We start from the raw sequence: 115,343 nt of genomic DNA, 5'->3' as shown, positions 1-115,343 counted from the left end.
CGCTAATACAGCTTTTAATGTTTTTACGGCGGTACTTATTGTAGCATGTCCATGTGCACTGGCATTGACGGCACCATTTACATTTGGTAATATCTTAAGGATTTTAGGAAAACAGAAATTTTACTTAAAAAATGCTTTAGTCATCGAACAGCTTGCTAAAGTTGATACTCTAGTTTTTGATAAAACAGGAACTATTACAACTAATAAAAAATCGAATATTACATACGAAGGAGAAAAACTTTCTGATGTAAACCTTGTAATGCTTAAAAATGTACTTCGAGCTTCAAACCACCCTTTGAGCCGAATGTTATATGAGTTTCTGCCTGAATCAAGCCGAATAAAATTGGATGATTTTAAAGAAATAACAGGAAAAGGAATCTTGGCGGAAATCGAAAATCATCAATTTCAGATTGGATCATTTTCTTTTGTTGCAAATCAAGAAGAAAACTCAATTCAGCAAACATCACTTCATATTAAAATTGATGGAGTTTATTACGGTAAATATATTTTTAATAACCAATATCGAGAAGGGTTAGGGGACTTATTTAAAGAACTAAGTCTTAATTATAAAATCAAAGTATTATCGGGTGATAATGATGGGGAGCGAGAAACTTTAGAAAGTCTTTTACCTAAAGGAACAGAGCTTGTTTTTAATCAAAAACCGGAACAAAAACTAAACTTTATTAAAGAACTGCAAGACCAGGGGCATAATGTAATGATGGTTGGTGACGGATTAAACGATGCGGGAGCATTAGCACAAAGTAATGTAGGAATATCTATTTCAGAGAATGTAAATGTTTTTTCTCCTGCTTGTGATGCAATTCTGGACGCAACCGAATTCCAGCGTTTAAATTATTTTTTAAAACTCTCCAAGAATGCTATTAAAATCATTAAGATGAGTTTTGTTTTGTCACTACTTTATAATGTTGTAGGACTTTCTTTCGCTATTACAGGTAATTTATTGCCTCTGGTGGCGGCTATTATAATGCCCTTGAGTACTATTACAATAGTGAGTTTTGTAACATTAGCATCTAACTATTTCAGCAAGAGTAGTTTAAAATGATTATAAATAATTCAAAGGTTATTTTTTCATAAATTTAACATAACTAGCTAAGGTATGATAAATGTCATATTTTAAAAGAATGTATAAAAGTAATTTTGTTTAACAAATTTCTTAAGTTATGAGCGTAATTTACTTATTAATCTCAGTTAGTATCATCATTGCCATTGGTTTTTTTATAGCATTCGTAATAGCTGTAAAATCAGGACAGTATGATGATGATTACACTCCTTCCGTTCGAATGCTTTTTGATGATGAAATCAAAAAAACTCCCAATAATAAAATAAAAACAACCACAGAAAAACAAATCTAGATTATGGAAATGCAACAATTTTATTACGACAACAAAATTGTAAAGAAATTCATTTATGCTACCATTCTTTTTGGTGTAGTAGGGATGCTGGTCGGTCTTACATTGGCCGTTATGTACCTCTTTCCTAATATTACCGACGGAATCTCATGGTTAAGCTATGGACGATTAAGACCTTTACACACCAACGCAGTTATTTTTGCCTTTGTAGGGAACGCGTTTTTTGCAGGAATGTATTATTCTTTGCAGCGACTCTTAAAAGCCAGAATGTTCAGTGACTTTTTAAGTAATGTACATTTTTGGGGATGGCAATTAATTATTGTAGCGGCAGCAATTTCATTGCCTTTAGGTTATACATCATCTAAAGAATATGCCGAATTAGAGTGGCCAATAGATATTGCTATTACTTTAATTTGGGTTGTAATGGGTATCAACATGATTGGTACAATTTTACGTCGTAGAGAGCGCCATTTATATGTTGCAATTTGGTTCTATCTAGCCACATTTGTTACTGTTGCAGTATTACATATTTTTAATAATATAGAGATACCGGTTTCAGCAATGAAAAGTTATTCTGTTTACGCAGGAGTTCAGGATGCTTTAGTGCAGTGGTGGTATGGTCATAATGCAGTTGCATTCTTTTTAACAACTCCGTTCTTAGGTTTAATGTATTACTTTGTACCTAAAATAGCTAACCGTCCAGTATATTCTTATAGACTATCGATTATACATTTCTGGTCATTAATTTTTATATACATCTGGGCTGGTCCTCACCATTTATTATATTCAGCGTTACCAAACTGGGCGCAAAATTTAGGAGTTGCTTTCTCTATTATGTTGCTTGCTCCATCTTGGGGAGGTATGATAAACGGACTTTTAACATTAAGAGGTGCGTGGGACAAGGTTCGTGAAGACCCAGTTTTAAAATTCTTTGTTGTTGCAATTACAGGTTATGGTATGGCAACTTTTGAAGGCCCAATGCTTTCGTTTAAAAAATTTAATGCTATTGCGCATTATACAGACTGGATTATTGCTCACGTACACGTTGGAGCATTAGCATGGAATGGTTTTATGACTTTTGGTATGATTTATTGGTTGATACCAAGAATGACAAAAAGTACTTTATTTTCTAAAAAATTGGCCAACTTCCATTTCTGGATTGGTACGCTGGGAATCATTTTATATACAGTTCCAATGTATTTTGCTGGTTTTCAACAAGCTTCGATGTGGAGACAATTTAATCCAGATGGAACTTTAACTTACGGAAACTTCCTGGAAACAGTTACAGCGATTATGCCATTATATTGGATGAGAGCTATTGGAGGTACTTTATATCTTGTAGGGATGTTTGTATTGGTTTACAACATAATTCAAACAATACGTGTAGGTAACCCAATTGAAGATGAATTGGCAGAAGCACCAGCATTAGAAAGAATTAGCAGTAGTAGAGTTCGTGGAGAAAAATTCCACTCATGGTTAGAAAGAAAACCTATCCAGTTAACAATTTTGGCTACAATTGCTATTTTAATTGGAGGAATTATTCAAATCGTACCTACGATTATGGTAAAATCAAATATTCCTACGATTACAAGTGTAAAACCATATTCACCATTAGAGTTAGAAGGTCGTGATATATACATTCGTGAAGGATGTGTTGGGTGTCACTCACAATCAGTACGTCCGTTCAGAGCTGAAGTAGAACGTTATGGACCACAATCTAAAGCGGGAGAATTTGTATACGATCATCCATTCTTGTGGGGATCTAAACGTACAGGACCAGATTTATTAAGAGTAGGTGGTAAGTATAATGATAACTGGCACTTTAATCACTTCTGGAATCCACAAAGTATATCGACAGGTTCAATCATGCCAGGATACAAATGGTTGTTTGATAATAAGCCAATGGATATTTCATTAACACAAAAGAAAATGGAAGTAATGGTTCAACTAGGAGTTCCATATTCTGCTGAAGAAGTAGCAAATGCTCAAAAATTATTGAGAGCACAAGCTTTAAAAATCGAAAAGAATTTAGAAAACGATCCAGACTATGTTGCTAGTTATGCAGATAGTAAGAAAAAAGCTGAGGCAAAAGGAGAGAAATTCATTCCGATGAATGAGAGAGAAATCGTAGCGCTTATTGCTTACATGCAAAGATTAGGAACAGATATCAAAGTAAAAGAGACTTCAAAATAGAGAAATTATGTTCGAACAAGTAAAACACAACTTAGAAACTATTGCGGGCGTACAGATCTTCCCAATACTTTCCTTACTAATATTTTTTATCTTTTTTGTTTGCCTGGGAATTTGGGTGTTTTCATACAAGAAAGAAAAGATCGAAGAAATGAGTCATATACCATTAGACGAAAATTAAATTGTAGAATTAAAAATAATATATAAAATGAAAAAATTAATTCCAGTATATGTACGATTACCACTAATTTTCTTCATCGTTTTTGGTGCAATGGAATATTTTATAGACTCAGGCGATAGGCCAGCATTTATAAAATACCCAATGGTTTCTGTCTTCTTGTTTGTATTTCTTTTTCTTTTAATAGCAATAGAAATTACTGTAAGTGCAATAGATAGCATAACATATAGTTTGCTAACAGATGAGCAAAAGGCTAAGCTAGAAATTGATAGTAATTTGAGCTTAAAAGAAAGAGCCTGGTATAAAAATTTGATGCAAAAATTAACAAAGACAGAACCGATGGAAACGGAAGGGACTTTGTTATTGAATCACGATTATGATGGTATCAAAGAGTTAGATAATAACTTACCGCCATGGTGGATTTATTTATTCTACATCACTATTATTTTTGCTGTAGTTTATATGGCACGTTACGAGTTGTTTGGTGGAGATAACCAAGAAATGGAGTTGAAAAAGGAAATGGCTCAAGCCAAGATAGATGTTGATGAGTATCTTAAAACTGCTCCGGATTTAATGGATGAGAAAACGGTTACCTTGCTAACAGATGCTGCTGATATTGCTGCAGGAAAAGAAATATTCACAACCAATTGTGCTGCTTGTCACAGAGCTGATGGAGGAGGGCAAATTGGACCAAACTTAACCGATGATCATTGGATTTTAGGGGGAGGAATAAAAGAAATTTTCCATACGGTAACCAATGGAGGTCGTGACGGAAAAGGGATGATAGCATGGAAAGGAACGTTAAAACCAAAAGAGATACAAAAAGTATCGAGTTACATCTTATCCTTAAAAGGTAGTAATCCTAAAGATCCGAAAGAACCAGAAGGAGATATTTGGATAGATAAAGATGCACCCAAAACAGACGCAGCAGTAGTTGCAACACAAACAGACACTACACAAGTTAAAAAATAATACAATGTCAAATTTGCCAGACGAAGCTTTTAGAGATACCATTGGAACGATTGATGAAGGAGGTAACAGAAAATTTATTTTTCCTAAAAAACCGTCTGGTAGGTTTTACGAATACAGGAAATGGGTTAGTTATGTTTTACTAGCTATTTTAGTTGCAAATCCATTTATAAAAGTAAATGGAAATCAATTTATGATGTTCAATATATTAGAACGTCGTTTTAATATATTTGGATTCCCTTTTTGGCCTCAGGATTTTTACCTTTTTGTAATTTCGATGCTGGTGGGTATCGTATTTATACTATTGTTCACGGTTGTATTCGGACGTATTTTCTGCGGATGGATTTGCCCACAAACTATTTTTCTAGAACTCGTTTTCCGTCGAATCGAATATTGGATTGATGGAGATAGAGGAGCTCAAACCCGATTAGCAAAACAAGAGTGGAATGGAGAGAAGATTAGAAAGCGCTTAATAAAATGGTTCATCTTTTTTGTGATTTCTTTTTTAATAGCCAATGTTTTCTTAGCTTATTTGGTGGGAAGTGATCAGTTATTTTTAATGATTGAGGAAGGGCCAATAAAACAATCAAGTAACTTCATAGCTTTATTACTTTTTACAGCAGTTTTCTATTTTGTATTTGTATGGTTTCGTGAGCAAGTATGTATTATAGCTTGTCCATACGGAAGATTACAAGGTGTGCTTTTGGATAATAAATCCATTAATGTTGCTTATGATTTTGTACGAGGAGAAAAAGAATTAGGTAGAGCTAAATATAATAAACAAGAAGATAGAGTAGCAACAGGAAAAGGAGATTGTATCGACTGTAAGCAATGTGTGCATGTTTGTCCAATGGGAATCGATATAAGAAACGGAACTCAATTAGAATGTACTAATTGTACTGCTTGTATTGATGAATGTGATACCATAATGGAAAATGTTGGTTTACCAAAAGGACTTATTCGATATGCATCTGAAGATGAAATAGAGAAAAAAGAACCTTTTAAGTTTACTGCAAGAATGAAAGGTTATACAGCAGTATTGATTATCTTGCTTGGAATTTTTGTTGGAATGCTATTTTTAAGAAATGATGTTCAAGCTATAGTTTTACGTTTGCCAGGACAACTTTTTCAACATAAAGGAGATAAGATAAGTAATATTTATACGTACAAAATAGTCAATAAAACAATGAATGATTTTACAGACATTCATTTTGGTTTAATTGATCAAAAGGGAACTATAAAAAACGTTGGAAATCAAAAATTTAAAGTTTCAAAACAAGGGATATCACAAGGAACTCTCTTTATAGAAATTGATAAAGTACTTTTAGAGGGCGACAAAACCAAGGTTCAAATAGGAGTTTATAATGGAGATAAGTTAATCGAAACAACATCAACAAACTTTTTAGGGCCACGAAGTTTTAATTAAAAAAACAATATTATGAAAATTAACTGGGGAACAGCAATTGTAATTGCATTCGGATTGTTTATGACTTTCATTTTATACTTTGTTTTTAAAGTACAATCAGATAGTAAATATGACAATGATTTGGTTGTAGAAGAGTATTATAAGCATGATTCACATTTTGGAGAAGAAATGGAGCGTGTTCAAAATGCGCATGATTTAAAACAAAAACCAACAATTATTACGATGAAAGATGGGATTAAAATTGTTTTTCCAAATACTTTTGAAAGTAAAAATATTAAAGGGGAAGTACTAATGTTCCGCCCATCAAATAAAAAACTAGATTTTAATACAGCAATAGCCTTAACAAATTCTGAATTATTGATTCCTCAAAAGAAATTGATAAAAGGACGTTGGGATGTTAATATGGAATGGCAATATAATGGTAAACAGTATTTAACCAAAGAAGTTGTTTATATTAACTAAAAAGGTTTTTGCATAATTATCTAAATATAGAAAACAATGCTCTATTCTGCTTTTATATTCGGTTTAATCAGTAGTTTTCATTGTATTGGTATGTGTGGTCCTATTGCTATGATGTTGCCAGTAGATAAGCATAATCAAGCAAAAAAAGCACTACAGGTTACAGTTTACCACTTAGGAAGATTAACTGCATATGGAACGATAGGATTAGTTTTTGGATTATTAGGAAAAGGTTTTTTCCTGGCAGGAATTCAGCAAAAACTATCTATTCTTATCGGTGTGATTATGATAATAGTAGTTTTAACACCCGAAAACATATTTGCAAGATATAATTTTTCAAAACCTGTTTACAGACTTATCTCAAGAATAAAGTCGAACCTAGGAAAACATTTTAGAAACAAAAGTTACAAATCTCTTTTTATTATAGGAATGCTGAATGGTTTTTTACCATGCGGAATGGTATATGTGGCTTTATTTGGTGCGATTGCAATGCAAAGTGCCGAGTTTGGTGTTCTATATATGGTTTTGTTTGGACTAGGAACAGTTCCTTTAATGACCAGTGTAGTATATTTTAATTCCTTTTTAACGCAATCTACTCGAAATAAATTCCAAAAAGTAATTCCTTATGTTGCTATTTTTATTGGGGTATTGTTTATTTTAAGAGGATTAGGATTGGGGATTCCATATCTTTCTCCATCTAATATGAGCTTATTTATACAAGAAACTCCTAATTGTCATTAGGAGTTTTTTTTTATTAAATAGTCATTGAGAATAAACTTGTTTCAGGAGCTTTTCTTTTTAAATGTAAATCAAAAGCCATGCAGATATTGCGTACAAAAGGTTTACCAGCTTCAGTAACCTTTATTGTTTCATTTGCAATAGTAAGTAATCCATCATTTTCCATTTCTTTTAACTGAATTAGAATTTCAGGTATTTCTTTAAAGTAATTACTTTCTTCGCTCCATGTTGTTTCAAAATTGCACATCAAGTTTAAGATGTGTTTTCTAATAATAAGATCCTCTTCGGTTAGTATATGCCCTTTTACAATAGGAAGTTTGTCCCATTCTAATAATTGATAGTAGTCTTCTATGCTTTTTACATTTTGAGCAAAACTATACCAGCTATCGCTTATAGATGAAACTCCCAAGCCAATCATCAATTGCGTTTTAGACGCACTATATCCCATAAAATTACGATGTAATTTACCGTCTTTAAAAGCAGTATATAAATGGTCAGATTTTAGGGCAAAATGATCCATACCAATTTCATGATATTCGTTTTTATATAATAATTGTTTTCCAATTTCATATAATTTTCTTTTTTCGGCATCTTTAGGAACGTTTTCATCACTAAATCCTCTTTGTCCGTTACCCTTAATCCAAGGAACATGGGCATAGCTATAAAAAGCAAGACGGTCAGGTTGTAACGAATTTGTTTTTTCTATTGTGTCAATTATGTCTTCAACTTTCTGAAAAGGTAAACCAAAAATTAAATCATGACTTATAGATGTATAACCAATTTCTTTAGCCCAAAAAGTTACTTTGGCAACATTATGAAAAGACTGCTCGCGATGAATTGCTTTTTGTACTTTTTGAGAATAGTCCTGAACACCATAGCTAACTCTTCGGAAACCTAAATTATAAAGCTTTTGTAAATGCTCATAAGTTGTATTGTTAGGATGACCTTCAAAGCTAAATTCGTGTTCTTTGGCTTTATCAGCATAAGAAAAAATACCGTTTATTAAATCTTCAAGATTCTTAGGGGAGAAGAAAGTAGGTGTTCCGCCCCCCAGATGAATCTCTTTTATTATTGGCCTTTCGTTAAGAAGTTTGCAGTATATACTCCATTCTTTAATTACTGCTTCTATATATGGATTCTCTACATCATGATTTTTTGTAATTCGCTTATTGCAACCACAAAAAGTACACATGCTTTCGCAAAAAGGCAAATGAATATATAGACTAATTCCGTCTTTTTGATTGCTTTCGGCAAATGATCTCTGTAGAGATTCAATCCAAAGTTGATAAGTAAAATCATTTTCATTCCAATATGGAACCGTTGGATAGCTAGTGTATCTTGGTCCTGGAACATTATATTTTTGTATCAACGAATTTTTCATAGCACATTATTTAAGCGAAATCAAAATTAATTAGAATACAAAGAGATTAAAATGATAATTATCATAATGTAATCCAAAAAAAAGAGGCTCATGACGAACCTCTTTAGCGAATTAAGAACTAACTAGAAATACAATCTTGGATGATTTGCACCCATTTTTTACCTAATTGTTGATCTTCATGCAAGCAAACTTGCCTTATTTGATCGTCTTCAATGTTGTAAAATGGAATTACAATTTTTTGTCCTGATATCTTGTCTTGAAACTCAAAATCAACTTTTACGATAGTATCGTCTACTTCGGTAGTAGGAACTAATCGACAAGATTTTACATGATTTAAATCTATAAATGAAGCTTCTTCTTTTCCTTTATTAAAGTTCATTACTAAAAAGCCTTTGTTTTTTTTATCTATAGTTAGAATTCTTTTGTTTTGTGATTCTGTTAAATCAAAATCAAAAGCTCCATTTAGGCTATGCTTTTCTTTTATTGCTTTGATTTTTGCTTTGTTTAACGAATTAGAACGTAAAGAAAAATAAAGAGGTAATAGTGTGATTATGGCAAGTGCGATGCCTATTATAGTTACAGATGTATCCATTATTGTTTGTATTTAAGATTTAATTATATAACATGAAATAATAAACCGAATGCAGATTGCAAACCGGTTTTAGTAGAAGAAACTAATCTTCTATAGCTAGAATCATGTGATTAAATCACCAGAAATAATGGAAAGGGTAGAGCAATATTGAAATCTTTTTGCTCTGATTTAAAGTTTGATTTGCAAAATTGGATATACTTCTTTGAATTTTGCAATCTGGGATTACAATTAAAAAAGTATCAAACCATTTGTTAAGAGTAGGACTCGGATAGTTTGTTTTTACATCGGCTACAACATGAAATCCTGCTTGAGGTTGTATAAAAGCTGAAGTATGGATGCTATCGTGAGTAAAGTTTGAATCTGTTTTTTGAGGCTGAATTACGTCAATAGCAACTTTGTCTGCATTATAAGCAGATAAAAAGAGCATTAAAAGCCCAACAAATACGATGGTCTTACGAATCCAATTCATGCTGCAAACTTAATTCATAAAAGGCAATTTATATGCCCTTTTAAGAAAAAAAACGCATAACATAAGACAAATGTTGTTGTTTTAATGTGTTATTGTTGCATTTTAAAATAATAATCGGCAGAATGTTTTCCACTGCCGTAAAAAAAGAAAAATAAACAAACTATAAAGACACAAATTGCTAATAGTAAATTTTGAGAATGCATTTCGCCCATAAAATTTACTAAAATTGCTCCTAATAAGATTGGTAATTGTGCACCAATTGCCCATCGGGTAAGCAATCCAAAAACAATCATGATACCTCCAATCATGTGTGCTGGTGCTATGTAATGTAAAAGGAACATTCCGCCACCAAATTTATCAATTGGAGATATTAAATCATGTAAGTATTGGATGTTTGTTACGAAGAAAACACCTTTCATAAATAAAAATACACCCAAAGCAATACGTAATAAATCTACAGGTAAATAAGTGTGCGCATTTGCCCATTTATTTAAATTTTTTACATTTTCCATGATATTATGTTATTTAAAATAATAGTACTAAGTTACTAATTTTTAACGACATAGTTATTTCTTGGACTGCAAAATTGATTTGGGTAATTTTATCTTTTCTAAGAATTTAGATGTGTTTATACCTGAATAACGCCTAGATTAAATGGTTTTAAAATAGGAGCGTGGTTCGCTGCTTCAATCCCCATAGAAATCCATGTTCGGGTATCTAGAGGGTCGATAATAGCATCTGTCCATAATCGGGAAGCTGCATAATATGGAGAAACTTGTTCATCGTAACGCGCTTTTATTTTTGCAAATAATTCAGCTTCTTTGGCTTCGTCTACAATTTCTCCTTTTGATTTTAAAGAAGAAGCTTCGATTTGTGCCAATACTTTTGCTGCTTGAGTTCCGCCCATTACTGCTAGTTCCGCACTTGGCCATGCAAATATTAGTCTTGGATCGTAGGCTTTACCACACATAGCATAGTTTCCTGCACCATATGAATTACCAACGATAACGGTAAATTTTGGTACTACCGAATTACTTACGGCATTTACCATTTTGGCACCATCTTTTATAATTCCTCCATGTTCAGATTTAGATCCTACCATGAAACCAGTAACATCTTGTACAAAAACTAGTGGAATTTTTTTCTGATTACAATTAGCAATAAAACGAGTTGCTTTATCTGCGCTATCTGAGTAGATAACCCCACCAAATTGCATTTCGCCTTTGGCTGTTTTTACTACTTTTCTTTGATTGGCTACAATTCCTACTGCCCAACCATCTATTCGGGCATAACCAGTAATTAATGATTGACCGTAACCTTCTTTATAGGCTTCAAATTCCGAATTATCAACCATACGCTTGATGATTTCCATCATATCGTATTGCTCATTTCGGGCTTTTGGCAGAATACCATAAATTTCTTTTGGATCTAAAGCTGGTTTTTCAGCTTTAATACGGTTGTAACCCGCTTTATCATAATCACCAATTTTATCTACAATATTTTTTATTTTATCTAATGCGTCTTTATCATCTTTGGCTTTATAATCCGTAACACCCGAAATTTCGCAATGTGTTGTTGCACCTCCTAAAGTTTCGTTGTCTATAGTTTCTCCAATAGCTGCTTTTACCAAATAACTTCCTGCAAGAAATATGCTTCCTGTTTTATCTACAATCAATGCTTCATCGCTCATGATTGGCAAATAAGCTCCACCAGCTACACAACTACCCATTACAGCAGCGATTTGAGTTATACCCATGCTACTCATTATGGCATTGTTTCTAAAAATACGTCCGAAATGCTCTTTGTCTGGAAAGATTTCATCTTGCAACGGCAAATAAACTCCAGCACTATCTACAAGATATATGATAGGTAATCTGTTTTCCATTGCTATTTCTTGTGCGCGTAGATTTTTTTTGGCAGTAATAGGAAACCAGGCACCAGCTTTTACAGTAGCATCATTGGCAACAACTACACATTGTTTTCCTCGTACATAACCTATTTTTACAACAACACCGCCAGAAGGGCAACCACCGTGTTCTGCATACATTCCTTCTCCAACAAAACCTCCGATTTCTATATTTTTTGAATTTTCATCAAGTAAATAATTAATTCGCTCTCTTGCTGTCATTTTACCTTCGGCATGAAGTTTTTCGATGCGTTTTTCGCCACCACCTAATTTTACTTTGGCAAATTTTTGTTTTAGTTCAGAAAGTAAGAGTTTATTGTGATCTTCGTTTTTATTGAAGTTTAAATCCATAATAATATAGTTTTTTAACAAAATAGTGTGTGCTAATTTACGAAATCGATCGAAATAAACAGTATAATTAATTTGTTTTAAAAAATGTAACTGTAAAGTGTTCAGAAACAGTTATAAACAAAAAAACAGAAGCGAACTTCTGTTTTTTTATATATGAGGAATATTGTTTTATTTTTTAGAATCGCAAACTAATCGTTTTAAGATTGCCCATTGTTTTAAAGCATCACGAGCTTCTACAGCAGGATATCCTAACATAGTTTTGCCAGCAGGGATATCTCCAGTAACTCCAGATCCTGCACCAACAATTGCGCCATCTCCAATAGTTGTATGGTCTTTTATCGAAGCACTACCACCAATGATAACTCCGTTTCCTAGTGTTACAGATCCGGCTAAACCACTATTTCCAGCCATGATACAAAACTTACCTAGTTTACTATTATGACCAATTTGAACTAAATTATCAATTTTACAGCCATCTCCAAGAACTGTAGAACTAAATTTTCCGCGGTCAACACATGAATTTGCTCCAATCTCAACTCCGTTTCCTATAATTACATTTCCGATTTGCGGAATTTTCACCAAACCTTTTTCACTACATGGACGAAATCCGAAACCATCGGCTCCAATAGTTGCATTAGGATGTATGATACAATCATTACCAATATGACAACGCTCACGAATTACTGTTCCTGACCAAATAATAGTATTTTTTCCGATTGTAGATTCATCAAGAATAGTCACATTTGGGTAAATAGTTACATTATCAGCTAGTTTTACTTTTGGGCCTATGTAACATCCTGCACCAATACGAACGCCTTCGCCAATAATTGCAGACTCATCTACAACTGCTCTTACATGGATGTTATTATGAAATATAGGTGTAGGTGGGGCAAAAAGAGCTAAGATTTGTGACATTGCCAAATCTGCATTCTTTACTTTTATAAATGCACGGTTTTCTCCTGGTTCTATCGAGATATCTTCATTAACAACAGCTACACTTGCTTTGGAGTCTTGCCAGTGTTTTTCGTATTTTTTATTTCCAATGAACGAAATTTCGGTATTGGTGGCTTTGTCTAATTGTTCAGTTGCGGTAATGTTCTGTGAAGTATTACCATAAATAACACCATTAATTACTTCATTCAGCTCTTGGATAGAATAGGATTTCATTTATTGTTATATAGTTTTAGGGGGTTAGCGGTATTTTTTGCCAAATAAAATCAATTAGTATTTAATTACCTAATTATATTTTGATGTATTTTAATAAAAAGATATAATAACAATTCTATTATTATAAAAACGTTATTAAATCTATTAAATTGTTAACAGTTTTTTGATTTGCTAACTTTAATAGTTATTTTTTTGTTTATCTAGCGATTAGTACTGATATATGGGAAATGGTAGATAAATAAGAGCACAAATAATATAAGATTTTAATGTAAAAATATAAGAGTAACGGTTTTTTAAGCAGTATTTTTATGATAAAATTTAACTAAACATTCATGAAATTATTTTCTATTAAAAACATACTTTTTTTCCTGTTATTTAATTCCTTATTTGCTTATTCTCAGGTTAAAGACTTATTTAGTAAGCCTAATAAACTTCATACAATATCCGAGAGATGGGAGTTAACTCCTGAGTCATCTAACGGAACATTTTTAATAACGCCATATAAGTCTATTTATATTTTGCCTGCTAATTGGTATAGTTCGCCAAATGAGCAACCATACTCAGGAAATGGTAAGCCCGAATATGTTGCACCACCAGGAACGAACTATAATAATATTGAAACTAAATTTCAGCTTAGTTTTAAAACAAAAATATTTCACAATCTGCTTTTTGGAAAAGGCGATTTATGGGTTGGATATACACAAGCATCACAATGGCAGATTTATAATGAGAGTTTGTCAAGGCCATTTAGAGAAATTAATTATGAGCCTGAAGTTATTTTTAATTACCCACTTAACTTTAATGTTTTAGGCTTTAACATGCGAATGGCTGGTGTTGCATTTAATCATGAATCAAATGGTAAAGGTTTGCCTTTTTCCAGAAGTTGGAACAGGATTATATTTCATTTAGGATTTGACCGTGATAATTGGAGTGTTTATGTGAGGCCTTGGCTAAGGCTTCGTTCAGAAAAAGATGATAACCCGGATATTGCTCAATATATAGGTCGTGGAGATATAAATATTATTTATACTAACAATAAGAGCATTTTTACTTTTACAGGAAGTAATAATTTAAATTTTGATAGAAATAGGGGGAATGCGGCATTCTCGTGGTCATATCCAATTGCGGGAAATTTAAAAGGATTTCTTTTGGTTTCGCATGGATACGGAGAAACTCTAATTGACTATAATAATTTGCAAACTACAGTAGGCGTTGGTGTTTCTTTAGTTGGGCCACTTTAGTAAAAGAAAAACCCAGCATGAAATGCTGGGTTAACTATTTGTTTGAGATTAAGATTCTTCTTCTTTTTGTCCCATCATCATTAAGAATGCTTTAAGGAAAGGGTCGATTTCACCATTCATTACGCCATCAACATCACTGGTTTCATAACCTGTACGAACATCTTTGACTAATTTATAAGGTTGCATCACATAGTTTCTAATTTGTGATCCCCATTCTATCTTCATTTTTCCAGCTTCGATATCGGCACGTTGTGCTTGCTGTTTCTTTAATTCGATTTCGTATAACTGAGATCGTAACATTTGCATGGCACGTTGTCTGTTGTCTTGTTGAGATCTTGTTTCAGAACATTGAATTTGGATTCCTGTTGGTTTATGAACCAACTGTACTTTAGTTTCAACCTTATTTACGTTTTGTCCTCCTGCACCACTAGAGCGAGATGTTGTAATTTCGATATCAGCAGGATTAATATCAATTTCGATACTATCATCGACAAGCGGATAAACATAAACGGATGCAAATGAGGTATGGCGTTTGGCATTACTATCAAAAGGGGAGATTCGAACTAAACGGTGTACGCCGTTTTCTCCTTTTAAATAACCAAAAGAATAATCTCCTTCAAACTCTAGGGTAACGGTTTTGATACCCGCGACCTCACCAGCCTGAAAGTTAAGTTCTTTTATTTTGTAGCCATAACTTTCACCCCACATCATATACATACGCATAAGCATTCCTGCCCAATCGCAACTTTCGGTTCCTCCAGCACCAGCAGTAATTTGTACTACAGCACTTAAGCTATCACCTTCGTCTGAAAGCATGTTTTTAAACTCGATATTTTCAATATGTAGTTGCGCAGCTTTATAATGCTCATCTAATTCTTCAGCCGAAAGTCCTCCTTCTCTGTAAAAATCATAGGCAATTTGCAACTCATCAGTAAGTTCGATGGCTTTGTTATAATCTTCAATCCATTTTTTCTTGTTTCTTAGATTTTTTACAATAACCTCGGCTTCTTTTGCATTGTTCCAGAAATCAGGTGCAAAAGTTTTTTCTTCTTCGTTGGCGATTTCAATTAATTTGGCATCAACGTCAAAGATACCTCCTCAACGCACCAAGGCGCTCCACAATACCTTTTATTTGTTCGGTAGTTGTCATAAATTAATAGTAGTTTTATATTTTATAAATAGTACGCTAATTCGGTTTTATGTTACTTATAGATTAGATTTTACAGAAAAGTGTTTTAAAAAAAAACTATTAGTAAATACGTAATTATGCTGGACAAAAATAAGATATAGTTTTTAGAATATGGAAATAAATTTCATTGGAGAAAAAAGAATACTAAAAGTTTATATTATAGCGTAATAGCACAAATAATAATGGAAAATATAACTTACGTGAATATGTTTTTTAAAATTAGTTAGCCGATTTTAAAATTTATTTAAAACTATTAATGTGTGTTTATATGTTTTTTATAAATAATACGTTAATTTGGTTCTGATGTTATTTACAAGTTAAATTTTACTAAAACTTGCTTAAAATAACTATTAGTAATACGTAATTTTGTTGTGTAAAATTAAGATACAGTTTTTAGAATATGGAAATAAATTTAATTAGCGATACCATTACCAAACCTAGTATTGAAATGTTGCAATACATGTTCAATGCTAAAGTAGGAGATGATGTTTACAAGCAAGACCCGACGGTTATTGAACTTGAAGCTGGAGTAGCAGAAATGTTCGGTATGGAAGCAGGGTTATTTTTTCCATCTGGAACCATGGCAAATCAAACCGCAATAAAATTACATACACAACCAGGAGAGCAATTAATTGCCGATAAATATGCACACGTTTTTCATTATGAAGGAGGAGGAGCTTCGTTTAATAGCGGTGTTTCTTGTTGTTTATTAGATGGACATCGTGGTATGATTACTGCCGAGCAGGTTGCAGCAGCAATTAATGACCCTGAGTTTTATCATAGTCCATTAACGAGTTTGGTATGTGTAGAGAATACTACTAATAAAGGTGGAGGGGCATGTTATGAACTTGAAGATTTAAGGAAGATAAAACAAGTTTGTGATGCTAATAATTTGAAATTCCACTTAGATGGAGCCAGAATTTGGAATGCTTTAGTTGCAAAAAGACAAGATCCAAAAGAATTTGGAAAAATATTCGATACCATTTCGGTTTGTTTCTCAAAAGGATTGGGTGCTCCAATTGGTTCTATGTTATTAGGAACTAAAGCCGATATAAAAAGAGCATTAAGAATCCGAAAAATGTTGGGAGGAGGAATGCGTCAGGTTGGTTATTTGGCGGCAGCTGCAATTTTTTCCTTAGAAAATAACTTAGAAAGATTAGCAGAAGATCATAGAAGAGCCAAAGAAATCGAAGCGGTTTTGTTAACAAAACATTGGGTTGCTTCAGTAGAACCTGTAGAGACAAATATTTTAATTTTCTCATTGCAGCCGAACTTCAGTGATCAGCTTTTGATAGAAAAATTAAAACAAAAAAATATTTCGATAAGTTCAATGGGTAACGGAAAACTTAGGATTGTTACGCATCTTGATTATAGACAAGTAATGCATACATATGTTTTAGAAACGCTTCAGAAGTTTTAGAAAAGGTTTTTTTTAAAAGGTACAGAGAAACAAAGGTTCAGAGGTTCAAAGTTTACTAATTGGTGTAAAATATTTGAGTCTCTGAATTTTTTTATCTATTCTGTTAAGTTTTAAAAGTCTTAGAAATAAAAAAGGTTCAAAGTTTACTAATGATGTAAAACCTTTGAACCTTTGTAGCTTTTTTTAACCTTTGTACCTTACTTAAACAAATCATCCATTCCAGGAATCATTGGCATATCCATTTTTGCGACAGCATCAAGCTCGGTTTGGTTAACATCTGTAGCTTTTTCTATTGCTTTATTTAATGTTACAATCAGGTAATCTTCTAATTGCTCTTTATCTTCTAATAAAGAATCAGCAATTGTAATTGATTTTATTTTTCGGTTAGCTGTCAAAGTAACTTTTAATAATCCATCAGCACTTTGTTCGTCTATTAAAACCGTATCTAATCGTTTCTTTGTATCTTCAATTTTTTGTTGGGTTTCTTTAAGTTTTCCCATCATTCCCATTAAATCCATTTTCGGTTGTTTTTAAATTATGGAACGAAATTACTAATTCAAATTTAAATTCAAGTGTTAATTAGATAAAAAAGCATTTAGTTACCCGTTCGTTTATGTTATTTTTGTACTTTCATTTTAAAATTAAAATCCAAAAAATGCCAAATAAAATTGCTGCCCCCATAGCTAAAGAAATTCCTAAGTCATTAAAGAAACATAAAGAAGTTAGAATTGATAATTATTTTTGGCTGAATGATAGAGAAAATCCTGAAGTTATTGACTATCTAAATCAAGAGAATGCTTACTACGAAAGTATGACAGCGCATACTAAAGATCTACAGAAAGCATTATATGAGGAGATGAAAGCCAGGATTAAGGAAGATGATGAGTCGGTTCCTTATTTTTATAATGGATATTTTTATATTACTCGTTTTGAAACGGGCAAAGATTACCCAATTTATTCTCGTAAAAAAGGAAGCTTAACTGCCGATGAAGAAATCTTATTTAATTGTAATGAGTTATCGGTAGGACATAATTACTTTAAATTAGGTGGATTGAGTATAAGTCCTGATAATAAATTTGTGTCTTTTGCACAAGATTTAGTTGGAAGAAGAATCTATACCATTCAGATAAAAAATTTAGAAACTGGCGAAATTCTTTCGGATAAAATAGAAAATGCAACTGGAAGTTCAGTTTGGGCAAATGATAACAAAACTATGTTTTATACAAAACAAGATGAGGTTACATTGCGTGCTGATAAAGTTTTTAAACATAAATTAAATACAGATTCTATAAATGATGTTTTGGTTTTTGAAGAAACTGATGATACTTTTAATGTTTCTGTAGGTAAAGAGAAATCCCGTAAATATATTGTAATTAGTTCAGGAAGTACACTTACTACCGAATATAGAACACTAAATTCTGATAATCCAGATGGAGAGTTTGTTGTTTTTCAACCTCGTGTTCGCGGTTTAGAATACAGTATTTCGCATTTTGAAGACCATTTTTATATTCTGACCAATAAAGACAAGGCGACGAACTTTAAGTTGATGAAAACGCCTGAAAATGCTACTGGAAAGAAAAACTGGAAAGATCTTATTCCGCATAGAGAAGATGTTTTATTAGAAGACATTGAAATTTTCAAGAATTATTTAGTTGTAGAGGAGCGTTCGAATGGGTTAAATCACATCCGAATCATGCCTTGGAATGGGGAACCAGATTATTATTTGCCTTTTGGCAGTGAGACCTACAGTGCTTATACCACAACAAATATTGATTTTGACACGGATATTTTACGTTATGGTTACCAATCGTTAGCAACACCATCTTCGGTTATCGATTTTAATATGAAAACGAAAACCAAAGAAATCCTAAAAGAACAACAAGTTCTAGGAGGGAAGTTTGATAAGGATAACTATATCGAAGAACGTATTTGGGCAACAGCTACAGATGGTGTAAAAGTGCCAATTTCTATGGTTTACCGTAAAGGATTGGAGAAAAACGGTAAAAACCCGTTATTACTTTATGCATACGGATCATACGGAATTACAATGGATACTTATTTCTCTTCAACACGATTATCATTACTAGATAGAGGTTTTGTTTTTGCAATAGCACATATTCGTGGAGGAGAAGATTTAGGAAGACAATGGTATGAAGAGGGGAAATTATTGAAAAAGAAGAATACTTTTACAGATTTTATAGATTGCTCTAAACACGTAATTGAGCAAAAATATACTTCACCAGAACATTTATATGCCGAAGGAGGCTCTGCGGGCGGGCTTTTAATGGGCGTTATTGTAAATTGGGCACCCGAATTATATAACGGTGTAATTGCTCAAGTACCATTTGTAGATGTCATGACCACAATGTTAGATAGTAGTATTCCGTTAACTACTGGAGAGTATGATGAGTGGGGAAATCCCAATACAAAGAAATATTATGACTATATGTTGTCTTATTCACCATATGATAACATAAGTGCTCAAAAATACCCTAATATGTACATTTCTACTGGTTTACATGATTCTCAGGTGCAATATTGGGAACCTGCTAAATGGGTAGCTAAATTAAGAAATAAAAAAACTAATGATAATTTATTATTCCTTCATACAAACATGGATGCGGGTCATGGCGGTGCTTCCGGGCGTTTTGAAGCCCTAAAGGAACTTGCCAAAGAGTTTAGTTTTTTATTAGATTTAGAGAAAATTAAAAGGTAATTAGAATTTTTTTGTTAAATTTGCAACCTGTCGAGGTTAATTTAAAAATACCCTCGATTAACTATTTTTTTATGAAAGAAGAAATAACTGCTTACAACAACGTTTTAGAATTAATAGGCAATACACCGCTTATTAAACTAAATAAAATCACTGAAGAGTTAGAAGGCAATTTCTACGCAAAGGTAGAAGCTTTTAATCCGGGACATTCCTCAAAAGATAGAATCGCATTATATATTATTGAAGAGGCCGAAAAGAAAGGAATTTTATCTCCAGGAGATACAATTATAGAAACTACTTCGGGCAATACAGGTTTTAGCTTAGCAATGGTAAGCATTATAAAAGGATATAATTGCATTCTAGCTGTTAGCTCAAAATCATCCAAAGACAAAATCGATATGTTACGAAGTCTAGGAGCCAAAGTATACGTTTGCCCAGCACACGTTTCTGCAGATGATGAGCGTTCTTATTATAATGTTGCCAAGAGACTACATGAAGAGACCAAAGGTTCGGTTTATATTAATCAATATTTTAATCAATTAAATGTTGATGCGCATTATAACACTACAGGACCCGAAATTTGGGAACAAACCAAAGGTCAGATTACACACCTTGTAGCCTGTAGCGGAACTGGAGGAACAATCTCGGGAACTGCAAAATACTTAAAGGAACAAAACCCAAACATTCGAATTCTAGGAGTTGATGCTTTTGGATCGGTATTAAAGAAATACCACGAAACAAGAGAATTCGATAACAAAGAAATTTATCCATACCGCATAGAAGGTTTAGGTAAAAATCTTATCCCATCGGCTACAGACTTTGATATCATCGATAAATTTATAAAAGTTACTGATGAAGAAAGTGCTCACTCAGCCAGAGAAATTACCCGAAAAGAAGGTTTATTTGTAGGATATACATCTGGAGCGGTAATGCAAGCGATTAAACAATATGCAGAAGAAGGTGAGTTTACTAAAGATAGCAATATAATAGCAATATTCCCTGATCACGGATCACGTTACATGAGTAAAGTATTTAGCGATGATTGGATGAACGAACAAGGTTTCTTTGACAGTGTCAATGAAGAAGAAGTTCAAAAAATTGAATTTGTAAAGTAGATAAAATATTATTTTATATATAGAAAAGCCTCAGATACTTCTGAGGCTTTTTTTGTTTTTAGGATATCGTTAATTGATTAGAGTATATATAACATGCATTTTTTTGATGCATTTTTGTTTAAGAGTTGATTACTTATTTTTTAAAAGAGAATTTACCAAATGATCAGCTTGTCTGGTTGTTTCAGGAAGCCTATAATCAGGTGTTAATTTTAATACCCAATCTATAGCCGTTTCAAGAGAGATTTTATGTCCTATTGATATATACATAGGATTTGTGTTATCCTGTGTTCGGAGTGCTTTACCAACCAAGACATTATTGTAAATTAGTTCTTGAGTATCTCCTCTTTTTTGTCCTAATAAAGTTTTATCATAGCTACCAACCAATCTTTTCTTAGCACATCCGATTGTTGGTATATTTAATTCTATTCCTAGATGTGTTGCCATACCAACTCCTTTTGGATGAGCAATACCTTGTGCGTCACAAACTATTAGATCTGGCTTGATTGTAAGTTTTTTAAAAGCTTCAATTAGAGGAGGGATTTCTCTAAAAGAAAATAAACCTGGAATATAAGGGAAAGTAATTTCCATTTCATGAAAAGCCTGCTCAATTACTTCACGAGTCTGTGCATTTAAAACGACTATGGCACCAATCATTTTATCTGAGCCATCATTGTATGCAACATCTACTCCAGCAATATATTTAATTATCTCTGGTAATTGATCTTGTTTAATTACTTTATCACGCAGATTATTCTGTAAATCGTAATATTGCTTAAACTCCTGTTGTTCTTCAAATAATTTATTCTTCATAATTTATTTAATAAGGTAGATCTACTCGACAACCTACTAATGTAGTATTCAAAAAATCAACAAAATAAAATGTATATGGAGCATAACATTCTACATAATCAGAATGGAATAGTTGGTAACACAATGAATAATTAAAGCCAATTTTATTATAAAGCGTATTAAAAGATCTCCCCGGTTCTTTATAATATATTGTGTTAAACTCAAATCTAAATTTATCTAAATGATTAGAATATTCTGAATCAATTATTTGATTAAATGGAATCAATATTTTTTTTGCAATAACATCTAATTGATCACTTAAATTTTCTTCTAGAAATGATAAAAATTCTGGAATTTGAGTTTCATTAAATTGCTTGTTTACAAATTCTTTTAATTGTATTTCTATTCGAAATTTAAATAAATAATTTTTACTTTTTAAAGTAATTAATTCTTTACTTATCCAAGAATCTTCACTAGTATGATAAAAAAACTCAAAATCCTTATTATTAAATGTAACTGTCATATTATAATTTATTTACCTTCTAAAACTTTTACACCAAAAGAAATATGAAAACAGCATGGACATCTTTGCATTACATTATCTCCATTACTTCTTATAAACATGTCAAACTCAGATAATGATTGCTCAGTAGCTTTGTTCCCTAGTTTATATAAAGCAGTACTTAAAGCTCTTATTTCTCCATGAAAACCAGCACGTCCTGCTCTTGTAAGTTTGTCTAATTTATCAATATCTAAAAGTCTATTTGCAAGTTCTGGATTTGTAACATTGCCTGTTAAACCAATAACACTATTTCTAATAAAATTCATATACTTTATTCGATCTCTCAATAATGGATGACATCCAGTTGAAAGAAATAAATCTTCTTCTGATTTTTCTGATTTTTTGAAATTATATCCTAACAAAACTTCACCTCCAAAACTTTGATGTGTTACTCCAACAACTACTTGTTCTTGGTTTGATGGAGGATTGGCTTCCATTACTTTTTTAACTAAATTTCCTAGGTATCCCGACGGATGTTTATCAGCAACATTTTTACAAGATTGAAATTGACCTTCATCTGTAATATACTTTCTGCCTTTGAATTCAATATTGAATCTTTTCCACAAATCTAGGGAACTTAATTCAAAGTTTTTAATTACTTCTTGGCTGGCATATACAAAATCTTCTAAAAAGGTTTTTTGAATATTTTTATCATATGTCAAGAGCTTATTTACGATAGTAAGGGAAATTCCCTTAGAGCATATATTTTTTACTCCTGTAGAATTGTTAGTATTGTTTGCAAGTAATGTTAGCCTTTTACATAATTCAGAGTCTAAAGTATTTATTTCAGGACAATAATCACATTTCGGGTTTTGTTCAGAGCTGCTATTTTTGGTTGATTGATAAAAATGAGGTGTTGCTCCAGTTAAATTAAAAACATTATAGATGACCTGATTGTTTATTTGCGTTGCTATAATAAAACTATCATTATTAATATTTGCTAACGCCATTTTACCTTCTTGGGCAATAGCATCTGGAGCATTTTTGATGCTTATAAATGCCGCATTGTTTAAATCTTCAGCTAGCTGTGGGGTTTTATTAGATATTTGTAAAAGTACTTCAGCAGTCGAAATTTCAGCTTTAGTAGCATTAATAGTTAATTCTATCGTATTGCTTACTTTATTTATAGCTGCAACATCTGTAGTAGCAATTTGTATTGCCATTGCGCTATAAATAGTAGTTTTCTTTACGAAATTTTTAAAAGGACTAACAAGATTGTCAAAATTATTAAAAATTTTAATTGAGTTCAGAAGTTTAGCATCTGCTGTTCCACCTGCTACAACAGTTTTTATCTCATTAAGACCATTTAGAACTGCTCCAGGTTTAATAGCATTTGAAGTATTAATAATTCCTTCAAAGTTTTTAAAATTATTTATAAAACCAACTGTAGATAAAGCTCTATAGGAATTAAAAGCAATATTGCTAACTCCTGCACCTGCATCTAGCACACTATAAGCTATATATGTATTATCCCAAGCTTTGTAGATACTACTGTTAGGGTCTAATCTTCCATTTTTTATTTCTGCTTGCATATAATTGTCGACTAGTCCTACCGCAACCCCAGCTGTTGAAATACTTGCTGCTACAGCAACTAGGGATCCACCACCTGAAAAAGGAGCTGCAAGTGTACCTGATACGATCATTACGGAGTTACTAAGTTGTCTTAGATTCTCTGCTGCAAAATTTTCTTTTAAAACTCCCTGATAAGCAAGAGCTACTATTGCGGGTACTACATATTCTTGACCGACTTTTAAATCAAATTTGTTTGGTGTTCCTGCTATAATTGTAATCGGCTCAAAAGGATTATAATCTTCCTTGTATTCAATTACTCCATCTCTTTTGGGACTAGGAGATCCAGCAGCACTTATGTAGGTTCTTAGATCAATTAAGTTGTATTTATTATAGAAGCCAATTCGGCCATTATTTACATCTAATGAAGTTGAAATAATTTTAGATTCAGTATCCTTCCCACTATTTATATTTATTTTATAATCACCTATTCCTAAAAGAAATGGTTGCTGACCAGGATAATAATTTGTTGATGTATTATAGCTAAGTTGTTTTTTAGTAGGATCTATTTTTAAGGAATCATAATTTTCCATACTCCACTTTCCTAAACTTAAAAATATTTCTGCTACCTGATTATAATTTACATCATTGCCGAATCCTTTAATAGTCTTTCCTTGATCATATAATTTAGTAACCCATTTATAATTATCATTTTTAATTTGTTGAACCAACATTTTTTGTTGATCTTTTGGAGTGGTTAAAATTACATCTTTAATAAAAAAATGATCTCCAGTTGATAATGTACTGTAACTTATTTCCCAATCGGCATCATCTGTTACTGTATAATATCGGTTTAAAATTTTATTTCTTAGATCGAAGGGTAGTTTCTCAAGAACACAAGTTGAGATGTTGTTTTTAAAAATTAATTCGAGTGCTTTAAAATCTTTTGTTTGATCATCAATAGCTTTAGTTATATTATCTATGTTTACTTTTACTACAGCATCATCAATTCCCGAACAATTTATTGGGACATTATTTTCTTTGGACCAACTAGGGTTTTGATTTTTCTCACCACTAGATAAATTATTTGTAAATGAGTAACATTTTATTGTTGAGGCTTTTGATTTATTGGCATCAATAAAGGTTAATAGTGCTTTTTCGGATTTATAATCATTGCCTATTTCAGATTTTTTGGTAATTAGTAATCCAGCAGGACAATCTGTTAAATTGTAAAACAAATTAATAATTGCTTTATCATTTGTTGTACTGATACCAGTAATAGGTTCTGAATTTGTTATAACATCGAATTTACTATTAGTTTGATTCCAACTATAACTCTCAGTGTTTTTATAATTTTTATTTGGGGCATCCCATAAATAATATTTCTTTTTTGTAATTGTAGCTTTATCAGTACTCTGTTCATAAACAATAAAACCTGGTAATGTTCCAGGTGGTACTGTTATTCCTCCACTATGAATAGTGTTACTTTGAGTAATTGAAACGATATCATAATTTGGAGTCATAACATAATTTGAAAATTCCCCAGCTTCATCCCCTTGAAACAAATACAGTTGTAATCCTGGTGCATGAAGAACCTGCCAGTCGTTATGGCTAAACTCTGTACCAGTACCATAATCCATTAATAAATTGGTAGGAGAGGTAGTCTTGTATTCTGTAAATGGGTGTTGTAATCCAAAAACTCCATGACCTAATTCGTGTGCCATGGTTTTTACGGTACTACCTTTGTCTTCTTCTTTATCAGTAGCTTTACTAAATACGAATCCAAATTGACGTTTTAATGGCATAAAACCGGCTAAACCTTTAGATGAAGGAATATTGGTAACTAAGACATAGTACGAATCCTTTTCGTAGGTTATTTGTGTTTTTATGTAAGCTATTATGGCTTGTTGTTCTGCGGTATATTGTGCTAGCCAACCACTATCTCCACATTCAATAGTGTTTTTAGGGTAGTAACTAGTTGGTAAGTTTACATTTTGAGTTGCTACATTAAACTTAATTCCCGCTTTGTTGTATATGGCGTTAAGGTCGCTTTCGACATTAGTAATAGGAGCATTATTTATGCTTATTACTTTTAGATTAATGCTTTTTTGCGTTAAATGCCACATATCCATTGTTCCGGCAATGTCATATTTACCTACAACTGCTTTCGGGTCTTTTGGATCTTTTGGTGCAGCTGGTTTTACAGTTGCAATTATGCTCTCTTTTGCAAAATCTAAAGTACGTTTTAATCCAAGACTAGCTACATTATCAGACCAGGTTGGTTTTATTTCGGTACCATTTTGGGTTTTAAAAACGATATCATCTTTGGTTTTTCCGTTTTTGAAAGTAGCAGTTGCAATTACTACATCTGTACTATTTGGACTGTCGGAAATAGCCTTGTAATTTACGTTATATGGGTTTCCATTTTTTTGCGGAATTGTTACGTAGGTTTTGCTTAAGCTTCCGTTATCTGTTGTTGGAGCAACATCAAAAGCATAGAATCCATCACCTTTAGAAAAGACAACTGTAACATCCTCAGATGAAATTTGTGTTACATCTCCACCAGAGCCCATTCCGTTTGTATTCTTGGAGGTAGGGATTCCTCCTGGAGCTAGTTTCCCTGTTTGAGCAATATCTCCTGTCGGAGCATCTGCAGGTACAGCAAATTGTTTTCCGTCTTTGTCTGTAATTACAATATCATTAACAGTTTTTTCAATTATTGCTGTTACTCCATCAGGACTTGTAATAGTAATGCTGCCATCAGGATTTTTTGTTACTTTATCGATAACAAATTGTACATCATGTTGTACAACATTACCTGCGTCTCCAAATACGTCATTTACTAATGGATCTAAATCGCCTACACCTTTCCATGTAGGATCATAACTAGCAATAATCTCTCCTGAAATTAATTTGAAATCGGTGTTAACACCAATATTATTAAAAGTAATTCGGATACGGGAGAATTTACCAATATCTATTTTTTCGCCACCCAAAGCATCGGCGGCATCAATTAATTTTCTGAATTTTTCCAGAAATGGTAATGTTACATAACCATCTCCGGTGAATGTACCGTTACTACCGGATGAGTGTAAAACTACTATAGGAAAATCTCCTGCTGTTACAACATCATTAGGGAAAAGATTAGGTAAAGGATTTTTATTAACTAAATCATTTGGATCTGGTTTAATTCCACAACCTGCAAAAGCAATTTCATCACTAGCCATAGTGGTGAATTCTTTAATCGTACTGTGGGTATATTTGCCTAAATCGCAAGATGCGCCTACAGTATATTCGTAGGTAGTATTTGGTTTTAAATTGGCTATGGTTGCATATTCTCTCGGGCTAACTAATTTATACCATTCGGAGTTGGCATTCTTTTCACGGTAATTTACCTGATAATCATAATTATCAATATTTCCGCTCCAGCTAATTTTTGCCTGATCCTGACTTACTGCTGTTGTTGTTATAGCAAGTGGAGCTGTACAAAATACTTCGTAGGTAAAGGAGTAGATTTCGCTATATCCATTGTTTTTAAAAACACCTACTTCTTCGGCATTAGCCAATGCTTTTGCTTTTATTCTCCAGGCATATCTTTTACCGGGAATTAGTTGAGGTTCGGATAGACTATATTGTAATGTTGTAGCTCTTGTAGTGGTTGTATAAAGAGGAGGGGAGTAGGCAAAGGCATTTTGTACCGGAGTATATTTATCCCAAATTTCTACTAAAGCAAACTCATATTCTACATTACTGACATTGATTTGTCGTGGTGTCCAGCTAAAAATGATATTTTGTATGTTCTGCTGCATGATCGAAGCATTGTTCAATGGCAGGTTTAAGAACGGAGGATCATTTTGGAAAATGATTGTAGTAACACTTGTTTTGCGTGATAATTTTTTGCCGGTAGCAAAATCATATACTTCTACCGAAAAGGTGTAAATGCCTTCTGGAAGTGCTTGCGCATATTGATTTGGATTGATTCCTTGTATATTCTGAAATTGAAAATAAGGAGCTAGGTCGACATTGGTAAGTTGTAAAGGAAAACCACCTTCTAAGTAAAGAGCTCTGGCTCCAACTACAAAATCATTGGTAAGAAAAGAAACTCCATTACCCTGAAAATAGCATTTAAGTCTTACCTGACGATTAGAAATACTTAAGTCATTAAGTATTAATTGTACTTTTATCGGACTATTTATAGTTGTTGCATCAGCATAATTATTTAAATATATTGGTGATGGTTGCGTAAGTTGTGTACTTATCGTAACAGGATATGTTTGTGCTACACCAGTAAACGCCAAAAGCAAGAAGCCAAGGGTTAAGAATAGTTGTAATTTTAGTTTTTTTAGCATTTTGGGTAATTTATTTATAACTATTATACTTTTAGATTTTAGTCTTTTTAATATTTTAATTCAATTTCATCATTGGCAGCTTTTTTGACTGCTAATTGATGGTAAAATGGAATTATTTTTTCTTCTAAACCTTCGATAATTTCAATGTCTGGTTTTTTATTTGCTATCATATCAAAAATTGTATCAACTTCTTGTTTACTGAAATCTGCTATTTTTTCGTTTGTTTGTAATTGAGTTGCAGGTATTTTGGCAAGGTTTGAAAACTCACGAAGCATCCATCTGTGATTTACAAGTTGCTGCTGGTTTTTGTTACTTCTTTCTACAAGTTTTAAGTAAGCATTGTAGCTTATTTTATCTGTAATCTCATTACTATTTACTCCATGCATTTTATGGTTGTTTACTTTACCTATTGCATCTGTGTATGATCTTTCGATGTTTTCATCTTTTTGAATCATTTCCTGATAGAGTTTTTTGCAAACATCCGATAATAAAGAATTGTACTTATTAATAGTTTCTTTATCGAATGTATATTGATCTAAATAATCTAATACTTTCTCCTTGAATTCTGCATCATCCAACGTCATTCTGGCAACAGTTAATAAATGATCCAGATTGGTTGTTTCAGAAACTGGTACAGGATTAAGTTGAAGTTGTAATTCTTCTAATTGTTTTACAATCTCAGCTTTGGTTCCATCTAAAGTAATGTTCTTGAACTTGATTTTCAGAACATTGTCATGAACCAGATTATCTTTATTATCGATTTTGTCTTCTTTTTTTATAGTACGAAGTTTTATTTTATCAAAAGAATAAGAATAGCTAAAAGTTGCCGTTATATCATTATTTTTTGTAGTCTTGGAATTGCTAAAAAGTGTAATTGCATTTAAACCGAAATTATGTTTTTCCATATAAATGTAAGTACCGTTAAGACGTACATTAAAAATATCATTTTGTTTATCTCCATTATTATAACTTGTATTATAACTAGTAGAAAAGGATGTATTTACTTTTCTTTCAAAAAAGAGTTTTGTTACGCCAATAGTAGGGCCGATGATTAAGTTTTTGCCTGTATCCATTTTTCCAACAGTACTATTTAATGAAGCTGTTAGGTTAAGTGATCTTTCGGGATAGCCTAGTATATATGAAAGCCCTGAATTATAGAATGTAGTTGCACCACCCGCAATAGTTTTACCTTCTTGTTGGTTTAATGCATCTTGAAGACTAAAATTAGCATTGATAGCCTGTTTTATTTTTTTATCGCTTTTAAGTAGATAATTAATAGTAATTGCAGCATTTTGATTGACTTGTCTGAAATTTAAAGTGTCCAGGTATTGATATTCAGAGGTTTGATTGATATAATCAAATTGATTGCGACTGTTGGTATAAGATTGAAAATTAGAATAATTAAAATTAAAATTCAATTTCTCATTTGCTCTAAAATCTGCAGTTATGGAAGAAACTAAACGTTTCATTTGGCTTTGTTTCTGTTTATCCAGATTGTCTTTTTGGAGACCTAAATTTAAGTTTAAACTTAGTTTATCTTTATACAACGTTTGGGATGCATTTATTGTAATGTTTTCTAAATCATTATTAAAATAATAACCACCAAATGTTCTGTAATTAGGATCTATACGCTCGTATCCTAATCCTAACGTTCCTTTTCCTGCAGGATATACTAATTGACCTTTAAAGGCCTTATAGCTTGTCGTGGTGGCATTTGAGTTTAAGAAGAGTGCTGAAACACTTCTTGCCTTAGTACTTGATGTTACTCTGGAATCTTCGGTGATGCTGCTATTTGCAAATTCAGTAACAATTTGTAATTTCTTAAAAAGCTTAAAAGAAGTCTCAAAACTTATTGCTGCATTTTCTTGTGGGGTTACACCTAGTTCAAACGGAATTGGAATCGATAAAGAACTCATTTGGTCTTTGGCTCTAAAAAATGTAAGCCCAAGGTTTACTTTTTCCAGTTGGTATTGTGTTTTAAAACCATAACCATATCTTTTGTAGGTAGGTACTAATTCGGTATTGATGACATCATATTCGCTACTTCGAACTAATCGTCCATACATGGCACTAACTTTAAATTTGCCTTGAGGTGTTAAGTCGATTCCGAAACCTGTAAACTGATGTCCGCTTAAAGTGTAAGGTGAGAAATTCATGCTTACATCACCAATATGTGCCGTAATCCATTTATAAGAAGGATGTATACTTAATCGGTTCATTAATACGGGTTTGTTATAACCAAATTTCTGACTTGTATAAGAAAATGAAAATGGCAAATTGTATAGGTTCGCGATATTTATATTTATATTTCCGTTAAGGAAATAAGTAAAGGGATCTCGTGAAGCATTACCAGAATATAGGACTGCATTTGCAGATGCTCCTCCGGTAACATTTACTAATTTGGATTTGGCTACCTCTTCGACATTGAAGTTTTGGGAATATCCCAATATACTTGTAAGTAGTATGATGAAAAATAATATTCTTTTTAAACTCATTATTATGTTTGCTAAGAAAATAAATAGGGAAGGGTTATTTCTCTATTTGTTTCTGACTATATGATTCAAATTTTCGTTTTTGGAAGCTATCTTTTATTGTATAATTATTTTTCTTAACTTATTTCCTTGTTGAGATTCAAATAAGACGAAATATATTCCAGAAGGTAGTCCGCTTAGGCTAAAATTGAAAGAGTAAGCATCTTTTCCATTTTCAGATTTAGAGTCAATTACCATATTATTACTTAGGTTATATACTTTGACATGCCCTGCCATTATTTTGTCCAAAGTCACATCTACAGTAAATATCCCGTTTGATGGATTTGGATAAATCTTAATATCAAATTTCTTTTGTAAATCGGTTGTTTCAGGGTCTTTGTATTCACCTTCTATTACCAATACTTTTTTGGTTTGAAAAGCGGTACAATCACCTTTTTGGGTAACCATTGTAATTTCGTATTCACCAGCTTTAGAAAAACTCATTTCAGCATAGTCTTTATCTTTTGATTTTACTGTTGCATCAGCAGGTAATATCCATTCAATACTATCGGCTTCGGGGTTACTGATATCTACAATAATGAATTTTTCATTTACAAAAACTTGTGATGAGATGGCAAATTCTGCACTAATCGCTGTTTGTTGGGCAGATATTTTGATAGTATCTGATGCTTCACAGCCTAGCTTATTTGTAACAACGACTGTGTAATTTGCAGGTTGAGATACCGTAATCATTGGTTTGTTACTTGTAAAACCTTTATCAGATGTCCATGCATAGGTTGCTTTATCATCATCGATAGTTGCATTAATAGTCAAGCTCTGATCGAAACATAATGTTACATCTTCTCCTAGATTTATAATATCTTTTGGAGGATTTACGATTGTGTAGGTATGATCTATAATACAGCCTTTACTATCGGTTACAGTAATAGTATAATTACCAGCTGAGACATTACTTAGGACATTCGATTTTTCGCCTGTGTTCCATAAATAATAATAAGGTGCTTTTCCTCCAGAGGCTGTTACTGTAATTGTAGCATCTCCACCAGCATAACATGTTGGGATCTTTATTACTTCGGCTGCAGCCAAATGAATAGGAGCAACAATATTTATATTTTTAATGATTGTACAACCATTATTATCTGTAACTAATAATGAATAATTTCCAGGAGGAGTATTTACTAAATCAGGAGTTCTTACTCCAGTATTCCATAAATAGGAGTAAGGTGCTGTGCCTCCAGATGCTGCCGAAGTAATTGTCCAGTCATTTCCATCACCACAACGAGTATATTGGGATGAAAGAGAATTATCTAAAGCGCTAGGTTCTGTAATTGTGATGTTTTCACTTTGAATCGATTTACCAAAATAATCTGTTGCGATAACGTAATATGTTCCAACTTTGGCATTTATTAATGTTTCGGCTTCGCTAATAACCAGGTTTGGATTGGTTACATCGTACCATTTATAATAATAATCAGGTAATCCTCCAGAAGTAATTGCCTTTATGCTTGCTGTTGCATCGCCATGACATTTTACAATGTTAATTTGAGCCAATTTGATAAACAAAGGATCAACTTTATCTAAGTCTCTTTTTTCAATTAAACAACCATTTGCATCGGTTATGGTAATAAAATATTGACCTACATAGATATTGTAAATACTATTAGATTCTTTGTTGTCATCGGTATAAATCAAAGTATCATTTTTATCATACCATTTAAAATTATAATTTGGAGTTCCGCCAACTACTGTAACTTTAATACTTGCATCATCTACACCAAAAGCCGATGGAGGAGTTTTAACTACTATTATTCCCATAGCCTTAGGCTCTGTAATGATAATTTCCTGTTTTGTTTCGCATAGATTGGCATCGGTTACAGTAACATTATATGTTGAAGCTATAAGGTTGTCCAATGTATTTTTGTTTGCGTTATTTCCTGTACTCCATACAATTTTATAAGGCCCTGTACCTCCAGTAATAGCAATTGTAATTGCGGCATCACTACCACCATTACATGAAACATTTTTTTGAGTATAATTAATTTTTAAAAGATCAGGTTGAATTACTGTTACTGGAGTTGAGGTGAAACTATTCCCAAAACCATCTGAAACTTCTAAAATATAATCACCCGCAAGCAATGTTTCTGAAGGATTGGTTGTAGAAGCAACAACAGCTGGAGTTAATTTATTATACCATTTGTAGATATAATTTTTATCTGCATCTGGAACACCAATTGGTGCACCTCCTGTGATAGTAGCTTTTAAAATAGCTTGTTTGTTCTCAAAACATTTTATGGCTTGAGTTTGAGAAATATTTGTGATTAATAATTCATCTGGCTGATAAATGGTATAGGTTGCTTCGGTTGTACATAGATTTTTATCCGTAACAACTACAGTGTAGGTTCCTTCTCCAATTCCGTTTAGTAAAGCATTCTTTTTACCTGCCATTACTGTTTTACCAGCACCTTGATACCATTGATAAGTATATGGAGCTGTTCCATCGGCTGCTACGATATCGATACTACCATTTTTTAAACTGTAGCCACTAGCTTCTATTTTATTGTAAGAAGCTATAATTAATGGTTTTAAAGGTTGTGTGATTTTAACCGCAACTGGTGTTGTCGAATAAGAACATCCATTATCATCTGTAATAGTAAAAGAATAATCACCAAAAGGAATTCCTGTTCTATCTTTTGTAGTTACGCCATCGTTCCAGGTGACATGGTAATCTCCTGTTCCTCCCTGAATAGTCAGGGTAATAGTTGCATCGCTACCATTAAAACAGCTTACATTCGTTTTAACAAAAGTGCATGTTATAGCAGGTCTCTCTATTAATTCTGCAATTATGAGTTCTCTCGAAATATTTACATTGTCGGTTACTACAACTTTATAGAAGCCTGCGTATAAATTTTGCGCTCTATTTGTTATTTCGCCAGCAAGTTCTGTATAATTAATATCGGTTGCATTTTGCTTGTAATACCATTTGTAACTGTATTGTGGTTTTCCACCGCTTACAAGCACTTCTATGCTACCTGTATTTGCTCCATTACAGGTTACATCAATTTTATTTACAAAAGCTATAGCCAACGCCTTTAGAGTTACTGTTTCGCTGCTAGAGGTACAGTTGTTACCATCTCTAACTGTAACATCGTAAACACCATCTCCTAAACCTGTAATTACATTAGTTGTATATTCTGTACTAGTACCATTTTTCTTTAAGATATAAGTGTACTTTTTTGTACCTCCATCTGCATTAATAGTTATTACTCCATCATTTGCAGTAACTATAGTTGGCTGTGTTTGCGTGATGCTTGTTATAGCTACTTGGGCATTCTGGGAGATTGTGATATTAGCTGGACTATTGTAGGTACAATTATTAGCATCTGTAATGATATAAGAATATGTTCCAGCGATTAATTTAGTTGCATCTATTGTTTTAGCAGGATTCTTAATGTCTGTGTAAACAACTGTGTAACCCGCTGTTCCTCCTTTAATATCCAGTGTAATAGTTCCATTATTACCACCATAACAACTTACATCTGTATAAGAGTGAGTTGCTTCAAGTGGATTTAAAGGTTGTGTAATATTATAATCGGTATAAATTTCTTTAAATTTATCCTTTAGTTTAATTCTATATTTACCTGTGACAAGACCAGTAAGGCTAGAATTTGTTTGTAAGGGAATTACTGTTTCTACACCCTCAACAATATTAAACCAACTATAAGTATATGGTGTTGTACCACCTACAGCCTCAATGGTTAGAGCTCCTGTTTTTTCTCCAAAACATTTAATATCAACTTGTTTAACAAGATTAATAGCTAATGCTTTTAGTGTAAATCGTTCTGAAGTTGTAGTACAACCATTGCCATCTTTTACATAAATATCATAGATCCCATCCCCTAAACCAGTAATTATGTTTGTAGAGTATGTAGTAGTGGTACCATTAACTTTAGTTACAATATAAGTATAACCATTTTCTCCACCAATTGCGTTTATAGTGATTTCTCCATCATTACTTGTTGATGTTGAAGGTTGTTTTTGAGAAGCCGTATTGGTTGATAGTTTTACCGTTGGTTCTTTTATGGTTACTAATGTAGAATACTTAGAAAAGATACAACCTTGAGAATCTGTAATCTTATAATAGTAATCACCAGCTTTTAACCCAGTTCTTTTTGATCCTGTAGCATTATTATCTTCCCAGACTACATTATATGGACCAGTTCCTCCAGAAATATTTAAGTCAATTTCTCCAGTTAATTCATTTTTACAGAGTACATGTTTTATTATGGATGTTGTTGGGTTAACTGTAAGAATATCTCTTTGGCTAACTTTTTGAGAAATAACAAATTTATTTACAGGCTTAGCATTATCATATACAGTAAGCGTATAGAGACCAGCTTTTCCTGTTACAACATTCCCTGTGGAAGATGTTGATGTACCATCTTCGTATGCAATATCCCAGGAGTAAGTGTAAATTGCATTTGTATTAGGAAAGCCTCCACTTGGATTAGCCGTTAATGTAGTAGTTCCTCCATTACAAACAATGTCGATATTCCCTGATATAGTAGCTACAAGTTCTTTATCTGGTTCACCAATTCTAAAATCTTTATATACCGTACATTTGCCATTTTCTGTGATAGCAACAATATAGTAACCGGCATATAAATTATTAAAACTGGTAACATCCGTTACAAATGCTTTATTATCTTTTGTCCATGAATAGGTATAAGGACCATTTCCATTTGTGATACCTCCGGCAGGAGGATTTAAGATAATCGTTCCGTTGTTTAATCCTTTGGCTGTTGCATCTGTAGAAGATCCTGTAATTAAAATTGCTTTAGGATTGTCAATAGGAACTGTTCTAGCACCTCCACTCAGTTCGCCAACACCAGTTTTTTGTTGTGAATAACCCAATAAACTAACAAAGAATAATAGTAGTAGGTAGTATTTTTTCATAATTATAGTAGAATAATTTGAGGTGTATTTTTTAGATTTTTTCAATGCAACCTTTTGTATCGGTAACCATGATATTATATGTCTTTGCTCCTAGGCCCGTGATGAAATATTTACCATTTTGTAGTGTAGGGGCGGGAGTAATTTCAACTCCATCTTTATAAAAATAATAAGGAGAGGTACCACTAAGTACTTTTATTTCGATTACGCCATCGCTACCTCCCTTGCAAGAAGGTTCTGTGTAATTGGTTATTTCAAACTGCATTTTAGTAGGATTGGTATAGGTAAAATTAAAATTCTGCGGAGATTGTAAAGATCCAGCAGGACTCTCATTTCTATTTGCTTGGTATTCTATTCGATAAGTTTCTTTCTCTTCAAGTATTCCTGGACTTAAAAAAGTATATTTATAAAAACCTGTTTCAGCATCTTTAGTTAGAGATTTTAAAGGTTCAACAAGTTGGAAATGAGGAGAATTTTTTAAAGGGTTAATATTAATAATGTAAAATGGATATAAAGTTTCATTATACTTTAAATCCCTGTCAAAGAAAACTTCAATTTTTTTAATATAATCGTTATTGCATTCTGGGGGCGAGTATGTTACGTTTTTTAGTATAGGTGCACAAGCTGAGTATTTAATAGCCAAAGGAGTTGTAAATGGTCTATCTTGTCCATAGCCTAATCTGAAATAAATTAATTTATCTAAATAATTGATATGATTGATACCATTGGCGCTTAAGATTTCCTCGATTGAGAATTTAGCTATAGCGTTATTATTTTTAGAGGCAAGAACATCTGTCCAACTTACATTATCTAGAGAATATTGCCAATGGTAAGCTTCATCGGGAAATTTCCCAGTACCATTAGTCGGATATCCAGATAAGCCCAGTTGAAATCCAGCACATATCTCATTTGAATTCGCAGTATCTAAGTTTTGTATGGTTACATTTGGTTTAAATAATGTTATGCTGACTCCACCGTTACAAGCTCCAAATCCAAGGTAATCGCCTTGAATCATTTTCACATTGGTGCTCGACTTGGAGTTGGTTGAAGTACAATTTGGGGATGAATCCAAAGGTCTACAATTACTGCCAGATGATAATTTAAATGTGGTAAAATTTGCAACATTAGGATATATTTTAATATCATCAACGTCCATGCTATTTCCCCCATCACTAAATGAATCTATTGTAGATGAATCCCCTTTTAAATCCCATCTAAATCCAGCTGCATGACATCCAGCGCTTGATGCATCATATGATACTTTTATAGTATAGGTTTGCCCATAACTTTTAAAAGATAAAATAATTAAAAATAGAAAGTAAAGTTTTTTCATAAGCCTAGTTATTTTAAGTTTTTTCAATACAACCTTTTGCATCGGTAACCATAATATTATATTCTTTTGCTTCTAATCCAGTGATATAATATTTCCCATTTTGTAATGTAGGAGCGGGAGAAATTTCGACTCCATCTTTATAAAAATGATAAGGTTCCGCACCACTCAGTACTTTTATTTCTATTATACCATCACTACCTCCGTGGCAAGAAGGTTTTATGTAATCGGTTATTTCAAACTTCATTTTGGCTGGATCGGTATAGAGAAAATCACTAGGTGTTATCATTAGTCCTTTTGGAGTTGGTCCCATAAAAGCTAAATATTTTACTGTATACTTAGCTCCACTCTCTAATCCTACAACATTATTATATGTAAATTGTGATGGATTTCCAATGTCAAAAGAAATAATAGATGGGATTTGATTTGGTGTTAGTTGTCCATCTATTTTAGTAATTTGGAATTCGGTTAGTCTTTCATTTTGATATAAACCTCTATCAAAAGTCACTATTACATTTACTGGTTCTCCATTGCATGTTGCTCCAGATGGAGTAATACTTGTTATTATTGGAGCACAAGGGGAATATTTTATTTTTAATGAATTACTAAAAGCTCTGTTTTGGCTGTATCCTAACCTAAAATAAAGGTCTTTATTGTAGTATTTTTCATGATCCTTTCCTAAGAGTTCGTAAATAGTAGATCTTAAGAGTTTGTTATTGTTATAACTTGTAGGTACATCAATCCAGGTAAGTTGATTATCTAATGAATATTGCCAATGATAGACTTCGTTAGGAAAACCAGAAGTATTACTTGGTACTAACTCGGTTGGAAAGGCTGCTAATTCCAGTTGAGTTCCAGCACATATTTCGTTTGGGCTGGTATTGTCTTGATTTTTAATAGTTGCATTAGCTACAAAACCATCAATTGCAAATCTTTGGTAGTATTTACAATCCCATACGGTAGTAGCTCCGGCTTTAATTAATTCAGGAAGGGTAAAAGTTTGTTGTTTTATTTTGGCATCACAACTTGTTGATGAAGTACAATCATATGCTATGATTTCAAAATTAAACATGGTTGGATTTGCTTTTAAAGTATATTGGCGACTATAGAAATTTTCAGGATATAGCGAATTATTTTCCTGTTTTGTTATATTTTCTATGGGAACAGTAGGAGTAAGAATCTGTAATTTCCATCCATGCCATCCATCAGTACATCCAGTAAGTTGCTTAGTATATGAATAATAAAATGTATAGGTTTGTCCGTATCCTTTTGATGCGGTAATAATAAAAAGTAAAATAAATAATTTTTTCATGCTCTTAAAACTTTACAGTATAAAAAACCATTTTAGACATTCTTCCGTCTTTAAATTGTGCTCTTATTCCGTATTTGTATGTGGTATTTATTGTAAGTGTAGGATCAGATAATTTTCGTGATTCTCCTTTTAGGATTTGTATCAATTGTAGCGGTTCTTGATTTGTAGCTTTGTAAATTTCAAAACTATCAACATCACTTTCTTTATAATCCCAAGATAAATCTATGCTTTTTGTAGCTGTATTTGCTTGAGCATAAAATCCTTTTACAGCTGGTTTAACGGTATATTTTGGTATAAATAATGCAATTTCTGGTGTAGGGTTTGATACTAGGCCACTTTCATCTTTAGCGAAAATGGCATATCTGTAAGTTGAGCCCTCGTTTGTTTTTTTATCTTGAAAGGATTCTAGTTTTGTTACATCGTTTAAAATCAGTTCCCATTTTTCTTGTTCATTTTCTTTACGATATAATTGGTGAGAAGCCACATCTTCACTTTGGCTATTAACCCATTCTAGAAAAACGGCGCCATCTTTTATTTCATATTTAGTAAATACAGGTGAGGTAGGAGGGATTACGTCTGGTTTTTTAATAATTAATGTTTCCGAAAATGGGGACATATTATAATGATAATCAACAGCAATTACTCTATAATATACTTTGCTGTTCAAACTCTTGATAATCACTTTATCTTCGTAAGTATTAGGCTCACTTGGGCTCACTGTTAACTGACTAAATTCTTCCTCAGCAGTATTACCTCTATAAATACGATACCCCATTAGATCTTTTTCTTTATTAGGAGCCCATGTGATTTTAACGATACCCAGACTATCAATTACACCTTTTAAGCCAATAGGTTTAGATGGTGGAATTGAATCTACAGGTTGTACTAGCATAGGAAATGAAGTTCTGCTATTTCCTTGTTTTCCAATTGCTGTAATAGTGAAATAATTTGTAGATAAAAGTTTATTATAGGTTACTGAACGGTTTTTTGCAGGGATGTTTTTTAATACTGTAGTATATTTTTCATCATCTTTATCCGAACGATTTAGTTCAAACCCTGAAATCTCTTCATTTCCTTCTTCTGGGAACTCCCAAGACAGAGTAACTGTAGTATCATCTTTGAAGTCTTTAACAGTAAGATGAGGTACAAATTTTAATAGAGATTTACCTTTTCCAGTAATAATTTCAGAATATGGACCTAATTCTCCAAACGAGGATATTCCTTGAATTCTGTAGCTGTATGGTTTATTATTGGCAATAGAATCTACATAAAAAATGCGATTATTATTTGTGTTCTCTTGATTTAAACTTGTGTATGGCTTATCTGTATTTAGGAAAATATCTCCTGCATTGTTCACAATGTCACCAACTACATCGATTTGAGATTTAACATTTTCTTCATTCACAAACACATAAACCCCTTTTCCATCATTGGTCAATGTTGTAACAATATCACCTAAAGTAGCTCCACTTGACAAAGGAACCCACTTATCTACATCCCAATAGTAGAAACCAGGCTTAATATCAGCAATGTTTGACGCATTATACACAAATAAACTTTGTGCAGGGTTACTAATCGTAACCACATCTTTAGTACTTTTAAGAAAAATTCGAGGAACCAACAAACCTTTATCAGTACTTGATAAGTCCAAAAGTGCAGAACCATCAGGATTAATGGTTCCTATACCCACATTATTAGTTTGCGCATTAATAGTAGCTCCTAAAAAAAACAAACTAACAAATAATAAATACTTAATTTTCATCTAAATTTGTATTTTAATTAATATACTGCAAAGTTACTAACAGCAACCACCGCGACACTTTTCAATTAAATCGCAAAAACAACAACATAAGTCTTTTTTCTTTCGGCTATTTTACCAAAACCAACTAAATCAATCGCTTACCTCATAAATATTTGCTAAAAACAACTTATTAAGAAAGAATTGATTGGCTCTATCTCTAATCTATTAGATTACTGAATTAATCATACTTATCACAAAAAATCAAATCACCTTAAACTCATTTTCACTCAAGAATTAAATAAATTATCAGCCTACCAGCATAACCTCTATAAAGTGTGATGATTCATTAAAACCCGTTTTTAAAAGGTCATAATTAATGTGTATAAAGAAAAAAAATTAACAGTTGATTTATCCTGTAAATATGGAAAACAAACAATTACCCGAAAAATAATTTTGGTTTTCTAAAATGATTTTGAACTTACTGCATAATAAATTATCAACTATTACTAACGAAAACTGGATAATAAAGTTTTTCAAGTTATTGTAAACAAGAGCTCAATGTCACCATCTGACATAACTGAGTAACTAAAATGAATAATTTGATATGACTCTAATTACGCAAATGATTCTCAAAATAACAGCTAATGGTCTTACTCTTAAAACTGTAAAAAGAAGATTTTGTCTAAAACTAAGGTAATTTACTACAGTAGCAACTGACTGATACGCTTAGCATAAGGATCGATGCCAAAAGTACTTCAAATATATATGGACCTAGGGATTATTTCGCCAAATGCACTCCAATACCACTGAGTATACAGATCAGTACCACAGGCCGCTTTTAGCTTAAGATTGTACATTCTTTATTGGAGATACAAAATTATATACAATAGATTGATCTAATACTATCAACTAAATTAATAATCAAACTGAACTCCAACTTATCCTTCATAAATACCTTATACATAAAAAAAGCTGAATTAATCACTAAAGCTGTTACAATAAAGTAAATTAGTAGAGTGAAAATTAACATACTAACAATCAGGCAAGTAAAAAAAACAAATAATACTACAAACTTATCTGTTGAACTACATAATATAATATGAAATAATATTTTTATCTTATAAAAAATAATTAATAACTTTATTCTTGTTTTCCACAAACATTCAATTTTATATATTTTCTTTTCTTTGAAAAGTATGAAAAATTAGATAAGTCCCAATTTGAATAGACTGATTTTTAAATACCACGCATTAGTCTATTTTTAACTAGTTAATTTATTTTTTAATCATTAATCCTACTATTATGAAATCAAAATTATCCTTGTTACTCGTTTTTATTAGTTTTTATTAGTTTTTATTCATGGTCTCAGGCCAACAAATCGCACTTAATTACTAAAGATAGTATATTTATTGTCCCTGCGGGAGTAACCAGCATTAGTGCCCAGGCTTGGGGCGGAGGTGCAACTGGTGGATTTGCTACAGGTTCCGTCTTAGGCTCTGGAAGAGGTGCGGGGGCGGCGCTTATGTAAATAGTCTACTCACTACTGTTCCGTCATCAACTTTAAATGTGGTTGTTGCTAAGTTAGCACTAGGAGGAGTCTTTGGAGGAATTAGTAGTAAAGACGGAAACTTTTCTACAATTATAGGTTACGAAGATTTATTTTTTGCAGCCGGTGGATTAAGAGGTGGAATTAACGGATCAGATGGAAAAGATGGAAAAGATGGAGCTACTGGCCCGCAAGGAGCTAAGGGAGATAGAGGCTTAACAGGACCAGCAGGTCCGCAAGGAGTTAAGGGAGATATAGGTTTAACTGGAGCTACTGGCGCACAAGGAGCTAAGGGAGATACAGGTCCTCAGGGAGTTGCTGGAGTAGGAGGTGTGGCAAAAGCGGGAGCTAATGTTACTATTGCAGGATTAGGCACCATAGCAAGTCCTTATGTAATTAATTCAGAATATACGGATACAAAGTATACAGCAGATCCAACGACAATGACACTTGCTTCTACTGTATTTGCTGCTAAAAATGCAGCTGCATTATGGAATGCAAACCAATTGCAGGGGAAAGCTGTTAGTGTAACTCAGCCAACGATTGTAGGTCAGGTATTGGCGTATAATGGGACAAGTTGGGTGCCAAAATTAGTTACAGAACCATGGAAAGAAACGACTTCAGGAAACGAAGCAACAAGTAATACGCAAAATATATACCAAACTGGTAATGTTGGTATAGGAGGAGTATCTGATGCAACGTTTAAACTTAAAGTTTATGGAGCTATAACAGCAACTAACTTTACTCAGACATCAGATCAGAGATATAAAAAAGATATTGAACCAATAAAAGGGGCGTTAAAAATGGTTAAGCAAATGGAGGGAGTTGGATATAACTGGAGAAGTGATGAATTTAAAGATAAAAAATTTGATGAGAAACATCAATTAGGTGTGATTGCACAAGATATCTTAAAAATTGTTCCCGATGCTGTTAGTAAAGATGAGAAAGGGTATTATACTGTAAACTATGTTGCTTTAGTACCTGTTTTAATCGAAGCTATAAAAGAGCAACAAATGATTATTGAAGTGCAAGAACAGAAATTTAATACACAACAAACCCAAATTAATGAATTAAGAACCCTAATAAATAGTATTAAAACTGAAAAATAAATTTTTAAATAAGATATATTATGAATATTAATTATAAAATTATAATAGCTTTCTTTTTTTTTGTGAATGCAAGTACAATTAGTGCTCAAACGGATGGTTTAGATATCGAAGGAAAGGCTTCTATAGGGGGATTGGTCACTTTAAAGACTACTACAACAGGGTCCAGTAATACTACAAATGTTACACAGATGAGGAAATTGTCTGTAGATTCTAAAGGTTTAGCATTGGTAGATTTTAAAGGTACACCCGTAGTAGTTGGAGGGTTCAGACCAGGAAGTCAATCTGCTTTGTTTACTGCGGAAACCAATAGCTCTATAACACGTGTTCGATTTATAGCACACGTTGATCAAAGTAATGTAACAAACAATGGAGATACGGCTGCTTATATTTATGGTGATTTTACTATTGTTTTTATCAATGGTGTAGGTACTATAAATAATTTAATGGTTTATGATTACGCTGGAAATATTAAAGATCATATAGAAAATGTGGTCTCAGGTGATATTATTATCAGAAAGAGTTTCTCTTTGTATACTCAGAATTATTTTGATATAATACTGAGAAGTGATGGTCGTTTTGGAGTAGGGACGGAGAGTCCAACGGTATCTTATATATTTGAATTTATGGGAGGAATCTAGGATAATGTTTATTATTAAGGCTGGGAAATAATAATATGACCCAGCTTTTAAATTTGAGGTCACTTTTGAGATTATTTTATCACGAGAGTGTAGGTGTAAATTTAAAATAAGATACATGAAAAGTACTATTTTATATAGATATGAAAATTTAAAACAATTTTTGCATAAAAAAAACAAAGTGATTTTAAAAAAAATATACTAATTCCTAAAGACAAGTTAAAAGCGGAAGAATTGGAAAAACTCTATAGAGAATATATATCTGTCAATACATTTTAATTTTCTAGTTAAAAACTAATCTTATTTATGATGTTTTAAATACTGTAGAGTAAGCTTAGAGTTAATATTTATTTAACGAAAATTGCTGTTGATTATTCAATAGTACACTTTAAAAATAATTGAATAGTAGTAAAAATGCTGCGCCCGTTTGTAAAGAAGATGCCTTTATCGGCAGTTCATGCAAGCAGGCGCATTCGATTAGTACGCCTCGTATGAGTAGATTGTCCTGACGGTGAAATGACAAATTAAAATAGAGTTTATATTTTTTTTATTTTATTTGCCGGAGCCAGTTATTAGTAAGCCTGTCTTTTGTGGGACTAAAGAATCTTAGGTACAATAGGAACTCAAAATCAGGAACACTATTTTTTGGCGCTATTTATTGATTAATATCACCGGAATTTGCAAGTATGGTCTTTTCCAACTTTATTCCAATCAGTCGTAAATCATCTTGAATTTTTTCGACTTACAATGTTCTTATTTATTGTAAATTTCGACGAAATTACTTTGTATTAATTTTAAGTTGTAATTACTAGTCTCCAGAAAAAGCCAAAAACAATATGTATTTTAACTGATACAAATAAAATGATGAAAAGAGTTCTTAATTTCTTTATTTTTCCTCGATAGCGATAGCACGTCCGTCATATTTTAATTCAGCTAATATTTCACCAATACTGTTAATTAATAATTTTTTGTCATTTATTTCGACTACAAAATTTCCGTTATAACCAGGAACAATACTTTCATATTTGTTTTCAATCACAATGTTTCCTTTTTTATCTATTAACCCCCCATAAATCAGACGTATAATGTGCGCCAGAAGAAAAGGATCTTTTTCCGTAAGCGGCAAAACCTTTATTAAATGGCATCATCACTCCAATGAATTTAAAATCAATAGTGGTCTGACCTTCTTTATTGATAAAGCCCCATTTTCCATCCTTCAAGACAGGTGCTAAGCCTTCTGAAAAGTCTCTGGCCTCGTCATAAATCAAAGGAATAGTTATTTCTCCTTTATTATTAGCAAAACCAAATTTTCCCATATTTTCCAATAGCATTAATTCATCGCTTAATTTCTTAATGTCTTTATATTGGGGAGCTATTAAAATATTTCCATATTTATCAGCAACACCTTTTGCATTATCCTTTGTAAGATAAACCATTTCATCTTCCCATGGAAAAACAAAATCATATTCCGGATTTAAAAGCACATTACCTTTTAAATCCATGAGTCCTTCCTTTGATTTATCACTTTCTCTAAATGCAAAAGAACAACCGTTAAATAACTCACTAACATGATCATATTGAAAAGGAATTATTGTTTTTCCTTTAGTGTCAATAATCCCAATTTTTCCATTTTTTTTTGCTCTAGCATATCCTTTGTAGAATTCCGCAATGAACTCAAATTTATTAGGGATTATCTCTTTCCCGTTTTTATTAACAGTTCCTTCCAAACCATCTTTTTTAAAAGTAGCCAGACCATTATTAAAGTTTTCATATTGCAAATTTTCATATTTTGGTATGATCTTATATTCTCCTTTGTTGTCAATAAGGCCGAATTTTTCACCAAGCTGAACGATGGCTACTCCATTTTTCATTTGTGAAACCGAGTTGTATCGAAAAGGGACAATAACATTGCCCTTGATATCAACAAATCCGTAATAGTCATTTTTTTGAACAGGGAATACATTCTCAGAAAAATCTCCGATATATTGAAAGGTTTCATTTGTGATTGGTTTACCTACCTCATCTAAAAGGATTAGTTTTTCGTATTGTCCTGATATGTAATACCCAAATTCTTTTTTCTGGGCAAAGGTAGAATTAGTAAAAACTATGATTGCTATTAGTTTAATAATGTAAAGTCCCTTTTTCATTTGTTGTTGTATTTAACTATTTCTGTGAGTACCAGTGTGAAAAAAATCTGGTTGTATAAAACAAATATAACAAAGATTATGTTTTTTAAATAGGAAGTTCTTTATAGCTTAAAATTTACTATGTAAAAAAAAAAGAGTTAGCAAAGCTAAGAAGAACGCTACCAGTTCTTTAAAATAAAAAAAAAAGGTCTTGAAATTAAAGGTGCTTGACGGGGTTAGTACAGAAGTTCTGTAAACACTGACTTTGTTAGAATTAAAAAGAATAATTCAAATTATAATCACTAGGTTTATATCTTCAAAATAGATTATTACCTAGAGAAATTAAATTCATTAATGAATCACACAATAAATTATTATCCAAGTAAAAGCAAACTATTTTTTATTGACAGCTTATCTACTTCCAATTATGGTATGTACAATGGGAAACCTTTTACAGGAATTAAAGAAACCATTTCTGATAAAGAATATATCAGAGAAACTTTTGTAAATCGCAGACTACACGGAATAAAATTTTGGGCAAGTGAAAATTCTTTTTCAATTTTTGTTTACATTTTTGATGAAAGCAGATATAATTTTGATATTGGTAAAGATCGTGATCAAAATTTTATGAATAGAATCTACACTATTTATGATTTACAAACATTTGATTCAATTGTAGACTACAAAGTAAATAATATAGGAAAAAAAGAGCATCAGCAAGGTTATAATTTTACCCGTGAAGATTTAGATTATAATAAGAAGATAAAGGACAATTTTGATGTAATAAAAAACTACGAAGACACTAAAGAGATTTTTACTCGTTTAGATTTATTTGTTTGCACCTATAATACAGACAATCCCTTTAATCTCACACGTGAATTAAACCAAGATAGAGCTGGAAAGACACTTTATGGCTATTTAGTTCAGGAAAGCATGAAAGAAACACTAGGATATACGGTTGAAGATGTTTTTATGGAAAAGTATATTCTTCAAAATGAACTTGCGCAGAAGATTATTAGTGAAGACCAGATTCAACATCCGATAAAATACATTGCAGGTGTTAGTGTGGCATACAATGATATAGATCTAAAAATGATTTCAGCCATTGCTGTAATGGATATTGAAACACAAGAAATTGTTGATCAGGTATTTTTTGAGTTAGAGGATGTTACATTGCATGTTCCTGATTTATTTGCCTATAATGAAGTTCCTTCAGTTTTAAAAGCGTTTGAAAAACTAAGTATAAAACCTCAATTAATTTTTTGTGACGGACATGGTATTGAACATCCAAAAAATGTTGGATTAGCTACTCATCTGGGAATTGAATTAGATATTCCAACAATTGGATGTCCAAAGAAAAGACTTGTTGGATATTATGAAAAAACGAGTTTAGGGCATTTAAGAGGGGATAGGCAAGAACTATGGTTTGATGATAAAATTGTGGGTAAAGCATTACGGACTCAAGAAAGAATCAATCCGCTTTATATATCTATTGGACATAAAATAAGTTTGGAAACAGCAATTGATTGGGTTTTAAAAACAACGACCAATACTCGCATTCCTGTTGTTGTACAGGAAGCTATTGCGCTAACTGAGCAACTTATGCCAAAAAGAATTAGATATGATTTCCTTGATGATGAAGAAAATAAATATGCTATAATAATATAAAAATGAGTAACGACATATTTGACAAAAAACCAGAATTTGAAATTTATTACGATCTTCAAAATAGTTTGCGTGAGAAAGTAATTATATATGATCAACTACCAGAGGTAATTCAATATATTGCCGGAGTTGATGTGGCATATAATGACATTAATGACAATATGATAGGTGCTATTGTAGTTTTAAATGCAGAAACTCATGAAGTTGTTGAAAAAGCCTTTCATGAAATGGAAATAGCATTTCCATATGTTCCAGGTTTGTTTTCTTTTAGAGAGATCCCTTCTTTAATTGAAGCTTTTAAAAAACTTACTATAAAACCTGATTTAATTGTATGTGATGCTCAAGGAATAGCTCATCCAAAAGGAATTGGAATGGCAACTCATCTTGGAATAGAATTAAACATTCCAACAATTGGCTGTGCTAAAAAAAGATTAATAGGTAGCTACGATAAAAATTTACTGGGACATGAAAGAAAAAGTACACAAGATTTGATTTACAACAATATTTTGGTTGGTAAAGCATTACGAACACAGAATAATACCAATCCTATGTTTGTCTCAATAGGGCATAAAATTTCTCTTGAAACTGCTATTGCTTGGGTATTAAAACTTACTCCACATTATAGACTTCCTGAAACCACACGACAAGCAGATTATTTAGTTAATTTTCTTTTAAAAAATAAAGATGCTTTCTTGTCAGAATAATGATATATTTACGATTCATTCCTATTAACAAAATTCTCTTTTTCTTTTATGAAAATATTTAAAATATTCATTTTATTAAGCATTGTCTTTTTACATCATGCACAGTCACAGGTTTTTGTAAGTGCTTCAGCTACAGGTTTAGGTAATGGTAGTTCGTGGACTAATGCTTACACTAATTTACAAAATGCAATTAATGCTGCAAAATCAGGACAAGAAATTTGGGTAAAAAGTGGTACATACTTTCCATCGCGAGACAGAAATGGTACCATACCAACGAATCCTAGAGATGCAACATTTGTTCTTAAAGAAGGGATAAAATTATATGGCGGATTTGCAGGCGCAGAGACAAGCTTAAGCGAGAGAAATCCAGAAACGAATACTACTATTTTGAGTGGTGATATAGGTGTTAAAAATGACGAAACTGACAATATCTATACATTATTGTTATGTGTAGATTTGACTTCATCAAGTAGGCTAGATGGTTTTACAGTTACTAAAGCCAACAACAACAGGACTAGTGGAGCCATAACTATCGCAAGTTATATCGTGTATCATAATACTGGCGGAGCAGGATGGATTTTATCATCCGATATTATAATTACCAATAATAAGTTTATTGGTAACAAATCAAATAGCAGTACTGGAGGGCTCTCCATTCTGTATGGTTCGAATCTAACATTTGCCAACAATGTATTTATGGGTAATGAGTCAGTAAACCAAGCTGGAGCGATTTATAGTAGTGGATCTTCCGTTTCCTTTGATAATTGTATTTTTTTACAAAATTTTGCAGGGCAGGGCGCTGCAGCATATATTGTTAACAACGGGGTATCTGGTTTTATTAGCAACTGTACGTTTACAGATAATAAATCAAAGGCAGATGGAGGGGCATTACTTTTTTATTCATCAGATCCTTTATTGAGAAATGAAATCAGGATTACCGATTCTAAATTCGACAAGAATACATGTGTACCTGGCGGTGTTTTAAATGGTCTAATTACAATCTCAACCCGTGGAGGTGCTATTCACGCGGAACGTACTAACCTTAATATTGTAAGGTGTGATTTTACAAATCAAATAATTAATTCTCTGAGCTCCGGTGTCGCCATGGGTGGTGCCATAAGTTTAGGATATGATACCTCTACCAAAATTGATAAATGCAATTTTATTAACAATAGTATCATTCCTTCCAACAGAGGCAACTCTGGTAGTGGTGGTGCTATTTTTGCCTTATCTGATATAGAGATTAGTAATTGTATTTTTGCTGGCAACCATTCGGCAGGATCTTCAGGAGCTTTGTCTCTAACTTCTGTCCCTTCAACTAAGAATAGAATAGCTGTTTCAAACAGTGTATTCACTCAAAATACGGCTGAACTTTATGCTGGTGCCATATCTTACGGAACTAATGCTTCTTCATATCCAGTTGGTTTTACAAATCTTACATTTCATGCAAACAAGGCTAAACTGCAAGGTGGAGCAATTTATTTGAACTGGGGGATTTCGGATGCACAACGAACTACACAGTTACAGAATTGTGTTTTTGAAGACAACTCAACAAACGAAATTGCTTTTAGCCAAGCATCGCAATCTGCTTATCTTCTAGCTACAAACAACAGATATCACACCGAAAATTTTTCAGGATTACTTTTCAATGATGCAACAAATCCGATTGGTAAGGATGGTATATGGAGAACGATTGATGACGGTTTGCGCATAAATGCATGCTCAATTGTTGCGGATGCTGGTACTAATGCAGCACTTATTCTACCAGGCACAAAGAATTTATGGACTCAAAATGATGTAGATATTGTAGGGAATAAAAGAGTAAAAGGAGAGAATGTAGATTTGGGCGCTTATGAAAGTGATGCTAGCACCAAGCCTGAATTAACAAACTCATTGCCTGCTATTGTGGTAAACACTGGAGCGAAACAGATTGTAATTAATCTGGATGATTATTTTTCGTCTACAGTAGGTAATAAAAACACTTATAGTATTACAAATGGAAATCCAGAATCAGGACTGTATCAAGCTATTATTACAGACAATATTCTCACGATATCATTCCATGAAACTCTTAGTGGCTCAAGCCAAATAAACTTTTCAATTTTAAGTGCTTGCGGACTTAGCTCAAATGAAACGATCAGTGTGATTATAACCCCAAGTTTATCAACTGAAGATGTAACTATGGATAGTTCTTTATTTTTATATCCAAACCCAGTTGAAAGTACACTAATGGTTTCAGGAAGCACACCTATCGATTCTTATGAAATAATAAACATGCTTGGACAGACTATAAAAAAGTCTTCTTTTGATTTACGACAAGCTGATGTAAAGAATTTGACAACAGGAATATATTACATTATAATTAATTCCGATAATAAAATTCATAAGTTTAAATTTTATAAAAAATAAATAAGTTTTTTCGAATGAAAGAAGAGGTGAAAGAGTTAATTCTTTCACCTCTTCTAAATTTATGGGTGATCTTGAACTGTCTAATCTATTTCTAGAGGGGATATAAAATCAGAATATATATATTACAAATGCAAAGGGTTTGTATGTAATTGTTTAGAAGTTAATTTGTATTTCAGAAATATAAAATAAAAAAAAATATTCTTAAACTATATTAATTTTTATAGAATTTGTATCACAGAAAATTTCTGTATGATACTTATCCAGAAAGACTGAGGGATTAGGCCCTGTGACGTCTTAGCAACCTGTTGCTTAATAAGGTGCTAAATCCTACCGTTGTAATGGACAGATAAGAAAGATTAGCTCAAAATCTGAATAAGCGGTTCTGTCGCATCTGGGAATAACTTTTATCATTAGAATTTTAAAGCGATAAAAAAATGAATACGAGAGGTCATTGTTATCCAAAACACATAATCCTTTAGGTAGTAATTTCAAATTAAGATTTACACTTAGGTATCGTGATGTTAAGAAGTAATGAAGATTAGAGGAGGCTTTACCCATTCGAACCTAAACTTCTTAGGTATTGATTTTGCTGGGTTTCTAGTTTTCAAAATACCCATGTGCCACGATTCTGCCATAAAACTTTCGAGTATTTTTATAAATCGTTGATAAGGATTATAAAAAAACCTGCGAATCCTCGGATCTGCAGGTTTTAGCGCATTTTTCGGGTTTTTTGAAAAGATTGATAAAGTTACTTTTTTCACTTCTTTCCCTCTTTTGGTAGGGAGAGCAAGATTTGAACCATAACACTAAAAACCTTATTTATAAAGCATTCTCAAATAGTTTCACATCCTTATTGAGACTATTGGGTAAAAGATTCTTACCTGTTTTTGTTTTATTTTCTTTTTGAGGAAATACTACATCTTTTGGAATATTCCAAGCTTTACCAGTTAGGAATGCTCTTTTTATTTTACCCAAAGAAGAGTATTGGTAAGTTGTTCTTACGGATAGCTCTATTTTTTTACAAACTCTACTACCCAAAGATATTTCATATTTATAGAAGTAAGATACCAGCCCTAGTATTCATAAAATCAAGATTTACATCTTTTTGTATCAAATTGACTTCCATATTTTAAAACTACAATAGGATAAAATAGTATAATTTAAAGGTAATATATGATAAATCTTACATATAAATTATCTATAGGTTTACCATTTAAAATAACTAAAATTTTACCTCATTTTAATCTAATAAAAATTGGTGGCCAATTATGAAAAAAATTTTATCAATCATTCTGTTTGGTACTTTTTGTGTTGTTAAAGCACAGGAGCCTATATTAACGTTTACATACGATCCTATAACAGGAAATCAAATCGTTAGAGAATTTTGTCAAAGTTGTGGTACTGCAAAACCTGCTAAAGAAATTGAAGCTATCATAGAAGAAGATTTACTTGAAATTTCAAATGAAAACATAATCTCATATCATCCCAATCCTGTAAAAGAGGAACTCTACTTAAAATGGGATCTTGTTAATGAAAACTATGTAAAATCTATACAGGTCATTGGAGTGAATGCTCAAATATTAGCAGAATACCAAAATAAAAAAGAAACTAACTTTCAAAATATTCCTTTTCAAAGTTATCCCACAGGAATCTATATCCTATCATTATCATATAGTAATGGAGAGCAAAAAAGAATAAAAATCATTAAGCAATAATATTATGAGGCAATTTTACCTTACGATTCTCTTTATAAGCCTTAGCTTTTTTACTACAGCACAAACAAATCCTACTGGTCCCATGCGTGAGGCAGGTATTACAGATGGAGACTTATCAGTTACCTTGTCTGGCGGTGCTTCTTACTCGGTACCAATAGCTGTTCCCCCAGGAATTAATGGAGTCATTCCAGAAGTAAGTCTAAATTATAACAGCCAGGGAGGAAATGGGTCTGCCGGCTATGGATGGGCATTATCAGGATTATCATCAATTTCAAGAATTCCTGCAACAAAATTCCATGATGGTACAATTGATGGGGTAGATTTTGATGTTTTAGATCGATTTGCATTAGACGGCCAACGATTAGTAGTGAAAAATGGAACTTCTGGGGTTTATGGTGGCAATGAGACAACATATGAAACAGAGATATTTTCCAACATAAAAATTACCTCTCATGGGATACATCCAAGCGGAGTAAATTTTGGACCAGCTTATTTTCTTGTAGAATATCCTGACGGTTCGAAAGCTTATTATGGTAATTCAACAGATTCACGTTCGATAACAGAATGGTCAATTACATATTGGGAAAATGCGCAAGGTATTCGAATTAGTTATTTATACAACCAAGCAAATAACTTATTGGAAATTGCTGCTATAAAATATGGAACATTAACAACTACTATGCCCATAAATCAAATACAATTTATATATGAACCAAGAGTAAAATCTGAAAATTATTATATTGGAGGACAAAATATAATAAGAAGTAATCGTTTAAAGGAAATTAAATCTTCGGGAAATAACATTGGATTCAGAAATTATGTTCTAGACTATAATATGGCTCAATCTTCAGAAAAATATGATCGATTGTATTCCATTACAGAAAAGAGTGGAGATAATACAAAAAGTTATAATCCAACAGTTTTTAACTACAATAATACAGATGATTCTATTAATTACAGTTCTAATCCCACTGTGTTAAGTGTCAATAGTGTCAATTCGACTAATGCTGTTGCAGTAAATGGAGATTTTGATGGTGATGGTAATATGGATTTCATACTATATCCAAAGACAGGTGTAGAAGCTAAATCAATATATTGGATTTTTACAGGTATCACCCCTAATACAGGCACACAAACAATTCTAAATTTGGGGCTACTTCAAGAGCCTGGTGCTTTTGATGAAATTCTGCCAGTTTCTTGGTTAAGTTGGAATAACAAACTTATGAATGGTCAAGGCTGGACAGTTGTAAAAACTAACCCAACTACAAATCTTACGACTTTTAAAACTTATGCTATTGGTCCTTCTTCTATAAATCCTCAAGGTGAAAAATCGTATACTTTTCCGAAATTCTCGTATTATTCTGAGCATCCTTTAAGTTGTACATCAACTAGACCACCATTTTTTTATACGGTAAATATTCCGAAACGTTATCTTAATGGTGATTTTAATGGTGATGGATTAACTGATGTTGCAGTTGTAGAAGAGAACCTTGAGTATTCTTACTTAGCACCTTGCGACTCAAATAATGAGCCGCTTCACACCACAAGTAATTATTCGGGCGATACTTATTTTATGAATCTGGACAGACGACTAAATTCAAATTTTGTTAATAATGCTGGAAAATTAATTGTTTTAGAGACTAGTAAAACTTATGTCGCTGATTTTAATGGGGACGGAAAGTCGGACATTTATGTTTTTGATACTGGAAAAGTAAGGGTCTATTCCTTGAATGACAACAAACAGTTTATTTTATTATATCAAACACCAACTACAGATACAAGTATTCAATTAAGCAGACCTATTTTGATAGGTGACTTTAATGGTGATGGGAAATCGGACTTTATGATTCCTATAGAATCGGGCAATGGTTGGTACAGATATTTATCAACAGGTACCACTTTTGCTAAAGAAAACAGAAATATTGCCTATGTAACTCCTAATGATTCGTTTAATAGTTATAATTATATTGCAACAGATTACGATAATGATGGAAAAAGTGATTTGACCATTATAAAAAACACTAAAAATAATTCAACTGGACTGGGGACAATTCAAATTACAGCAATAACAGAAATGACTCCATCTTCCTTCAATACAAGGACCGCAATTACCACTGCACAGGCAAATATTAATCAATATGCGTTACCAATATTTATACCATCTACAGACCAACAGCGTCCACGTTTTGAAATCGCTTTTATAAATAATAATAGATTACATTTTTTTTATTCTAAAAAAGATAGCAGTAAAGATCGCCTACTAACCAATATTACAACTGGAAATGGCGTTCAACAAGCTATAACGTATCATCCATTAGAGCAGATTCATAAAAGCACTTTCTATACAGTATATAATCCAAGCCAGGGAACAGAAACTTATCCTTATTTTGACATTGTTGCATCCCCTGATTTGCAAATTGTTTCAAAGTTAGAAAAAAAGAGTGCCACAGTTTCTAAAATGAAATTATATGGTTATTATGGAGCTGTGACTAATTTGGAGGGATTAGGATTTATGGGATTTAGATCTATAATGGAAACCAATTGGCACAATAGTTCCAATCCAGAAATGTGTACTATAACTAAAAGAGATATAAAATTAAGAGGGGCCATAACTGAGAGTTATTTAGTGCCTTACTTAACCTATCCAAATAATGGTTTTAACCAATCAGATTATACCACCAAAACAACTTTATCATATACACCAAGTCCAGAACTTGCCCTACAATCAAATAAGGTTTTTAAGTTGCAAAACAGCAGTATCAAACAAATTGATACACGATATAATACTAGTGCAGAAACTACAATTTCATACAATGAAAACAATAATCCACTTATAACGACCACAGTCAATAGTGAAGGGGCTGCTGTAGCGCAAACCGTAAAAGAAACTGTAGAATACGAAAGTCCTAATCCTGATACTCCCTATATAATAGACAGGCCTTATCAAAAAATTGTATCTACCACAATTCCGGGAAATACAACTTCGTATTCTGAATTATATGAGTATGATAACAAACAGCTTGTATCTTTTATGGAGAAAAACGCAACGGGTACTGGAAGCATACTTGAATCCAATCTGTATGATTCTTTTGGAAATTTAACCCAAAAAACTGTTTCAGCACAAGATATGGATCCGCGTATAACTAAATATCAATATGATACATCCGGCCGTTTTTTGACCAAAATAATAGATAGTGATAATTTAGAATCAACTTTTGAATACGATTTGAATAATGGACTTTTAAAAAAAGAAACTGATCCATATGGCTTATCATCCTCATATACCTATGATTCTTGGTTTAGAAAATTAACAGCAAAAGACGATCAGTTAAACAAAGTAATTACATATAATTATGCGAACACTTATGCTTCCACAAATGGATCCGAAACAACAGTTACAATTACAACTGATGCTTTAGATGGAAGTGCTAGTGAAGAAAAGTTTGATGATTTAGGTAGAAAAACAAGATCAGGAGCAAAAGATATCAATGGAACATATTCCTACGTATCTTATTTATATGATATTTATGATCGAAGTTATAAAATAAGTGAACCTTATTTTGGTGCTACACCATCTCAATGGAATGAAACTAAATTTGATATTTACAGTAGACCGACAGAGAGTATTTCATTTAATAACAGAACGACATCAATAGCATATCCTAATTTATCAACGACAATAACTGATGGACAAAAAAGTAAAACAATTGTAAAAAATGCTATTGGTAATATTGTTTCTACTAATGAAACAACCGGTGGGAATATCAATTTTTCCTATTTTGCAAATGGAAATCTAAAACAAACCAGTTATAATGGTATTAATATTACCATGGAGCAAGATGGCTGGGGGAGAAAAACCAAACTAATTGATCCATCGGCTGGGACTTTTACGTATAAAAGTAATGAATTAGGAGAACTAACAGAAGAGACTTCCCAAAATGGAGGTGTGATTACTACCATAACCCGTGATAATAACGGAAGACCAACTAAAAAAACAATTGTAGGAGGAGGTACTGATAGTGAGACCGAATATACTTATGATGCCACAAAGTTACCAATAACAGTAACGTATGTTGACAAAAATGAACCTATTGGAGCTAATAAAACCATAACTACGGTAACTTATGATCCTATTTTCAAAAGAGCTTTATCTGTTGAAGAAAACAAAATAGGGGTTTCAAAATTCATCAAATCCTTTACTTATGATGGTTTAGGCAGAGTTGAAACAGAAACTAAACGTGCAGAGATAGGAGGTAAATTCAGTACGATAGTAACCAAAAATATTTACAAAAATGGAAACTTATATCAAATTTTAGACAGTAACAATAAAGTCCTTTGGCAGACAAACATGCTAAATGCGAAAGGGCAAGTGTTAGAAAGCGTAACTGGTAATGGCATAAAAATGACTAATACTTATGATATTGACGGGTATTTATCAAAAATGCAATATGATAAAACTACTGTACCAGCAAGTAATATATTAACTCTTACAACTACATTTAATAAAAATACAGACAATTTAGATAGTAGAATTAATAGTTCCTTTGGAAACTTTACAGAAACTTTTAAGCATGATGAAATAAACAGATTAACTGAGTTTACAAATAAATTTGAGGCTCAACAAAGCCAAACCTATGATGCTTCGGGAAAAATTTTGGGCAATAATTTAGGGTTTTACAAATATGACGCTACAAACAAGTATCAAAACACAGAGATATCATTAGGTTATGATTCATCACAGTATTATGCTAACAGAGGCGGTATTTTTAATGATGATATGGAAGCCAAATCAGGTTGGTCTTTTAATCCGCATAATCCTCAGTGTATTTCATTTGATCGGTCAAAAGGTATTGCAACTGCCATAAAGTTAAATACAACATTGTCGAGTGATGGTATGAGTTATGTACAATCAGATGTCTCAGTTCCTATTGATAATATAGCTGACACAGAATACACTTTTTCTGGTTGGGTTTATACAGATAATCCGACTGCTCAACTTACACTTTTTCAATACAATGCAAATGAAACGGGATATTTTTCTTACGTCAATAGTGTTAGCACAACAGCGTTGAATAATTGGAAATTTATTGAAAAGACAGTATTGGTGCCTGCAAGTGTTAAATCCTTGCGACTGCGTCTTGATGCTATAGGAATAGGTAATGTTTGGTTTGATAATGTAAAAATACGCAAGACAAGTGATCCAGTTTCTTCAGGTTTAAAAAAACTAAATGTCACTTATAATGCATTTAAAAGTCCTAAACAAATAGAAGAAACTGGTGTAGAGAAAATAAGTTTTACTTACAATGATGACAATCAACGAAGTACTATGTACTATGGAGACTTTAATGATGAAAAATCACTTAGGCCACTACGTAAGCATTATTCGGCTGATGGCACAATGGAGATAAAAGAGAATAGAACTACTGGTGCTTTTGAATTTGTTACTTATATAGGAGGAGATGGCTATTCGGCACCAATTGCTGTCAAGAGTGATGGAATAACACAAAAATATTTATATTTACACAGAGATTATCAAGGGACTATTTTAACAATCACTGATGACAATGGTGCTATAGTAGAAAAAAGATTATTTGATGCTTGGGGTAGTATCATGAAAGTGCAGGATGGTGTAGGAAATACACTAATAGGACTAACAGTTCTTGATAGAGGTTATACAGGACACGAACATATACAAAGTGTTGGACTGATTAATATGAATGCGAGATTGTATGATCCAATACTTCATCGATTTTTACAAGTCGATAATTATATACAAGACCCAACAAGTACTCAAAATTACAATCAGTATGGCTATGTATTTAATAATCCGTTGCAATTTACAGACCCGAGTGGAAATACTGCCAATGGACCTGGAAAGGACTGTGTAGATTGTGGATTAAGTAACGGACAACAAACCTGGATAGGGAATGGAATCAAAACTATAAAAGATAATTGGGATAGCTGGGGGATTAAAGATTGGGCAAACCAAAATATAAATTTTAAAAAATGGGGGGTTACAGATTGGACAAGAAAGAACCTAAATCTTAAGAATTGGGGAAATAGTATAAAATCTTTGTTTGGTGGAGGTAAAAGCGATGCACCAGCACCACCACCTAATATGAGTCAGTATGTGAATTTGAACAATTCAAACTCCGCTGTTTTAGATTTTAGAGCAGCAAATAACGTTCCTAATAACCAGCCTTTATTAACACAATATAATGAACATGCGCAACCAGTTTTTGAGTATGACTTTACAGGACTTCTAATAACAGGGCTTGGTACTTCAATTAGTTGGACACAAAATAAAATGTTTAACTCAAAAACTTGGTATAGTATAAAACAAATGAAAGTATATAGTCAAGTTTTTAATGGTAATGGAGCCACGGGGGGTAAAGTTGCATCAGCATTAAGAATTTCAGATAGGTTTAAATGGTTAGGTAGAAGTGTTGGAGCTTATAATGCTTGGTCTAATTTTGACGCTTATTCTAATGGTAAAATAGGAGGGTTTACTTTAGCAACAGAACAAACCTCGAATGTTATAAGTACTTTTGCTCCTGGACTTTATGGAGCAGCATGGGGAATAGGATGGGAAGCAGGAAGATCCATAACTAAGATTGATTCTTATCAAAATTGGAAACAAAGTACTTGGCTTCCTTATAGGAAAGAAAAATTGGGATATTAATACGAACTAATTTATTATGAAAGTTATTTATTATTATACTTTTTTATTTTATAAAAAAAATCTAAAAGATGATACTCCTTATTCGACTACTATCTGGGCATTAGGATTAGCAGAAGGCTTTTTTGTAAGTGTTATTTTAAACTTACTAGTGATTCACTTTTTTTGCATTAATATGGGGAAATGGTTTATGATTGCAATTGGAGTTATTTGTTTATTAATTAACTATTTATATTTTACAAAAGATGGAAGGTCGAAAAAAATTATAAAGCAACAACCAGTTTTTTTAGGTAGCCCAAAAATTTCGATTTTATTAACCACTCTTTTTTATATAATTTTAATATCATCTTTATTTTGGGGACCAGTTTATGCAAAATATCTTTTGTCTGTGAATTGTAGATATCTATAATTTATTAAAGCAACCTTGTCGCATTTAAGTGTAACTTGTTATTTAGGTGCAGATGGAATAGGTAGGCACTATAGTCTTAGAGGTGGAAATGGAAAAAGTGATAGTTTCTATGTAGCTTTTAAGCTTGGAGGATATACATCTTTATAGATTGCTGGGATTATTTTATCTATATTTCAGCCTGAAGTTGCACCTGTGGTACAGAAAGTTGCACAAGAAATATTAACTCATTCACTTGCATACTAATTAGAAAAAATCATAAGTGGCATCTATTTTAATAAATTCAACTATAAAGACTATCTGCATTGCACTATTGTTTTTGCTTTATTTGAGCTGTAAAAAAGACGGAATTAGTGATGAGATTAACTTTGTTCCTCAAAAAAGTATGAAAATAAAAAGTTTGATGCCTTTTAAGGAAGATTATCATTGTATTGGTAGTTATACCATAAAGAAAGACACTGTAGTTTCACAATTTGAGATTCAATCAAAGTACTCATTAGTAGTAATAAAATTAAAAAATGTTAGTACTAACTGTAAGTTTAACAGTTGTTTATATTCAAACTATCCAACACCTGGTTATTTTACAATAGTTGATGAAAGTTTATATGAGGTTAAACTCAGTCCAAGTTTATTTAATGAGAATTATAAAATTAGTAAAATTGATTTCATTTCTGATAGTGAGATAAAGTACGAAATGAATAATGATTCTATTAAGAGTTTTAGTTTAGATTTTAATAAATATGCAATAAAAATTAATGATGAAGATTCAAAAGTAATATATGGTGAAATAGAATATTACGGTTTAAATAAGCTAAATGCAAATGTATTGTTTTATAATGTAGAAGATTTGACCTATATTTTTATTATGACTCCTATGAAAGAAAATATTCCTTTAAATAAAAATGTATTGTATGATTATGTTTTTTGAATAAAAAAATAGGCTATGGTGAATTTAGTTTTTCAAATGTTTCTACTGAGTATATGGTTTGTATGTGTTTTTACTTTTAGTATTATAAACTAAAGTAATTTCATTAAGATTTTATAGTAAGATTAGTGGACCATTAAGCGGAAAAACCGAAATTTATTCGGTTTTTCCGCTTTTAGGACTTTATGACTTTTGCTTCTTCATTCGTGAACGAATTTGATACAAGTTTTTCTTCATTAGTTCTAAAATGATTTTATGATGCTTAGATTTACTATTTTTCAGACCACGACATTGGACTATTTCCATTTTGGAAAGCGATACCTCTATAGTTTCAATAGGTTTATTATCTATTTGAGCAGAAAACAGCAGGGAATCTGTTCTTTTAAAATACTCATTGGTGAAAATACAATGTTGCAGAATGTCTCCCTCTTCCATAAAGTTCTGTACGTTTTCTAGAACTTTGATGGTTAGATTTTCATGCGAAAAAGAAATCCCAAAAAAATGTTTCTTTTCTTCGGCATAAACTTCCTGTGCTTGCTGTATTTCATCACGCATTTTCAAGAGGTATTTTTTCCGCTGGAATTCTCTTTTTTTAGTAACAAGTTTATTATGTGCCTCATGGAGATTTTCGGGGCAGACAAAAAAGGGACAACTTAGGTTTTTTTTAAACCATTGAAGCAAGGCAATATAATCTTCCCAAATAGTATAATCAGTAATGTTATACTTATTTTTTAAGCAAATTTTTACAGCTTGCCAATTAGGGATAATCTTCTGATGAGGTGACTGGAGGTAATAGGTGAGTAGGGAAGTCTGTCCTGCTTTTAAAATCGTTTCTGCAATAGCATCTTTTAACAGTGCAGTAAAAAGTATTTGCGGAGCAATATTGTAAACGCCAGTTTTAAATCCGTTTCTTTTCAAGATAGGGAGCACTTTCATATGTGGATGCACCTTGTACGGATTAATTCGGTATTTTGGTGAGTTCTGAAAATCTTTTGGGCGGATTTCAAGGGAGGAATAATACTGCCATGCATCATAAGCATGCGAAAAAACATTTGTGCTAAGGGACATAGTACGAACTTCGCCTTTTGAGTTTATCCAATGCTGCATCACTTCTTTATGAAAATAAGTTGGAACAGTATTCTTTTTCATGAGCTTGTGGGAGCAGCTAATACGAACGACTTGATACCCCTTACAAACATCCAAAACGGAGCAGTATTCAATTTCTTTGAAATGAACCTGATTGCATCCGCACATTTTGAGTTTTCCTGTACAGGTGGTACATTTTATAAATTTCTCACAGGATTTACTTTGAGATTTGGGTTTCCAGGAATGCGCACATTCAAGGCAGTGGAATTTTCCACGTGAGAGCACTCCCCATTTTAGGAAAATGCTTTTTTCTGCCCAAGTTTGCATCTGTGCTGTAATCGGTTTCAGGGTACTACTTAATTGGGTAATCTCTTTTTCTATGTTAGTTTTAGGTGTCATAGGTCAAAAAGTGTTAAGGTGGTCTGTAGGGTTTTCGGAGTATTTATCACTTCCTTTTTCTGCTCCATGCTTTGAGGAACATCAGACGCAGGAGTAAATAAATCAGCCTTTACAGGCTGATTTACCACTACTTTGCAGTTGATTGGGGCAGGAGGCAGAATACTGTCATCGATGTAGTATTTTATAGCCATGTCGAAGATTTCCTGATTGTCAAAGGCGCATAATCCTGTTTTTTTGACTTCGCCAAAAATGTAGCTGATACAGTTTTCAAGGTTCTTTGAAACTTTGGCAAGATGTGGTGCAAAAGATGCGTCTCTCTGTGCCGTTTCACTTAGATAATTTTCTATAGCGGTTTTAAATTGTTCAGAAGCTTTCATAACTCAAAAGATTTAAGATTAAAAATGAGTGTCACTCAAAACTGTTTCTGTAGATGTCATAGCAGTATTCTTCGAAACAGAGCCAACACATAAAGGTGTAGTGGGGAAGGCGATGCCTGTTTTTTACAGACTCTCCAAGAGAATCTTCGATTTCGTCTTTGATGTTTTCCAAATCATCGAGATGCCCGATATAAAATTCTTTACAGTCTGAATGGTATATAAATTCGGAAATCATTCCACTCATGCATCCGCCGTTTTGTAAATCCTCGAGAAAGGATTTAAGTTGTTCTTTTTTAGTCCCGTTATAAGAATCCAAATCGGACAGGATGATTTTATTAAATGCTTCACACACTTCGTAGGCTGCGTATATTGATTTTTTTAAGGCTTTCATAACTCATTTCTTTAGGCTTGTACATTGTTTATCGGGATATTAAAAAGGCAGGTCGTCAGGTTCTTTTTCAGAATCCTTTTTAACTAGTGTGTTTGTTTGTGGGGTTCCTTGCGGGTCTTTGGCAAATGCAAGTATTTTAATGTGGCTGGTGTGAAAGGTTAGACTGCCGTGCGCCTTAGCATCACTGCCGATGTAGACATTCAGACCAATTCGTCCAAAGAGTTCCACTAGTGCCCCTTTTTTGAGCCACTGCGCTGATTTTGGTGACAGCCAATAGGAACAGTCGATATAGGTCACCACTTTTTTAACTTCGGTGCTATTTTTGGGTTTATAGCTGTCGTTGACTGCTATGGAGAAGTTTACAACCTCACTGTTTTCTTTTACTTTAAAAACGGAGGCATCTTTTACAATTCGTCCTGTAATTTCCATGATACTTGATTTTTAGTGCATACTTTTTTTAAGTTCTCTTTCACCGTTTTTCGCCAAATGAATTTTTTCAAAAGAAAAAACGGGAAAAAAGAAAGCACAAATCAAGTGTCCGGATACCGAGCCGGAGTGCTATAAGTCCCAAAGGGCGGCGTTAAGCCGTTATGCGCATGCAGGGGAGGGCGGACACTATTTTGGCTGCCCTTTTAGTCCGTTTTTGAATGAAAATGGAATCTAGTTTTTAATTGTTCATATTTTTATGATTGAACCCAATCATGCTGTTTTGATTTTTAGTATTTTTAGGGATATAAAATAATGAAGGCAAGAAGCCTGTTTAGCGCCATTACTTGCCTGGAATCCTGAGGTAAAGGGAAATGAAGGACATAACGAAGAGAGAAAACAAAAGAGCTGCCATGTCTTTTTCTTTTGACTTTTAAGTATATTATGCTACGAGATAACACAACACCAAATACCCATACCATGGATAAAACGATACAGCTTAGAGTGAAGAAGGAAATTGACAATAGAAATGAGCTTAAGGTATTACAACTAAAAGGAAGCTTGATTACTAAGGGATATACTGAGATTATCCATATTGCCGATGAGGATGAAGATTTCTATCTCAATTCGTTTTCAACGGCCGCTGATCATAGGAAAGAGGCGGAGGATTTTGTACGGGACTATATTTCCAGTCATGATCTTACCGGTACCATTTCACTTGTGGACAAAGGGAGATAATTCGCTTACGAATGTTTTTTTTAAGGAAATCGCCCCATTTTTTCTAAACAACTATTACATCTTCTATTGCATTTAGAAGGATCTAAAAGGAACACTTCGTTCCCGGCTTTTTATGGAATCAGAAAAACATATCAAACTCTCCGAGCTCAACAGTAAAATTAGCGATGCCCTGACGGATCGTTTCAAAGGACAGACGTTTTGGGTTGTTGCCGATATTACTAATCATTCCTATAAGGCGGATAAGAAAATCCATTACTTTGAACTGGTAGAAAAAGGGATGACGTCAAATAGTATTGTTGCTAAAATTGTTGGGAAAGCCTGGGGAGCAGGATCGATGCATCTTTCTGATTTTGAAAAAAACACAGGACAGCGTTTTACCAATAATATCAATGTACTTGTTTTAGTAAGTGTGGATTACCATCCTTTGTTTGGTTTGTCACTCAATGTGCTTGATATCGATACCAATTTTACTCTTGGAATTCTGGAACAGCAACGAAATGCCACACTTAAAAGGCTTGTGGAAGAGAATACTTTTATCGTTAAAGAAGGAGAACGCTACATCACCCGAAATAATCAAATAAAGCTTCCGGCAGTAATCCAAAAAGTAGCCATACTATCAGGGAGCAATTCCGCGGGTCTTGAGGATTTCAGGCATACCCTTGAAAATAATGATTTTGGCTATGTTTTCCAGATCGATGATTATCCTACCATTGTGCAGGGAGACAATAATGCCAAGCTGTTTTTAGATAAACTCATTGAAGTGTACAGTAGTGGCAAATTGTATGACGCAGTTGTTATTGCAAGAGGAGGTGGTGCTCAGTCCGATTTTCTGCTATTTGACAATTATAACATTGGGCGCGCCGTAGCCAAATTCCCCATTGCAGTTATCACAGGAATCGGACATCAGAAAAATGTTAGTATTGTGGATCTCATGGCGCATACCCAGACTAAAACCCCAACGAAAGCCGCTGAGTTTATTATTGCGCATAACCGGAGTTTTGAGCAGCATATCCTTTCGCTACAAAAGAATATTGTCATTAAATCACAGCAGCTTTTTCTACTGCATTATCAGAGTCTTTCCAATCTTAAGAGTACCATTTCCAATAGTGCAAGGGAGCTCATTTCAGGACACAAAGATGCTTTAATGGCTATTAATCAAAATACAATTAATAGTTCCAAATCAATCCTATACCAAGAACATCGTCAGCTGCTGAACCTATCGCATCAGCTTTCAGGTAAACCGAGGATTATTCTCTATAACAGGATCAATGACATTGACAATACTATTAATAATTTGAAAACATTCACGAATCAGTATCTTCGCAATCAAAAAGGATATTTGGCACATTACAGTTCGAGTATCAGAATGATGTCTCCTGAGAATATCCTCAAAAAGGGCTATGCTATTGTCAAAGTCAATGATAAGATTACCAGTCGAGCCGATACTATAGCAATTGGTGACACAATTGATGTAATATTAGCTGATTCGATTTTTAAAACCACCGTCAAAGAAAAAACAAAATATAATGAAAGAGACACTGACTTATGAAACTGCATACGCTGAACTGGCAGCCATTGCAAAGGAAATAGAAAATGAAACGATTTCGGTTGATGTACTGGCCACAAAAGTCAAGAGGGCTTCGGAGCTTATTACTTTTTGCCAGACCAAACTCAAATCAACGGAAAGTGAAGTAAACAAGATTATCAGCCAAATGGAAAATCCAGCCAACTAAGGCAATTCTGTAGGGATCATAATTCCATTGTTTTGTACTTTTTATATAACATCCGATATAAACAGGAATAGCCCCGGGTTTGTAAATAGGCTCTTTTATTCTGACTGTATCTGGTTATTATTGGGAGCGTTACGCTTAACATGGTAATAAAAATCCTTAAGATGCCACCAGGCGGGACACATCTCCAGAGGACCATTAAAATTATGTATTCCTATATAACAACTACTTAAGAAAAGCTGTGTATCAAAAATTTTAGCCCATGGTTTCCATTGTACTTCCTGGGGCGGAGGTGTACTTTCAAAATAGCGTTTTATTTCTTCATGATTCATAAGGCAAAAATAAGCAAAATACCAATGTATGTCAAGGCTGGATCTACTTTGTAACCATATAAATTCAATAATTTTCTGTTCTATTTTTTGAAAATAAAAAATTTACAATACTACTAGAAAAAATGGAATTATTAGATACTACAGGTGATCTAAAAGAAGTCTTGGTTCTACAACTGAAGGGCTGACTCATTAAAAATCATCCCGATAAGATAAGTTAATCGACTAACTGATCTTATTATTACACTATTTAGTCTTTAAATAAGTTTTCGTTGTACTAGTATTATGGTAGTAGTTGAATTACTACTAGATTACTTCATATCTATCAAAAGACAAGTAAGTATTTCGATATGTTATTGTTCTTGAATAGGTTAGGGTAAAAATAAAATAAGTTATCCTATAAAATAGCATATTTTTTTTTAAGATATTTATTACTTAGTTCCTCTATTGTAATCATTTATTGTGTACCTTAGTGATATATATTAATTATACTATTTCATGAGGCTTCTAGTAGGGTTATTTGATGGGTTTGGGGGAATAAAACACATCAAATTTTCATGAACTATTATTTTTTTTTAAAGATGCCTTACCACGACGGCATCTTTTTTTTTTGCTAAAAATACTAGATTACCCCATAGCTATCAAAAGATAAGCTACCGATTTTGTAAATGCCTGTATATAAAATCATTATAAAAACTATAGAATAAGGAGTTCAAAAAAAAGCACCTTTTTTTTGCGATATTTATTGCTTAATTTTTCTATTGTAATCATTTTTAGTGTACCTTAGTGTTATACACTTGTTACATCAATTGTATTATTTCATGAGGTTTCTAGTAGGTCTATTTGATGGGTTTGGGGTATAAATGCATCAAATTCTCATGAAATATTATTTTCTTTAAAAAGATGCCTTAATTTGGAGGCATCTTTTTTTTACCAAATAGACAACATTGGCATCTACGGCAAGGGCAATCTAACTTTCGAAAAAGAATGCTATTAAAATTAGTAAAACGAGAATTTACAAAAACACATAGTAATTGTTTTGATTAAGAAATTCACTTTTAGTATCATTTACATCAAAAAAACAGCTTCTCTTACGCCAAGGAGTATTGCAGGAATTATTTAGGGAAAAAAACTTTCCTTGGATATTTGCTGCATAAGCAGTTATCAATTGCATGAGATCGTGGTTGCTTTTATAGCATACTACATGCACTTTTAGCTCGTCTACCAGGATCAAGGTAACATCAAAAGGGATATAAGCTGATATAGTAAAAATGTCATTTTTTTGTATCAGATCCAACTGTGTTGCTATACAGCGCCATTTTTATCGGTAATAGCGGAGTTTTCCAGGAGGCAACAAAAAATCAATCGCAGATTCAATTTGTTTGTTGTGCTGTAAAACATGGAATAAATTAGCCTGGTTATTACTTTAGAATACTGTTGCATTTTCTGTACTAAAAATGAAGCTGAGGAGTTTGTATTAGATTTTAATTCAGTAAACAATCTTGTGGCACAATTATATCATTAAGTACTTTAAATATATCACTTTAGAGTAATTTAATTACTTGTCAAAACGAAAAAAAGTAAATCAAATTATTTGATATTGTTAGCGAAGTGCGCCTAATGACAAGCTTAGTTTAGTTCTTTCACTGGTCACCCTTGGAGATTTATAGCATTTCCTTTGCCAGTTATGACATTATTTTAATTGCTTTTTTCTCTTTTCTTTTGAAAAGTTTTTATTGACAGCTATAGAATTCATCAAAGATTAGCCAGGTAGCTAGCTATTTGAAAAGGCATTCAATTTTATTTTGTTCTTAAGTCTTAAAAAGTCTTTAGCAAAGTACATGTCGAGAAAGTGTCTGCATTCATCCCAATTAACAAATTTTGTTTGTATTTTTTTATCTTGATTTTCTCCATAAATTAAAAATAGATTTAAGTCTTTATGAATTTCAAGAACATACTTCTTGTCAATATGTCCTACCCAGAAAGCACCTTGTTCTTTGCTTACTTTGCTTATTTCTTCAATTGCAAGATTAGTCTCTCTACTTGTTGCGTTATTAACGGATTTGCCCCAATTTTTCTCTATCCAAAATTTTGTAGACATAATTATAAAGTTTACCTAAAATTATATAAAATATATGGATATCCGTACGTTTAGAGACAATTAAAATTGCGTATACCTAATATAACAGTTATATATTAATAATTTTGGGGGCGTGGTTTGCATTGTATTTTCTAAGGCAGAGGTATGCTTTGAAAAATGCCGTTTAATTTCTTCGTATTTCACCAAGATAAAAGTAAGTAAAATACAACTATTTGTTAAGATTGTTTTCACATTGAAAAAAATAGGCTTTTTAATTGTTTTGGGTATATTTTTTAACTAAACCGGTCTCTTAGGCTACATTGTTTTTCTATAAGACCAGGATTAGGAACGTCAATTTCTCCCCAGTACTAGAAATAAAAATTTCTGTATCGCTGAAGTGATTCATAAAATTCATTTTAATGAGGTAAAAAAAAACAGTTTTAAAAATTTTGAGGATTATCAATTCATTTTCTGTCTTGGAATATTAATTTCATGTTCTGAAGGATAAGGAGCGCGATGTGTCATGCTTACATCTTCTCGTATCTGTTCGTGTACTTTGAATTGTCTGTCATTGGTATTGGAATATCGCGGGTCAGGGATGAATGGCATCTTGGCCATTTTGGTTATGGTAACTGTTGGAAAATGATAATCTACTTCCACGATACCCAAGAGCAGGTAACAACCACCACCCAAAAAAGGATACTGAGCCAGACTATCGGGAAAGTGTACAGTATCGAAATAATCTCCTTTGTTATCTATCCAGGTTCCAAAATACATCGTGCCTCTTTTGGTAGGAACGTGTTTTCGGGAGATCAGATAAGCGAGCATTTTTACTGTTTTTTTATGATGAACAAGTAAATCCTTGACTAGTACAGAACCTCTGTATTGGGTTTGCAATAAATCAAAAGGAGTGCAAGATACGGGGAAACTCAGCAGTTCAATTTCATCAAAGGCATCTTCAAAAGCCGAGCGTTCCAGTACAGGTAATTTATATGTTTTGACAGGTTCCTGCAGTAGCATCAGATTTTTGTTTTCAGGTTTGAAATTCACCAGTATGAGTCGGGCAATTACCAATAATTGATTTTTGGATTGTCCTGTAAATCGGAAGGCGCCGATGAAAATCAAGATTTGGATGCCTTCAATACCAATGGGAATACGATTGATGAAGTTTTCCAATGATAAGAAGTCACCATGGGCTTCGCGCTCTTTAATAATTTGTTGGGCCAGTTTAGTTTCCAATCCCTCAAGATGCATGAAGCCTAAATAGACATCGGTGCCGTATAGTGTGGTTTCGTAATCGCTTTTGTTGACGCACGGATTGTGCAGGGTCGCGCCTGACATCTTCGCTTCATGCACATAGACTTCAGTTCTGTAAAATCCTCCCTGATTGTTAATCACTGCTACCATGAACTCCACAGGATAATGTACTTTGAGATACAAGCTCTGATAGCTCTCTACGGCGTACGAAGCAGAGTGCGCTTTGCAAAAGGAATAGCCTGCAAAGGATTCAATTTGGCGGTATATTTCGTGACTGAGTTGTACGGAATGTCCTTTTTGCAAACAAGAGGCGAAGAAATTATCCTTTACTTTTTGCAAGGCAGCAATAGAACGCCCTTTACCGCTCATAGCACGACGCAGGATATCTCCATCGGCAGCAGGCAATCCACCATAGTGTAAAGCAATTTTAATCACATCTTCCTGATAGACCATAATACCGTAGGTTTCCCCCAGCTGTTCTTTAAAAACGGGATGAAAATATTCGAATTTATCAGGATGGTTGTGGCGGAAAATGTATTCTTTCATCATACCAGACTGTGCCACTCCGGGACGGATAATGGAAGATGCCGCCACGAGTATCTTGTAATTATCACAATTGAGGCGGCGCAGTAGTCCACGCATAGCGGGACTTTCAATATAAAAGCAGCCAATGGTCTTACCGGTAGCTAAATAGGTATTGCATAGAGCCTCGTCTTTAGAAAGCGCCGTATCGCGAATATCTACTGTTATGCCACGGTTTTTTTGGATGAGCTTCACACTGTCATCGATATGACCAATACCACGCTGACTTAGAATATCAAATTTTTCAAAACCAATATCCTCGGCGATGTGCATATCAAAGAGTACAATAGGAAATCCTTTTGGGGGCATTTCCAAAGGCGTATAATTGGTAATGGGCTCTTCGGATATGATAATCCCACAGGAATGCATGCTGCGCTGGTTAGGGTATTTCTCGAGTAACATTCCATACTCCTGAACGTACTTCACGATCGTATTGGTTTCATGCAGTGCCATGGGATTTTTCGCCAGCATATCGAGTTCTTCTTTAGGGAGTCCGAATACTTTACCGACTTCCCGAAATATCGAGCGGTATTTAAATTCTACATTAGTCCCACAAAAGGCAACGTAATCGGCTCCATAGCGTTTGAAAATATATTCGAGTATCGTATTGCGCTCTTTCCACGACCAGTCAATATCAAAATCGGGAGGAGTTTTTCGATTGAGGTTCAAAAAACGTTCGAAATACAAGTCGAGTTCGATAGGGCAGATGTCAGTTATACCCAGACAATAACTTACGATACTATTGGCTCCGCTACCTCTGCCGATATGCAGAAAACCACAACTGTTACTGTACTGGATGATATCCCAGGTGATTAAAAAATACCCGCTGAATTGCAATTCATCGATGACTTTTAGCTCTTTTTCCACACGCGCCTTAGCCACGAGGTTATCAGCTCCATAACGCCACAGCAATCCTTCCAAAGCCAATTGGGTCAATAAGGCGATATCGGTTTCTCTTCCCTGGGTATAAAATTTTTTATTTTTAGGTGTCTTGAAATCAAACTCAAAATTACAGTCTTCAATTATTTTTTGGGTATTGGCTATAATCTGGGAGTAGTCGCCAAATTGGACTAGTAATTGCTCCTCAGCAATCATCACTTCTGAAGTCTTGCAAATATCATCTTCAGTTAGTTTGGATAGAAGCACATTAGTATCAATGGCTCTGAGAATCCGGTGTAAATTGAATTCTCTTTTGGTTCGAAAAGTAACGGGTTGCAGGATGACCATTTTATGCAGCAGTGCTTTCCACTGGGTATGGAAAAGTTTGGGGAGTTGCTCGGAGCGTATGGCTATATATTCATTTTCTTTTAAAACATCAGGTATATTCTCCAGTGGATATAGCACTACTATATCTTCCCAATTCGGAGCAGAAAAAGGCAGCGGAGTCCCATCAAAATTATGCTGGGTAAGAAAACGGTTCATTTGACCGAGCCCTGAACGATTCCTGGCTAATGTGATATAGCGAAGTTGCCCCTCACAACGTAATTCCATGCCCACAATTGGCTTGATGTTAACCTCCTTACAGGCTTTTATAAAATCATAAATTCCTGTTACGGTATTAATATCGGTGAGCGCCATTGCTTTTACATTGCATGCCACAGCCTGCTGTACCAGCTCATTGAGTGGTATGGTTCCGTAGCGCAGGGAATGAAAAGAATGACAATTGAGGTACATCGGATAGTGTATTAAAAAAGTAGTATTTAGAAAAAGTTAGCTTAAGAATTTTATATGTTCCGTTTTAAAATTTCATTTTTTGTATTGGGTTTAAAACTCGCTCCGGCGCAGCGCATGACGGCATCAAAGCCGTAGCGACTTTTCATTTTGTCCATAGCCTGATAGAGTGAGAGCATTTCCTCGGTATCCTCAAAGAGGTTAATCTGATAGGTACCGCGAACGAGTCCACTGAACCGAATTCCAATCAGGCGTAGGCGCATACGACGCTGGTAGAGTTTATCAAAAAGATCAGTTACGTTTTTGGTCAGGGTATGATCAGCCGAGGTATAGGCAATACGGCATTGTTTGGTTTCGGTATCAAAGTTGGCGTAGCGGATTTTGATCACTACAGTAGAGGTTAGCCACTGCTCGGAGCGCAATTGAAAGGCCAATTTTTCAACCATACCAACTAAGATGCGTTTGAGTTTTATGATGTCAATGGTATCCTGGGAGAAAGTATGTTCGGTTGATATGGATTTACGCTCTGTGTAGGGTTCCACCGGATTATTATCGATACCGTTGGCTTTCTTCCAGAGTTCCGTACCATTTTTGCCAATCATTTGCTGTAAGACTTCTGAAGGCATTTCAGAGAGCGTCTGAATGGTTCTGATCCCAATTCGGGAGAGCAGTTGAAAAGTTTTATCTCCCACCATTGGAATTTTCTGAATAGATAATGGATTCAAAAAAGGCTGTACCATATGTTCGGGAATCTCCAGATTCTGCTTTTGTTTTCCTTCTCCAGTACCAATTTTTGAAACTGTTTTGTTCACTGATAAGGCAAAAGTTAGCGGCAATCCTGTTTCTTTGGTAATGGTTTGGGCGAGTTCACTCGTCCACTTGTAGCTCCCATAAAATTTATCCATACCAGTGATATCGAGATAAAATTCATCAATACTTGCTTTTTCTACTATGGGAGCTTTCTCCTGAATTATTTCTGTAATGGTATGTGATAAAGTGGAATATAATTCCATATCGCCTTTCATTACTTTTGCCTGTGGGCAAAGTCGAAGTGCCATCTTAATAGGCATGGCAGATCGCACTCCAAAAGTGCGTGCTTCGTAGGAGCAAGAGGCAACCACGCCACGGTCTCCACCTCCAATAATTAGTGGCACTCCGTTTAACTCTGAATTTGTTAACCTTTCGCAGGATACAAAAAATGTATTCATATCGATATGTACAATTGACCTTCCCATAATCTTCTTCCTTTTATACGGAACAAAATTAGTACAGATTATATCAAAATTATCTATCTTTGTTGTTACAAATTGTAACAAAATCAACATGTCTTTATTTTCCGATAACATCAAAAGTCTTAGAGCAAAAAGGAAGATTTCTCAGGAAAAGGTGGCTGAGAGTCTTTTAATTACACGGGGAAGGTATGCCAAATACGAAGATGGCACCTCAGAAGCACCGTATGAAATTCTAAAGAAAATAGCGCATTATTATCAGATCAGTATCGATCTGTTACTCTCTGTAGATGTTCGAAAAATCCCAATAGATGATTTGCTAAAATTGGAAAACAACAGATTGTTGTTGCCCATTACCGTTGATGCGGCAGGAAATGATTTTGTAGAAATCGTGACCCAAAAAGCAAAAGCGGGTTATCTAAATGGATATGGAGATCCTGAATATATCGAGAGTCTGCAACAAATGGCGTTGCCTTTTTTAGGACCAGGTAAACACAGAGGTTTTCCTGTGGAAGGGGACTCTATGCCACCACATGAAGATGGGTCAATTATCATTGGTCGTTATGTAGAAAGGCTGGGAGAGGTGATGGATGGTAAAACCTATATCCTGATTACTAAAAATGAGGGTATGGTATATAAACGCCTGAATAAAAACAAAAAAAATGCACTGGTTTTAGAATCCGACAATCATTTCTATCCCAATTACGAAGTAAAGGCTTCTGACATTCTGGAAATCTGGGAATATGAGTGCAACATCGGACGTACAGATAAAAAGCAGGAGCTATCCGAAACCCAAAGTATGAAAGAGTTGCTTTTAGAACTCAAAAGAGATGTTCTGGAACTTAAGAATAAGGCATAATTTTTTGATACTTATTATAGCAGCTTTTTCCTTTCTATTCTTTCTTTTGCTTCACTTAAAAGCAGGTGTATTTTTTCTTCAAACTGTTTTTTAGGCGGCAAATCGGTCCAATATTCAGCCACCATAATGCCGTCTTTATGCATTTCAAGTAACTCTATTTGCTCTCTGCTACTTTCGGCACAAAGGATTAAACCTATTGGTGTTTTTTCACCTTCTTGTTTTTCGTACTTATCTAACCATTTAAGGTATAACTCCATTTGTCCTTTGTGCTTGGCTTGAAACCGCCCTAATTTTAATTCTATTGCTACTAATCGCTTTAATTTTCGATGATAAAAAAGCAAATCTAAATTAAAATCCTCACCATCTATAATCATTCTTTTTTGACGTTCTACAAATGTAAATCCTTTGCCAAGTTCGAGAATGAATTTTTCTAAATCGTATAAGATTGCTTGCTCTAAATCCTTTTCCAAATAGGCATTCCCTAAATTAAGAAAATCCAATAAATAAGGATCTTTGAAGGTGCTTGGTAAGTTGCTTTCTATTTGAACTGTCTGTGTATTTGCTATTGCAGTACGCTCAAAAGTTTTAGCAGCAATTTGTTTTCGCAAATCTCTAATACTCATTAACTGATCGATTACTTGATGCGCATAGAATAATTTGGCTTCTGTTTTCTTCAGAGGTAATAACTCTATAAAATGAGACCAGCTCAATTGTTGTGATAATGTTGCTACAATTTGCTTGTCTTTAAATTGCTCTGCGAAACGCAGCATTCGTCTTACGTTTTTTTCGGTAAAATTTCTACCATACTTATTTTCCAATTGTGCCGACACTGTCGGCACAATTTGTTTTCCATATTCAGCACGCTTATTCTGTAGTATGGTTTCATTTATACGAAATCCAATTTGCCAAAAAAGTAAAGTTAAAACACTATTGTTTTGCATAATTACTTGCCGCTGACTATGTTCAACAAGTTGAGATAACTCATGGAATAAATCTGCTTCAATAGCAATTATATTTTTTGTTTCTTCGGTCATATTAGTTTGTTTCGTGTATATTAGTTAAAAACTATTATACTGCTTTGACTTGAGTTTAGATTATGCAATATAAAATAGTAATTTTATGCCAGATTATCATACTATACAAACATAGTGAAAATAGCGAAATGGTAAAAGAGAAGGATGAACAAGGAAATTTTACTATGCAAGAATAGCCATAATAAAGCAATAGTATATGCATCGAGTTGAAATCTTTCCCATGCTAGTACTAACTTTTGATTTGTACTGTCCATAAATTGTTTTTGCATTATTATTTCTATTTTCAAGTTTGCTCAATTATTTCTTGTTTTTCTTTATAACCAGATGAACGAGTTTTGGGTCATGGAACAATCGATCCATTTCAGAGTGAATTATATCCTCTATGTCTTGTTTTATTTGTAAGTAATTGCGTTTGACCATAGTGCTATCGATTTTGCGAATAATGGGAATATCTTGATAACCATCCTCTTCTTTTTTGAGTGCCTGGTGATCGTTTATAATCTCAGAATGGAATATTTTTAACTTGATTTTACAATCTGGATCATCGGCTACCATTCCCACAAATTCACCTGAACTTAAAGATGAAATTTTAGAGACAGGGATAGCTGATTCCAATTGTTTGGAACGGCTAATCGATGTATCACCGCTATTGATGGAGAGGCTTTCTCTATCCTGCATAATCTTTCCGAAACGTTCGGATAATTGTTTGGCAGTATCCCCAGTAACCTGTCCGCTGACGATGTTTCCTGTAATATTCATAATCACATCTGCCTGTTCTCGCCCATAGTCCTTGCGCAATTGACTAAAGTCCTGAATGCCCAAACAAGTTGCTACTTTATTGCTTCTGGCAGTAGCGATTAAACTATCCATATTGTTGAGGTAGATTGTAGGGAATTCATCAAATATCAGACTACTTTTCTGTTTTCCTTTTTGATTGACAAGCTTCACCAATCGGTTTACATATAGTGATAATACTGCTCCGTAAATCTGTATTTTTTGCGGGTTGTTTCCCATGCAGACAATCTTAGGTTCATCGGGATTATTGATGTCCAAAGTGAAATCATTACCTGATAAAACATAGTATAATTGAGGAGAAGAGAGTTTAGCCATTGCTATTTTCGCTGAAGCAATCTGACCTTCGAGTTGCTCCATAACATCATTTTGGTAAGCATTAACAAAAGGATTAATGAGTACTTCAATTTCTTTTTCAGTTCTAAGCAAGGTAAAGAGGCTATCATAATCTACCTGCATGAGTTCTATCACATGGGGAAGTGTACAGAATTCACCGTCCTTGTATTGTCGCAAATACCATATTATGGCTGAGAGAAAATTAATAGGGGACTCTACAAAAAAGTCTCCCTGACGCTTGATCCATTCCCTGTTTAATCCTAGTAAGATAGTACGTGCAGATTCGGAAGCATCGGTGATGTCATGCATAGCAGAAGGTTCCAATGGATTACATCTATTGGAACGAGTCAGATCATCAAAATTAATAACATAAAATTGAGGTGATTTTGGATAAAGGTGTCTGTATGTAAGCCAGGCATTATAGGCTATTCGGGTAAGGTCATCAAATTTGAAATCATAGACAAACATGGTGAACTTTTTACAGATGTGCTGAGTCAGTACATGACGTATAATAAAATAGGATTTTCCAGAACCAGGAGTACCAGCAACTACCAATCCGCGAAAAGGATTGATGATGTTTATCCAACTGTTCCTGAGCTTATCCTTTAAATGGTATCGAGCTGGCAGGTTGATAGAATATTCATTTTCTAAGCGTCTTTCTTCTTGTGGAAAGGTCTCATTTTCGGTATTAAAAATATCCTTATCATTGAGTCTGTTTTTTATAATACGCGATAATAGTGTACCTCCCGAAAGCATCAGCAGAAAACCGCTGGAGGCAATGGTAATATAGGTTATTGCCGCTAGGGCTATTTCTATTTTCAGGTATAAGGAAAGATGACTTATAAAGTAAATTAGGGCACCGGTAATTATATAAATAAAAGCGGTTTTGTAATTTAGTTTTTCATTTTTTCGCCCTTTAGCACCAACTAAAGAAATTATCAGAAAACAAAGCGCAAAGAGTTTGGATTTGTAAAAATTACTGAACAATCCAGTATTATGAATATTGCTCATAATGGTATCACTGAATCCACTAACGAGGTGCCACTGACGAAAAGCTCCATAACAGTAATAATAAAAATGAATGCCTAAAATCGTAATACTGATTAGTCTTGTCATGTCCAAGATTTTTCTCAGTGCCTGTTCGTTTTCTCCCGTTTGCATTGCCATAATTTTTGGTGTGTTATTTGTCTAACTTAGAGAAGCAGACTACAAATCCAAATCTCTTTGAATTGTAATACTGAAGCAGTATAAAACTAGAAACAGGGTTCGAGTTCTGTTGGAGACTTTCTTTTCATTTATTTTGTCATTTCCAGATCTACACCTCTTTCTTTAAGTAGAAAAGGAATGGTGATGAGGTATTTTACAAAGGTACTATGTATTTAGATTATTATGATGGTCATAATATGTCCATCATAATAGGTATTATTTGTATTTCAGCAAAATATTATATTGAATATTGAAATTAAAATCTTATACGCACAGAGAAATGTCTTTTATGCACTGATTCCTAACAAGGCAATGGCTATATCTCTTGTTGTGTTTAGTATCAATGGTTTACTTAGTTTTATAATATATACAAAAAGGGAAACAAGGTCTGATAGTGTTCCCATCAATCTTTATCTTGTTTGATAGTAGCTATTGTATCATTTTTGTGAAGAGTTAAATTTTATGCTTGGTGCGATAGAATTTTTATTTAAGATTATACAATTTAGGATAATATTTTATTATTTGATGATAATATAATATTTCTAAGATCTTATGAAATATTCTTTTTTTGCTTAAAAATTAATATGAATAATCACATATTTAAAAGCACTTCAAATATGCCTTAGATAATCAAAGTTTGAAGTAGATATTGCAAAATAGATTTATTTCATCATTTTACTGTCTTTAAAAAAGTACTCATATTCTCAGTTTATTTTGAAACCTATATTAATGACTAAAACGCGGATTATTTCATGAAAATACAAACTTTAATGGTATTAATATTTCTTTACACATCGGGATATTCACAAGATATTTTTGAGTACGAGAAAAAAATAGCAGATATAGAAAAATACGATTCTACTGAAATTGAGATTCAACAGACAGACGAAAAAATAAAACTTTATGGAACTTTAATTTGTCCTAAAACAGCGTTTAATAAGGTAGTAGTTATCATACCTGGTTCAGGTAAAGATACTAGAAACAGTCATTATGTTTTAGCAGAGGAATTGTTAAAGAATAATATTGCTGTTTTTAGATATGACGAAAGAGGGGTTGGAAAATCTGAGGGTAAATATAATACAGTTTCTTATTGTATATCAGATAAGATAAATGATGTTTTTTTTGCAATGAATTGTATCAGAGAGATATCATCTTTAAAGGATAAAAAAATTGGTGTAATTGCGCATAGTGAAGGAGGTTTAGCAAGTATTGGGGCAATAGAAAAAGGAATGGATGTTGATTTTTTAATCCAATGGGCAACTCCTGTTGAGAAGCATGGTGCCTTTTTAAAATATCAATTGCAAATGGGAACGAATTTACAAGAGAAGAATCTTCAATTTTCTGATTTGGAAACAAAACTCAAGGTCATGGGTTTAATCCATGAAATCGTTAGGGAATATAAAAGTGACACTAATGAATTATTAAGAGAAAAAATCAAGATTTCATTAAGTGAAAAGGGGTATAAGAAAAAACAATTTGAGTGGTATATTTCTTTTCCTGCATCCCTGGATCTGTTAAAAAAGGATTACGAAGAAACTTATAAAAATCTTAAGATAGCTACATTTTATATAATTGGGAGTAACGATAAATCAGTTGATCCAATATCCAATATAAATCTTTTGAAAAGTTTTAACAATCAAAATATTGAAATAAAACTTTTTAATAATCTTAATCACTATTTGACTCAAGAGGAGATAAAAGGAATGAACTTTCATTTATATGAAATAGATAGTTTAGCTCTAGATCAAATCATAATTTGGATTAAAAAGGTTCAGTAATATAGTTATTGTAATGAAAAAACAAATAATCTACAGTCCTTTTAATGAGTTTATATTGAGAACTCCATTATTGACGATGAATGAAGTTGAAACTTTATCAGTTGAAACTTTAAAAGAGTTATTGCAAATTCCATTTATATCTGAAGCTATTTACATCGCATCGCATGAACTTCATAGCGAAATGATAAAATATCTTAATGGAGGCAAAATGGAGAATCCTAAAAGAATTGAAAATGCATTGCTAAAATACATTTCAAGGATGGGATACAGATGTACTCCCTTTGGATTATTTAGTGGCTGTTCTATTGGTTCAATTGGATTGACTAATAAAATAGAGGTCAATGAATATGTCTCTCATGTTAAAAAATCAAGGATAGATATGAATTATTTATGTTCTCTTATTCAGAATATAGAACTTGATTTGGAAATTAGAGAGAATCTCACTTATTATCCAAATACAAGCTTATACAAAATAGGTGCCGAATTAAGATATGTGGAATATACGTATATAAATTCTGAAAGAAAACATTTTACAATCTCAATAGATAATTCAGAGTACATAGATAGAATCATAGCGATAGCTAAAAATGGAGCTACAATTACTTCTCTGGCTCAATCAATTGTCGAAGATGACATCACACTAGAAGTTGGATTAGATTTTATTCATCAATTAATTGATAACCAGGTTTTGGTAAGTTCATTAAATCCAAGTGTTACAGGAATTGATTTTTTTGAAAAGATCACAGCTAATTTTTTCAATCACGCAGATGATGATTGGAGTGAGTGGGCAAAAAAGACTAGAGGTATTTTATTGCAAATCGACAATGGAGGCAACTCATCATTTCTTGATTTATACAAAGAGCTGAATAAGTTATTATTATTAAAAAACAAAAATGCAAATGAAAAATATTTAATACAAAAAGATTTATTGATAAGCTGTAAAGAAAATTCAATTCACCAAAGTATATTAAATTCTGTAAATGAGGGGCTTAAGGTTATTAATAAGCTGACTGATTTTCAAAGAAATGAAAATTTAGAGAATTTTAAAATGGCTTTTCATTCGAGATATGAAACTGAAGAAATCCCACTTAGTATAGCACTTGACACCGAAACAGGGATTGGATATGGAAATAGCATTAATAACAGTGGTGTTGTATCCCCTTTAATAGATGATTTATTTATTAATTATAGTAATCAATTACAAAGTGCAGAATATAAATGGAGTGTAATTGATGAAATTGTTTTTAATAAATATATCAGAGCGATTGAAGACAAAAAGATGCTTATTGAAATAACAGACGAAGATTTAAAAGATTTGAAAGAAGACTGGAGTGACTTACCAAGTACAATATCGGTAATGACTAGCATTTTTTCTATCGAAAATCCAGAAATGCCTTTAGTTTATTTGGATTTTGCCAGTGGTTCTTCTGCTTCAAGATTATTGGGAAGGTTCAGTTACTTAAGTGATACTTTCAAAGGGTATGTAGATAATATAATGGATTCTGAAAATAGAATAAATGAGAATATTGTTTTGGCTGAAATTGTTCATTTACCAGAATCAAGAACAGGAAATATAATTCACAGGTCTTCTGTAAGGGATTATGAAATACCATATTTAGCAAGTAGTACTTTGGATATAGAAAATCAAATATCGGTAAATGATCTATATGTATCAGTGAGGAATAGTAAGGTTATTTTGAAATCAAAGAAATTAAACAAGGAGGTGAAACCAATGCTGTCAAATGCTCATAATTATTCACATAATTCCTTACCTATTTATAATTTTTTGTGTGATATGCAAACACAGGATCAAAGAAAGGCAATTAATTTTAAATGGAGTACAACGATTAAAGATAAAGATTTTCTCCCAAGAGTTGTCTATAAGAATATTATTATCTCATTAGGGGAATGGAAAATACGAAAAGCAGACCTTACTAAAATGAGAACCATCGATTCAGTTAAAGATTACTTCAGATTAAAAAAAATACCAAATAAAGTACTATTAGCAGATGGTGATAACGAATTATTAATCAATTTGGAAAACGACTTATATATTGAAATGTTCATTTCGATAATTAAAAGAAGGGATTCAATAGTTTTAAAAGAATTTCTATTTGACACTAATAACTCTGCTGTTAAAAGAAATAACTATTCGTTTACGAATGAGCTAATTTTTTCCTTTTACAAAAACTAATAAGCGTGCAATATTTTGAAAAATAATATCACAAGAAATTTCATTTTAGGCAGTGAATGGATGTACTACAAGTTTTATTTAGGGGATAAGACCAGTGATACATTTTTGATAAACATCTTAAAACCTTTAATAGAGATTTTCATAGATCGAAATTACATTGACAAATGGTTCTTTATTCGTTATGCTGATCCTGAGCCCCATTTACGCGTGCGCTTTCACATTAAAAACACAAGATATATTACAGAAATTAATGAACTATTATATCATGAATTAAAGTTTCATATGGATACTAAAGCGATTCATAAAGTTCAAATTGACACTTATAAAAGAGAACTTGAACGGTATGGAACTTATACCATCGAAGAATCAGAATCACTTTTTTATTTGAACAGTGATTTTAGTTTGAAGCTTATTGAATATACTGAGGATACTAAAGAGAAATGGCTTCTGGGAATGAAATATATTGATGTCTTTTTAAATGATTGTGGATTTAATTTATCTGAAAAGAGAAGGTTATTTGAATCTCTAAAAAATGGTTTTTCATTAGAATTTGGAGCAAATAAATATACGAATAAACAATTAAATGAAAAGTATAGAGAATCTAGGGCTTTGATAATTTCAACTCTTGAAAATAGCGATGACTACTTTGACATAATTATGGCTCAACATACAGAATTAAGTAGAGATTTTATAAAAAGTATTGTCGATAAAGGAAATTCTGTTGATTCATCATTTAGTTTTAATAATACAATTGATAGTTTTATTCATATGCATTGCAATCGACTTTTTCAAACTAAACAAAGAATACATGAGTGGATTTTATACGATTTCTTGTTTAGGTATTATGATGGAAAATTAGCTAGGAATAAGTTTGATATAAACAAAAAAGCATAGGAGTAAGCCGAAAATCCTGACTTAGAGTAGGCAATTATTTTAATACATTTTATAATGAAAAAATTAAATTTAAACAAGAAAACTATTTCTGCGTTAAACCAAGCAGAAATGAAAAAAATTAATGGTGGTGGACCAGAGGGATTCTGTCTTGCAAGTTGTGCAAGAGGTTCTGCTAGAGGTAAAGATTGTTGCGATTCAGGAAGAATTGACATATCAGCAGGAACTGTTGGAGGTAACTGCTAATTTGTAGTTTTCGTTTAATATACAAATGGTTGTTAATGTAAAAGTTAACAACCATTTATACAAAGGAATAAAATGAAAAACATCGAGATTATTCTTTCCCAAATTGAAGAAGTGCTTTATAATAAAGCTGTAAAAATGCAAAATCCTGTCATTGAACAAGACTTGGGAGCTCTCTTGTTTTTTGCAACTTATTACAACTATTCTGGAGAAAATATTTATAAACAAAAATCACTTATATTATTAGATAAACTCTTCGAGGTTTTTTCTGATTTCGAATTGCCTACTGGTCTTTTGGAAGGTTTTGATGGAATTGGCTGGGTAATACATTATTTGAAAAAATGCAATATCATTGAAAGTGAAGAGCTTATTGACGATTTAGATTCTTACTTAATTCAGTCTATAAGATTAAATATTACCAATAATAATTATGATTTACTTTATGGAAGTATTGGAAAAATACAATATTTAATAAACTCAGATAGATGTAAAGAACTATTTGTAGTAGAGTTAGTAAATGGAATAGTTGAAAAACTATATGAGACAAAAGTTGAGATTAATGGCTTAATTTACTGGCATGAATTAGATAGTGAAAAAGTAAATCTAGGACTGGCTCATGGATTGCCAAGTATACTACTTTTTTTACTTCGCCTCAAAGAATTGGGGTATCAAAATCCCCTAATTATAAAAATGATTAATGGAATTTTAAGAAGCTTCAAAAAATTTAAGAATAAAGTGCCAAACATGTCATCTTATGGTGTATGCTATCCAATATCCAAAAAATTAAATTCGCATTCTAGATTAGCATGGTGTTACGGTGATTTAGGTATTGCATATGCTTTGATGTATACAAGTAAAGTGCTAAAAAGCAAAAAAGTCGAAGAGGAATCAAAGGAAATGATTAATCTAATTTTAAATAGAGGAATTAGCGATTCAGGATTAGTTCATTTTAATGACTATTCTTTTTTTGATACTGGCTTTTGTCATGGTATCTCAGGTATTTCTTATTTTCTCTACAAGTTTAATGAATTACTTCCGAGCCAGAGTATTGAAGATAGTTTAGTCTATTGGGAAATGGAATTACTAAAAAATATTGATACACAATTAAGCATTAACACTCCAATTTATTACCCTAAATTTCGTCAGGATTTAGATAAAACCTATACAATTGATAAGGAAAATCTTTTAAATGGAATCTGCGGTGTTGGATTAGTATTACTATCCTTAAAATATAAAAGAGCAGACTGGAGCGATATATTCTTGTTATATTAATACAGATGGAAATAAACTCATATAAAAGGATTAAAACAATTGGATAGTAATATGAATAATGAGATTAGCAACTTTTTGTATTTGACTAAGACCTATTTAGAGAATGCTAACATCTATATTGATGAAGATTATTTAGAGATAAATCTTTTGAGTAATTCTAATTTTCCTGGGATTGTTTCAATTATTCAAATTTTAGATTTGCTAAAAATTAGAAGCTCAATTTATGAGATTGAAAAAAATAAAATAGGACTAGACGAATTACCCGATACTTTTCTAACTATGGTTGTGGATTTGCAAAACAAAAATACATTGGTTATAGCAAAGAATAAATCAGATAGTATTGAAATTAGGTTCAGCAAAAGCGTAAGTAGAACTGTCAGTTATCAAGAGTTTTTTGATCATTGGTGCTCTTTGGTTATTTTGATTGATGATAAAGAATCTTACCTGCCATTTCTTTATAATAAGGTCGTTTTTAGTTTTAAAGCATTCATGTATTATTCATTTTTTATTTTTTTGGTTTATTTTTTCATAAAACTTAATCCTTCATTATATTGTTTTTATCATTTTATCCTCAGCCTTTTTGGTTTATTTATAAGTTATCTTATTTATTCAAGTGAAGTAGGATATAAATTTCACATCATAAATAAAATTTGTACACCATTTAAAAAAAGTAATTGCGAGGAAGTTGTAAATTCTAAAGGAGGAGTAATTTTTAAAAAAATTAAACTAAGTGATCTTAGTTTAGTCTACTTTTTCTCTTTGGCAATAACTACATGTATGATGAAATATTTCGATATTAACAGTAGTGGGCTGCTAACTATATTAAATATTTTAACAATACCTCTAATTTTTTATTCCTTGTTTTATCAATTAAGGGTGCTTAAAAAATGGTGTCCTTTATGCATGATAATTATTACAATATTATTAATTCAAATAGTTATAACGAATGGGGATGTATCAAATAGAGCATTACAATTTAATATTGAATCTATTTATACATTTCTAGTTATGTCTTTATTTTCATGCATCGGTTTTAACTATTACAAAAAACAAGTTTATTTAAGACAAGAGTTAAAAGACATCAAAATTAAGCACAATAAATTTAAACAAAATTTTAGTTTATTTCATTCGGCGTTAAGCAGTAGTAAAGTTTTAACCTTATTTGATTCTGAAATTGAAGAGATAGTCGTTGGTAACAAAGATTCTAAATTAAATATTACAATAGTAATAAATCCTTTATGTGATGAATGTGGAAAAACACATCTTATTTTAAATGAAATTATTCAAAAACATTACGATGAAATCACTTTAACAATACGGTTCTACCTTTTTTATGATGATGTAAATGATGTTGAATTCTTAATCTCTAATTATCTTCTCAACATTTACAAATTAAAAGGGGAGAACGTTTTTCTAGAAAAAATGAATGGTATGTTTGAATGTAATGATAAAGATAAATGGATTTCAGAAGAAACCAAAGATACCCTATTAGAGAAATCGGAAGGTTTTATAATTGAAAAAGAATGGTGTAATCAAAATGAAATTAATTTCACGCCTGCCATAGTCATTAACAATCATTTATTCCCGTCAGATTTATATGAAATCGCAGATTTGGATTTCTTTATTGAAGATTTAATTGATTTAAATCAAACGCAGTGATATTAATAATTCTCAAAACCGTACTCAAAAAAAATAATAAATGACTGATTTTCCGTTTTACAAGCAAGTTGATATAAAAGATTGTGGGCCAACTTGTTTAAAAATAATTTCTAAGTTCTGCGGAAAAAATATAGATATACAATTACTAAGGGATAAAGCTGAAACTACTCGAGTTGGGAGCAATTTATTAAAATTAAGCGATGCTGCCGAAAATATTGGCTTTAGAACTTTAGGAGTAAAACTTTCCATTATATCAATGCAAGAAATTAGTTTGCCTTGTATTCTGCATTGGAATAAAAATCACTATGTTGTGCTTTATAAAATTAAGAGAGGGGTTTATTATATTTCTGATCCAGCCTTTGGATTGATAGAATATAACCAGAAAGATTTTATTAAGTTTTGGATAGGTAATAATGCTGATGATTCTACTCAGGAAGGGATTGCATTATTATTAGAAGCCACTCCGAGATTCTTTCAATCAGAATTTGATAAAGAAGATAAAAAGGGTTTAGGATTTGGACTATTATCGCAATATGTCTTGCGATATAAATCATTCCTAATCCAGTTAAGTATAAGTTTATTAGCTAGTAGTTTATTACAGCTAATTTTTCCATTTCTTACCCAGAGTATTGTCGATGTAGGGATACAAAATCAAAACATTCATTTTATTTATTTAATTCTGTTTGCGCAATTATTTCTTTTTGCAGGAAGAACGGGATTAGAACTTATCAGGAGTTGGATATTATTGCATTTATCTACCAGGATAAATATTTCTTTAATTTCAGATTTCTTTATCAAATTAATGAATTTGCCAATTTCGTTTTTTGATGTCCGAATGACGGGAGATATTATGCAGCGTATAAACGACCATCGTCGTATAGAAAGAATTCTTACCACATCATCATTAAATGTATTGTTTTCAGTCATTAATATGATAATTATGGGAGGTGTTCTGGCATATTATAATCTTCAGATATTCTTAGTGTTTTTTGCGGGAAGTATATTGTATTTCGGATGGATAACTTTATTCTTAAAACGAAGAGAAGAACTCGATTATAAGCGATTTTCAGAAGTTAGTCAGGAGCAAAGCAAGGTTATGGAGCTCATAAACGGAATGCAGGAAATAAAACTGCATAATGCCGAGAAGCAAAAAAGATGGGGATGGGAGTATGTTCAGGCAAGATTATTTAGAGTTTCTATAAAAGGACTAGTCTTAGAACAGACCCAAACAATAGGTTCGTCTGTGATTAATGAATTAAAGAATATTTTTATAATTTTCCTTTCGGCAAAACTAGTAATCGATGGTCAGATTACTCTTGGGATGATGCTTGCAATAAGTTCTATCGTTGGGAGTTTAAATGGTCCGATTACACAGCTTATAGAGTTTGTGCGCGAAGTGCAAGATGCAAAAATATCGTTGGCAAGATTATCAGAAATTCATGATAAGGAAGATGAGGTGCAGCAAGAAGTACATCAAACCCAAGATATTCCACAAGACAGTGACATAATCATCAAAGATTTATCGTATCGCTATTTAGGATCAGACATTCCTGTTTTAGATGACTTAAATTTAGTGATTCCTGCCCATAAAGTAACTGCAATTGTAGGCGTTAGTGGAAGCGGAAAAACTACTTTAATGAAGTTATTACTAAAATTCTACGAACCAAATAATGGCGAAATTAATATAGGGAATACACAACTCAAAAATATTTCGCAAAAAGCATGGCGTAACAACATTGGAGCAGTTATGCAGGAAGGATTTATTTTTAGTGATACAATTGCTAATAATATAGCAATTGGAGTCGATAAAATAGATAAAGAACGATTGGTATATGCTGCCGATGTGGCCAACATAAAAGAGTATATCACTAGTTTGCCTCTTGGTTATAATACCAAGATAGGATCAGAAGGAGTTGGAATGAGTACAGGACAAAAACAACGATTATTAATTGCGAGGGCAGTATATAAAAACCCCGAAATGTTATTCTTTGATGAAGCAACTTCAGCATTAGACGCTAATAATGAAAAATCAATTATGGGGAAACTGGATATCTTCTTCAAGGATAAAACGGTTGTAGTAATTGCGCACCGATTGAGTACAGTTATGAATGCAGATCAGATTGTTGTTTTAGATAAAGGAAAGATTATCGAAATAGGAAGTCACTCAGCATTAGTAGAACAAAAAGGAAATTATTTTGAATTGGTTCGTAATCAATTGCAATTAGGAAATTAAAACATGGCAGAAGACAATACAAAATTTGAATTAAGAAGCGAAGAAGTTCAGGATATCCTTACAAGAGTGCCACATTGGATGATACGATGGGGGACAGTTTTAATCTTTGCAATAATATGCATGCTGTTTTTTGTTTCCTGGTTTCTTAAATATCCAGATGTCGTTGGTACAGAAATAAGTATTACAACTTCTATTCCTCCTGAGAAATTAGTAGCCAAAACTACTGGTAGAATCGAAGCAATTTTAGTAAAAGATAAAGCGAAAGTGTCCAAAAATACGCCACTTGCAATTATCGAAAATTCAGCTAATTATAAAGATGTTTTTGTTTTAAAAAATACAGTAGACAATTTTAATATAAACGACAGGAATAAAGAATTTCCATTTGCTTCCCTAAACAATATGCAGTTTGGAGAGATGGAAAATGCTTACGGAGTATTTCAAAAAGATTATGCAGCTTGGAAACTTAATGCAAGTTTGCAGCCTTTTCAGGTTGAAAATAATGCTCAAAAATCAGAGCATACCCAGATTGAAGAGCGATTGGCTATTTTGCAGCAGCAAAAAAGTATTAATGAAAGCGAATTACAACTCCAAAAAAATGATGTTAATCGTTTCGAGGCCTTGTATGCAAAAGGCGTTATTTCGACTCAGGATTTGGAAAATAAAAAGTTGAGTTACCTTCAGGCAGATAAAAATTATAAAGGCTTACTTTCTTCAATATCGCAGTTAAAATCGTCTCTTATAGAAAACTCCAGATCAAGTCAGGGTACTAAAATAAGCGGAACGAAAGAGGAAGTGAATTTAGAACGGAACTTAATGCAATCTTTTTATCAGTTAAAAAAAGGAATCAAAGATTGGGAATTAGCTTATACATTAAGATCATCAATTCCTGGTGTTGTTACTTTTTTGCAAGTTTGGACAGAAAATCAGACTATTACTTCAGGAGAGAATGTTTTTTCTATTATTCCGGATACTGAAAAAGGATATATTGGCAAAGCCAAAGCAAAGGCTCAGAATTCAGGGAAAATTAAATTAGGACAAAAAGTTAATATCAGATTATTTAATTTTCCAGACAGAGAGTTTGGTGTAATCAGAGGTAAGGTCGAAAATATTTCACTTATTCCAGATAAAGATGGGAATCTATTGTTGGATGTATCGCTTCCTCAGGGATTAGAAACATCGTATAATAAGAAAATCCCTTTTCAACAAGAAATGAAAGGTAGTGCCGAAATTGTTACCGAAGATTTACGATTACTCGAAAGAATCTTGTATCAGTTTAAGAGCTTGTTTAGACAGAACTAGGTTAGAGTCCTGTTCCCGCTAGGAAGATATAAGTTCAACAAGATTCCAATTAGTAGCGGGAAGCATTCAAATATCTAACCGATTTGTGTATGATTTTAATGAAATTTTATCTGCATAAATAGTAATAAAAACATTCCCTATTTTCGCTTCTAAAATGTTAAACTATGATATAAAAATGATGTCATTTTATTACTCTTTAATTAAGTTTGTTAAGACCACATCTTATAATGCTTTAAAATTTAAATTTTTAAAAATGAGAGAAATAATATTAGGAAGTGATTAGTTAGTTATAAAAAATTAAAATTTTTGACACGAGTATTCCGCTCGCAGTAGCGGGAGAACTATTTCATATTATTCTTTTTCTCCTATTATATCATTAATTACATCAGGTAGGGAATTTATTAATTCTGTATAACGTTCTAGAATAATATTTACGTTTTTAGTCATATAAACAACTTCCATTTTGATACCTGCAATATCATTTAAACAAGTAGTAATACTTTTGGCGAGTAGAAGAGTTTTTTCTTCAAATCGATAATGTGCTAAGTGTCTGATGCTAGGTATGAAAAATTCATCTCTCAACTTAAATGGATTGTATCCACCATCTTCTATATGAGGTGCAATTTGAGCAGTATATAAAAAACTTAATAGTGCTGTTCTTTCATCTTCGAAAATATTTACACCCTCTTTTTCATAATTCAAATTATACATTCCGTATTCTCTGAGAAACTCTTGTAGATGATTATTGAAGGACTGAACGTGTCCTGATGTACCAGTCGTATATGACTTGAATTTTTCGCTAATAAGATTGTGTTGATGCTCCATTATTGCAATGTGACCGTGAGTATAATTAGATATGCTCACTACTTTTTTATATGCTTTTTCTTTTTCTTCTTGACTATCGAAAATTCGTTTGTGTAATGGCTTAGCATTTTTAATTTCAATAAATTTTATAAATTCATTTTTGTCTAATGATTTGAATACATCGCCATTTAAATTAGTCATTGCTTTTATTTCAGGAATAACAAATTCAATACAACTCAGGCTATCTCTAAATGCAATTAAATCAGTCATTTGTTGACTTAATGGGACTTCTGTACTTCTTAGTTCAACAACCCATCTTTCACCATTTCTGATAGTTGCATTTCTTTTACTGATCAAGTCAATTAATCGATTTATACCTATACCGAGAAACAAAGTAAGTATAGGTAGAGCATATTTTGCCCAATCTGTACCAGTAACTTCTTGCTTAACAAGTATAATATTGGTATCCTTTTTGGAATCAACCGGAACAACAGTTGGTTTAGTTTTTACAGTTGCTTTGATTGTATCTTTTTTGATAGGAACAGTGACAAATTTTGTAATTGTAGTATTTTGCTTAGTAACATCTTTTTGTTGAGCACAACAAATTGTTGAACATGCCAATGTAATTAGTAGATATTTCTTCATAAAAATTCTGTTTAATACAATAATACAATATTTTAAAATATCATTTTCAGATGTTTAAATCAATATATTATTTTATATAAGTGCTATTATTAAAAAATCAAAGTTTGATACTTGACTAATTTAGAATTGAAAGTATAAAGAATATTGATAATGTTGATTTCCTATTTTTAATTTGTTTAAAGTTACGTGCTTTAAAAATCTATGACAAATTGAGTAAGTTCATAATTACACAAACAAAAGTCCATTTACATAAAAACCCATCTGAACAGATGGGTTTAGTACTTTAAAATAAGTTCTTAAAAATCTTGATAAGACGCTTAATGTCTCCTCTGGTCAATATTAAATCGACACTTAACTTAAGTTCAAAAAACTTCTTTTGCTTAATTTTTTTCATTTTAAAAAAAAAATTAATGGTTAAGCTGTATATATCATCGAGAAGCTTTTCCGAAATACAAGCTCTAATTATTACAAAAAAAAGCGAATTATTAGAATAGCTAAGTTTAAGTGCGGACAGCTCTAATGCCGTAGGGAACGCCAATCATAAAAGAAAGGAAAAAACAACAGACACAACAAACATAATCTACAAAGTAAAAATAAAACACAAAAAAACACACAACGTACGTGATAAATACGTACATTTGCAAAACTGATACGAGATCTAAATCTTTAAAAGACTAAAGAGATTCGGAAACAAGTCTAGAGAAATGTCATAAATACAACTCATAAAATAAAGAAAAACCTTAAATAACTGGTAAGAAAAATTAGAAGAGAAGAAAAGACGACAAGAAAGACAAATAGAGGACAATACTAAAAATAAACTATTCACTTAAATCTTGCTAAATCAAAAAGTTATAAAAAATTAAATCAAATCAAATTAAATCAAATTAAATCAAATCAAATCAAATTAAATATAATCGAATAATAGCTATAATATGTCAACAATCATTAACGACCGAATTGATGTTCGTATCAGTAAAGAACATAAGGAGTTGATTAAGTACGCATCAGTCCTGAAAGGGTTTAAAAATGTAACAGAATTTGTTGTTTATTGTATTAATACCGAGGCAAACAAAATCATTAAAGAAAATGAGACTGTTTTAAAAACCTACGAGGATAAGAAAATATTCATGGATGCTATTTTAAATCCACCAAAGGCTAATGATAAACTTAAGAGGGCTCAAGCGAACCATTTTAAATTTATTGAACAAAATGAATCTAAAGATTAATGTCCTTACGGAGGATCACGAAAGAAAAAAATTTAAATGTGGTAAAGAATTATTAGATAATTATTTCCACAAACAAGCGGGGCAGGACGCCAAAAGAGATTTGTCAGTTTGTCATGTTTTAACAGACATTGATTCAGATAAAAACAGAGTATTAGGTTTTTTTACATTGACAACAAGCTCAATTGCGTGGGAAGATTTTCCACCTGAGCTAACAAAAAAAATGCCGAAGTCATATAGTGTTCCGTTAGCCTTATTAGGAAGGTTAGCTGTAAATGAAAGTGATCAAGGAAAAGGACTTGGAGAGATTTTATTGTTTGATGCATTAAAAAAATGCTTAGAAGTATCAAAAAACACTATGGCACTTTATGCTGTTATAGTTGATCCATTAGACCAAAAAGCGATTGAATTTTACGAGAGTTATGGATTTATTATGATACCAAGTACAGGAAAAATGTTTCTGCCAATTAAAACGATTGAAGGATTATTCCCCAAACAATGATTGGAAGAAGCATTTTAACTTTAGAAGAATTAAACAGTTTAAAAAAGACAGCTTTTAGCTGTCTTTTTTAATTTTAATGAGCAAAAAAAATTAGTTTAAATCTTCAGTTGAAAAAAGTTTAGAAAAAAAGGCTCGGTCAAATTTTACACCCAGACCAATAATCGCTTTTTCCAGTTCAATTCTTCTATCATGGTTTCAAATAAAATTATAAATTTTCAGATAGAGATATCATTAAAGATTGATGAACAGTTGGTTTGTTATTTGGGATGTTTGGTAAATCCAAATAAAGGGCTTAATTTAGAACGAAACTGTCTTTTGTAGCAGAATGTTGTCACTAAGCTTAATCAAAATATGTTTAAACTAAAATACTAACTAATAATTATAATTATGCAAATATGTATTTCTTTACTCGAATCTTGCGTTAAAAAAAATGGAATGACAATTAATACTAGTATCGATATTAACTCGCCTGATCCATTATTACAGTTCACAAGAGGCGAAGCTAAAGAAAAGGGCAGTAGAGCTGAATTCTTACATTTTAACCAATTAAAGGAAATATTAGAAGTAAATGATGTCTTAGGTGAAAATGGTTCCCTGACTCAAGAAAAAGATGGTCTTAAATCTGATTTAAATAGTGGAATTGGTAATCGTAATAATCGAGAAGAAAAAATGGAATCTTTAGTATATGACACATTAGCAAAATATATTATTCAAATGCTTAACGCTAGTAAAGGAATTATTCTTTTCAATAAATTAATTCCGTTAGAAAACCACAAAGAAGTCTATTTTAAAACAAATCAATAGTAAATGACTACGGCCAACAGCTACTCCAACGGAATTGGATATTTGGCTCATTAGAAAGTGGTATGGTACTTAGCGAGATTTGGCAAGTCTGAATAAAAAAGGGCTATATTATAAATAGTAATATAATAAATAAACATATGATTTGGACTGATGATGAATTCGCTAGAGAAGCGATAGTGTTCTTCAGTAAACACGGAAAATATTTAAGTGCCAAATATTCCTTCGATATTGAAACGGATGCTTATAATTATGTTCGAAAAAGTAGTAATTTTAAATATAAAGATCACGTAGAAGCTGGTGTATTAGTAAATTTTCTAGTTAAATTTGAATATATTGAATTTGATAAACGAATAAATGACGTACGTTATCATAAACTAACAGAAAAAGGAATTGAGTTCATAGATAATATAAAATGAGTCGAACCGCTAGAGTACCTAAAGTGTTGCCTAATTTGCGCCCTAAATAGATAGCTAGCCTTAAATGAAAAGGGGAAAAAAGGCGCTTACAAAGCGCCTTCATCTGCAAAGGAATAATAGGATTCGGTAGTTATAATTAATGAATCTATTAATGTTATATCAAGAAGTCTTCCGACTTCTTTTACTCTTCTAGTTACCTGTTTATCTGCTTCAGAGGCTGTAAGGTTTCCTGAAGGATGATTGTGAATCATCATAAGTGATGTAGCATTTGCTTTAAGAGCTGCGGAGAATATTAATCTAAGGTCTACAACAGTGCCTGTAACTCCACCAGAAGAGATTTCATAAATTCCAAGTGCTTTATGAGCGTTATTCATAAGCAATACTTTGAACTGTTCAAAAAATTCTATCTTATTACTATCCCAAGCTGAGAGAGCAAGGTGGTATGCATCTCTGGAAGATTTGATTTGTGGTCTTTCAGAGGCTCTTACTTTTGTTTTGTAAATCAGTTCAATTTCAGATACAGTCTGCCAGTTTTGATTTAAAGTTTCCATAATTTCTATATTTTATTAATTATGGAACATTCATCGGGAATCGCTTAGCAAGCGCAAAAAGCAACGCAATAAAGCAGGAATTTTTTGCTGTATTTATGGGGGAATTTTTTGCTAGCGCCCGCAAGCGGTTCTCTAACTTTGTGACAAAATTAAATAAGATATTAGAAGAATAAACAATCATTTGATAAATGCGTCTCAAAAAATACGTCTCAAAAATTATTTGAATTAATAAGGTTTGAACCCACGCGGTCACTAAAAACAGAAAAGATTACAAAGTATTACACCGGCTTGCTTTGTTTTTGAATGTGAAGGCAGAAAGATTCGAATCATTACTACTAAAAATAATTCGCAATCTTTAACTTTTTAAACTTAATCTGATAGTTTGAATTGAATTTTAATAGATACTTACTTCTTTAATTTATATCGAATTTTTATACAAAATATCATCTGAAAATTATCATAAAAGTATGAGAAGCTATAAATTTGTAATAATATTTTCCATTTTAAGTAAAAATTCCTGCGTTTGTTTTACATCAAAATAATTTTGTTTCATCCATTCAATTTGAAATTGAACTGGAAGATATATTCCCCATTTAGAAACTTTTAATAATTCGGGATCTTTTTCTAATTCTTCTGTTATCATTTTATCAATAACCTGAACGTTAGTACTTAAAAAATTTAGCTTAGATAAAAAGTCATCTTTAGAAAGGTAAATATCAAATGAGCTTTCCATATCTTCTAATGAGTTTTTTATGTCTAAAATATTAAAAAGAAATTGTAATGTTCTGTTTGTCTTTGTTCCTGTAAAAGTAGAGAATACAAGTTTTTTTTCTGAAACCAATAATAGTCTTTCTGATTCGATACTTTTTATTGTAAAAGTTGAAAAATCACTTCTCATTTCGTCTAATTCATCAGCAGATTCTTCATTGAGTTCAGCATAAACTTTATCCTGATAAAGTATCTCAAACATTTTTTGTCTAATTACAGCATGAACAATTCCGCCATCACCAGAAAATATGGGCTTTTTACCATCGTTTGTTCGTATAACTTCTATTTTTTTTGACTTGAGATCAACAAACACAATCTTCCATATTTTTGCCGCCAGTAGAATATTTTCATTTTCTATAATTTGTGAACTTAACGGAATTTCACCTATTTTAATACCTGCATTTACTACTTTAAAATTGTCCTCAAGTGTAAATGCGCTGTAGAAATCTCTGTCATTTACAATTTTTTCGCCTTCAATTCCTATTATTACTTCGTCTCTTAATTTTTCCATCAAATCGATCTCGATCAAATGATTTAAGATTTTTTCTATATCAGAAATTTCAATGTCATTGAATGCAAAGTTTTTCTTTAAAAGTCTCACCAAATCAGTATACTTAATACCGGAATGTCCTTTTGTAATCGACAAAGCCTGATGCAATAAAAGATCATAGGCAAGACTCATTGATTCTTTGGGTTCTATAAAACCATCTTTATACAAATGCCAACAGGCAAGTGATTGGAGTAAACTCCATTTATTTGTGGCATATAATAACAGAAAACTTTTAGCACCATCTCTTCGTCCGCTTCTTCCGATACGCTGAATTAAAGATGCAATACTGTATGTGGCATCGATTTGTACAACCTCATCTACAGCACCTATATCAATACCAAGTTCTAAAGTTGAAGTACAGGAAATGCAAAAATTTTGATGGTTATTACTTTTAGCAAAAGATTCTATGTGCTCTCTAACTTCTTTATCTACAGACGAATGATGTGAAAAATAATTAACATGTCCTTTTACCCTAACTGAAATTTTCTTTAATTGAACTGCAACAACTTCGGCAAGTCCGCGGCTATTAGGAAAAACAAGGACTTTGCGATCTTTAGTTTCCTGGTATAAATCATCTATAAGAGCTGAGGGCAAATCATTAGCGTCTTTTTGGAAATACCTGAAATTTGCTTCAATTTCTTTTGATGCACTATCTCTTAAAACTGTGGTTTCTATAGTATTACCCGCAAATTTCTTTGCTTCGGCATAATCTCCTAAAGTTGCCGAAAGACCAATTATCCTGAAGTTATTTTCATTTACATCTTGTAATCTGGACAAAAGAGATTTTAATTGTACGCCTCTTCCTGATCCGATAAAAGAATGAATCTCGTCTATAATTACAAATTTAAGATTGGAAAAAATATGTTTTACATTATAAGGTTTATTGACAAACATGGCTTCCAGTGATTCCGGTGTCATTAAAACGATTCCTGTTGGATCTTTTACTAATTTTTCTTTTGAAGTTTTATTGGCTTCTCCATGCCATTTGACAACATTAACTTCTAAGTTTTTACACAATTCCTCAACACGAAAAAACTGATCGTTTATCAAAGCGATGAGTGGCGAAATATATAAAACCTGAACGCCTCTTTCGTTGAAATTTACCTGAGATAAAACAGGCAAAAAAGCTGCTTCGGTTTTTCCTGAAGCTGTTCTTGATACCAGAATATAATGCTTATCTGTGGTTAAAATTCTTGTAATTGCAGCATTTTGAATGGGACGCAATTCTTCCCATCGTTTATCACGAATGTATTTTCGGATGGGTTCTGATAATAATTCATACGCCATTATATTTCTTCAATGCTATCGATTAAAACATCGTCAGGTCTTTCATCTGAAATTTCGATATCTCCGAATAATTTGGATTTATCTAAATTTGGATTTTGTCTTAGAATGTTTAGAATATTTAAGAAATCTCTAATAACCTCGCGCGGAGTTAAAAACTCAGACGCGCCTGGTTTATTGAACATTTCTTCCATAAAACTTTGTATATCATCTTCAGAAATATTTGTTGTGACTTTATAATTGTAATCAAAAATTGATTTTAGCTTTATAAGTAATACAAAAACTTCATTATGATCCAGAGGTAATAATTTAATTACGGGTTGTGCAAAATCTCTAATTTCAGCGGTTTCAAACTTATTACTTTCTAATCTTGATTTTAAAGCATGATAGCTGAATAATCCTCTGCGTTCATTTTCGAGAACTTCTTTTGTTCCTGCAAAATTGAAAAATAAATTACTGACTTTTCCCTGAAAACAATCATTATAGATACTTAAAATCTTTTCGTAATTTTTCTCTCTCATTACTGATGTTGAAATTTTATAAAGATTTATTGCTTCATCCAGATTGATCATAAAACCACTATATCCCATGCTTACAAACAGTTTACAAAAGTTTTTGAGCATATCATAATAGTTCAGGTCATTTATAATTTCTCTTACTCCCAGATCTTGTTTCGCTTCGGTTTTTGTACGGTATTCACCTTTAAGCCACTTTAAGGCATTTCGTCTTAATTGTTCATCATCTTTAATGTAACCTTCGTAATATTTCATTATAACGGTTCCAAAATCAAAACCTCCAACTTCGGTAATTTCGTTGATGGTTTTCATGATGTTATTCTGAATGAGGCTTAAATATTTTTCATCTCTAATATTTTCTAGTGCAATATTATTGTCCTGAGCCGTTTTTGAAACCACTTGTTCTATCCATTTTTCCATTAAAGTAGGCAATGCTCCACCTTCAGGTTTTGTCTGGATTGCAATATTATCCATAATAGCGGAATACAATGCAACGCCTTTCCCGTCATTAGAATAAAGCCTGTTATCTGGAGTAAAATCAGCATTTGTGACTACAAATTTTTGTTTCAAAGCAACAGTATTTAGCAAATGAAGCATAAATGATTTTCCGGATCCAAAATCACCAATCCAAAACTTCACCATACTATGTCCGTTTTTCACATCTTCTAACGCGTTTACAAATGCGCTTATTTCTTCAGACCTTCCTACGGTAATATGCTGAACGCCAATTTTGGGTACTACGCCTCCAATTAATGAATTGATAATTGCTGTGGCTTCTTTGGGTTTAATATTCTCTATCATTTTGCTAGTATTCGGTTAAAATAAATTTCGTTTATAATGTAAAATTCTTCGTCTTCTTCAATTAAAACATCGTCTAATGTTTCATAACAAATTTCATTAATGCTTTCGATCAGTTGGTTTTTAAACATTCCTTTTGATCTTGCTACTATTTCAAAATCTGCCTGAAGAATAGAAAGATTTGCTTTTGAAAAAAGGTCCAGAATTTCTTCCTGAATTTTTGTGAAATTTATTGATTCTTCAAAAGAGCTTGTTTGGGATTCTTGTGATTGAGGGATTATTTGCAATACCATTTCATTTACTACGGGTGTTTCAACTTCTGGTATTTCAACTTCATCTCGCAAATATTCATTAAGCAGTTCAATGGTTCCGGAATGTTTATTATGAACTTCCCGAATTGCATTTCTGTCTAATTGTATTTTTTTTCTTTTGGCAGCATATACACCTGGAATCGATTTTAATGCTTTTTCTAAATTTTTATCTTGTACAAACTCATTAATAATAAGCTGAAAATCATTTAACTGATCGCTAGTTTTAAACAGATTTTTTTGCACTGTTGTATTCAATGGTTTATTATCAAATTTTACCGAATTGAGGTCATAATAAATATAGTAGATATACAAAGTAAGCGCAGCTTCTTTATCGTGACTTGCAATAAACTTTGAACCTTCGTAAAAAATATTTTCAACCGAAGGATTATTTTTGTTTTGATTTCCTAAAGTAATAATCTCCTGAATAAATGTTTTTGAATCAGTTTTATATTGAATCGACAATTGATCAAACTTGATTTTCCATCGTGTTGTATTTTGAGTATTCAGTTCAAAATCAGTTTTTTCATCCGGCTCATTTATCGTGGGAAGATAAATTTGCATTATCTTTTTTAATTTTAAAATAACCCTATTATTATATTCTTCAATAATTTCATTTGAAGTGTATTGTAAATCAACATTCAATTTCCTTTTATGTCCGAAATTCTCCCGAACAACATTTTCACAGTATTTAAAAATATTAGAGTGAAGTTCATTCACAATAGTTTCTACCGAATATTTGTAATTACTGCTTCCTTTTCTGTAATTATAATGTTTATAAGCAATGCTGTCCGCCAATTTATCAAGTTCAGCACTTAAAGATGAAGATTCTTTTTCATACTTTTCTTCTATCTTTTTAATTACGTACAAATAGAACTTAACAACCTCTAAACTGCAAAATTCGATCCTGAAAAAGTTGTTTTCAGGATTCCATAATTTGTTTAGCAATTCTACATCCTGATCGCTTAAATTCAATTTTGCTCTAAATTGTGCGCCTAATTTTAAATAATCGTATCCAGCATAATCATCATAATAATTTTCCTCTTTCCTGATTCTTTCAACATCATTATGAAGACCATGTTCTAGTAATTTTTTAACCAGATTGGATACACAATACGATTTAGTTTTAGGATGATAAGCTCGTAATTCTTTTAATTGTTTTTCAAGCCGAATTATATTTTTGTGATTATCATATTCATTTAAAAGATCAAAAAGCAAAATAAATGCGTAGTTATTATTGCCTTCAAGATTTGTATAAATATTATTTAGAAAATTAAATTTATAAGTTTTATAAAAAACACGCTGCTGGCTCGTCGCAGAGTTAATTTCAGAATATGAATATACATATTGATGTCCCCAATACGGAACACTAGAGTTTCTTGATAAATTATTTGAAAGGCTATAGGATTCACCTGTAACATCGATAATAGAATTATCCATATATTCTGAATTTTAAATATTGTCAAATATTAGTACTTTAACTTTCATTTTATTACGGAAAACCATAATCTAGAATAGTATAAAAATACCATTCCTAAATTATAATGAACTAAATATACCTGTTTTTATTAACTTAATATCAAATTTAATTTTGTTAAAATATGATAGATATTTTTAAATTGCTAATTTCAAATTGACGAAAATGATTTTTTTAATATTAATATGTGAAAAATATGGAATATTGTTTTAAAAACAACCATAACATAAAATTGAAAGGTATCAAAAAATACTAAAACCACTCGATATGAGTGCCTTTTGATGTGACCTTGATGGTACAAAATTCGAACCTTTTTTTAGAAGATTTAAAGATTTTAAATGATGTGTAATTTTGCTATTTAAATTTAATATCACTATTTAAAGTCTCATTCCCGTACATCAAAGTAGCAAGACCACCGAAATTTGCACTCATGTTAGTCCGAAAAGCCTTCAATAAGTAAAACTCCATTTGATCGTTTATGAAATAAATATCTTATTTTTGAAAATAAAAACACTGACATTTGTCAGACATAGCGACCCAATTTAGGGTAGATAAGTCGGACATGATTAGACATATATATGAGTTATGGTGCATTTTGAGGAAACCAACATAATATGTTCTGCACAATTAAGCATTGATTAGAAAATATGACAATCCGACATTTAATATTTATAGGAATCTAGCTTTTGACTTTGACATCATGTAGGCAATCTATAAATCGAGAGATTACCGATTTTAAATACTATGATGTGCAGGAATCGGATACTGTAAAGAGTGATTCTTTTATAGCCGTAACAAAGAAGATTACATGCAAGATGGTTCAAGAGTAGCATATCTTGACTTTAAAGGAGATACAATAATACCATTCGAACGATATGCTTTTTTTGGAACTGATACTATTAATTCATTTTGCCTCAGTTATCGAACATCCGAATGATAGTGTTTATGCCAGTTGGTTCGAAAATGGACAGGCAGAAGTTACTTTTAAAGCCAAAAAATATTTAGGTATAGAAGAACATGAGCATGTAGAAAGTGATGAATGGTTTAATATTGATAGAAAAGGGAATAGGATAGAATAAAAAAAACGCACCATAACAGCTACTACAACGGATTTGGGCAATTGGCTTACTGGAAAGTTGGTTGTGTGTCAGAAATATTTGGCAAAACCGAAAGTTTAGGCTAATTTAGTCCCAAACTGCTTGTAGCGCGAGAGCGTTATCAGCAAGCAGACAGCAGAATCAATAATCTATGGCAATAAAATACATTAAAAACATCATTTTTTCTCAAGTAGAAGTTACTGGAATTTATCGCTATAAAGATGAATTTCAGATATATCCAATTAATATTGAAAATGCACCAAAATCAAAAAACGCAAACCATTTTCCATTAATTATTGAATATCAATATAACGAAGAAAATGTTAAAGAAATAAAAGCCTTTGATGGGAAAGAGGACGAAAGTGTAAATGAAATGATTTCAAAAACCAGTCATCAAACCAATAGATTAATAGAAATCACAAACTTGCTTTCTACAATTTCAAATTTTAGATTCTTCTTCTATCGCAATGTAGTTATGTCATGGACAATTCCAATTCCAGAAGAAAATAATGCAGAAAATAGAGAAGAAATAAATAATTATTCAAGTAACTGGTCGGCACAATTATATTATTATAAGAATATAGTTAAAGACCTTCAAATAACTGCTTTTAGTACTCCTGAATTTAAACAAATAGAGCTCATTCCTAGAATAGATTATTATTGGTACGAGCCTATGTATGGAAATAAAAAAGAAGTTGATTTTCCAAACAATATTGATAGAGTAATGGAAAAATATTTTGCTCTTTCAGCTGATGAAAAGAAAATTTGCAATTCATCGCTTCATCAATTTTCAAATGGATTGGATCTTTTCAAAACAATGAAAAGCCTATCTTTTTTTTCTTTTGTTTCATGTATTGAAACATTAGTTAATTATGAGTTCAGAAATGATAAAGTAGAATTTCAATGTAACGATTGTAAATCTATTAAATCATCAAGTCATACATGTAACAAATGTGGAAAGCCAATATGGGGTATTTCGGCGAAGTTTAGAGAATTTTTATTTAAATATGTTGCAAGTAGCATTGATGCAAAAAAATTATACAATAAAATCTATACTATAAGGTCTCAAATTACTCATACAGGTTTTTTATTGTCTGGAGATAATTTTTTAGATTGGGATTTCACAGATAAAACAGAAGCATTAAGCACAAAACATGCAGAAGCAATGCAACTTTGTAGAAGAAGCGTAAGTAACTGGTTAATCCTTAAAGAATAAATGCCTGCTGGTAACAGCCACTACAACGGATTTGGGCATTAGCCTTAATGGAAAGATGGTTTTGTATTAGGAAGTTTTGGCATAACCGAAAGATTACGCATTTTTAATCCCAAACCCGCTGTAGTGCCAGAACGTTTTGTAGGCAATCTGCCCAAAATCGCGAATAATATTTAGATTCAAAAATTAAATTTATAATATTCTAACTTAAATTATATACAATGAAAAAACAAGAAATTAAAATTCTATTAAATCAAATTGCTCTAAAGAAAGGAATAGGTTTTACACTTACAGATTCAGTAATTGAAAGCCTTGCAGAGAGGATTTCAAATTTACAAGAAACTGACAGATTTGGAGTCAAAAGTATAATTGATTCAGTAAGTATTTATGTAAAAGAATCCGTAGACTTTACGGATACTAATTATTTAATTGATCAAATTGTTGACATAGTTAATAAAAAATAGTGGAAAGCAATTTAACACTGAAAATTATTGAAGCTAAAGATAAATTAGATAATAATTTAAAAGAATTTTTAATTAACTATAATACAGAAGTGGATTCTAAAAACATCCAACTTTTAATAAATGAGTTATTAAGTGAACATACTAATGTAATAAACATTATAAATAATTCAATTGGACAAACTCATCAAGAATATGATTTTTATTATAATGCGGATATAAAAAATGACTATGTAGCAACCATTGAAAGCTTTTTACCCATATCTTTTAAAATTTCCGAACTTATAAATGCAATCATAAAGAAACATAATCTTTTAGAAGTCCAACAAACTGAGAACAAATACATCACTATACAAAAGCTAGTAAATTCATTTTCATCTAAAGAAAATAGAGAAAAATTTTTAAACGAATTTAATAGTCGAAATATAAATATTAATGGTTTTAATCAAAAATTTAAAAGAGTGAAAAATAAGGAATTAAGATTGCAGTTATATATTGGAATTCCAATGCTTCTTGCAAGTGTTGCTTTAATTTTTAGTGGCGAATATTTTTTAGGTAAACCTTTCAATGGAATCCAATTAATTATGCTGAAAGCTTTAATTGCTTTAACAATATCAATTGTGGGTTCTTCATTAATAGAAGGCTCTGTAAAAACAAACTGGACAATACAAAAAGGATTGACGATTAGAGCAATTGGATGGGTTGCGGTATTTTTATTAATCTATTTTCTGAATCCAGCAAATCCAGGTGACGTCCATTAAAGACTGCCTACAACAGCTACTACAACGGATTTGGGCAAGAGGCTTAATGGAAAGTTGGTTTTGTATTTGGGAAGATTTGGCAAATCCGAAGAATGGGCCTAATTTAGTCCCAAACCCGCTGTAGTACCAGAACGTTACCTGTAATTTTACGGACGACCGGAGGAAGATCAGAAACTCGGAAAAAACTTTGGGGAGAGAGTTGAAAAGCCAAACAAGTAAACACAATTAAAATAAATAATTTAAAAAGGGAATATGCTATTTTTTAATGTTTGACAAAAAATAAATAATTATGAACGAAAAAAATAAAAAACTACTAATTCTAATTTTAATTTCATTTGTTTTTTTAACATCACTTGGTTTCAATATTTACCAGCAAAAACAGATAAAAGAACTTCGTTCAGACCTTGATTATTGCGAAAGTAAAAAAAGCGATTTAGAAAATACAGTAACAGATTTAGAAAACGAACTTGAAGAATGTAAATCTCAAAACGACGACTATGAAAGTCAGAGCAGTCATCAATCTTCCGACAATTCATATTTAGAAAGTGACAACAGCAACTTAGAAAACGACAATGACGATTTAAAAAGCCAAAAAGAGTATTTGGAAAGGAAAGTTAGAAGTTTGGAAAGTGAACTTGAAGACTGCCAAAGGAAATTAAGAGACAGCAATTAAACAATACAACCTAATGAAACAAATAATTTTACTCTCAACATTGTTTTTACTTTTGACAACAAATGTAGAAGCTAAATATGTTCAAACTTGTGAAGTGAAATATATGACGCAAGACGGTTGGTCAAAAAAATATACTGTTGACGTTACATTCCTATCTGGATCGGAATTAAATACAGCGACAAATACTTACAAATATTCTTCTTATTCTGTTTATGCAATAATATTTTGGGGTGAAGGAAAAGCTACTATCATTAAAGTTTCAAACTATCTATCCTGTGCAACAGAAGTTGACAAAAGTTGTATAACCAACACCTATGGCGACATAAAAGGAAAAGACCAAGATGAAGATGAATGGAAAATTTGTGTAAATAATTATTGCTACTAAACGAATAAAAAAAACTACAGCTAACCGCCACTACAGCGGATTTGTGTATTTGGCTTAATTGAAAAATGGTCTTGAATTTAGAATATTTGGCAAATCCGAATAATGGGCTTAATTTAGTTCCAAACCCGCTCTAATACCAGAATATTGGCAGTAATTATTCCGGTTAATGGAAGAATCTTACGTAATTTTCAATATTTAAATTTGAAATTAATATAGAAAAATATTACATTTGAATTTCCATTTCCGAGTAAATTTGAATGAGAGTTTATTCTGAGCTGGCAGAGTGGTTTATTGCGCTTGTCTCATAAACAAGTAGACGAGTAATTGTCTCTCGGGTTCGAATCCCGATCTCCCCGCTATTTTTTTAGTTATGGCTCCTTCGGGAGCCGTTTTGGGTTTTATAAACTTCATAATTTCAAAAAATATTTACTATGGCTATTTGCAAACTTTGTAAAAAAGATAAAAAATTAATTGATGCTCATATTATTCCTAAGTTTATGTTTAAAGGAATGAAAGATGAAAACAATTCATTTTACGAAGTTGTATATAATCTTGACGAAAATAAAACTGCAACAAAGAAAACACAAAAAGAAGATTTTGATAAAAATATTTTATGTTCAGATTGTGATAATGGAATTTTAGGCGCTTTTTATGAATCTTATGCAGTGAAATCATTATATGGGACTGATTTAACTGAAGATATTAGCCCAAAATGTGAAAATTATATTAATCCAGACGATGGTGCAGAATATTCGATTTGTAAAAATATAGATTACAAAAAAATGAAATTATTTTTGTTATCAATTTTATGGAGAGCAAGCATCACAAACAGACCTTTATTCAAAGAAATTTCATTAGGGAAAAAACACGAAGAAAGAATACGAAAAATAATTTATGAAGGAATTGATATTGATGAATTGGAATATCCAATAAATATTTTGTCTTTTATGAGAACTGAAAATGACTTAAGAAACCTAATAAGCCAGCCAAAAAGAATAAAGACAAAAAGTGGACTAAATGGTTATTTATTCTTAATCGACAGTTTACAATTTATTTTTTATGTCAACTCAATAAATCATAAAATAAATCATTCAATTGAAAAATTAAATTTAAAAAAAAATAAAATGATAATCATACATTTACCAAATGGTTCTGAAAAAGAATTTATTATAAATATGATTAAAAGATAACTACTGCCAACAGCTACAAAGGATTCGGGCAATTGAATAATGGAAAGTTTGTTTTCTATTTGTGAGATTTTGCCAAATCCGACTAATGGTCTTATGCATATTTTAATCACCTTGATAATCTCTTTCTCCTTTGCATCTTTTTTTTGTTTTTTAATTGATATGATAGATAATTATTGATTTGTTCAGACTGCATTAAATTATCAATAATCTTATCTAACTGTGGGACCATTGCAAAGTATTGTTTCTCTTCCAAGATAAGCACATCCAAAACTTTCACCATATCAGGAATAGTCAATATGTTCTTTTGTTGTTCCAAAACATTAATTAATGTTTTTTTAGAACGAAGCCTTTCATAAATCTGATTTCTTTTTTCTTCACCAGCAACCTTTAATCCGCATCGTTCTTGGATTGCTTTTGCGCTGTATTGTTTCCCCAAGCTACTGCCATTAAAGACATTTTTTGTTACATGATCAACATAGGTTATGCCATAGAGCAAACCTTCTGAGTTTTTTCTAAAAAGGGTACTGATACCTTCTTTTTCCAATCGTTTTGATAGTTCGGTTAATGGCAATGTAGGTTCTCTTAATAATGCCATATCAATTGCACTTTTTACCCTTGATTTATCGGACATATTTCTAACTTCATTGTTCTTAAATTTCTCTTCTAAGAATTTTAGAGTTGGTCTGGTATAAAAACTACTCGCTTTAATTGGAACACCTATTGGTTTGCCTTTTGCGTTTAATATATGATAGACTAATCCTCCAGCTAAAAACATTTTTGAATTCTCGCTACCACGGTCAGCCATTACATTGTATAGTTTAAGGACTGCATTGAGTTCTGCAAGACTCTCATATTTATAATGGTTCACAACCGTATTGAGAACATTAAATATAGCTTTCTTCGATTCAATCTTTCCATATTGAATGCTTCCCATTGAAATAGGTTCTAAACTAAATTCCTCATTCTTTTTTCGTCCTTCTGCTTTTACTAGCCCAAAGTGCTCTTCAATTTCTTTTCTTGCCGGTTCAGATTTTCTCATTCCTATATTGTGCAGATCGATTCGTTTTCCATCTTTCTCAATATTTATGGAAACTACATGGAGGTGCTGGTGCTTCGTATCGCTATGTTGGTATACCAAATAAGGCTGTTCCCCAAAGCCTATTTTCTCCATATACCTTTCTGCAATAGCTATTAGTTTTTCTTTGGAATGATTTTCAGATGGATCAAAATTCAATGATATATGTAGCGTATTGCATTTTACATTTTCATTTAATTCTACTCGTTTTATAAAGCGATTAAGCTTCATCGTATCTGTCATTTTATCGATGTCAGTAGGGAAGTTTCCAGCTGTAATGCATTCGGCAGCACCCTTTTTTACTTTGTTCTCATTGTAATAAAAAACACCACGGATTGAATGAGTTGATTTTATGATTGCAACCATTTGTCCGTAATTTTAGAGGTATGTCTTTCAATCAAATCTATCTTACTTTTAAAGATTTGTTTCTCAATTTCATAACGTATAATCCAGGCTTTAAATTCATGAATTTGTTGCAGCGTGTGCAGTTTTTTTACTGTCTGATTTAAATTTATTCCAATAGCGTTTAACTCCTTACGAAGTACTATTGTTTCTTCTATAAAATCATCCAAAGATTGATTCCTGTAGCTGGTTGTAATACCCTTGTCGAATAGGTGCTTACGCAAATAATCGCTAAGCTTACGGCAAGTACTAGCTTTCCATTTCTGCTCAATTTTTACATATTCGTCCACCGTCAGTCGCAAAGTAATCTTGCGTGTTCTGTTTGAATTTTCTCTTTCCATCATCTTTCATCATCATTGTTATCAAACTCTTTTTTATCCTTTCAGTTTCACTGCACCCGAGTTCCGAGGACAGTGCAGCAAGATCTGGTTGTCCGACAACCATACATCTTGCTGATGACAGGAACGTTGACATCTTTTTAGCTTTTCTTAATGTCTTTTAGAGATTCTAATCTTTTAGAATTCCTAAGCACTATTCTATTTTTGTAACTTCTTTTATAACTGTGATATAGTGGATAGTTATAAAATGAGTTATTACGATATGATAAAATCTTCATGGAATATTAATGAATCTTTTATTTTCAGTAATCAAGGAAAGTGCGCATTGTTTATAATTAAAACTAGTACAACTAGACAATTACAAAGCTGAATTTTTTTGCCAATTTTTTATAAACAACCGTGCTCTTTCAAAGCAATACATCAATTTTAAAACAACAAAATCCTGACTGTTTAAGGAAGGTTTTTGGTTGTTACTTTTGAAGGTAGGAAGTGCTATTACATCATCGGTTTTAGAACTACTTAATTTCCGTAGAATAATTTTAATTGGTAAATATAAAATCTATTATTTGAATCTAGTGTACCTGTAATCTTTTAGGATCTTTTATCACAGCACAAAATTATGTAAGTGAGTTGGATTCTGCCTATCGTGGACATATTATGACCATGATACTTTAAGGGGAGCTTTATACCTTTACGAGATAAATTATTAATTTAAGACGTGAAGATTATGACAACAAATGATGTAGCCAAGGTTATAGATACTGTACTTAGTATCCCTGGCATGAATGAGGTAGTGAAGATTGATTTGAAAATTTCACGAAAAAATGCACTGTTATTAAATCATATAATTGAGCGTGGAATATCCCTTAAAGTGGATTCAAAGCCATCAATTTTAATGACTAGTATCCCGCAAGAAAACCTTCAGGAATTAAAATTTTTTGGAGAGGAATGTTTGCAAAAAGCGGGGCTTATAGAACTCAGAGAAAAGCTTTCTATTTTAACTAGTGAATCAAAACAATAGGAGGATTGTAGATAACCTAATCCTTTTTTTGTTCGTAATTCAATTTCAACACGCCATTTTTATCTGATAAAAAATGGCGTGTTTTTGTAAACTATTGGCTCGATTTTGATATGCAATTTTGATTTTGGTGAACCTACATTTGCAACTGTTTCATCGATTTCTCTTATCAATCTAAATTGTGCCACCATGAGATTATATAAAAACGCAAGAAAAGTTTTTTTAGAAATAGTATGCCTACTATATGTTTTTTTACTGGTTTACGCTGCTGTGAATAAAGGACTTGATTTTGAAAACTTCAAGGTAGAACTAGGACAATCTCCTTTACTTAGTGCTTTTGCGGGTTGGATTTCTTGGGCTGTACTTATTGTTGAATTTTTGATTGCGATATTACTTCTTTTTCCTAGTACCCGCATTAAGGCACTTTATGCTGGATTTTGTTTAATGACCATGTTTACAGCCTATATTTTTATCATGCTCAATTACAGTTCCTTTTTGCCTTGTTCTTGTGGGGGGATATTAGAAAAAATGAGCTGGCAGGAACATTTAGTCTTTAATATCATATTTGTTGTATTGGCAGGACTTGGACTATGGCTCAATCATTCTCAAAGTAGCCCAGGAAGAAAAGCGAAAAAATTTCTTTCGTATCCCGTTAAGTTAGTTTTGACTTTTTTATGTAGCTGTGTTGCTGTCATAATTTTATTTCTTTCTTCAGAAGAAATCATGCACCATCAGAATCCTTTTATCCGTCGTTATCCACATCATCCTGTTACGCTCACTCATACGTTAGATTTAAAGTACAATTCCTATTATTTTGCTGGAGCAGAGGAAGGCAAATTATATCTCGGAAATTATACCGTTCCAATGTATTTATTATCTATTGACAGTAAACTACGGCAACAAAAGATTCGAGCGACATTTAATCGCGACAGTTTTTCTTTTAAGTCAATTCGAATGGCTGTTCGTCCTCCTTTTTTCTATATCATAGATGGAAAATCCCCCGCTATTTTTAGTGGTCGAACCAGTAATTGGAATGCTCAATTACAAAATCCAAGACCTCCTTATTTTAGTACTGCAATACCAATGGATAGTAGTACAATTGCCTTTAGAGGAATTAGTAAAACGAATAACAACAATATACTGGGGGTTTTCAAGGCTGGGACTCAATCAAAAATAAAGATGGCACCACAATTATTAGAAATGCAAATCGATGGTGTTTTTGATACAGATGGGATGTTGCATTATAGTCAAGAAATGAAAAGAATCATCTATCTCTATAGTTATCGCAATGAGTATATAGTAGCTGATGCAGATGGAGAACTTGACTACCGGGGCAATACGATTGATACTGTATCGCAGGCACAGATAAAAATTGCCTACCTCAAAGAAAAAACGGAACAAACAATGGCAAAACCAACGTTAACGGTCAATGCAAGCAGCAGTGTTTGTGGACATCTACTTTTTGTTAATTCTAATGTTCCGGGGCGTTACGAACAAAAAGAAGTTTGGAAACAAGCCTCGGTAATTGATGTTTATGATTTAAACAAGAATGCTTATGTATTTAGTTTCCATATATATGGAATCGATGGCAAAAAGCTTCGCAATTTTCTTGTTACCCCAGCCTATGTGTATGCTCTTATCGATACTAAATTGGTAGTTTATCAATTGAACGAGAAACTAAAAAATGAAATGAAACGTGTAGCAGGGAAAAGTTTTTAATACACGTAATGAAATACTAGCGCTAAGTATCAGGAACTAGATCGAACACCTGTAGAAAAAAGTAGATCGCTATTAATCTTAAATTATAATATTATGAAAGCAATAATTTTAAAAAAAATGATGCCAGCTGCAGTTTTTGTATTGGCCATTTCAGGTGCATTTTTAACCACATCAATGCAGAGTGACGCTAAAGTAGATGATGACTTTATTTTCGGGTATGTTACTGACCCATTAGCTCCTCAGGCCTGTAGTATTCAAGTAGTATGTAGTGACGAAGGAGACGACGTTTGTCGCCGTTTTGATGAAACTGGACCTCAGGCGTTTGGACGTGGGGCTAGCCCAACAATTTGCCCAGTAGAAGTTTACCGTCCCGAATAATCTTTAAAATACCCCTTAAAAAGTGCAATGCAGTTCTTCTGGAACTGCATTGCTATTTAGTATAAGTTACTATTTAAGTCCTTTTTCTATCCATGACGCTGGTGGCATATCTTTTAAATGATAATCAAACCACTGATGCAATCGAATAAAAAGATCTTTCCTATTTTGATCATTACTAAGGTTATGTCTTTCTTTGGGATAAAGTAGCATGATATGTTCCTTTTGCAGACGACGTAGCGCCAGATAAAATTCTATACTTTGATTCCAGTTTACTTGTTTATCGTCACCTCCAGTCCAAGATAGCAATGGGGTTGTTATATTCTTTACATGTACAATCGGGGAATTTCTATCGTAGCCTGTTCGATCCTCAAAGAGGGATTTTCCCATGCGCCATTGTTGACTCTCAAAGCGCCACATATCAGGCCGCCCTGTGGCCCCTACTGTAAGATAGAAACTTGTCAAATTTGTTGCAGCTGATCCAGCGACGGCAGCAGCAAAAAGGTTGGTCTGTGTGATGATAAAATCTGTTTCGTAACCACCAAAAGAATGTCCAATGAGTCCAATTTTATCAGGTAGAACAAGCCCCTTTGAAATCACTTCGTTTGTTGCTGAAACAACGCAATCTGTTGCTGATATTCCAACATTACCAATTTCATATGAAATATCGGGAGCAAGCACAAAATAACCTTGTGTGGTAAAAGTGGATATATTAAATACACCATCTCCAGTAAATTGAGAAGGGTTGATGTATTTATTGTGTAGGCTCTGAGATAATTTCTCATAGATGTAAACAATCATCGGGTATTTCTTTTGGCTAGCATGGGCCGCTGGATAATACAATATCCCTTGCAAGGATTCTCCTTTTGTGTTTTTATATTGGATTAATTCTGATTTTCCCCAATAAAATTGTTGTTGTTGTGGATTACTTTGTACTATTACTTTAGGTGCTTCATCAGTTCGTTTCCGTAACATCAATCGTGGGGAAAGATCATAACGTTGTTCCCTATACACAAAAGTATCTGTGCTGGTAGCTAATATCAACTGATCTAGGCGTGTATTACTAGAAAGGACTAGTTCTTCATTGGCATGAGGAGACCATTTATAATAACCAAAGGCACCTTTTTTGTCTGTTGTTTCCAATAATAATCCTTGATCAAGATCTATGGCATCATGAATCATCCCAGTATAATTTGGTTTCTCTACTGTTCTATTGGAATATCCAGCTAATCGAAATCGGGTTTGGTTTTCTCTGCCTTGTGTCAACCTACGAGAAGAAATCCCATCGGGGCTTATCGCCCATAAATCGTATGCATCACAAAGGATGATCTCTTTATCATGTGGAGTCCAACCTAGATTGGAAAATGCACTCTCGTTTTGAGGGTATTCTCTTTCGTTATGCCGAAAGGCTTGTTTACTATCTTTAGTAATGTTGGTATGTGTCTTTTTAGTAATGTCATATACCCACCAGTTTTTTTTCTGAAAGTAGGCGATGTATTTCCCATCAGGAGAAGGAGTGGTGTATAGTACATATCCAAGGTGTTTTTTTAAGAACAATTCCTTTTTACCTGTAGCTATATCAACGAGATAGAAATCCCGAGGTCCATCATAATCGTATTGTGGTTCATATTGTTTTGTGTTGGATATAATAGCATATTTCTGTTCACCTGTGAGCATAAATTGCGGCAAAGTATCATTGGAAATTAGTTGGTAAGAATCCTTTTTAGGACGCCATAGTGCAAGATGGATTTCTTTAGATGCTTTTTGTTTTTCTTCCATCGGATAAATCCATTTGGCGTTTCCATTCCATAATTGCACATCAGAATCTTTTAAAGTATCTTTTGATCTGTTATTTTGCTCTACAGTAAAAAAAACGCTGTCCATGTCATCTGAGATTTTTAACTCATAACCTCCTGTTGAGATAAAAAGGGAATCTCCTAGAAATCGGTGTTGGATTTCAGTACTAGGGATGTATAATTTTTTTTTGGATAATGTATAATAAAAAATAGTATTTCCGGTGCCCATTACATCCGTTGACTTTTGGATAAAAGCCAAAGCTTCTGCTTTTTTTTGCCACACCAGATTAGTAAAAGAAGTCCATCCACTTTGAAGAATCGTTTTTCTGTTTTTTTTAGAAAGTTCTAAAAGAGCTACGGTATGCTTATTATCTATTGACGTTGTGTAGAGTAGCATTTGGTTTGTAGGATCCATTAAGAATTCATGTACTCCTTCAATGCGTTCTTCTATCATTCCATTGGGATTACGAATCATCAATGCATTTCCTTTTGCTTTTTCGTTCAACAAAATCAACAATCGGTTTGCTTTTGCAGCATAAACATAATGGCTGACACTGGATACCGTTTCTTGTTTACCCGTTTTTAAATTTATTAAGTGCAATTCTTTGGTAGTTTGGCAAGCAAACCAATCAGGAGTTATAAAATCCCCCGCGAGTCCTAAAGGAAAAGCATGTGTTTTTAATGATTTGGTATCTTTTATAAATAGGGTATCAAGACCGCTTTGGTATGACATGGTATAACTAACCCACCGTCCGTCTGTGCTCATTTTATCAAGACGTAGTTCTCCCCATCTGGGATAATCAGATATTGTTACTGTTCTCTTTTGCAGTACCTGCCCCCAAAGGGAGCAGGCAACTAATTGCAAAATAAAAACTAAAAAAAAGGTTGGCTTTCGCCATGGCAACATAACTGTTGTTTTGGTTTGTACTTTCATTTTAATGTTTGGTATTAAAATTTAATAACCAGGATTTTGAGGTTTAAGATTTGGATTAAGAGTGAGTTCACTCTCTGGGATTGGCAAAAGGCTATCGGTTGTGTTCCAACCAGGTTTTATAGATAAAACAGCATCGAGTTTTCCTGTGCGTTTAAGATCAAAAAAACGATGCCCATATTCAGAAAATAGTTCTTTTCTCCTTTCCTGAAATATTGCCTCAAGAATCTCTTCTTTAGAGCTTGCTACTATATCGGAGAGTCCTGCTCGTTTTCTGATTTTATTCAAATCTTCTTTTGCTCCTGTAAGATCTCCTAGTTCTGCTCGGGCTTCTGAGCGGATAAAGTACTGTTCCGTCAAACGTAAAACCATGGAATATTCTTTGGAAGTTGAGGTGTTTCGAGGTTCTTTGTACTTATACGCATAATACCATGTTCGGGTTCCATTACTTACGGAAGCTATCCAAGCAGTTTTACGCAGATCATTTACTGCAAAAGAATTCAACAGAGACTCGTTAAGTGCTACCAGTGGTGGTGGTCCTGAGGTAAAAATAAAAAAAGCTCCTTCGTCTGTGTTCTTACCTGTAAGAGCAGGCATAAATTGCCAGATTGCTTCAGTGGAGTTTTTTAAGAATACCTTATTTAAATTGTTTTCAAAAACATATACCGAATTGTTTTCTATCACTGTTGTGGCTGATTTATTAGCATCATCCCATTTGCCCGTATAGAGATAAACCCTTGCTAGGAGTGCCTTTACTACAAAAGAATTAGCACGTACTCTTTCCGTACTGGAGTACACAGGTAAAAGGAAGTTTTCTGCAGTTTTTAAATCAGTTATAATATGGTTGTAAACTTCGCTTTTAGGCATCCTTGTTACTGTACTATTAACCCTATAATCGGTAGTTTCTATATAAGGAATATCTCCAAAAAGCTGTAACAAATAAAAATGAAGTAAGCCCCGTATAAAAAGTGCTTCTCCCTCTAATTGCGCCTTTTCTTGGGGACTAAAAGTAGATGCATGAACGCCTTCCAATACTGCATTGGCAGCATAAATTTGATTGTAGGAGTTGTTCCAAAAAAGGGCTACAGTTGTGTTGGAGGGTAAAACCTGATTGGTGTAAAATCCAAAAGTAGCACTTGTAGCAGAACCATAAAAAGTAAGTTCATCTGTATAATTCCCCAACTGACCCGAGAGTCCTACCAGGGTGCCAGTAAGGAGTCCTTTGTCCCTAATCTTGGAATAGATATCTGTCATGGCTGCATTGGCGGTAGTATAATCTTGAAATACAGTCTTGTCTGTAAGTTGCGATTTTGGAAGATCTACCTCCAGAAATGAGTCGCAGGCAGGCATGGAGAATGTAAAACTCAAAAAGAATATTTTTTTAACTATACGCCAGCAGTGCTTTTTTTTATATATCGTTTTCATACTATAATTGATTAAAAAGTTAATTGGATTCCAGCAGTAACGATTTTAAGAGGAGGAAGATACCCTCTGGTTGTAAATTCAGGATCACCATCATCATAGGGAGTAAAAGTCAAAAGATTTTGCCCTTGTAACATTATGGTACATTGTATTGCTTTAGAATTTATCGGAACAGCATAGCTCAAAGCAACTGTTTTAAGCCGCACATAAGAGGCGTCTACAATAGTAGCGTCGCTTGAGCCATAACGAGATTGTGCTGTAACAGCATTAGTATTGTTTCCCGCACTATAGATTTGATAGGAACCTAAATCTCCTGATTGTTGCCAGTTGTTGATCAATCTTTCCGGTTGATTAATCATCAACCCTGCAAGACCACTGGCATAACTTTGGTTGCGTTGTTTTACAAATTGAAAAAGAAAATCTAGTTTCCATTGTTTGTAGCTCAATTGATTTTGCAATCCTCCAAAATAATCAGGATTAAGATTTACTACTGTTTGCCTGTCATCGGGAGAAGATAATTTTCCATCGTTGTTCTGGTCTTCAAACTGATAGGTTCCTGTTGTAGGGTCAATCCCAATGTACTTGTATCTCAAGAGGATATTAAGAGGTTCTCCGATGCGATACGTATTTTTGTAAGTGGAACTATTTAAATTAGGAAAAGCTATAAGCTCATTACGAGCAATACTCACGTTGAAGCTACTAACCCAATTAAAGTGTTTATTAAAGAAATTAACGGTGCGCAGGGTAAATTCTAGTCCTGTATTTTGTACTGTTGCATCCAGATTGGCTTGGATTTGGGTAAAACCAGTTGTTCCAGGCAGCGGAATTCCGACGAGTTGATTCGAGGAGCGGTTTTGATACCAAGCTCCTGTAAGGAAAATGCGATCGGCGAAGAATCCCAATTCTATGGCGGCTTCCCATTTTTTATTGATTTCCCATCCAAAATCAGGATTAAATAAACGTGTAGGTTGTAGCCCTATACTATTTTGATAATTGATTCCTGAGGAGTTGTAGGTATTTAAAAATTGGTAATCTCCAATTTGATCGCTCCCTGTAGTTCCATAACTGCTGCGCAATTTTCCAAAACTGAACCAAGAACTGCCTTTAAGAAAGCTTTCATTAGTAAATAACCAAGCCACGCCAATAGCACCAAAATTTGCATATTGATTTCCCGGACCAAAACGACTCGATCCATCCCGTCTTGCTGTTAAATTCACAATATAACGATCGTGCCAATTGTAATTAATCCGGCCAAAAAACGCTTGGTATTTATAAATAGTCTCATCACTAAGAATCACTTGGCGAGTGGTGGCGGATGCGAGGTCATGAATCAGACTATTCGAGCTGAACCCACTTCCAGATTGAAACAAGCGTGAAGTGGTTTGTTGTTGAAAGGTTCCTCCTAGTAGAATACCAAGTTTACCACCACCAAATTTCTTTTCCCAATTAACTTGTGGTTCTATAATCCAGGAACTACGCTTGGTATTGTTGAGGAATATATTAGAATCGACGCTAGTGTAACCAAGGGATGGATTATAGATTGTGGAAGGAGTAATGCGACTTTCTACATGTTGTAAATCACTATAACCAAAGCTACTTTTTAGGACCAAATCAGGTATAATTTCATAGGATAAAATAGTATTTGCTAGTAGGTCTTTGGTTATGGATTCTTGTTGGGCAGGTAAGTTTCGTAATGGGTTTTCCCATGTTCCTTTCTCCCAGTTCAGATTTCCTGCTGCATCATACAAGGCAGGAGCATTAGGAGCAAGAGAACGAGAATCATACGTAAGGTCATTGGCAGGGAGGTCGTTATTTTGGGCAGTATATCCAGAGGAAAAGACTAAACGAAATTTTCCATCTTCAGATTGATGATTAAGGCTGAACTGAGCCCCTCCTTTTTTATATAAAAAATCACCTGGGAATA

Annotated in this window: 85 protein-coding genes and 1 riboswitch (2 of these 86 cut by a window edge); of the genes, 47 read left to right on the top strand and 38 right to left on the bottom strand. The window is 32.6% G+C overall.

From position 1 onward, the window contains the following. The 8 genes from OA93_RS18245 to OA93_RS18215 all read left to right on the top strand — a co-directional run. A protein-coding gene (locus tag OA93_RS18245) for a heavy metal translocating P-type ATPase metal-binding domain-containing protein (protein WP_039115095.1) crosses the window boundary here: on the top strand, positions 1 to 1,063 show its 3' end. Its footprint begins 1,319 nt before the window's first position; only the last 1,063 of its 2,382 coding nucleotides appear in the window; the start codon falls outside the window, past its left edge; its stop codon occupies positions 1,061 to 1,063. A 118-nt stretch (positions 1,064 to 1,181) separates the two neighbouring features. Next, positions 1,182 to 1,373, top strand: coding sequence for a cbb3-type cytochrome oxidase assembly protein CcoS (ccoS, locus tag OA93_RS18240; RefSeq protein WP_039115094.1), 192 nt, complete (start codon positions 1,182 to 1,184; stop codon positions 1,371 to 1,373). A 3-nt stretch (positions 1,374 to 1,376) separates the two neighbouring features. Then, on the top strand, positions 1,377 to 3,563 hold the full coding sequence (gene ccoN, locus OA93_RS18235; RefSeq protein ID WP_039115092.1) for a cytochrome-c oxidase, cbb3-type subunit I: 2,187 nt from the start codon (positions 1,377 to 1,379) through the stop codon (positions 3,561 to 3,563). Between the two features lie 7 nt (positions 3,564 to 3,570). Then, on the top strand, positions 3,571 to 3,741 hold the full coding sequence (locus OA93_RS24520; RefSeq protein WP_082001838.1) for a cbb3-type cytochrome c oxidase subunit 3: 171 nt from the start codon (positions 3,571 to 3,573) through the stop codon (positions 3,739 to 3,741). 27 nt (positions 3,742 to 3,768) lie between these two features. After that, positions 3,769 to 4,710 (top strand): cbb3-type cytochrome c oxidase N-terminal domain-containing protein, encoded by a 942-nt coding sequence (locus OA93_RS18230; RefSeq protein ID WP_039115091.1) that lies wholly within the window; start codon positions 3,769 to 3,771, stop codon positions 4,708 to 4,710. Between the two features lie 4 nt (positions 4,711 to 4,714). Then, entirely contained in the window at positions 4,715 to 6,133 is a 1,419-nt protein-coding gene (gene ccoG / locus OA93_RS18225; protein ID WP_039115089.1) for a cytochrome c oxidase accessory protein CcoG, read from the top strand. Between the two features lie 12 nt (positions 6,134 to 6,145). Further along, complete coding sequence (locus OA93_RS18220; protein WP_039115087.1) at positions 6,146 to 6,595, top strand: FixH family protein; 450 nt, start codon at positions 6,146 to 6,148, stop codon at positions 6,593 to 6,595. Positions 6,596 to 6,631: 36 nt separating this feature from the next. Next, a complete protein-coding gene (locus OA93_RS18215) occupies positions 6,632 to 7,333 on the top strand; it encodes a sulfite exporter TauE/SafE family protein (protein ID WP_039115084.1) in 702 nt (233 codons plus the stop codon). 13 nt (positions 7,334 to 7,346) lie between these two features. Here the strand turns inward: OA93_RS18215 and hemN are convergent, their stop codons facing one another. The 6 genes from hemN to lpxD all read right to left on the bottom strand — a co-directional run bounded on the left by hemN (position 7,347) and on the right by lpxD (position 13,196). Then, positions 7,347 to 8,711: an oxygen-independent coproporphyrinogen III oxidase gene (gene hemN, locus OA93_RS18210; protein ID WP_039115082.1), complete on the bottom strand. Its 1,365-nt coding sequence runs from the start codon at positions 8,709 to 8,711 to the stop codon at positions 7,347 to 7,349. A 118-nt stretch (positions 8,712 to 8,829) separates the two neighbouring features. Further along, positions 8,830 to 9,303 (bottom strand): hypothetical protein, encoded by a 474-nt coding sequence (locus OA93_RS18205; protein WP_039115078.1) that lies wholly within the window; start codon positions 9,301 to 9,303, stop codon positions 8,830 to 8,832. Positions 9,304 to 9,418: 115 nt separating this feature from the next. After that, complete coding sequence (locus OA93_RS18200; protein ID WP_039115077.1) at positions 9,419 to 9,772, bottom strand: hypothetical protein; 354 nt, start codon at positions 9,770 to 9,772, stop codon at positions 9,419 to 9,421. A gap of 89 nt (positions 9,773 to 9,861) precedes the next feature. Continuing rightward, positions 9,862 to 10,284: a DoxX family protein gene (locus OA93_RS18195; protein ID WP_035621274.1), complete on the bottom strand. Its 423-nt coding sequence runs from the start codon at positions 10,282 to 10,284 to the stop codon at positions 9,862 to 9,864. A 116-nt stretch (positions 10,285 to 10,400) separates the two neighbouring features. Continuing rightward, positions 10,401 to 12,029, bottom strand: coding sequence for a carboxyl transferase domain-containing protein (locus tag OA93_RS18190; RefSeq protein WP_039115071.1), 1,629 nt, complete (start codon positions 12,027 to 12,029; stop codon positions 10,401 to 10,403). Positions 12,030 to 12,197: 168 nt separating this feature from the next. Then, on the bottom strand, positions 12,198 to 13,196 hold the full coding sequence (gene lpxD, locus OA93_RS18185; protein WP_039115069.1) for a UDP-3-O-(3-hydroxymyristoyl)glucosamine N-acyltransferase: 999 nt from the start codon (positions 13,194 to 13,196) through the stop codon (positions 12,198 to 12,200). Positions 13,197 to 13,528: 332 nt separating this feature from the next. Here lpxD and OA93_RS18180 point away from each other — a divergent pair, with 332 nt between their 5' ends. Next, complete coding sequence (locus tag OA93_RS18180) at positions 13,529 to 14,437, top strand: phospholipase A (protein WP_039115068.1); 909 nt, start codon at positions 13,529 to 13,531, stop codon at positions 14,435 to 14,437. A gap of 48 nt (positions 14,438 to 14,485) precedes the next feature. Here OA93_RS18180 and prfB read toward each other — a convergent pair. Beyond that, a protein-coding gene (gene prfB, locus OA93_RS18175) for a peptide chain release factor 2 (RefSeq protein ID WP_117615852.1) occupies positions 14,486 to 15,587 on the bottom strand; the annotation gives its coding sequence in 2 pieces (ribosomal slippage) (positions 14,486 to 15,523 and positions 15,525 to 15,587; 1,101 coding nt in all). A 439-nt stretch (positions 15,588 to 16,026) separates the two neighbouring features. On the opposite strand from prfB, the gene OA93_RS18170 reads away from it, so the two are divergent. Continuing rightward, positions 16,027 to 17,046, top strand: a complete 1,020-nt coding sequence (locus tag OA93_RS18170; RefSeq protein ID WP_039115063.1) for a GntG family PLP-dependent aldolase — start codon at positions 16,027 to 16,029, stop codon at positions 17,044 to 17,046. Positions 17,047 to 17,243: 197 nt separating this feature from the next. On the opposite strand, the gene OA93_RS18165 is transcribed toward OA93_RS18170, so the two are convergent. Further along, positions 17,244 to 17,564 (bottom strand): YbaB/EbfC family nucleoid-associated protein, encoded by a 321-nt coding sequence (locus tag OA93_RS18165; RefSeq protein WP_039115062.1) that lies wholly within the window; start codon positions 17,562 to 17,564, stop codon positions 17,244 to 17,246. 137 nt (positions 17,565 to 17,701) lie between these two features. On the opposite strand from OA93_RS18165, the gene OA93_RS18160 reads away from it, so the two are divergent. Both OA93_RS18160 and OA93_RS18155 read left to right on the top strand, forming a co-directional pair. Then, a complete protein-coding gene (locus tag OA93_RS18160; RefSeq protein ID WP_117615850.1) occupies positions 17,702 to 19,762 on the top strand; it encodes a S9 family peptidase in 2,061 nt (686 codons plus the stop codon). Positions 19,763 to 19,833: 71 nt separating this feature from the next. Next, positions 19,834 to 20,874, top strand: a complete 1,041-nt coding sequence (locus OA93_RS18155) for a cysteine synthase family protein (RefSeq protein WP_039115060.1) — start codon at positions 19,834 to 19,836, stop codon at positions 20,872 to 20,874. A gap of 129 nt (positions 20,875 to 21,003) precedes the next feature. On the opposite strand, the gene nfi (OA93_RS18150) is transcribed toward OA93_RS18155, so the two are convergent. The 8 genes from nfi (OA93_RS18150) to OA93_RS18115 form a co-directional block, all read right to left on the bottom strand. Next, positions 21,004 to 21,684: a deoxyribonuclease V gene (nfi, locus tag OA93_RS18150; RefSeq protein ID WP_039115058.1), complete on the bottom strand. Its 681-nt coding sequence runs from the start codon at positions 21,682 to 21,684 to the stop codon at positions 21,004 to 21,006. A gap of 7 nt (positions 21,685 to 21,691) precedes the next feature. Then, the gene (locus tag OA93_RS18145) at positions 21,692 to 22,186 is read right to left on the bottom strand and encodes a hypothetical protein (protein ID WP_039115056.1); all 495 of its coding nucleotides are present in this window, start codon (positions 22,184 to 22,186) and stop codon (positions 21,692 to 21,694) included. Between the two features lie 8 nt (positions 22,187 to 22,194). Beyond that, the gene (locus tag OA93_RS18140; protein WP_039115054.1) at positions 22,195 to 28,083 is read right to left on the bottom strand and encodes a fibronectin type III domain-containing protein; all 5,889 of its coding nucleotides are present in this window, start codon (positions 28,081 to 28,083) and stop codon (positions 22,195 to 22,197) included. 47 nt (positions 28,084 to 28,130) lie between these two features. After that, a complete protein-coding gene (locus OA93_RS18135) occupies positions 28,131 to 30,578 on the bottom strand; it encodes a hypothetical protein (RefSeq protein ID WP_131474503.1) in 2,448 nt (815 codons plus the stop codon). Positions 30,579 to 30,671: 93 nt separating this feature from the next. Beyond that, a complete protein-coding gene (locus OA93_RS18130) occupies positions 30,672 to 35,528 on the bottom strand; it encodes a T9SS type A sorting domain-containing protein (RefSeq protein ID WP_131474502.1) in 4,857 nt (1,618 codons plus the stop codon). A 31-nt stretch (positions 35,529 to 35,559) separates the two neighbouring features. Then, complete coding sequence (locus tag OA93_RS18125; RefSeq protein ID WP_131474501.1) at positions 35,560 to 36,858, bottom strand: hypothetical protein; 1,299 nt, start codon at positions 36,856 to 36,858, stop codon at positions 35,560 to 35,562. A 13-nt stretch (positions 36,859 to 36,871) separates the two neighbouring features. Next, positions 36,872 to 38,167, bottom strand: coding sequence for a hypothetical protein (locus OA93_RS18120; protein WP_039115050.1), 1,296 nt, complete (start codon positions 38,165 to 38,167; stop codon positions 36,872 to 36,874). Between the two features lie 4 nt (positions 38,168 to 38,171). After that, entirely contained in the window at positions 38,172 to 39,929 is a 1,758-nt protein-coding gene (locus tag OA93_RS18115) for a hypothetical protein (protein WP_052259512.1), read from the bottom strand. 1,545 nt (positions 39,930 to 41,474) lie between these two features. On the opposite strand from OA93_RS18115, the gene OA93_RS25525 reads away from it, so the two are divergent. After that, positions 41,475 to 42,563 carry a tail fiber domain-containing protein gene (locus OA93_RS25525; protein WP_039115049.1) on the top strand — a complete coding sequence of 363 codons (1,089 nt, stop codon included), beginning with the start codon at positions 41,475 to 41,477 and terminating at the stop codon, positions 42,561 to 42,563. A 20-nt stretch (positions 42,564 to 42,583) separates the two neighbouring features. Continuing rightward, the gene (locus tag OA93_RS18105) at positions 42,584 to 43,201 is read left to right on the top strand and encodes a hypothetical protein (protein WP_039115048.1); all 618 of its coding nucleotides are present in this window, start codon (positions 42,584 to 42,586) and stop codon (positions 43,199 to 43,201) included. Between the two features lie 883 nt (positions 43,202 to 44,084). Here OA93_RS18105 and OA93_RS25420 read toward each other — a convergent pair. Both OA93_RS25420 and OA93_RS18100 read right to left on the bottom strand, forming a co-directional pair. Beyond that, positions 44,085 to 44,237 (bottom strand): hypothetical protein, encoded by a 153-nt coding sequence (locus tag OA93_RS25420; protein WP_240474759.1) that lies wholly within the window; start codon positions 44,235 to 44,237, stop codon positions 44,085 to 44,087. A 13-nt stretch (positions 44,238 to 44,250) separates the two neighbouring features. Then, entirely contained in the window at positions 44,251 to 45,345 is a 1,095-nt protein-coding gene (locus OA93_RS18100) for a WG repeat-containing protein (RefSeq protein WP_240474758.1), read from the bottom strand. A gap of 333 nt (positions 45,346 to 45,678) precedes the next feature. On the opposite strand from OA93_RS18100, the gene OA93_RS24215 reads away from it, so the two are divergent. From OA93_RS24215 to OA93_RS18085, 3 genes are read left to right on the top strand one after another with little or no spacing between them, the layout of a single operon-like run. Beyond that, the gene (locus OA93_RS24215) at positions 45,679 to 46,992 is read left to right on the top strand and encodes an endonuclease V (protein ID WP_082001836.1); all 1,314 of its coding nucleotides are present in this window, start codon (positions 45,679 to 45,681) and stop codon (positions 46,990 to 46,992) included. A 2-nt stretch (positions 46,993 to 46,994) separates the two neighbouring features. After that, positions 46,995 to 47,693 (top strand): deoxyribonuclease V, encoded by a 699-nt coding sequence (gene nfi / locus OA93_RS18090; RefSeq protein WP_052259510.1) that lies wholly within the window; start codon positions 46,995 to 46,997, stop codon positions 47,691 to 47,693. Positions 47,694 to 47,741: 48 nt separating this feature from the next. After that, complete coding sequence (locus OA93_RS18085; RefSeq protein WP_039115047.1) at positions 47,742 to 50,102, top strand: T9SS type A sorting domain-containing protein; 2,361 nt, start codon at positions 47,742 to 47,744, stop codon at positions 50,100 to 50,102. A gap of 253 nt (positions 50,103 to 50,355) precedes the next feature. Further along, a riboswitch (SAM riboswitch) is annotated at positions 50,356 to 50,455 on the top strand. A gap of 466 nt (positions 50,456 to 50,921) precedes the next feature. On the opposite strand, the gene OA93_RS18080 is transcribed toward OA93_RS18085, so the two are convergent. Continuing rightward, positions 50,922 to 51,140, bottom strand: coding sequence for a hypothetical protein (locus tag OA93_RS18080; RefSeq protein ID WP_039115046.1), 219 nt, complete (start codon positions 51,138 to 51,140; stop codon positions 50,922 to 50,924). A 230-nt stretch (positions 51,141 to 51,370) separates the two neighbouring features. On the opposite strand from OA93_RS18080, the gene OA93_RS18075 reads away from it, so the two are divergent. From OA93_RS18075 to OA93_RS18060, 4 genes are all read left to right on the top strand, one after another. Continuing rightward, positions 51,371 to 51,817, top strand: coding sequence for a T9SS type A sorting domain-containing protein (locus OA93_RS18075; RefSeq protein WP_039115044.1), 447 nt, complete (start codon positions 51,371 to 51,373; stop codon positions 51,815 to 51,817). A 4-nt stretch (positions 51,818 to 51,821) separates the two neighbouring features. Further along, positions 51,822 to 58,499, top strand: coding sequence for an RHS repeat-associated core domain-containing protein (locus OA93_RS18070; protein ID WP_082001835.1), 6,678 nt, complete (start codon positions 51,822 to 51,824; stop codon positions 58,497 to 58,499). 16 nt (positions 58,500 to 58,515) lie between these two features. Further along, on the top strand, positions 58,516 to 58,905 hold the full coding sequence (locus OA93_RS18065; protein WP_039115040.1) for a hypothetical protein: 390 nt from the start codon (positions 58,516 to 58,518) through the stop codon (positions 58,903 to 58,905). A 382-nt stretch (positions 58,906 to 59,287) separates the two neighbouring features. Next, a complete protein-coding gene (locus OA93_RS18060; RefSeq protein WP_123912087.1) occupies positions 59,288 to 59,830 on the top strand; it encodes a hypothetical protein in 543 nt (180 codons plus the stop codon). Between the two features lie 180 nt (positions 59,831 to 60,010). On the opposite strand, the gene OA93_RS18055 is transcribed toward OA93_RS18060, so the two are convergent. From OA93_RS18055 to OA93_RS18040, 4 genes are read right to left on the bottom strand one after another with little or no spacing between them, the layout of a single operon-like run. Next, positions 60,011 to 61,312, bottom strand: coding sequence for a PcfJ domain-containing protein (locus tag OA93_RS18055; RefSeq protein WP_039115038.1), 1,302 nt, complete (start codon positions 61,310 to 61,312; stop codon positions 60,011 to 60,013). Beyond that, complete coding sequence (locus OA93_RS18050; protein ID WP_039115037.1) at positions 61,309 to 61,689, bottom strand: Cas9 inhibitor AcrIIA9 family protein; 381 nt, start codon at positions 61,687 to 61,689, stop codon at positions 61,309 to 61,311. Before OA93_RS18050 ends, OA93_RS18055 begins: the two co-directional genes overlap by 4 nt. A gap of 31 nt (positions 61,690 to 61,720) precedes the next feature. Beyond that, entirely contained in the window at positions 61,721 to 62,080 is a 360-nt protein-coding gene (locus OA93_RS24515; RefSeq protein WP_039115036.1) for a hypothetical protein, read from the bottom strand. Positions 62,081 to 62,119: 39 nt separating this feature from the next. After that, positions 62,120 to 62,509 (bottom strand): single-stranded DNA-binding protein, encoded by a 390-nt coding sequence (locus tag OA93_RS18040; RefSeq protein WP_039115034.1) that lies wholly within the window; start codon positions 62,507 to 62,509, stop codon positions 62,120 to 62,122. A 477-nt stretch (positions 62,510 to 62,986) separates the two neighbouring features. On the opposite strand from OA93_RS18040, the gene OA93_RS18035 reads away from it, so the two are divergent. The 3 genes from OA93_RS18035 (at position 62,987) to xseB (ending at position 64,977) form a co-directional block, all read left to right on the top strand. Further along, complete coding sequence (locus tag OA93_RS18035) at positions 62,987 to 63,244, top strand: hypothetical protein (RefSeq protein ID WP_039115176.1); 258 nt, start codon at positions 62,987 to 62,989, stop codon at positions 63,242 to 63,244. 112 nt (positions 63,245 to 63,356) lie between these two features. Continuing rightward, positions 63,357 to 64,793 carry an exodeoxyribonuclease VII large subunit gene (gene xseA / locus OA93_RS18030; RefSeq protein WP_039115033.1) on the top strand — a complete coding sequence of 479 codons (1,437 nt, stop codon included), beginning with the start codon at positions 63,357 to 63,359 and terminating at the stop codon, positions 64,791 to 64,793. Beyond that, complete coding sequence (gene xseB / locus OA93_RS18025) at positions 64,771 to 64,977, top strand: exodeoxyribonuclease VII small subunit (protein ID WP_039115031.1); 207 nt, start codon at positions 64,771 to 64,773, stop codon at positions 64,975 to 64,977. The genes xseA and xseB overlap by 23 nt, the downstream gene beginning before the upstream one ends. A gap of 2,100 nt (positions 64,978 to 67,077) precedes the next feature. On the opposite strand, the gene OA93_RS18015 is transcribed toward xseB, so the two are convergent. From OA93_RS18015 to dinB, 3 genes are all read right to left on the bottom strand, one after another. Then, positions 67,078 to 67,404: a hypothetical protein gene (locus OA93_RS18015; protein WP_039115026.1), complete on the bottom strand. Its 327-nt coding sequence runs from the start codon at positions 67,402 to 67,404 to the stop codon at positions 67,078 to 67,080. A gap of 438 nt (positions 67,405 to 67,842) precedes the next feature. Continuing rightward, positions 67,843 to 70,896: a DNA polymerase III subunit alpha gene (dnaE, locus tag OA93_RS18010; RefSeq protein WP_039115024.1), complete on the bottom strand. Its 3,054-nt coding sequence runs from the start codon at positions 70,894 to 70,896 to the stop codon at positions 67,843 to 67,845. Positions 70,897 to 70,946: 50 nt separating this feature from the next. Beyond that, positions 70,947 to 72,128 carry a DNA polymerase IV gene (gene dinB / locus OA93_RS18005; RefSeq protein WP_086894561.1) on the bottom strand — a complete coding sequence of 394 codons (1,182 nt, stop codon included), beginning with the start codon at positions 72,126 to 72,128 and terminating at the stop codon, positions 70,947 to 70,949. Between the two features lie 88 nt (positions 72,129 to 72,216). Between dinB and OA93_RS18000 the strand changes: the two genes are divergently transcribed. Continuing rightward, positions 72,217 to 72,981, top strand: a complete 765-nt coding sequence (locus OA93_RS18000) for a helix-turn-helix domain-containing protein (RefSeq protein WP_039115023.1) — start codon at positions 72,217 to 72,219, stop codon at positions 72,979 to 72,981. A 14-nt stretch (positions 72,982 to 72,995) separates the two neighbouring features. Here OA93_RS18000 and OA93_RS17995 read toward each other — a convergent pair whose 3' ends face one another. Together OA93_RS17995 and mobC are read right to left on the bottom strand one after the other, a co-directional pair. Then, the gene (locus OA93_RS17995) at positions 72,996 to 74,015 is read right to left on the bottom strand and encodes a PDDEXK nuclease domain-containing protein (protein ID WP_039115022.1); all 1,020 of its coding nucleotides are present in this window, start codon (positions 74,013 to 74,015) and stop codon (positions 72,996 to 72,998) included. 297 nt (positions 74,016 to 74,312) lie between these two features. Beyond that, positions 74,313 to 76,304 carry a conjugal transfer protein MobC gene (gene mobC, locus OA93_RS17990; RefSeq protein WP_039115170.1) on the bottom strand — a complete coding sequence of 664 codons (1,992 nt, stop codon included), beginning with the start codon at positions 76,302 to 76,304 and terminating at the stop codon, positions 74,313 to 74,315. A 797-nt stretch (positions 76,305 to 77,101) separates the two neighbouring features. Between mobC and OA93_RS17985 the strand changes: the two genes are divergently transcribed. The 8 genes from OA93_RS17985 to OA93_RS17950 all read left to right on the top strand — a co-directional run bounded on the left by OA93_RS17985 (position 77,102) and on the right by OA93_RS17950 (position 87,918). Then, positions 77,102 to 78,127 (top strand): alpha/beta hydrolase, encoded by a 1,026-nt coding sequence (locus OA93_RS17985; RefSeq protein WP_039115021.1) that lies wholly within the window; start codon positions 77,102 to 77,104, stop codon positions 78,125 to 78,127. 13 nt (positions 78,128 to 78,140) lie between these two features. Further along, positions 78,141 to 80,321 (top strand): lantibiotic dehydratase family protein, encoded by a 2,181-nt coding sequence (locus OA93_RS17980; protein ID WP_039115020.1) that lies wholly within the window; start codon positions 78,141 to 78,143, stop codon positions 80,319 to 80,321. A gap of 15 nt (positions 80,322 to 80,336) precedes the next feature. Continuing rightward, the gene (locus OA93_RS17975; RefSeq protein ID WP_039115019.1) at positions 80,337 to 81,215 is read left to right on the top strand and encodes a thiopeptide-type bacteriocin biosynthesis protein; all 879 of its coding nucleotides are present in this window, start codon (positions 80,337 to 80,339) and stop codon (positions 81,213 to 81,215) included. 54 nt (positions 81,216 to 81,269) lie between these two features. Further along, positions 81,270 to 81,458 (top strand): class I lanthipeptide, encoded by a 189-nt coding sequence (locus OA93_RS17970; protein ID WP_039115017.1) that lies wholly within the window; start codon positions 81,270 to 81,272, stop codon positions 81,456 to 81,458. 72 nt (positions 81,459 to 81,530) lie between these two features. After that, positions 81,531 to 82,727 (top strand): lanthionine synthetase LanC family protein, encoded by a 1,197-nt coding sequence (locus OA93_RS17965; protein ID WP_039115016.1) that lies wholly within the window; start codon positions 81,531 to 81,533, stop codon positions 82,725 to 82,727. Positions 82,728 to 82,778: 51 nt separating this feature from the next. Beyond that, entirely contained in the window at positions 82,779 to 84,386 is a 1,608-nt protein-coding gene (locus OA93_RS17960; RefSeq protein ID WP_082001834.1) for a vitamin K epoxide reductase family protein, read from the top strand. A 40-nt stretch (positions 84,387 to 84,426) separates the two neighbouring features. After that, positions 84,427 to 86,619 carry a peptidase domain-containing ABC transporter gene (locus tag OA93_RS17955; protein ID WP_039115014.1) on the top strand — a complete coding sequence of 731 codons (2,193 nt, stop codon included), beginning with the start codon at positions 84,427 to 84,429 and terminating at the stop codon, positions 86,617 to 86,619. Between the two features lie 3 nt (positions 86,620 to 86,622). Continuing rightward, entirely contained in the window at positions 86,623 to 87,918 is a 1,296-nt protein-coding gene (locus tag OA93_RS17950; protein ID WP_039115013.1) for an HlyD family efflux transporter periplasmic adaptor subunit, read from the top strand. 351 nt (positions 87,919 to 88,269) lie between these two features. Here the strand turns inward: OA93_RS17950 and OA93_RS17945 are convergent, their stop codons facing one another. Continuing rightward, positions 88,270 to 89,367, bottom strand: coding sequence for a hypothetical protein (locus OA93_RS17945; RefSeq protein ID WP_039115012.1), 1,098 nt, complete (start codon positions 89,365 to 89,367; stop codon positions 88,270 to 88,272). 932 nt (positions 89,368 to 90,299) lie between these two features. Here OA93_RS17945 and OA93_RS17940 point away from each other — a divergent pair. From OA93_RS17940 to OA93_RS17925, 4 genes are all read left to right on the top strand, one after another. Further along, positions 90,300 to 90,593 (top strand): DUF1778 domain-containing protein, encoded by a 294-nt coding sequence (locus tag OA93_RS17940; RefSeq protein WP_039115011.1) that lies wholly within the window; start codon positions 90,300 to 90,302, stop codon positions 90,591 to 90,593. Continuing rightward, positions 90,577 to 91,092 (top strand): GNAT family N-acetyltransferase, encoded by a 516-nt coding sequence (locus OA93_RS17935; protein ID WP_039115009.1) that lies wholly within the window; start codon positions 90,577 to 90,579, stop codon positions 91,090 to 91,092. The genes OA93_RS17940 and OA93_RS17935 overlap by 17 nt, the downstream gene beginning before the upstream one ends. 435 nt (positions 91,093 to 91,527) lie before the next feature. Then, positions 91,528 to 91,896, top strand: a complete 369-nt coding sequence (locus OA93_RS17930; RefSeq protein WP_123912073.1) for a hypothetical protein — start codon at positions 91,528 to 91,530, stop codon at positions 91,894 to 91,896. A gap of 137 nt (positions 91,897 to 92,033) precedes the next feature. After that, a complete protein-coding gene (locus OA93_RS17925; RefSeq protein ID WP_039115007.1) occupies positions 92,034 to 92,312 on the top strand; it encodes a hypothetical protein in 279 nt (92 codons plus the stop codon). Positions 92,313 to 92,398: 86 nt separating this feature from the next. On the opposite strand, the gene OA93_RS17920 is transcribed toward OA93_RS17925, so the two are convergent. The 4 genes from OA93_RS17920 to OA93_RS17905 form a co-directional block, all read right to left on the bottom strand. After that, on the bottom strand, positions 92,399 to 92,863 hold the full coding sequence (locus tag OA93_RS17920) for a JAB domain-containing protein (RefSeq protein WP_039115006.1): 465 nt from the start codon (positions 92,861 to 92,863) through the stop codon (positions 92,399 to 92,401). Between the two features lie 475 nt (positions 92,864 to 93,338). Beyond that, the gene (locus tag OA93_RS17915; RefSeq protein WP_039115005.1) at positions 93,339 to 95,468 is read right to left on the bottom strand and encodes a DEAD/DEAH box helicase; all 2,130 of its coding nucleotides are present in this window, start codon (positions 95,466 to 95,468) and stop codon (positions 93,339 to 93,341) included. Further along, complete coding sequence (locus tag OA93_RS17910; RefSeq protein ID WP_039115004.1) at positions 95,468 to 96,781, bottom strand: ATP-binding protein; 1,314 nt, start codon at positions 96,779 to 96,781, stop codon at positions 95,468 to 95,470. Before OA93_RS17910 ends, OA93_RS17915 begins: the two co-directional genes overlap by 1 nt. Next, positions 96,778 to 98,526: a tellurite resistance TerB C-terminal domain-containing protein gene (locus tag OA93_RS17905; RefSeq protein WP_039115003.1), complete on the bottom strand. Its 1,749-nt coding sequence runs from the start codon at positions 98,524 to 98,526 to the stop codon at positions 96,778 to 96,780. The genes OA93_RS17910 and OA93_RS17905 overlap by 4 nt, the downstream gene beginning before the upstream one ends. Positions 98,527 to 99,438: 912 nt before the next feature. On the opposite strand from OA93_RS17905, the gene OA93_RS17900 reads away from it, so the two are divergent. From OA93_RS17900 to OA93_RS17865, 7 genes are all read left to right on the top strand, one after another. Next, the gene (locus tag OA93_RS17900; RefSeq protein ID WP_039115002.1) at positions 99,439 to 99,642 is read left to right on the top strand and encodes a hypothetical protein; all 204 of its coding nucleotides are present in this window, start codon (positions 99,439 to 99,441) and stop codon (positions 99,640 to 99,642) included. A 169-nt stretch (positions 99,643 to 99,811) separates the two neighbouring features. After that, entirely contained in the window at positions 99,812 to 100,876 is a 1,065-nt protein-coding gene (locus tag OA93_RS17895; RefSeq protein WP_039114998.1) for a hypothetical protein, read from the top strand. Positions 100,877 to 101,094: 218 nt separating this feature from the next. Next, positions 101,095 to 101,337 (top strand): hypothetical protein, encoded by a 243-nt coding sequence (locus OA93_RS17890; RefSeq protein ID WP_039114997.1) that lies wholly within the window; start codon positions 101,095 to 101,097, stop codon positions 101,335 to 101,337. Continuing rightward, positions 101,337 to 102,095, top strand: a complete 759-nt coding sequence (locus OA93_RS17885) for a hypothetical protein (RefSeq protein WP_039114996.1) — start codon at positions 101,337 to 101,339, stop codon at positions 102,093 to 102,095. The genes OA93_RS17890 and OA93_RS17885 overlap by 1 nt, the downstream gene beginning before the upstream one ends. Positions 102,096 to 102,384: 289 nt before the next feature. Then, positions 102,385 to 102,768, top strand: a complete 384-nt coding sequence (locus OA93_RS17880) for a hypothetical protein (protein ID WP_039114995.1) — start codon at positions 102,385 to 102,387, stop codon at positions 102,766 to 102,768. Between the two features lie 13 nt (positions 102,769 to 102,781). Further along, entirely contained in the window at positions 102,782 to 103,153 is a 372-nt protein-coding gene (locus OA93_RS17875; protein WP_086894122.1) for a hypothetical protein, read from the top strand. Positions 103,154 to 103,662: 509 nt separating this feature from the next. Then, the gene (locus tag OA93_RS17865; RefSeq protein WP_123912071.1) at positions 103,663 to 104,343 is read left to right on the top strand and encodes a hypothetical protein; all 681 of its coding nucleotides are present in this window, start codon (positions 103,663 to 103,665) and stop codon (positions 104,341 to 104,343) included. Positions 104,344 to 104,449: 106 nt separating this feature from the next. On the opposite strand, the gene OA93_RS17860 is transcribed toward OA93_RS17865, so the two are convergent. Further along, a complete protein-coding gene (locus OA93_RS17860) occupies positions 104,450 to 105,784 on the bottom strand; it encodes a relaxase/mobilization nuclease domain-containing protein (protein WP_039114992.1) in 1,335 nt (444 codons plus the stop codon). Further along, positions 105,769 to 106,164, bottom strand: coding sequence for a mobilization protein (locus tag OA93_RS17855; protein WP_082001833.1), 396 nt, complete (start codon positions 106,162 to 106,164; stop codon positions 105,769 to 105,771). The genes OA93_RS17860 and OA93_RS17855 overlap by 16 nt, the downstream gene beginning before the upstream one ends. A gap of 721 nt (positions 106,165 to 106,885) precedes the next feature. Here OA93_RS17855 and OA93_RS17850 point away from each other — a divergent pair. The 3 genes from OA93_RS17850 (at position 106,886) to OA93_RS17840 (ending at position 109,273) form a co-directional block, all read left to right on the top strand. Further along, positions 106,886 to 107,179, top strand: coding sequence for a hypothetical protein (locus tag OA93_RS17850; RefSeq protein ID WP_346425751.1), 294 nt, complete (start codon positions 106,886 to 106,888; stop codon positions 107,177 to 107,179). 186 nt (positions 107,180 to 107,365) lie between these two features. Beyond that, entirely contained in the window at positions 107,366 to 108,895 is a 1,530-nt protein-coding gene (locus OA93_RS17845; protein ID WP_039114988.1) for a DoxX family protein, read from the top strand. Positions 108,896 to 108,988: 93 nt separating this feature from the next. Beyond that, complete coding sequence (locus OA93_RS17840; protein ID WP_039114986.1) at positions 108,989 to 109,273, top strand: DUF6520 family protein; 285 nt, start codon at positions 108,989 to 108,991, stop codon at positions 109,271 to 109,273. A gap of 69 nt (positions 109,274 to 109,342) precedes the next feature. Here the strand turns inward: OA93_RS17840 and OA93_RS17835 are convergent, their stop codons facing one another. The 3 genes from OA93_RS17835 to OA93_RS17825 all read right to left on the bottom strand — a co-directional run. After that, complete coding sequence (locus OA93_RS17835) at positions 109,343 to 112,000, bottom strand: prolyl oligopeptidase family serine peptidase (RefSeq protein ID WP_039114985.1); 2,658 nt, start codon at positions 111,998 to 112,000, stop codon at positions 109,343 to 109,345. 21 nt (positions 112,001 to 112,021) lie between these two features. Then, on the bottom strand, positions 112,022 to 113,365 hold the full coding sequence (locus tag OA93_RS17830; protein WP_240474757.1) for a RagB/SusD family nutrient uptake outer membrane protein: 1,344 nt from the start codon (positions 113,363 to 113,365) through the stop codon (positions 112,022 to 112,024). A gap of 68 nt (positions 113,366 to 113,433) precedes the next feature. Beyond that, positions 113,434 to 115,343: the 3' portion of a SusC/RagA family TonB-linked outer membrane protein gene (locus OA93_RS17825; RefSeq protein WP_346425750.1), read on the bottom strand. Its footprint extends 982 nt past the window's final position; only the last 1,910 of its 2,892 coding nucleotides appear in the window; its start codon lies off the right edge, out of view; its stop codon occupies positions 113,434 to 113,436.

Source organism: Flavobacterium sp. KMS (assembly GCF_000813005.1).
GTDB lineage: Bacteria > Bacteroidota > Bacteroidia > Flavobacteriales > Flavobacteriaceae > Flavobacterium.
The sequence above is the reverse complement of the archived record's forward strand: the minus strand, read 5'-3'. Positions and strand labels throughout refer to the sequence as shown.

What these genes read in the sequence shown, in the direction of transcription:
- ccoS (WP_039115094.1), top strand. Translation starts at nt 1,182, where the DNA reads ATGAGCGTAATTTACTTATTAATCTCAGTTAGTATCATCATTGCCATT.
- ccoN (WP_039115092.1), top strand. Translation starts at nt 1,377, where the DNA reads ATGGAAATGCAACAATTTTATTACGACAACAAAATTGTAAAGAAATTC.
- OA93_RS24520 (WP_082001838.1), top strand. Translation starts at nt 3,571, where the DNA reads ATGTTCGAACAAGTAAAACACAACTTAGAAACTATTGCGGGCGTACAG.
- OA93_RS18230 (WP_039115091.1), top strand. Translation starts at nt 3,769, where the DNA reads ATGAAAAAATTAATTCCAGTATATGTACGATTACCACTAATTTTCTTC.
- ccoG (WP_039115089.1), top strand. Translation starts at nt 4,715, where the DNA reads ATGTCAAATTTGCCAGACGAAGCTTTTAGAGATACCATTGGAACGATT.
- OA93_RS18220 (WP_039115087.1), top strand. Translation starts at nt 6,146, where the DNA reads ATGAAAATTAACTGGGGAACAGCAATTGTAATTGCATTCGGATTGTTT.
- OA93_RS18215 (WP_039115084.1), top strand. Translation starts at nt 6,632, where the DNA reads ATGCTCTATTCTGCTTTTATATTCGGTTTAATCAGTAGTTTTCATTGT.
- hemN (WP_039115082.1), bottom strand. Translation starts at nt 8,711, where the DNA reads ATGAAAAATTCGTTGATACAAAAATATAATGTTCCAGGACCAAGATAC.
- OA93_RS18205 (WP_039115078.1), bottom strand. Translation starts at nt 9,303, where the DNA reads ATGGATACATCTGTAACTATAATAGGCATCGCACTTGCCATAATCACA.
- OA93_RS18200 (WP_039115077.1), bottom strand. Translation starts at nt 9,772, where the DNA reads ATGAATTGGATTCGTAAGACCATCGTATTTGTTGGGCTTTTAATGCTC.
- OA93_RS18195 (WP_035621274.1), bottom strand. Translation starts at nt 10,284, where the DNA reads ATGGAAAATGTAAAAAATTTAAATAAATGGGCAAATGCGCACACTTAT.
- OA93_RS18190 (WP_039115071.1), bottom strand. Translation starts at nt 12,029, where the DNA reads ATGGATTTAAACTTCAATAAAAACGAAGATCACAATAAACTCTTACTT.
- lpxD (WP_039115069.1), bottom strand. Translation starts at nt 13,196, where the DNA reads ATGAAATCCTATTCTATCCAAGAGCTGAATGAAGTAATTAATGGTGTT.
- OA93_RS18180 (WP_039115068.1), top strand. Translation starts at nt 13,529, where the DNA reads ATGAAATTATTTTCTATTAAAAACATACTTTTTTTCCTGTTATTTAAT.
- OA93_RS18170 (WP_039115063.1), top strand. Translation starts at nt 16,027, where the DNA reads ATGGAAATAAATTTAATTAGCGATACCATTACCAAACCTAGTATTGAA.
- OA93_RS18165 (WP_039115062.1), bottom strand. Translation starts at nt 17,564, where the DNA reads ATGGATTTAATGGGAATGATGGGAAAACTTAAAGAAACCCAACAAAAA.
- OA93_RS18160 (WP_117615850.1), top strand. Translation starts at nt 17,702, where the DNA reads ATGCCAAATAAAATTGCTGCCCCCATAGCTAAAGAAATTCCTAAGTCA.
- OA93_RS18155 (WP_039115060.1), top strand. Translation starts at nt 19,834, where the DNA reads ATGAAAGAAGAAATAACTGCTTACAACAACGTTTTAGAATTAATAGGC.
- nfi (WP_039115058.1), bottom strand. Translation starts at nt 21,684, where the DNA reads ATGAAGAATAAATTATTTGAAGAACAACAGGAGTTTAAGCAATATTAC.
- OA93_RS18145 (WP_039115056.1), bottom strand. Translation starts at nt 22,186, where the DNA reads ATGACAGTTACATTTAATAATAAGGATTTTGAGTTTTTTTATCATACT.
- OA93_RS18140 (WP_039115054.1), bottom strand. Translation starts at nt 28,083, where the DNA reads ATGCTAAAAAAACTAAAATTACAACTATTCTTAACCCTTGGCTTCTTG.
- OA93_RS18135 (WP_131474503.1), bottom strand. Translation starts at nt 30,578, where the DNA reads ATGAGTTTAAAAAGAATATTATTTTTCATCATACTACTTACAAGTATA.
- OA93_RS18130 (WP_131474502.1), bottom strand. Translation starts at nt 35,528, where the DNA reads ATGAAAAAATACTACCTACTACTATTATTCTTTGTTAGTTTATTGGGT.
- OA93_RS18125 (WP_131474501.1), bottom strand. Translation starts at nt 36,858, where the DNA reads ATGAAAAAACTTTACTTTCTATTTTTAATTATTTTATCTTTTAAAAGT.
- OA93_RS18120 (WP_039115050.1), bottom strand. Translation starts at nt 38,167, where the DNA reads ATGAAAAAATTATTTATTTTACTTTTTATTATTACCGCATCAAAAGGA.
- OA93_RS18115 (WP_052259512.1), bottom strand. Translation starts at nt 39,929, where the DNA reads ATGAAAATTAAGTATTTATTATTTGTTAGTTTGTTTTTTTTAGGAGCT.
- OA93_RS18105 (WP_039115048.1), top strand. Translation starts at nt 42,584, where the DNA reads ATGAATATTAATTATAAAATTATAATAGCTTTCTTTTTTTTTGTGAAT.
- OA93_RS18100 (WP_240474758.1), bottom strand. Translation starts at nt 45,345, where the DNA reads ATGAAAAAGGGACTTTACATTATTAAACTAATAGCAATCATAGTTTTT.
- OA93_RS24215 (WP_082001836.1), top strand. Translation starts at nt 45,679, where the DNA reads ATGAATCACACAATAAATTATTATCCAAGTAAAAGCAAACTATTTTTT.
- nfi (WP_052259510.1), top strand. Translation starts at nt 46,995, where the DNA reads ATGAGTAACGACATATTTGACAAAAAACCAGAATTTGAAATTTATTAC.
- OA93_RS18085 (WP_039115047.1), top strand. Translation starts at nt 47,742, where the DNA reads ATGAAAATATTTAAAATATTCATTTTATTAAGCATTGTCTTTTTACAT.
- OA93_RS18075 (WP_039115044.1), top strand. Translation starts at nt 51,371, where the DNA reads ATGAAAAAAATTTTATCAATCATTCTGTTTGGTACTTTTTGTGTTGTT.
- OA93_RS18070 (WP_082001835.1), top strand. Translation starts at nt 51,822, where the DNA reads ATGAGGCAATTTTACCTTACGATTCTCTTTATAAGCCTTAGCTTTTTT.
- OA93_RS18065 (WP_039115040.1), top strand. Translation starts at nt 58,516, where the DNA reads ATGAAAGTTATTTATTATTATACTTTTTTATTTTATAAAAAAAATCTA.
- OA93_RS18060 (WP_123912087.1), top strand. Translation starts at nt 59,288, where the DNA reads ATGAAAATAAAAAGTTTGATGCCTTTTAAGGAAGATTATCATTGTATT.
- OA93_RS18055 (WP_039115038.1), bottom strand. Translation starts at nt 61,312, where the DNA reads ATGACACCTAAAACTAACATAGAAAAAGAGATTACCCAATTAAGTAGT.
- OA93_RS18050 (WP_039115037.1), bottom strand. Translation starts at nt 61,689, where the DNA reads ATGAAAGCTTCTGAACAATTTAAAACCGCTATAGAAAATTATCTAAGT.
- OA93_RS24515 (WP_039115036.1), bottom strand. Translation starts at nt 62,080, where the DNA reads ATGAAAGCCTTAAAAAAATCAATATACGCAGCCTACGAAGTGTGTGAA.
- OA93_RS18040 (WP_039115034.1), bottom strand. Translation starts at nt 62,509, where the DNA reads ATGGAAATTACAGGACGAATTGTAAAAGATGCCTCCGTTTTTAAAGTA.
- OA93_RS18035 (WP_039115176.1), top strand. Translation starts at nt 62,987, where the DNA reads ATGGATAAAACGATACAGCTTAGAGTGAAGAAGGAAATTGACAATAGA.
- xseA (WP_039115033.1), top strand. Translation starts at nt 63,357, where the DNA reads ATGGAATCAGAAAAACATATCAAACTCTCCGAGCTCAACAGTAAAATT.
- xseB (WP_039115031.1), top strand. Translation starts at nt 64,771, where the DNA reads ATGAAAGAGACACTGACTTATGAAACTGCATACGCTGAACTGGCAGCC.
- OA93_RS18015 (WP_039115026.1), bottom strand. Translation starts at nt 67,404, where the DNA reads ATGTCTACAAAATTTTGGATAGAGAAAAATTGGGGCAAATCCGTTAAT.
- dnaE (WP_039115024.1), bottom strand. Translation starts at nt 70,896, where the DNA reads ATGTACCTCAATTGTCATTCTTTTCATTCCCTGCGCTACGGAACCATA.
- dinB (WP_086894561.1), bottom strand. Translation starts at nt 72,128, where the DNA reads ATGGGAAGGTCAATTGTACATATCGATATGAATACATTTTTTGTATCC.
- OA93_RS18000 (WP_039115023.1), top strand. Translation starts at nt 72,217, where the DNA reads ATGTCTTTATTTTCCGATAACATCAAAAGTCTTAGAGCAAAAAGGAAG.
- OA93_RS17995 (WP_039115022.1), bottom strand. Translation starts at nt 74,015, where the DNA reads ATGACCGAAGAAACAAAAAATATAATTGCTATTGAAGCAGATTTATTC.
- mobC (WP_039115170.1), bottom strand. Translation starts at nt 76,304, where the DNA reads ATGCAAACGGGAGAAAACGAACAGGCACTGAGAAAAATCTTGGACATG.
- OA93_RS17985 (WP_039115021.1), top strand. Translation starts at nt 77,102, where the DNA reads ATGAAAATACAAACTTTAATGGTATTAATATTTCTTTACACATCGGGA.
- OA93_RS17980 (WP_039115020.1), top strand. Translation starts at nt 78,141, where the DNA reads ATGAAAAAACAAATAATCTACAGTCCTTTTAATGAGTTTATATTGAGA.
- OA93_RS17970 (WP_039115017.1), top strand. Translation starts at nt 81,270, where the DNA reads ATGAAAAAATTAAATTTAAACAAGAAAACTATTTCTGCGTTAAACCAA.
- OA93_RS17965 (WP_039115016.1), top strand. Translation starts at nt 81,531, where the DNA reads ATGAAAAACATCGAGATTATTCTTTCCCAAATTGAAGAAGTGCTTTAT.
- OA93_RS17960 (WP_082001834.1), top strand. Translation starts at nt 82,779, where the DNA reads ATGAATAATGAGATTAGCAACTTTTTGTATTTGACTAAGACCTATTTA.
- OA93_RS17955 (WP_039115014.1), top strand. Translation starts at nt 84,427, where the DNA reads ATGACTGATTTTCCGTTTTACAAGCAAGTTGATATAAAAGATTGTGGG.
- OA93_RS17950 (WP_039115013.1), top strand. Translation starts at nt 86,623, where the DNA reads ATGGCAGAAGACAATACAAAATTTGAATTAAGAAGCGAAGAAGTTCAG.
- OA93_RS17945 (WP_039115012.1), bottom strand. Translation starts at nt 89,367, where the DNA reads ATGAAGAAATATCTACTAATTACATTGGCATGTTCAACAATTTGTTGT.
- OA93_RS17940 (WP_039115011.1), top strand. Translation starts at nt 90,300, where the DNA reads ATGTCAACAATCATTAACGACCGAATTGATGTTCGTATCAGTAAAGAA.
- OA93_RS17935 (WP_039115009.1), top strand. Translation starts at nt 90,577, where the DNA reads ATGAATCTAAAGATTAATGTCCTTACGGAGGATCACGAAAGAAAAAAA.
- OA93_RS17930 (WP_123912073.1), top strand. Translation starts at nt 91,528, where the DNA reads ATGACAATTAATACTAGTATCGATATTAACTCGCCTGATCCATTATTA.
- OA93_RS17925 (WP_039115007.1), top strand. Translation starts at nt 92,034, where the DNA reads ATGATTTGGACTGATGATGAATTCGCTAGAGAAGCGATAGTGTTCTTC.
- OA93_RS17920 (WP_039115006.1), bottom strand. Translation starts at nt 92,863, where the DNA reads ATGGAAACTTTAAATCAAAACTGGCAGACTGTATCTGAAATTGAACTG.
- OA93_RS17915 (WP_039115005.1), bottom strand. Translation starts at nt 95,468, where the DNA reads ATGGCGTATGAATTATTATCAGAACCCATCCGAAAATACATTCGTGAT.
- OA93_RS17910 (WP_039115004.1), bottom strand. Translation starts at nt 96,781, where the DNA reads ATGATAGAGAATATTAAACCCAAAGAAGCCACAGCAATTATCAATTCA.
- OA93_RS17905 (WP_039115003.1), bottom strand. Translation starts at nt 98,526, where the DNA reads ATGGATAATTCTATTATCGATGTTACAGGTGAATCCTATAGCCTTTCA.
- OA93_RS17900 (WP_039115002.1), top strand. Translation starts at nt 99,439, where the DNA reads ATGCTTTTTTTGGAACTGATACTATTAATTCATTTTGCCTCAGTTATC.
- OA93_RS17895 (WP_039114998.1), top strand. Translation starts at nt 99,812, where the DNA reads ATGGCAATAAAATACATTAAAAACATCATTTTTTCTCAAGTAGAAGTT.
- OA93_RS17890 (WP_039114997.1), top strand. Translation starts at nt 101,095, where the DNA reads ATGAAAAAACAAGAAATTAAAATTCTATTAAATCAAATTGCTCTAAAG.
- OA93_RS17880 (WP_039114995.1), top strand. Translation starts at nt 102,385, where the DNA reads ATGAACGAAAAAAATAAAAAACTACTAATTCTAATTTTAATTTCATTT.
- OA93_RS17875 (WP_086894122.1), top strand. Translation starts at nt 102,782, where the DNA reads ATGAAACAAATAATTTTACTCTCAACATTGTTTTTACTTTTGACAACA.
- OA93_RS17865 (WP_123912071.1), top strand. Translation starts at nt 103,663, where the DNA reads ATGAAAGATGAAAACAATTCATTTTACGAAGTTGTATATAATCTTGAC.
- OA93_RS17860 (WP_039114992.1), bottom strand. Translation starts at nt 105,784, where the DNA reads ATGGTTGCAATCATAAAATCAACTCATTCAATCCGTGGTGTTTTTTAT.
- OA93_RS17855 (WP_082001833.1), bottom strand. Translation starts at nt 106,164, where the DNA reads ATGATGGAAAGAGAAAATTCAAACAGAACACGCAAGATTACTTTGCGA.
- OA93_RS17850 (WP_346425751.1), top strand. Translation starts at nt 106,886, where the DNA reads ATGACAACAAATGATGTAGCCAAGGTTATAGATACTGTACTTAGTATC.
- OA93_RS17845 (WP_039114988.1), top strand. Translation starts at nt 107,366, where the DNA reads ATGAGATTATATAAAAACGCAAGAAAAGTTTTTTTAGAAATAGTATGC.
- OA93_RS17840 (WP_039114986.1), top strand. Translation starts at nt 108,989, where the DNA reads ATGAAAGCAATAATTTTAAAAAAAATGATGCCAGCTGCAGTTTTTGTA.
- OA93_RS17835 (WP_039114985.1), bottom strand. Translation starts at nt 112,000, where the DNA reads ATGAAAGTACAAACCAAAACAACAGTTATGTTGCCATGGCGAAAGCCA.